We start from the raw sequence: 115,343 nt of genomic DNA on the forward strand, positions 1-115,343 counted from the left end.
CAGGATGATAGCGCGCAGCAGGAGCAGGTTGACAAGCAGCGCATGAAAAAGCGCGTGCTTGCCCTGCCAATGATCCCGGAAATAGCGCAACCAACCTGTCCCCTGATTTATGGTGCCTTAACGGGCTTGTTTAACGCCTGACCTGCTCCAGGAACCTTGCGACTTCGCTTTGCAGGCTTGATGACGTGGTTTCGAGTTTTCGGGCGGCATCCAGGACGCTTCCTGAAATGGTGCCAACTTCTTCGGATGCGTTATTTACCCCGACAATGTTTGTTGTGACTTGCTGTGCAGCCGCCGCAGCCTGATCGATGTTGCGTGCAATTTCGCGGGTGGCAGCGGTTTGTTGTTCGACGGCAGCGGCAACCGATGCTGCGATCTGGTCGATGCGGGTGATGGTTTCACTGACATTGCGGATCGAGATTTCTGCTTCGCCCGTGGTGGCCTGAACGGCCTTGATTTGGCTTTCGATTTCCTCGGTCGCCTTGGCGGTTTGACTTGCGAGGTTTTTGACCTCGTTTGCGACCACGGCAAAGCCTTTGCCCGCATCGCCGGCACGCGCGGCCTCGATCGTGGCGTTAAGGGCAAGCAGGTTGGTCTGTTCGGCGATATCCGTTATCATTTTAACGACCTCGCCGATATGTCCGACAGCAGTAACGAGTTCCTGAATGCTGCGTTCTGATCCTTGTGCCTGTGTCACGGCTTCTGCGGCGACTTTGGCGGATTCCGAGACCTGATGGGAAATCTCGGAGCTTGAAGATGTCAGCTCCTCGGTTGCGGATGCCACCGTTTGCACGTTGGTGGAGGCTTCTTCGGACGCGGCGGCAACAGCGGTTGCCTTGGTTCGTGTGTCTTCGGCGGTTTTGGACATGGATTTCGCCATGTCGTTGAGCTCATGCGATGACGCGCCGACTTCGCCGACCACCCCGCCAACCGAAGTTTCGAAGTTATCGGCCATTTTATGGAGCAAACGGCGCTGTTCTTCGCGATTGCGGATTTCGGTTTGGCGTTGATCTTCTTCGAGTTGCTTTTGCCGTAACAATCCTTCGCGGAAGACAGAAACCGCGCGCACGATCTTGCCGACTTCGTCATTGCCGTCACGGGTTGGAATGGCGATGTTGGTGTTGCCAGCAGCAAGTTCGTTAATGACTTCTGTAATGCCACGGATCGGGCCGGAGATGCGCGTGGCGACCAACGCGACCACGACAATGGCGATGGCCACAATGATCAGTGAAACGATGCCCGTTTGCAGGAAAGATGCGTTGATCGGGCCCAAGATGGCCTCGGCCGGCGCTTCGACGACAAGGAAGCATTGAATGATCGGCATCCAGGAAGAACCGATGATCATCTCGCCATTCGGGCTTTCATAGCTTGTGATATTAACCGGGGTATTGGGTGTGTTTTGCAGGAGTTGATTGGTGGCACCCTCCATGCCCGGCAATTCACGCATATTGACCTGATCGACCAGTTTGGAATCCTTGTGGATGCGGATCAGGCCATCCTTGCCAACCAGATAGGCTTGCCCGCCGGACTTGGCACCAAGTTGGGATACCTGTTGGGCCAGAGCGCTGGCATTCACGCCAACACCGGTTGAAGCAAGCTTGCCGTCATGTTCGATGCGGTAATTGACAAACACGCTCCAGGCATCAAGCGCTTCGTCATGGTCGATATTGAGTTCGAACTCATTACCGCGCTCAAGGAACGGGTCGAACCAGAATTGCATGCCAGCTGCGGCCTTTTCATTCGGGCCGTTTACATCGTAATAGGTGCGTGTGGCGTTCGAGGCGAACGTGATCGACATGGCACCGGTCCAGTCGACAATTGATTGCGCATATTTTTTCCATGTTGGCAGCCATGACGGGTCTTCGCCATTGGCAAACCAGTCAAGAATGATCGGGTTTCTAGCGACCGAACGGCTGGCCGTGACATAGGTGTTGAGCTGATTTTCAAGCCCTTGCCGCATGGCGGTAACGGTTGCGGGAAGTTCGTTTTGTTCGAGCCTACTAGTGACCATGCCCTTGGTTTGAATGAAACTGACGGTGCCAGTGATGGCAACGGTGGCAACCAGCAGAATGCTGACCACCAGCATCAGTTTCTTACGGATGCTGAGATCCTGAATATTCATTTTCCACTTCCCTCTTTCCCGGCCATGACGGGGACCCGCTTTGTGCGTTTTGATTATCGGGTCACACATGGCTATGCACTTGAATACCTAACATGTGGCAAGCCAGCCGGGATTTTAAACACCAGTGATTTAACAATTCAGGGTTGGGTGACGGGATGTGATAGGATCGATCTCGTCAGGACATAGATGCAATCCAAAGTGCTTTTCGTGCGTATCAAATTCAGCGGATCGGAACTCGAGATGAAAAATCAATGGAGGACAGATCATGAAGGCGACAGGGAAGTTGTTTGGTCTTGCGGGCATATTGATGTCTGCCGGGCTGGCATTTGGGACTTCAGCACAGGCAAATACAGTCAAGGTTACGCCACTTGGTGCGGTTGATGGTGAATTTTGCCCGCTTGATCGGGCGATGATTTTTGAAGACCCGGACGGTACGCGTATTTTGTACGATACCGGCCGGACAGTCGCCGGGCCCGATGACGCACGGCTTGGCAATATTGATGTGGTTTTATTAAGTCACATGCATGGAGATCACCTTGGTGATCGCCATATCGAAGCAGTGAATGCCAGCGAGTGTGGCAAGCCGTCCTTCCCGGTAGATGTGCGATCCGTTTCCAACACAGTACAAATCGCCAAGGCAAAAGATGCCCTGATCGTGACGGGCAGTGAAATGCCACCGATTCTGGGCGGGAAGCTTGAAAGTATCGGCGGTGATCCGAAAAAATCGGTGCTGGTCCGTTTCGGTGCATCACGCATGGTTGGCGGGGTGAGCATCACGACAGTCCCTGCAGTTCATAGCAACGGGGTGTCTGGTGATTTCCTTGGCGGACCGTTGGGCGAGATGCTTAAAACATCTGGTGTAACGGCCTATGCCGGGCCACCGACGGGTTATGTTCTGACCTTCTCGAACGGGCTTGCGGTTTATCTGTCGGGGGATACCGGCATCACGGCCGAGCAGGACAAGGTCGTACGCGGTCATTATGGTGCAAAGCTTGTGGTGATGAATATCGGTGATACTTACACCACGGGGCCAAGCGAGGCGGCCTATGTGATCAATGATCTGATCCAGCCAGCTTCTGTTATTCCGTCACATGCCAATGAATGGGCGACCGATGGCGGTCAGGTTCGTGAAGGTACGCGGACCGAGGCGTTTATTGCAGCAGTCAATGTTCCGGCCCATGTGCCGCTTAGTGGCAAGACGATGGAGTTTGATGCAGGTGGTCTTTGCACCATGGGGTGTTAGGGCAACTTCTTGAAATCTTCCAGAAAAGGGCGGGGGAAACTCCGCCCTTCTTTTTTGACGATATGGGTCGGCAGTGGCATTATCTGTTTGATTGTAAATGTAAAATCAAAGGTATCGTCATGAAGGTCGGGATTGTCGGGGCTGGCATGGTTGGAAGTTCGGCTGGCTATGCATTGGCCGTGATGGGACTTGCCAGTTCGGTTGTTCTGGTGGATCAGAACCATGATCTTGCGGTCGCGCAGGCTGAAGACATTGCTCATGCGGTACCGTTCATGTCCTCAACCATCGTCGAGGCCGCCGATTATGACGGGCTTTTGGGTGCATCGGTCGTGATCCTTGCCGCGGGTGTTAGTCAGAAGCCCGGCGAAACCAGACTGGCGCTTCTTGAACGCAATGCTGCTGTCTTCAAGGATGTGGTGGGCAAGGTGTTAAAGGTCGCACCGGATGCCATTTTGCTGATTGCGTCCAATCCGGTCGATATCATGACGCAGATTACCCAACGTATTTCAGGGCTTCCGGCCAATCGCGTGATCGGGTCTGGAACCATCCTTGATACTGCGCGGTTCCGAAGCCTTTTGGGGCGTCATTTGGGTATTTCACCGCAATCGGTGCATGCCTATGTTCTGGGTGAACATGGCGATAGCGAAGTTCTGGCCTGGTCGAATGCCAAGGTGGGATCGCTTTCGCTGGCCGAAATTGCTGCGCAGGTCGGATCCCCGATTACCCAAAATGTGCGGGCAACCATTGATGATGGGGTGCGCAATGCGGCCTACAAGATCATCAAGGGCAAAGGGGCTACCTATTACGGGATTGGTGCCGGGTTGGCGCGAATTGTTAAGGCGATTGCTGCGGACCAGCATGATGTTCTGACGGTATCGTGCGTTACGCCCGAGGTTGCCGGTGTAAGCGATGTTGCACTTTCGATCCCGCGTGTAATCGGGGCGAACGGGATTGAGGCGGATTTGATGCCTGATATTGACGCCCAAGAGGCAGAGGGGCTGGCCAAAAGTGCGCAGCTTTTAAAAGACAGCGTTAAATCGATCAGTTTGTAAGGTCAGGCTGGGGTGACGTGACCAGTGCAAAGCCCCGTTTGGAGCGGATGCTGCGGAGCGTCATGCCAAAGCTTTGTGAAAAAGCACGGCTGAGTGTTGCGGCACTTTTAAATCCGGTTTGAAAGGCAATTTCCGAAAGTGGCAAATCCGTTGCACCGGCCAAATCACGCGCCCGGCCAAGGCGCAGCATCTGATAATATTTCCCCGGTGCCATTTGCAGATTGTCGTGAAAGACACGATCAAGACTGCGCATGGAGCATCCCACCTGTTTGGCGATGGATTTAAGGGCAATCGGTTCTTCAATATGGGCTAGCATCAGGTTGAGTGCGCGGCGCAAAAACTCGGTCCCCGGTCCATCAATGCGATCTGCCCCGCGTGTCAGGCGATACTGGTTTTCTGCGTCATAGACGAACATGTTGCTAACATCAAAGGCAACCGCCGGGCCGAATTGATCGGTGATGATATGGAGCATCAATTCCATAACGGTTGAGGCCCCGCCAGATGTGATCATTTTACCATCCTGAACAAAACGATCACGCGACACCTTCACATCCGGGAAGTGTTCGGCGAACTGATCAAGTTCCTGCCAATGAATGGTGGCGGATTTGTCATTAAGCATATTACAGCTGGCAAGGATCCAGGCAGCCGTATCAAGGCCAACAACATGACGCGCATGTTGCGCAGCATAGCCAAGCCTTGCGCGTGTTTTGGCATTGATCTGATCGCGCATGCCATATCCCGAAATCACCACCAGATAATCAATCCCGCCAGATGGTTTGACGTCACCCAGTGATGTTTCGGGGGTGATGACCAAACCGCTGGAACTTGTCGCAGGTTCGCCAGTGATGGTGCAGATCGCCCAGGTGATGTCAGGCCCGTTTGGTTGCCCCTTGGCTGCGCGAAGCGGTTCGAGCGCGCTGGCCAGCACCATGTTTGAAAATCCATCAAACAGGACAAAGACAAAACGGTTGGGTCTGGTTGGATGTGCGTTTGGCATAAAATGCAAAGTAAAGGGCGGAAATTGCAAAATCAATAAGCGTGATATTCGCTACGCTTTTGCCAGCATTTCATCAGTTGTTTTAGCACGAGGTCATCATGCCCCTGACAATGAATAAAGAGGTTTTCATTACCGCTGCCGTCACCGGATCGGGTGGCACACAGGATAAATCCCCGCATGTTCCGCGCTCGCCCGAAGAAATCGCCAACAGTGCGATTGATGCGGCCAAGGCCGGGGCGGCAGTGGTGCATTGTCATGTGCGCGATCCGAAAACCGGCGCACCGTCGCGTGATCTTGGTTATTACCGGGAACTGACCGAACGGGTTCGTGCTTCTGATGTTGATGTGGTCCTGAACCTGACAGCCGGGATGGGTGGGGACATTGTTTTTGGCTCGACCGAGGCCCCCCTGCCGGTCAATGAGGGCGCAACCGATATGATCGGCGCGACTGAGCGCATGGCGCATATTGCCGATTGCCTGCCGGAAATCTGTACGCTTGATTGCGGTACGATGAACTTTGCCGAAGCTGACTATGTCATGACCAATACGCCCGGCATGTTGCGCGCCATGGGTCAGATGATGACCGATCTTGGCGTTAAGCCCGAGATCGAGGCATTTGATACCGGGCATCTGTGGTTTGCCAAGCAACTGGTGTCTGAAGGTATCCTTAAAAGTCCGGCACTGGTGCAGCTTTGCATGGGTATCCCGTGGGGTGCGCCCAATGATCTCAACACATTCATGGCGATGGTTAATAACGTGCCCGCTGATTGGGATTGGTCGGCTTTTTCCATAGGACGTGATCAGATGCCCTATGTTGCCGCAGCCGTTCTTGCGGGCGGGAATGTCCGTGTCGGCCTTGAAGACAATATCTATCTCGCCAAAGGCGTTCTTGCCACCAATGCGCAGCTGGTTGAACGTGCCGTCGGGATTATTGAAGGCATGGGCGCCACCGTTATCGGCCCGAATGCGGTGCGCAAGAAGCTTGGGCTGACCAAGCGGGAGCCACGCGGATGAGCAACGTGGAGAACAAAAAGGCTGCGATCATTGGCGGCGGTGTAATCGGTGGTGGCTGGGCCGCGCGTTTCCTTTTGAATGGATGGGATGTTGCGGTATTTGATCCGGACCCACAGGCGGAGCGCAAAATTGGTGAAGTGATCGAAAATGCGCGCAGGAGCCTTCCGGCACTTTATGACCGTGCTTTGCCAGCAGAGGGCAAACTGACGTTCCATCAGGACATGAAAAGTGCGGTTTCAGATGCAGCATGGATTCAGGAAAGCGTTCCCGAACAGCTTGCCCTGAAACACAAGATCCTTGCGCAAATTCAGGAGCACGCCCCAACGGATTGCCTGATCGGATCATCGACATCGGGATTTAAGCCAAGCGAGCTTCAAGAAGGTTCATCCAATCCCGGCCAGATCATGGTCGCCCATCCATTTAACCCGGTTTATTTGCTGCCGCTGATTGAAGTCGTGCCATCCAGTGCGACGGACGCCTCGGTGGTTGAAGCTGGGTGTGAAACGTTGCGTTCTGTGGGGCTAAAGCCGCTTGTTGTCCGCAAGGAGATTGATGCGCACATCGCTGATCGCCTTTTGGAGGCCGTCTGGCGCGAAGGGCTTTGGCTGGTGCATGACGAGGTCGCCACGACCGAGGAAATTGATGACGCCATCCGGTTTGGCTTTGGCCTGCGTTGGGCACAGATGGGGCTTTTTGAAACCTATCGCATTGCTGGCGGTGAAGCCGGGATGGAGCATTTCATTGGCCAGTTCGGCCCGGCCCTGAAATGGCCATGGACGAAACTGATGGATGTGCCCGAACTGACCCCGGAACTGACCGCACGTATTGCGCAGCAATCTGATGATCAGTCCGGTCACATGTCGATCCGTGCGCTGGAACGCCTTCGTGACGACAATCTCGTCGGCATGATGCGCGCGCTGAAAAAATCGGGCAGTGGGGCCGGTGGAACCATCAATACACATGAAGCATCATTGCCAACGGCATCAAATCTTGATGATCTTCCGGTCACGGTGGACCGCCAAATCCCGCAAAGCTGGACGGACTATAACGGGCATATGAACGAAGCCCATTATGTCGAGGTAAGCGCGCAGGCAAGTGACCGCTTCATGGAAATGATCGGTGCTGATGCCGACTACATTGCCGCAGGCAGCAGCTATTTCACGGTCGAGAACCATGTTTGTTACCTTGAGGAAATCAAGGTCGGGGATCGGATCACCGTGACCACGCAGGTCATCCGGGGTGAGGGCAAAAAGCTTCATCTGTTCCATCGACTGACCAAGGCCGATGGCGCGATTGCGGCAACGATTGAAACCCTGCTTTTACATGTTGATCTGAAAACACGACGGACGTCCGAGCCGGGATCAATGGTGGCGACCAACCTTGGCGAAATTGCCAAGCTTCACAGCGGTTTGCCAAAGCCTGAACAGCTGGGACGTGCGATCGGCTGATTTGGTTGTATTGCTTTTCACAAGCACGACCATAATTTATGCCATAATTACCCCTGCAGTCTTTCACTGCGGGGGTAGTCGCGTTAGGCTGTTGCACGTTTTCCAAAGAGGCATCGTTGATGAAGAACTCAGATCCGGTTTCAACCGACATTGCGTATGATCCGATGCCAGAAGAAGACGGCATTCGATCCTTCATCACCAAATGCGATGCGTTCTATCCCCCCGATGCGGTTGCCGCCGGGATTGAGCAACAGCGCGTCTGGTATGATGCCCTTTGCGCGGAATTTGCCTTCCCGCATCCCGATGGCATGCAGGTCGAAGATGACGTCATTGCCGATGTGCCTGTGCGTCATTACCGCCCGGCCAATGTCAGCACCTCCCACAAGATCGTCTATATTCATGGCGGCGGGTTCGTTGTGGGCTCACGCGATAGCCACGATTCCATCTGTGCAGAGATTTCCGGTGCGGCGAGTGCTGAGCTGATTTCGATTGATTACCGTCTGGCGCCCGAACATGTCTGGCCCGCCCAGCATGAAGATTGCCATAAGGTCGTCCAGAGCCTTTTGGCTTCGGGCAAGAAGCTTGTTTTGGTCGGTGATAGTGCCGGTGGCATGTTGGCAGCGGGCTTGGCTGTGCGTGCACGCGAAGAGGGCTTTGGCGATCGGATTATCGGGCAGGCATTGGTCTATCCAGCCCTTGGCGGGGATCTTAATTGGCCAAGCTATGGGCAGATGGCCAATGCGCCGGGACTTAGCACCGATGACGTAATTTATTACCGTGATGTACTAAAGGCGCCGATGGATGATCCCTATGCCCATGCGCTGTCAGTCGATGATCTGCGCGGGCTTCCCCAGACCTACATCACGTCGGCCTATTTTGATCCGCTGCGTGATGATGGTCGCGAGTTTACCGCGCGTTTGGCACGTGCGGGCATTTCGGTGCAGTACCGTGAAGAGCCGCAAATGATCCATGGATGGCTGCGTGCACGTCATTCAAGCGACGGCGCCAAGGCGGGCTTTACCCATCTGTGTGATGCGATTTCGGCGATGGTTGCCAAGGTTTAGGCAAGCCATAGACACCGATATCAAAAAGGGCCGGATAACCGGCCCTTTTCTTTTGTGTCTTACATAAAGTTCCGCGGGATGGTTTTTTCCCACTTCTTCTCGAACACCTGTTGATTGTCCTCGTAGCCGATGACCCAGGCCGAGACATACCAATTGTCGCGATCGCAGCTGAGCTCTGCATGGCAATCGGTACGCACAAACCAGCCATCACGGGTCAGATCACAGGTCCATGCGGCTTCACCGCGCATCGATGTCGGATCAAGCGGATTGATCGACCAGGTTTCGCTGCGCACTTCACGGGTCGAAAGGCGGGAATCCGGATGTTCAAACAAACCGGTATCTTCATAGATGCGATAGCGGGTTTCATTTTGCGTCAGATTGCGCTGAACGCTGCGTTCGGTCCGGCTTGGTTTATGCTCGATATATTTGGGCAGCGGATCGGGATTGTCCGGTTCCTTGACCTCGATCCTTTCATGATCGCCCAGCAACGGCAGATCAAACCGGATCGATGACGGCGCAATGGTAAGACCCACATCAAAGGGCGGCGGCAGGATCATTGGCCAATAGGATGTGGAAAGTGCCAGCCGAAGTTTATGTCCGGCCTTGAAGCGATAGCCACAGGCATCCAGAACCAGCGTGATCGTCACCTTCTTGCCGCGCGGCATCGGTTTTGGATCGGCGTAATTGGCATCCAGATCCCGATGGGCAAGGTTCAATACCCCGAAAGATACGCGGGTCGCAGTTCCGTCGGGATGGACATCAACAAGACGTGCACACAGGTTTGACCAATCTGCATCGCATTCCAGATCGACCGTCAGGACCGGTCGCCCGAGAAGATCAATCTCGGCCTCTAGCGGGGCGGTTTCAAACACCAGTGATCCGGCGTCATCGGCACGCTGGTCAATCGCCATTTCCGCATCTGGTTTCAGGGTGAAATATTCGCCTGATGATGTCCCGGTATCGAGTGGTGATTTCAGATAGATATCTGCGGCTGGTGCGGCCGCGTCTGCTGCCGCAAAACCAAGACGTCCATCTGCAACATAAAGGCTTTGGGTTTCCGGTTCCGACCAGCTGTCCTTGGCAATCCAGAAGCCCGGATCGAAGTCACGACGCGGAGCGGGCTTAACGCCTTCAAGGATATAGGCGCGCATTTGTGGCAGCTCATCAATGCCATTGTCATCACCGCGCAACCACTTGTTCCACCATTTGATGGCTTCGCCTGTGAAGTCCGCGCGCGGCTTTGGCCAGGCGAAGTGCGGGTATTTATGCACCCATGGGCCAATCAGGGCCTTGGCGCGATCAGGCATGCCTTCAATCGCGCGCATTGGGGTATTGCGATACCCATCGCCCCATCCGGCCAGAACCATGGACGGGATTTTGACCGCATCGAAATCTTCGCAGATCGAGGCATGCTTCCAAAAGTCATCACGGGTCTGATGCGATAGCCATTCTTCGAGGAAGAACGGCTCTTCGTTCAGGCGATGCAGCCACATCGCGCGCCAGTCATCGCCGACCAATGCCGGATCGGGGGTGCGCGACTGATAGGCCAGCATGGTTGCCGCCCATGAAAGCTGCGCTGCAAGCTGGCAGCCGTTCTTGTAATGGATGTCGTCGTTATAACGATCCACGGTGGATGCAATTGATATGACCGCCTTAAGCGCCGGTGGGTTAAGGGCCGCGACCTGAAGGCAGTTAAACCCGCCCCAGGAAATACCCATCATGCCAACCGATCCGTTGCACCATGGCTGATCGGCAATCCATGCAATCAACTCACACGCATTGGCAAGTTCAAGTTCGGTATATTCCCCGTCAATCACGCCATCAAACTCACCCGATCCGCGAATGTCGATGCGGACACCGGCGATGCCGGCCTTGGCAAATTCGGGGTATGTTGCCTCGTCACGAACGCAGGTGCCATCGCCCTTGCGATAGGGCAGGAATTCAAAGACGGCTGGAACCGGATCGGCCTCAGCCCCATCGGGCATCCACATGCGTGCGGCAAGGCGGGTGCCATCGGCAATGGTGATGAAGGTATTTTCGATAACCGTGAAGTCGCGGTCGGACATGGTGGGGCGTCCTTTGGTCTGATGTGGTGTGCACTATTATGGGTGGCTTAGGTGAAAAGGCGGCCCAATGATTGGACCGCCTTTTTTGCATGTTTGGTTCGGTTTGTCAGTGACCGGCACTTTCCATTTTCCGGGTCGCGAGAACCTTTTCCAGCCAACCCAGTTCCATTTCCGGAACCGACTTCAAAAGAAGATCGGTGTAATCGTCAAATGGTGGGTTCAGGACTTCGGAACGTGGGCCGAAATCAACCAGCTTGCCCTGCAGCATGACCGCAACCGAGTCCGCAATGGCGCGCACAATTGCGATGTCATGGGTGATGAACAGATAGGATACCTGACGTTCCTTCTGCAGACGCAAAAGAAGATCAAGAATGCCCTCTGCGACCAGCGGGTCAAGGGCCGAGGTCGGCTCATCACACAGGATCAGTTCCGGCTGTGCCGCAAGTGACCTTGCAATTGCAACACGCTGCTTCTGACCACCGGAAAGTTCGGCCGGATAACGATCAAAGAAGGCTGCACCCATCTCGATCTCGTCGAGAAGTTCGATCACCTTCTTTTTGCGTTCCGCACCGCGCATGCCGAAATAGAACTGCAATGGACGACCAATGATCTGCCCCACCGTCTGGCGCGGGTTCATTGCCGTATCAGCCATTTGATAGATCAGCTGAATACGACGCAGATGATCACGTGACCGGTCCTTTTGTGCGTTGGAAAGCTCTTCACCGGCAAAGGTGACCTTGCCTTCAAACGGCGGCAAAAGACCCGTGATCACACGTGCCAAAGTCGATTTGCCAGAACCTGATTCCCCGACAACGGCCAATGTTTGACCGCGCGGCACATGCAGCGACACGTCATGAAGAACCTGCACACCATTGCCATACGCTGCTGAGATATTTTCGACCTTCAGCAGCGTATCAGACTGATCGCGGGCTTCGGCCTGTTTGGCCTGACGGACATTGACCAGTGCCTTGGTATATTCCTGACGCGGGTTTTCAATGATCTGTTCGACCGGACCATATTCGACCGTATCACCATTGCGCAGCACCATGATGTCATCGGAAACTTGGGCGACAACGGCCAGGTCATGGGTGATGTAAAGGGCTGCGGTTCCGGTTTTCTCAATCGCGTTCTTGATCGCGGCCAGAACATCAATCTGGGTCGTCACATCAAGGGCGGTGGTCGGTTCATCAAAGACGATCAGTTCCGGATTGGAACAAAGCGCCATGGCCGTCATCGCACGTTGAAGCTGACCACCCGATACCTGATGCGGGAAGCGATTGCCGAAATTCTTTGGATCGGGAAGACCCAGAATTTCAAACAGGTAATCAGCGCGCGCGCGGGCCTCCTGACGGGTCATCAGGCCGTGTTCGACAGTGGCCTCAATCACCTGATCGCCCAGCTTGTGCGCCGGGTTAAAGGATGCTGCAGCAGATTGCGCAACATAGCAAACGCGCGCGCCGCGAATTTGGCGGATACCGTTCTTGTTAAGCTCAAGGATATCCTTGCCATCAAGCATTACCTGACCGCCGGTGATGCGCACACCCCCACGGCCATAGGCAAGTGCCGCCAGACCAATGGTGGATTTGCCCGCACCAGATTCCCCGATCAGGCCAAGAACCTTGCCCTTTTGCAGATCAAAGGAAACTCCATGGACAATCTCGATATCCATCGGTGCTTCGCCCGGTGGAAAGATGGTCGCGCCAATGCGCAGATCGCGTACCGATAAAAGATCAGACATCGCCGCGGCCTCCTTTCAGGCTGGAAGTGCGTTTCAGCAACCAGTCGACAACCATGTTCACGCAGACAGCCAAAGCTGCAATCGCGCCACCCGGAATAAGGGCAGCCTGAATGCCAAAGATGATGCCGTCCTTGTTGTCTTTGACCATGCCGCCCCAGTCTGCTGCCGGCGGCTGAATGCCAAGACCCAGGAACGACAAGGTGGACAGGAACAGGATCGAGAATGCAAAACGAAGCCCGAATTCCGCCAAAAGAGGCGAAAGCGTATTGGGCAGGATTTCACGGAAGATGATCCACATCTTGCCTTCGCCGCGCAGTTTGGCGGCTTCGACAAATTCCATCACGGCAACATCAAGCGCAACAGCACGGCCCAGTCGATAGACGCGCGTTAAATCAAGGATCGCCATCACCGTGATCAGGATGATGATGTTTTGCGGCAGAACCGCCAGAACGACCAGCGCAAAAATCAGGGTCGGGATCGACATCATCAAATCATTCAGGCGCGACAATCCCTGATCAATAGGGCCGCCGGAAACGGCTGCCGTGAAGCTCAGGAAAATACCGATCGAGAATGACAGAATGGATGCCGCAAGCGACACAAACAGCGTGGTCTGCGAACCGTAAATCAGACGCGACAACAAATCGCGGCCAAGATTATCGGTGCCCAGAAGATAAAGTTCGTTTGCCGGTTCCCAGACGCCTGCAACGATTTCGGTCTCCCCATAAGGAGCCAGAAGCGGCGCGAAAACGGCACAGACAAACGCAAACAGGATGCCCAGAATTCCGATCCAGGCGGTCAGCGGGATTTCACGTAATCTCATCGCGGATGCCTCAGTCTCGGATTGGCGACAATGGCGACGATATCAGCCACCATGTTGAGCAGGATATAGACCGCAGCAAAGATCAGACCGCAGGCCTGAACCACGGGCATATCGCGCACCGTTACCGCATCAACCATGTATTGACCCATGCCCGGATAGACAAAGACCACCTCGACCACAACCACGCCGACCACAAGATAGGCAAGGTTAAGTGCAACCACGTTGACGATCGGGGCAATGGCATTTGGTGCGGCATGTTTGACAATCGACTTGAAGGCACCAAGACCTTTAAGCTCGGCGGTTTCCATATAGGCCGATGACATCACGCTGATGATTGCAGCGCGCGTCATGCGCATCATATGGGCCAGGACCACCATCACCAAAGTCGCGGTGGGCAAGGCAATTGCGGCCATGCGTTCCGAGAAACTCATGCTGTCATAGACCGTCGAGGGGAAGGTCGCGACGCCCAGTTGCACAGCAAAGAATACGATCAGGATGTAGCCGATAAAGAATTCCGGCAGCGAGATCGCCGCAAGCGACAGGATATTGATAACCCGGTCAGGCACGCGGTTGCGATAATGAACAGCAACCATGCCAAGACCAACAGCCAGCGGGACAGAAATTGCTGCAGCAAAAAATGCCAGAAACAGCGAATTGCCCAGACGCTTGGTGATCTGTTCGGTCACCGGTGCACCACTGGCCCAGCTATTGCCGAAATCACCCTGAACAACACCACCCAGCCACTCGAAATAGCGCGTGGTAATCGGACGATCCAGGCCAAGATCGGCCCGGATGTTGGCGACTGCCTGCGGGGTAGCGGATTGACCAAGATAGGTTTGGGCGAAATCGCCCGGCAGGGCTTCGATCCCTGCGAAAATCAGGACTGAAACAGCCCAAAGCAACAACACACTCAAGCCCAGTCGTTCGGCAATCAGAACCGACAACGGATGGGTTTCTTTAAGTCTGTGTCGCGCGGCTCGCACGCCGACCAAGGGATTGGCCATGAACACATACTCCCATTACTGGCCTGAACGGAAATTCAAGACGGGTGGGAACACATACAAAGGCAAGCCTTGTAACCATCTGGAAATTTCGGTCAGACCAATTGTGAAACACACGGTCGAACAACAAGACGGGGACCACGGTCAAAAATAACCGTGATCCCGCAATCTACAATCAATGGGGTGCGAAACACCCCGCATGATTAGCTGTTGATCCACAGACGCGATGCGACATAGCCGTTCGACATGTCGTTACCGATGTCCTGAACAAAGCCGGAAACATTGTTCGTCGTGGCATTCACGAAGTCGTTGAACATCGGCAGGATCAGACCGCCGGTGTCACGCACCATCAGTGCCATGTCGTGATACATTTCCTTACGCTTGGCCTGATCAAGTTCGGCGCGTGCTTCAAGAAGGATCTTGTCGAAATCAGTGTTGAGGAACCGGGTGTCGTTACAGTCAGCGGTCGACAGATATGCGGTCGAATACATCTGATCCTGGGTCGGACGGCCACCCCAGTAAGAGGTCGAGAACGGCTGAACGTTCCAGACGTTCGACCAGTAACCATCGCCCGGCTCACGTTTGATTTCGATGTTGATGCCCGCTTTCTTCGCGGTTTCCTGATACAGAACCGCTGCATCAACGGCACCCGGGAAGGCAACGTCGGACGTACGCAGCAGAACCGAACCATCATGGCCCGACTTCTTGAAGTGGAAGGCTGCCTTGTCCGGATCATAAGCGCGCTGCTCGATCCCTTCGGGAAACTGTGCATAGGTTTCGTTGATCGGGAAGTCGTTACCAACCTTACCGTAACCACCAAGGATCTTCTCGACCATGGTTTCACGGTCCATCGCATATTTCAGCGCCAGACGCAGGTCGTTGTTATCAAACGGTGCGGTGTTGCAATGCATGATGAAGACATAGTGACCACGGCCGGAGGTGGTCTGAATTTCAACATTCGGTGCACGCTTGAGAAGACCGACGGTCTTCGGATCAACACGGTTGATGAAGTGAACCTGACCCGATGACAGGGCTGCCATACGGGCAGTCGCATCGTTCATCACGATCATCTCAACGGAATCAACAAAGCCACGGTCGCTGCGCCAGTCGTTTTCGTTCTTTACGAAGGTCGCGCGCACACCGGCTTCGAAGTTGTCGAGTTTGAACGGACCGGTGCCGATACCGGCATTCGGGTTTTCAAAACCACCATCTGGCTGGATCACGAGGTGATAGTCGCTCAGCAGCAGCGGCAGATCGGCGTTGCCTTCGGTCAGGGTGATGACCAGATCGCCGTTTTTGTCTTCGATGTTGCTGATGGATTTCAGAATGCCAAGAGCACCGGATTCCGATTTGTCATCGGTATGGCGGATCAGGGTTTTGAAAACGTCATCGATGGTCAGTTCAGAACCATCGTGGAACATAACACCCTTACGGATTTTGAAGGTCCAGACAGATGCGTCTGCATTCGGCTCCCAGCTTTCAGCAAGTGCCGGAACCGCAAGACCGGTGGTCGGATGGGATTCAACAAGCGTGTCACCCCAGTTACGGTTCATGGCGAAGGTGAACTGCGAAGCCGATTTGGCCGGATCAATCACGTCGGTCGAAGCGCCGCCCTGCAGACCAAGCTTGAGGTGACCACCACGCTTGGGTTCCTGTGCAAGTGCCGAGGTGCCATACAGGCTGGTTGCGGCAGCAAGGGTCAGACCGGCAGCCATGGAACGGCCGATAAATTCACGGCGGTTCATTTCATGTGCACTGACGCGAGACGCAAAATACTTGATAGGGTCAGTCATCCCTGTTCCTTCTCTGATATGTTTTAACTTGTTGATTTATCTATTGGTGTGGCAGTTTCCGCCCGCTGATTTTCTTGGTTTTATTGCGGAGTGGGGTGTCGTTCAGACACAGGAGGCATGTTGCAGTTCGCTGAACTGCCGTCATTTTCATGCCACTGCTTCTGCGCAGTTTGTGAACCCCCTTTTTTGCCACAAAAATCATCCCTTTCGGGTGTGTGTACTGCCACGGGCGTACCCGGAATTGGGTAGGCACCCATCACGTTCGCCTTGCTGACACCTATGATGTTTCAGCCCGGCAGCACATGTTGTGTGGGACAGACAGTGCACTGATCGCGGACATCGTGACATGGGTTGGCGGTGGGCTTCAACCCGAAGTCTTGATGCAGGTGCAAACTTGCGCACCTGAAAATAGATTTTTGCGCCCAGAAACTCTCTGGAAAATAGAATAGATAACCGATGGATTTATCTGCAAAAACCCTTGCTGCGTAAGGGTTACAGATGAGCTCGGCAATAGTGGGTATATGCATAAATGTTCACATGAAAAATTTTTTATAATTTTCATGTTCGAACATCCAAAACGCGGATTTGTCCCTCTGTCGGACCGACCCAAGGGTTAAAAAGTATTCCAATTCGCAATTCGGTCGCATCTGAACCGGCCGGCACCCGATTGCCTGAGGTGTCTCAAATCTGCGGCAAACTGTCCTGTTCGCGGTGGTGCCGTCCGGTTTCTTTATTTCCGCCGAGGTCTTGAATGGGGGGCTTTTTGCTTTAAACAGTGGTCGATGTTACCCTTATCTGACTGTCCTGATTATAGAAATGACGACTGTTTTCACGGGTGGTGCACATAACGGAGGACTGTATGTATCAGAAGATGCTCGTACCTATCGATTTGGCCCACATTGAGAAACTGGAGAAGGCAATTCAAACGGCTGTCGATTTAGCTGGCCATTATGGCGCGGAAATTTGCTTTCTTGGTGTTGGTTCCAATACCCCATCAGAGGTTGCGCACACGCCAAAAGAATTCGAACAGAAAATGTCCGAATTCGCAAAGGGCATCGGCAGTAAAACCGGTGCCAAAGTTTCCGCTGCCGCAGCAATTGCGCATGATCCCGCAGTGGATCTCAGCAAAATTCTTGTCAGTAAAGCCGATGAATTGGGGGCCGATGTCATTGTGATGGCATCACATGTGCCCGGTGTTGCAGATCATATTTTTGCATCACACGGCGGATATGTCGCGTCCCACTCGGATCATTCCGTGTTCCTCGTGCGTTAATGGCACGACGTTTTTTTATTTGCGGCTAGGGGTAGCTGTATTTTCATCAACCTAGGGAGTTTGAAATGGGGTCAGAAGCTGAGACGGGCATAGAAAGCCCGGACGGAGCAGCGAACCCGATCGAAACCGATTATGAAGTCGGGCAAGACAATATCCAAACGCAAGTCGGACCTTTTGGACTGGATGTACATAATCCGGTCTTTCTGATTTCTGGATTGTCGATTGTTGCCTTTGTTTTCCTGACACTTGCCTTCCAGGAGAGTGTCGGGCCGATGTTTAACGACCTGCGTGGTTGGCTTACATCAACTTTTGACTGGTTCTTCCTGTCAGCTGCGAACATCTTTGTTTTGCTGTGCCTGTTCCTGATCGTATCGCCGCTGGGCCGTGTGCGCCTTGGTGGTGCGGATGCCACGCCTGACTATTCCTATAGCGGATGGTTTGCGATGCTGTTTGCGGCCGGCATGGGCATCGGTCTTATGTTTTATGGCGTGTCTGAGCCGATCTCGCACTTCTCGTCCTCGATGGGCGGAACCGCGCTTGGCGAAGGCGGTATGCGGACCGACTGGGCACCCCTTGGTGCGGCGGCCGGGGATCCTGATGCGGCCTTTGATCTTGGCATGGCGGCAACCATCTTCCACTGGGGACTTCACCCGTGGGCGATCTATGCGACCGTCGCACTGGCGCTGGCGCTGTTTTCCTTTAACAAGGGCCTGCCGCTGACCATGCGTTCGGTGTTCTATCCGATCTTTGGTGAGCGCGTTTGGGGCTGGACTGGTCACGTCATTGATATTCTTGCGGTCTTTGCCACCCTGTTTGGCTTGGCAACCTCGCTTGGTTTTGGGGCGGAACAGGCCAATGCTGGTCTCGAATTCCTGTTTGGTATTCCGGTCACAGATGGTTCCAAGGTCTTCCTGATCGTTGCGATTACCGGTGTTGCATTGATTTCGGTGCTTGCCGGTCTTGATGCAGGGGTTAAGCGCCTTTCAGAAATCAACATGATTCTGGCAGCACTTCTTTTGGTGTTCGTGATCCTCGTTGGTCCGACCATGGACATCATCAAGGGCTTCTTTACCTCGTTGGTTTCCTATGTCGAATATCTTCCGGCACTGTCGAACCCGGTCGGTCGTGAAGACACCAACTTCAGCCAGGGCTGGACGTCGTTCTATTGGGCGTGGTGGATTTCCTGGTCACCGTTTGTCGGCATGTTCATCGCACGTGTGTCGCGTGGCCGTACGGTCCGTGAATTCATCACCTGCGTCCTGATCATTCCGTCCCTCGTTTGTGTTCTGTGGATGACCACCTTTGGCGGTACTGCAGTTCACATGGTGACAGAAGGTGTAAGCGCGATTGCCGAGGCCGGTCTCCCGGTGAAACTGTTCGCCATGCTTGAACAGTTGCCACTGCACTCGATTACATCCTTCATGGGTATTATTCTGGTGATCGTCTTCTTTGTGACGTCATCTGACTCAGGCTCGCTTGTGATCGATACGATCACCGCAGGCGGCAAGGTCGATGCACCGGTTCCCCAGCGTGTCTTCTGGTGCACTTTTGAAGGTCTGGTTGCTATTGCCCTTCTTCTGGGCGGTGGTCTTGGCGCGTTGCAGGCAATGGCGGTTTCGACCGGCTTCCCGTTTGCAATCGTTCTGTTGCTGGCTTGCTATTCGATCATTCAAGGGCTTCGCACGGAACCAAAGGCCGTCGGCGCAAATGCCGAGGCGACGACGGACAAGGATTAAGGTATCGCGTAGCGACGGCTTGTTCTGTAGCTGGCAGTATCGACAAAGGGGCGCCCGATGGCGCCCCTTTTTGTTTGTGTGGTTTTGATTGCTACCTAGCGCGCGATCGGACCAAATTCCATAATCACCTTGCCGCTGCTATCACTCAGCGACAGGGTCGTATCGATCACTTTCCAGTCGGCGACATCTTCCATCGCGCTGGTAAAGGCATGTTCGATCTCCATCGCATCTTCCATACACATCATCTGCGTTGCGCCAAGTGGCGACATCGTCAGGCCGCTTTCAGATCGGGTGTAATTGCCGAAATACCTATTACATCCGGTCGATCCGGCAATTTTGCCGTCTGATGCAAAATTTGCACTGGCCAGAACCGGTGACATTGGCTCAAGAGTGCGATTGCCTTCTGTAACCTTGGTCAGAACCCATTCCTTGTCGGTGACGGAAGACCAGTCATCGACCATCGCAGTTTGTTGGGTTTGATTGGTGGTATTGCAGGCGGAAAGGAGAAGGGCTGTGGCAATCGTCAGTGACGGCAGCAAGATCGGTTTCGCAGCGCGCATTTGGATTTCCTGTTCGTGGTGGCTGTCCAAAGTCATCCTCATTGGTCGAATTTGATCGACCGATCCCCGCTTGGTTGTGCAGTGCGGAGTGATTTGCTCGTTAATTGGAAAGTCTGACGCATATTTGCGGCAAGATTTTAGCACAGCTTTGCATCCTCGAAGCGATCAGCGTGTTTTGCGGCATATGAAAAGCTCTTTGCGCCGGGGCGCAAATTGGCGCTATGGTTTGGGTCCTGCCGCCGGATAAGCAATTACCCGATCCCACATATTTCTTGCCAAGGTCTCATTGCGATGAAGATTTCCCTGTCTGATGCCCACGCACTGGTGTGCGAAACCTTGATGCGCTGCAATGTCAGTGCACAAAATGCATCCTCGGTCGCAACCGCCTTGGTCAATGCAGAAGCCTCTGGGCAGGGCGGGCATGGTTTTCGTCGCATTCCGGCCTATTCCGCGCAGGCGCGTGTCGGCAAGGTCGATGGTATGGTGACGCCTGTCTTTGAAAAGCCGGTTCCCGGCGTGCTGCGCATTGATGCGCAACATGGCTTTGCCTATCCCGCACTTGATCTGATGATGGACCATCTGCCCGATATGGCGAGATCACAGGGGATTGCGATTGCCTCAATCCATAAATCCCATCATGCGGGGGTTATGGGCCTGACCGTTGAACGACTGGCAGAGCAGGGTCTGGCGGCCATGATGTTTGCCAATGCTCCGGCTGCGATGGCGGCATGGGGTGGACGTCGTCCGATGTTTGGCACCAATCCGATTGCCTTTGGCGTGCCGGTCGGTGCCGCTGGTGATCCGATTATTATCGACCTTGCGCTTTCCAAGGTTGCGCGCGGCAAGATCATGGCAGCAAAGCAGAAGGGTGTAGAAATTCCCGACGATTGGGCGTTCGACCCCGATGGCAATCCGACGACCGATCCGGTCAAGGCATTGGATGGCACGATGGTCTCGGCGGGTGGTGTAAAGGGTGCAGCCCTTGCCATGATGGTTGAGCTTTTGGCAGCCGGTTTGACCGGGGCGCAGTTTGGTCATCAGTCTTCATCACTGTTTGATGACAAAGGCAAGCCACCTGCATTGGGTCAGATGGTGATTGCTATTGATCCCAAAGCAACCGGTGGTCCGGGTGTTGGCGAACATCTTGCAGCCATCGCCAATGAAATTGCATCTGAGGAAGGTGTGCGTCTTCCGGGCCGTCGCGGCAAGATCGCCCGCCTTGAGGCTCAAGCCAATGGTCTTGAAATTGAAGATGATGTGATCGAAACCATTCGTGCGATCAAATAAAAACGATCTGTAGATCCGGTTCATTAATCTTGATGTGCGGTTTTGTGTATTCAAATACGTATCCGTCATTTCGTTTGTGAAATACATCACGCAGATATATGCGTATGTTCAGATTATGTGACGGAATTTATTTGAACTTGGCGCTTTGAATGCTTGTTTATTATTTGATGTATAGACAAGTTTAATTGTTGTCGGGAAAATTAGCTACCCGTAATCATCGAACTGTAACATCAGTGTCACCGTAAAGTCGCGGTTCATGCGTAGTTTCTTCATCCAGCGAAACACATGCAGGCGATTCTTTGATGCTGGTTGTAGATATCTCTGGACTGAACAAAAGCTTTACCCGTGACAAGCGTGCCCTGAACGACGTCAAGTTGCAGGTACGGGAAGGCGAAATGGTCGCACTGATTGGTGCGTCCGGTTCAGGTAAATCCACACTGATCCGTCATATTGCCGGATTGCTGCGCGGTGACCGCGACGGCGGCAAGATCGTTGTGTTTGGCGAAACCATTCAGGAAAACGGAAAGATCGCCCGTGGCGCACGTAAAGTTCGCGCCGAAATCGGCGTTGTTTTCCAGCAATTCAATCTTGTAAGTCGCTTGTCGGTTCTGACCAACGTCCTCATGGGCCTTTTGGGTCGTGTACCGGCTTGGCGCGGATCACTTGGTCTGTTTACCAAGGCGGAAAAGACCCGTGCTATGAATGCGCTAAGCCGCGTTGGCATTGATGCACATGCCACCAAAAAGGCGCGTAACCTTTCAGGTGGTCAGCAGCAGCGCGCAGCAATTGCCCGCACCATTACCCAGGGTGCACGCCTTATTCTGGCGGACGAGCCGATTGCATCGCTTGATCCGGCATCCTCACGCAAGGTGATGAACACTCTTGATCGTGTGAACCGTGAAGACAACGTGACTGTGATCGTGTCGCTTCATCAGGTTGATTACGCCAAGGATTATTGCAAACGGACCATCGCTATGCGCGATGGTTCTGTCATTTTTGACGGGCCTTCCACCCAATTGACGCCGGAATTCTTGCGCGAATTGTACGGCGAATATTCTTCCGAGCTTTTTGCAGATGGTTCCGAGGACGAAGCACGTCCTGTGGTCGAGCCTGTTGCGAAAAAGGATCTGGCGGTAGCGACCAGCTAACCAGATCACGTTTTGACTGCCTTACCTCATCGAAACACGTCCAATTCAAATCTGACAGGGGACTTCCTATGATCGTCAAGACAATTGCATCTGCAGCACTGGCTGCCACTTTGCTGGCATCTGGCATTGCAAAAGCCGATGTTGAGTTCAAGCCGCTCGAACAGGATCCGGAAACCATCGTTTTCGGCATCATCTCGACTAAATCGACTTCCAACCTTAAAGCTCAGTGGCAGCCGCTGATCGATGACATGGAAGAAGCCCTTGGCAAAGATGTCGAGGCATTCTTCGCACCGGATTATGCCGGCATCATCGAAGGCATGCGTTTTGGCAAGGTCCATGTTGGCTGGTTCGGCAACAAGTCCGCGATGGAAGCTGTTGACCGCGCAGGTGGCGAAGTTTTCGTTCAGACCTCCAAATCCGATGGTTCTAACGGTTACTACTCCCACATCATCACCCAGGCTGATAACGACAAGGTCAAAACCCTTGAAGACATGCTGAAATGCGATGGTTCGCTGAACTTCGGTATTGGTGATCCGAATTCGACCTCGGGCTTCCTGGTTCCGTCCTACTATGTCTTCGCCAAAAACGGTGTTGACCCGAAAGAGTGCTTCAAGACCGTTCGCAACGCGAACCACGAAACCAACCTGATGGCGACAGCCAACAAGCAGGTTGATGTTGCTGCCAACAACTCCGAGCAGCTTGGCCGTACCAAAATGAACAAGCCGGAAATCACCGACAAGGTCAAAGTAATCTGGACCTCGCCGCTGATCCCGTCTGACCCGATGGTTTACCGTAAAGATCTGTCGCGTGAACTGAAATCCGAAATCAAGGCCTTCTTCCTTGGTTATGGTCGCTTCGGTGACGTGGAAAGCGCCAAGGAAGTTCTTGCCAACAACTCTGATGGCATGGGTCTCTTCATGGAAAGCTCCAACGCACAGCTTTACCCGATCCGTCAGCTCGCTCTGTTCAAAGACAAGCTGAAAATCCAGAACACCGAAGAACTGTCTGCTGACGAAAAAGCAGCACGTGTTGCCGAGATCGACAAGAAACTTGCCGAACTCGACATTCTGGTTGCTTACCAGTAGTCGGCCTTTCGACAGGGAGTGCAGCTAACGTTGCGCTCCCTGTTTGCATTTACCATCCGGGATTAACATGATGAATAGCAGCATTTCTTCCGCATCATCTGCCGCAACGGTGCTTCCGCCGCGCGACCTGAAACGGTCCGCGACGAGCTTCCTGCTCTGGGCAGTCATTCTTGGTCTTCTGGCCATGTCGTGGGAAGGTGCGGATATGCGCCCGATGTCTCTGTTTGAAAACAGCGGCAACATGGTCGACTTCGCCGAGGGCTTCTTCCCGCCAGACTTCCTTATGTGGAAGATGTATGTCGAAGAAATGTGGATCACCATCCAGATCGCGATCTGGGGAACGGCTTTGTCCATCGTCTGTTCCATTCCGTTTGGCATTCTAAGTTCGGAAAATATTGTGCCGGTGTGGGTGTATCAGCCGGTACGTCGCCTGATGGATTCCTTCCGCGCAATCAACGAAATGGTCTTTGCCATGTTGTTCGTTGTGGCTGTTGGCCTTGGACCGTTTGCCGGTGTGCTTGCACTTTGGATTCACACGACAGGCGTTTTGGCCAAACTGTTTTCAGAGGCGGTCGAGGCAATTGATCCAGAACCGGTCGAAGGCATCCGCGCCACCGGGGCAAACGCGCTTCAGGAAGTGATCTTTGGCGTGATCCCGCAGGTGCTGCCGCTTTGGATTTCTTATTCGCTCTATCGCTTTGAATCCAACGTTCGTTCCGCAACGGTTCTGGGCATCGTTGGTGCGGGCGGGATCGGTATGGTTCTTTGGGAATATATCCGTGGCTTCTATTACGCTGAAACTGCAGCCGTCATGATCATCATCATCATTTCGGTCAGCCTGCTTGATATGGTTTCCCAGCGTTTGCGCAAACTGGTGACCTGATACATGCGCTATCAGATCACTCAGGCCAAACCGGCCATGAAGGCGCTTTCGCCGGAACCGACCATTGATGCAAGTGCCACGGTTGTTGATTGTGAAATGGGTGTCTGGACCGAAGTTGGTGCCAGAACATCCATGCGCGAAACTACAATGGATGATTATTCCTATGTCGTGAATGACAGCGAGATCATCTATTCCGATATCGGCAAGTTCGTGAATATCGCAGCCCATACCCGCATCAATCCCGGGCAACATCCGATGGACCGGGCATCGATGCATCACTTCCAATATCGATCAAGCGCCTATCAGCTTGGTGACGATGACCCGGCCTTTTTCGATTGGCGTCGTGAAAAGCGCGTTGAGCTTGAACACGATGTCTGGATCGGCCACGGGGCGATTGTCCAAGGTGGCGTTACGGTTGGTATCGGCTCTGTCGTTGGGTCGGGTGCGGTGGTGACCAAGGATGTCGCGCCCTACACTATTGTCACCGGCATCCCGGCAAGTCCGCTTCGCCCGCGCTTTGAGGCCGATATTGTTGATGCCCTTCTGCGCATTTGCTGGTGGGATTGGGATCACGATATGCTGCGCAAAAATTTGCCAGATTTCAGAACACTTTCGGTGCGTGACTTCTGCCTGCGATACGACACGATCTAGGCGATCATCATAAGTGAATTTGCGATAAATGCCGGGGGTCGGATTGACCTCCGGCGTTTTTTCATCGACCTTCTTTTGACGAAGAATTTCAAAGGAAAACCATGAGCGACTATCAACGCTATGCCGTTTATTTTGCCCCCTGCGCAGAAAGCATGCTGGGGCAGTTTGGTCACGCCTGGCTGGGACGTGATCCGGCAAGCGGACGAGATGTCGCAAGATTGGATGTAAACGGCATCAGTGCGGATGAGTTGGTTGCTGCGACCACATCACCATCCCGATATGGTTTTCATGGCACGCTTAAGCCGCCGTTTGCATTGCGTGATGGTCAAACGCGATCCGATCTTGAGGCCGCCATTGCTGATTTCTGTGCGCAGATATCACCGATCACTTGCGGGCACTTGATGTTGAAATCAATCGGCCGGTTCTTGGCGTTGGTCCCAACCGAACCGGTTGCGCCACTGGGTGATCTGGCTGCATCTCTTGTCCGCGGCCTTGATGAATTTCGCAAACCCGAAGACGAAGCTGCGATGAATAAACGCCGTTCGGTGGGCTTGTCTGATCGTCAGGAAGACTATCTTGTGCGCTGGGGATATCCCTATGTGATGGAAGAATTTCGGTTCCATCTGACACTGAGCAACAAGCTTGAAGGCGATCAGTTGGGGCGCTTTGAAATGGCCTTAGCTCCGCTTGTTGATCCGCTGTGTCAAACACCCTTTGCCATCAGGGATGTGTGCCTGTTTGGCGATCCGGGGGATAGCAAACCCTTCGCGCTTTTGCAGCGCTTTTCACTGACCGGATAACAAAAATGCTGCAGCAAAAAACTGCAGCATTTTTTTGATGTGGGCGGCTTTGATTACTTTGCTTGCGCCAAGTTGCCTGCGGGTTGTGGCATCTCGATCGCGTGGATGAAACGCGCAATGCCGGTCTCAAGATCGGCGTCATTATCAACATGAACGATATTCTCGCCATCTACCTGATAGGCGGACGCACGCGCCAGACGACGTTCGATATCAAGCGCATCTTCACGCCCACGTGCTTCAAGCCGTTTGCGCAAAACATCAATATTGGCCCGGATGCTCAGCACCCGGACATGATCTACACCAATCAGTTCACGGGCATCTTCAATCACGCTGCGCGATACATTGACGATGACGGTCTTTCCCGCCGCCACATCGTCCTGCACATGGCGCGGGATGCCATAGCACAGATCATGTGCCCGCCAGCTCAACAGGAAAGCACCCTGATGCGCCATCTGCGGGAAATCTTCGGGCCTTACCGGAATATGGACCTCGCCGACCGATCCGGCCGGACGGGTGATGCAACGACGTGGAAAGCAGATATGGTTTACACCCTTTAGCCGTTCACGGGCTGCATCAAGAAGCGTGTCCTTGCCAACACCACTGGGGCCGACGACAAGGACCAAAAGTCCAGATTTGGGGGCGCCATCATCTGCATGGCGCCCGGTCATGATACGCGAACACCTTCACGCCAGACACCACACACAATCGGGTGATGCGGCGAGTGATGTACACGGATCAGATCGCCGCGTTTACCAGTTGCGATCTCGCCACGGTCATTAAGTCCGACCTGCGTTGCCGGATTAAGCGTCACAGTGCGAATGGCGCGTGGCAGATCATAACCATCGAAATCATCAAACAGCTTCATCGCGCCATGCAGCAAACTGTGCGGCACATAGTCGCTTGAAATAATGTCGAGATAGCCTTTTTGCGCCAAGTCACCGGCGGCCACATTCCCGCTATGTGATCCGCCGCGCACAAGGTTCGGGCCGCCCATCATCACGCCAAGACCTGCTTCATGCGATGCCTTGGCCGCCTCCAGCGTGGTGGGGAACTCCGCCACAGTCATCTTGTCAGCAACGGCTTCGGCGACATGGGCCTCGGTCGCGTCATCGTGGCTTGCCAGCGCAAGGCCCTTGGCATTAGCAAGGTCCACCACATGGCGGCGGTGCTTTGCCGAATAAAGCTCTGAATCACGTTTGCGCGTCGCGATGAATTTGCGCATTTCTTCGTCATTAAGGCCGTATTTGCCCTGATAGTAGGTATAGTAGGCATCAAGGCTGACGAACTGGCGCTGCCCGGGCGTGTGATCCATCACTGAGAGCATGCTGACCAGTGGCAAGTCGATCAATTGACCAAGGGCCTCGACCATGCCGGGGAAGGATGTCTCACAGCGCAGATGCAGTTTATGATCTGCGCGCAGCAACCCATTTTCCAGCGCGTGTTCGAGTGCGTTGACGGATTCAATCAGTCTGACAATGCGCTCCGACCCCTCATTGACGTCGCCAATGGATACCGCATCAAACACCGTGGTGATCCCGGCACTGGCAACCTGGTTGTCATGGGCAACAACCGCGGCGGTCGCCGGCCAGCGGGTTTTGGGCCGCGGGGTGAGGTGTTTGTCGAGATTGTCTGTATGAAGCTCAACCAGACCCGGCATCACATAATCGCCTGCCATATCCTCCGCACCCGCAAGGTTCGAAGGACGGTCTGAAACATCTGTGATCAAGCCATCCTTGATCTGAATGGCACCATCGATGACTTCATTGGCCAGGACGAGTTTGGCATTGGTAAAAATCTGTTCAGTCATTGGCCCCAACTTTAAACGAAGTCACATCAAACGAACCGGTGCAAACAGCATCGCGGGTTTCATGGTCATGGAAAATACCGGCAATCGCGGCCCCACGGCTTTTGGCTTCTTCAATCAGCGCCAGAACTGTGGCGCGATTTTGGGCGTCAAGCGATGCGGTCGGTTCATCCAGCAGCATGATCGGATAATCGGCAATAAAGCCACGCGCAATATTTACGCGCTGCTGCTCCCCACCCGAAAAGGTCAGTGGCGATAGTTGCCACAGGCGTTCCGGAATACGAAGGCGGGTCAAAAGATCACGCGCCTTATCGGTCGCAACATCGCGCGCGGTGCCAAGGGCGACAAGCGGCTCGGCCACGATATCAAGGGTCGGCACACGCGGGATCACGCGCAGGAACTGGGAAACATAACCCAGTGTACGTTTGCGGATCTCAAGGATCGAGTGCGGGCTGGCCGTCGTGATATCGAGCCAGTCGCCATCGTGGAACACCTTGATGGATCCTTGTGAGCATGTGTAATTGGCATAAAGCATGCGCATGAAGGTACTTTTCCCGGAACCGGATTCCCCGGTCAACGCAATGCATTCGCCAGATGAAAGCATGAATTCGACGCCTTCAAAAACCGGGATGGTCACGCTGCCTTGGGTGTGCAGCGTAAAGCTTTTGGCGACGTTTTGAGCATGAAGCATTTCAGACATTTTCTTCGCCCCGGTCAGTTCTGAAGAATGGAAGAAACAAGCAGCTGGGTATAGGGATGCTGCGGGTCATCAAGAACCTGATCGGTAAGACCATGTTCAATGACTTTGCCCTGTTGCATCACCATCAGCCGGTGCGAAAGAAGTCGGGCGACTGCCAGATCGTGGGTGACGATAATCACCGCAAGATTAAGGTCGTGAACCAGCCCGCGCAGCAGATCGAGCAATCTGGCCTGAACGGAGACATCAAGCCCACCCGTGGGTTCGTCCATAAAGACGAGGCGCGGGCTGGTTACAAGGTTGCGGGCAATCTGCAAGCGCTGCTGCATGCCGCCCGAAAAGGTTGATGGCAGATCATCCAGTCGCTCGGATGCGATTTCGACCTTGCCAAGCCAGCTATCGGCGTTGCTTCGGATATTGCCGTAATGACGATCACCGATCGCCATCAGTCGTTCACCAATATTGGCCCCGGCACTGACATTCATGCGCAGGCCATCGCGCGGGTTCTGATGGACAAAGGCCCAATCGGTCCGCATCAAAAGGCGGCGCTGCGCTTCGGACATCTGATAAACATCGCGTACGCCATCAATGCGGGTCTGATATTCAACAACACCTTTGGTCGGCTCTTGTTGGGCGGAAATGCTGCGCAACAAAGTCGACTTGCCAGAACCGGATTCCCCAACGATGCCAAGAACTTCGCCCGGACGAAGTTCAAAGCTGACATCCTTGCAGCCAACCCGATCGCCATACATCATGGTCAGGTTGTCAACGCGCAGAAGCGGATCATTCATCTTGGTCATTATTCTGCTGCCTTCTCGCTGCTTGGGCTTGATTTAGTGGTGCCAAACGGTTGGTCATGATGTTGCGGGCCACGGTGGCCCGCTTCCTGACGCTCCGCGCAATAGTCGGTGTCCGAGCAGACAAACATCCGGTTGCCCTGATCATCGAGGATGACTTCATCAAGGTAACTGTCGCGCGCGCCGCACATGCCGCATTCATCTTCCCAGGACTGGACTTCGAACGGATGATCTTCGAAGTCGAGGCTTTTGACCTTGGTGTAGGGCGGCAGAGCATAGATGCGTTTTTCACGACCTGCCCCAAACAGCTGAAGCGCCGCCATATCGTTCATTTTCGGATTGTCGAACTTGGGCGTCGGCGACGGATCCATCACATAGCGATCATCGACCATCACCGGATAGGCATAGGTCGTCGCAATATGGCCATGACGTGCAATGTCTTCATAAAGCTTCACATGCATAAGGCCGTATTCTTCAAGCGCATGCATTTTCCGCGTTTCGGTTTCACGCGGCTCAAGAAAACGAAGTGGCTCGGGGATTGGCACTTGATAGACAAGTACCTGATCTTCGCGCAGTTCCTTTTCCGGGATGCGGTGGCGGGTCTGAATAATCGATGCTTCGGCTGTCTTTTCTGTGGTCGCAACATTGGCGGTCTTGGCAAAGAATTGACGGATCGACACCGCATTGGTGGTGTCATCCGCACCCTGATCAATGACCTTCAATGTATCGTTCTGGCCAATGACGGCGGCGGTTACTTGCACACCACCCGTACCCCAGCCATAAGGCATTGGCATTTCGCGTCCGGCGAATGGCACCTGATAACCCGGAATGGCCACAGCTTTCAGTAGGGCGCGCCGGATCATGCGTTTGGTTTGTTCATCAAGATAGGCGAAGTTATAGGCCTGTGCCCCATCCGCCGCGCTATTTATCGTCTGTTCCATGGGATTACTCCGCGGCTTCGGGTTGGGATTTCGCCTGATCGGCGTCAAGCTTGGCAAGGCGTTCTTCGACCTCGGCCCGCATGCGGCGCACCAGTTCAAGCTCGCCCTGGAAATCGACATAGTGCGGAAGCTTGATATGCTCGACAAAGCCGGTCGACTGGACATTGTCGCTATGTTCCATCACGAACTCGCTGTCCTGTGCCGGGCCCATGATCTGTTCGCCCATTTCATTGGCGCGCATTGCACGATCGACAAGTGCCATCGAAATCGCTTTGCGCTCGTTCTGACCAAACACAAGTCCATAGCCGCGGGTAAATTGCGGAAGTTTGGTTTTCGATCCCTTGAACTTGTTGACCGTCTCGCACTCGGTCAGTTCGATATCGCCGATATCAATGGCAAAGCCGAGTTCTTCTGGCTCAATCTCGACCGAAACGGTGCCATAGCGGATCTCGCCAACAAAGGCGTGGCTGTTGGCGTATCCGCGCTGGGTCGAATAGCCCAGTGCCAGAACAAACCCCTCATCGCCGCGTGACAAGTTCTGCAGGCGCAGATCACGACCGGCCGGGAACTTGACCGGTTCACGCGTCAAATCAGCGACCGGGGCGCTGTCATCAACCGGAACTGGCTCGTCCTGGATCAGACCTTCATAATTCAGAATGTCATCCAAGACACGTGGCATATTCTCATCAACGGGATGTTCACCACGCGGGGCTTCGGTTGGTTCCTCGCCATTGGCCATCAGGGTGAAGTCAAGAAGGCGATGGGTGTAATCAAAGGTCGGGCCCAAAATCTGCCCACCTGGCAAATCCTTGAACGTTGCCGAAATGCGGCGCCACACATCCATGTCAGCGGTCTTGATCGGCTTGGAAAAGGCAAAGCGGGGCAGGGTGGTGCGATAGGCACGCATCAAAAAGATTGCCTCGATCAAATCACCACGGCCCTGCTTGATCGCAAGGGCAGCAAGGTCGCGGTCATACAGCGATCCTTCGGCCATGACGCGGGTCACCGACAGTGACAATTGCTGTTCAATTTGATCGGTTTCGATTTCGGCAATGTTGCGATCACCACGGCGCTGTTCGGCCAGAAGCTTGTGGGCGTTGTTGATGGCGCGTTCGCCACCTTTAACGGCTACATACATGATTAATTGACCTCAATCCGGGTGGTGCGCGACAGGGCGGCGATCTTGGTGGGGCTTGCAAAAATCACATCCACGCCGCACGGAAACAGGTGATGGTTTTCTGCTCGCCATGCATGGAAGCTTTGCGGAAGGCCACTAACGGAAAGGCTGTGCGTGTCCTTGATGCCCGGTCCCTTCAGGGTCATCGATGGGCTATCTGTAATTTCATCAACCATCAGGATCAGGGTTGCGGACTGATCTGGATACTCCGCATTGCCGACCGGAAGATCGGTGATGAAGGACAGGTCATCAGAGCCCTTGGCAACGGCGAAGTCAGCCTGTTTGACGTCATCCGTGATCGGGCAGCCGCAATGGAATTTCAAATGATCACTTGCGGCTTTGGTGGCGCAGGATGACGACAACCAGATGGTCGTGTCCATGTCGGCCATGGCAAGAAGGGTCGCCGTCGTCGTCGCATTCAGCCCCTCAGGGGATTCAATCGCAAGCGGCAGGTTATAAATCCGACCGGGGCGCGACATGGCATCCAGAAGGACGCGAAACACGGCATTTGAATCAAATGCGGCATGCTCAAAACCGGGTAGCAATTCACTTGTCTGGGTGTGCAAACTCATTCGTCTTCTCCGCGGACAAGGGTGAAGAAATCAACTTTGGTGGCAGCGACCTTGCGCGCGTGATCACGCTTGGCATTGGCTTGGAGTTCGGCAAGATCATCAATGAAAACAGCGGCCGCACCGTCGCGCAGCATCACCGCATCAAACAGGGCCGCATATTGCGCCTGCAGGCGGTCCCGCCCTTTGACATATGAATGGCCAACCGTTCCGTCCGACAGCGTGACGGCACAGCGCGTCACGGTCATTTCGCCCAGATTGAAGCGCTGCCCTGCTCCGCCGGCACGTCCGCGAACCATGACCATGCCGATCTGTGGTTCGCGCAGATGGGTCCAACTCACATCTGCATGGTTTTTCGACCACTCGGTTTCGAGGGTGGTGCGCGGTGTGCGCGCCAGAACTGACATCCAGCGTTGGCGTGCTGCCGTTGTTGCGTCGACGCTGGTTGTGTTCTGAGTTTGATCCGGTGCGTGCTCTGACCTTTTGGTCGTGGCGGTTGGCGCCGTCATCTCTTTGATCCTTTTGCCTTATGTCGACAAATTCAAAATTTGTCTAGACGTCTATACCTATCTACGTTATAAGACGATCCATCGACCTTGGCAAAGGTCTTGGGGTGAAAGTTTTGTGAACGGGGAAAGTAATGGATTGGGAGCCGGGGCTATCTATCTGGAAGCAAATCGAAAAGCAGCTTCTCAGTGACATTTCCGATGGTGTGTTTGCGCCAGGCGACAAGATGCCGACCGAGATGGAACTGGTTCGCAGATTCGGTGTTAACCGCCACACCGTGCGCCGCGCGATGGCGGCCCTTGTCGATTCCAATGTTGTCCGGGTGGAGCAGGGGCGCGGGGCGTTTGTGCAGGAACAGATACTTGATTACCCATTGGGCTCAAAAACCCGGTTCTCCCAGATCGTATCGGGCCGTCATCGCCTGCCCGACAAACGACTGATCTCGTCCGAGGTGCTCAAGGCCACAGTCACCGTCGCCCAGTTCCTTGAGGTCAAACCGGGCACACGCGTGATTGAACTGTTCTCGGTATCCGAGGCTGACGGCGTCCCGCTTGCCGTCGCGACCAGCTACCTTCCCGCAGCACGCTTTGACGGCATTGTCGAATTTTTCACCCAGACCAAATCCCTGACTGAAGCTTTTAAGCGTTTTGGCATCGATGATTACAGCCGCAAAACCACCCGAATATCGGCAACCCTGCCATCGTCGCGCGTGGCAAGTTTGCTAAAGCAGGCCAAAAACCGCCCAGTGATCTCGACCGAAAGCGTGGATGTCGATTCCGCAGGTGTGCCGATTGAGTACGGCGTCACGGCCTTCTCAAGCGACCGGGTGCAGTTGATTGTCGAGTGATTGATTAAGTTGCATCTTTGGGCTTACGGCACCAGAACTGGTACATCCCCCGGAATGTATCGGGATGTTGTTCCTCATAAGCATGCCAATGCGACAGTCTTTGGGTTTGAGGTAGATGTTTAATTGAGTTTCGGAACGTTTTGAGGTTGCCGACGAATGGCATCTCAAAATCAAGGAACTCAAGGTTCAGCTCTTCAAGGTGCTCGCGCACCATGTGCAAGTCCAAACGATGTTCTTGAACATGGAAAACAAGGTCTCGAAAGGCGCTCAAGCTAAAGAAATCGCTGCGTCGGGTTAATTGCAAGAGTTCGCGATTTCCGTTAGCAGCCTCTTGGATGACAAATTGTCGGCATCGACGCATGCCATCTGATGTTGCGGGAAATTTTTGCGCAGCTACGATCTCGCGCCCGGCAATCACATCCTTTCGCGCACGTTCGCTATAGAGCCCGATTTTCATTACACCGCCTGGGCGGAGCAATTTTGTCAGAACCTTCCATCCTGCGAGTGGGTCCTCAAGATGGTGCAGTACTCCAACACATTCAATCATGTCGAAGCTGCACCCCAAGTTCGCAAGTTCAAGTATGTCAGCGCGGGCAAACTCAACGTTTGTGATTCCAAGTTTCTGCGCCTGACGTTTGCCGTATGCGAGGCTGCTGACACTGAGATCAACTGCCGTGACCCTTGCATTTTCAAATCTTGTCGCTGGTTGAAGCGCATGTTGTCCAGTACCGCAACCAGCAACCAAAATCTCAGGCATTTCAGGATTGTCGTAGGCGCCATGCGCTGAGGTTATCAGGATCGGTTGCAGGCATTCCGATATCGTCTTCGGTGATGAATGAAGTTCGGTTCGAAGCCAGCGGGGATAAGGGTTTTCTTCATACTGAGAACGGACCGACTCTGAAACGGCGTTTGCATTTCCGGTCAGGTCCGGAATATCGGCCTTCAGTTCCTGCTCGACACGAGGTTCTTCAACCTGACGCGTGAGCAATTCGTCAAGCTCTGAAGTAAACTCGGTTGGTGCAAGCATCTCATGCTTAAACGCCTTGTAAAGAGGCTCATAGCAACCGACCAGAGCAAGTTTCTTGGCACTGGGCAGAGCACTAGCAGTAAGCTGCGTATCAATCTCTTTTTTGATGGCTGCAAGTGCGGTTACTTCGTCATCGGTTACGGCGTAACTATATTCATTATTGAAGCACTGAAGTGCGAGTGCGGTGACGAAATCTTCACTGGCACTTTCACATATTGCCGCGTTCAGTAATATGTGCTTCCGAAGTGCCGTCAGGGTTTTCTCAACAAAGAGATTTGTGATCGGAAATTCCGACATCAACTTAAGCATCAAAGGGATGCTAGACAGTTTCTGTATATCTGCCTTTATCTCTTCTTCTGCAGGCTGTGATGCGTTTGTGCGTTGTACATACCGCGCGATTATTTCGCGAAATTCCGGCCGATGATAAAGTGCGCCACAAATTGGCATCATTAGATCATGCGATGGAATTTTGCCTGTATCCATGATCGCAATCAACTGGTCATCGATGTCGGATTGAACGTTTGGGCATATCGCCGCGATGCATGCGCAAAATGCTGCCCAGTGGCGGTTGTCGCCAGCGTCGATCGCGATTGCAATGCTGTTGAACTCCATTGCTTCGCGGAACTGGTTTTGCATCTGAAATGCAACCCCGGTATCGGTTTGCAGATTTGCGTCCCGGGCATTGATAGAGAGCGCTTTTTCAAAAATTACCAAAGCCTTGTCGGGTTTCTCAAGGTGAAGAAACGCGTTTCCTGTTGCCTTGAGAATTTCGAAATGACTTGGGTTGTGTTCTAAGGCGGCCTGGAAAAAGCCGATGGCAACGTCAAACTCCTGTCTCGCCATGCAAATCAAACCTAAGTTTCGATAGGCCTCTACATGGTTCGGTTTAAGTGCGATCGCATTTTTCAGACAGACTTCCGCGTCGTCAAAGCGTCTCAGGTTGCAAAATGTCGCACCCAAGGTGTTTAGCGCGATGGCGTTGTTGGGAGACAGTTCAAGCGACTTTTTTAGTGTATCAACTGCAAAGGTCCACTCTTGGTCTTTGTAGTGACAAAGACCAAGAAGGTGGAACGCTTCTGCATTGTCGGGTTTTAACTCGATGATTTTTTGATATTGGGCTTTGGCTATCGCCGTTTGCCCGGAATTAAGCGCAGAGTTCGCTGATGCGAAAAGCCCCCTTGTCAGTTCATCACCAGATGTACCGCCAGAGGAGGGTGGTTTGCTATCAGCCATTGATTGTACCTAACTTCCATTATTTAGCGCGTTTATACGACACGGGCCCGCGAGCTAGCCGTGTTCAATACTCTCGACCCGGACGGGCTTTGTAAACCGGGAAGCGCAGTTTGAAGCGGATGGCACTGGCGCGCATCGCGAAGGCTGCAAGGAATGCGATGATGGCGACCGGGCCGCGCGGGAGCTCAAACACTGCCGTGCCGATGACATAGATGCTAGCACCCAGAAGCGCGCAGGTAATATAGATTTCCGGGCGCAGGATTAGCGGGATTTCGTTACAAACCACATCGCGCACCATGCCACCAAATGTTGCGGTGATTGTACCAAGGATGATCGCAACAAGCGGTGATACGCCAAGGTTAAGACCAATTGCTGCACCGGTCACGCCGAACATTGCCAATCCCAATGCATCAAGCCAGATCAGCGCGACATAGCGTCGCTCAACCAGATGTGCGGTGAAATAGGTAAAGATGGCCGCTGCAATACAGGTAATGATCCAGGCCGGGTCCTTGATCCAGAAGACGGGTGTGGCGCCCGTAATCACGTCGCGCACTGTTCCGCCGCCGATGCCTGTAAATGTTGCAATAAGGACGAAGCCAACGACATCCATCTGGCGCCGGGATGCTTCAAGCGCCCCGGTGATAGCAAAAACAGCCACCCCTGCCAGTTCAAGCCAATAGATAATCTGGGTAATGGTCATGATATCCTGCTAGCTTGTCTGTTGCGCAAGTGGTTGTTTGGTCGGCATTCTTAACTTGGTTGCGACCACATCTTCAAGCTGATCACGCAGCCATCGATGCGATGGATCATGCTGATAACGTTGATGCCAGCACATATAGACCGGAAGATCGGTTGTCCCGTCATCAAGCGTTTTGATCGGCATATCGGCGATAGCAAAATCGCGTAAGGCATGCTTTTGCAAAAAGCTTGGTAGGGTGGCGATCATTTGGCTGCCGCGCAAAAATTCTGCGATTGCGGTAAAGTTTGGCACCCGCAAGACGATGTTGCGATCAATCCCCTGATTTTCAAGCAGATCATCGAATTCAAGCGTACGGTTATTGCCATAGCGGACCGATATATGCCGCGCAGAAAGGTATTCTTGTGCCGTAACTGGCGCATCGCGCATCTCGGGATCATAAAACGTCACATAATGATCGGTCAGAAGCCGTTTCTGAACGATATCGACCCCTTCGGGTGGACGTGGCGAGATTAAAAGATCACAGCGATTTTCACGCAGCAAGGCCGGCCCCGGTAAAAGCGACGGCACCACGGCCATGCGGATATCCGAAAGTTTGCTTTCAAGATTGGCAAAAAGACCGGGCAACAGTAAATCGCGCTGCAGATCATTTGCCGCAATGGTCAGGGTCATCTCAGCACCCTTTGGATCAAAGTCCGCACCACTGGCAAATGCCTGCATCTGATCAAGAAGAAACCGCGCCTGTGTCGCAAGGCTTTGGGCATGGGCAGTCGCGACGATCCCGCGCCCGGATTTGGTGAAAAGCGGGTCGCGCATGATCCGGCGCAATTTGGTCAGGTTGTGACTGACCGCTGATTGCGTGACACCAAGCCTTTCGGCTGCTGCTGTGACCGATCCGTCTTCAAGGACCGCCAAGAACAGCCGCAGCGCATGGCCATCAAGTTCCAAATGATCGAATTTGCTCATGAATTAGATGATAAATGATGCATTTATTTTATGCAATTGGCTGCGCAGGATGAATGCAAGACGGACACAGAAATGTCCGGAGCATCATTTGCGGAGGAACAATCATGGAATTTTACCAGCGCGACAGAACGCTTCAGCCAGCAGGTTACACACCGATTTACAAGACTTCGGTTGCGCGATCCCCGCGCCAATCCATGCTGTCATTACAAGGATCGCTGTCTGAAACGACCGGTCCGGTATTCGGACAAAACGAGTTGGGCCCGCTTGATAACGATCTGATCCGGAACTACGCCAAAGATGGCGATCCGATCGGCGAGCGTATCATTGTCCATGGTCGTGTTCTTGATGAAAACAACCGTCCGGTGCCCCATACATTGGTGGAATTCTGGCAAGCCAATGCTGGTGGACGCTATCGCCACAAGAAAGATACCTATCTCGCACCGATTGATCCGAACTTTTGCGGCTGTGGTCGGGCGCTTACCGATGAAAACGGCTATTATTTCTTCCGCACCATCAAACCGGGCCCCTATCCGTGGCGCAACTACGTCAATAGCTGGCGTCCGGCGCATATCCATTTCTCGGTCTTTGGGTCAGGTTTTGCCCAGCGTCTGATCACACAAATGTATTTCGAAGGCGATCCGCTGATCAAGGAATGCCCGATTGTCCATGTCATCCCGGACGAAGATGCGATTAATCGCTTGATCGCGCCGATTGATCTGAATGGATCGGTGCCGCTCGATACCATCGCCTACAAGTTTGACATTGTTTTGCGCGGCCGTCGTTCGACCCTGTTTGAAAACCGTCTGGAAGGAAATTGATCCATGGTGCAACCCCTTGATTATCTCAAAGAAACCGCATCCCAAACGGCTGGCCCCTATGTCCATATTGGTTTGATCTCCAAACAGGCGGGGTTCGATATTTTCGAAACCAACTTCACCAATATCATGGCCGATGAAACCACCCGCGGAGAGCGCATCATCATCGAAGGCCGGGTAATTGATGGGACCGGGACGCCAGTGCGCGATGCCTTGATCGAAATTTGGCAGGCCAATGCCGATGGTCGCTATCACCATGAACTTGATCGACAAAAGCGTGGTGAAATCGACGAGGACTTCCGTGGCTGGGGTCGGACCGGAACGGATTTTGATACCGCGATTTATCGTTTCGAAACCATCAAGCCTGGTGCTGTTTCCGGACGCGGTGGCACCGAAATGGCACCACATATCAATTTCTGGATTGTCGCACGCGGGATCAATATCGGGTTGAACACACGGATGTATTTTGCCGACGAGCAAGATGCAAATGCAAATGCAACTGCAACTGACCCGGTCCTGAACCTGATTGAGCAGCAAGAACGTCGCAAAACACTGATTGCAGAGCGCGATGAAAGTGGTTCGGTCCCGGTATATCGTTTTGACATTATTTTGCAGGGTGAAAACGAGACCGTGTTTTTTGATATCTGACGGTATTCACACGTGAATTTTCGATGCGGTGGCCTCTTTTCGCGGCCGCCGCATTTTTGTTAAAGTTTCCTCTTCAAAAGTATAGGAATGATCCTTATATCCACGATCATAAATGCGGTTTAAAACAACCGTAGCTGAGGGTTGCTGTTCCAAAAAAAAGACCCCAGTGATGGAGAGTGAGAGGATCTGCCTTGAACAAGTTGTTCCAGGTCGGCATTCGCGTGCAAGTAGCGTTGGCAACAGCGCTGTTGCTGGTCGGGCTGACCGTCTTGATGAGTTTTGTGATCGGTAAACGATCCGGTGCTGATCTGCAAAAACAGATCGGGATTGGTGTGTCTGACGTTGCCCTTCAAATGGCGGACGAGCTTGACCGCACCATGTGGACGCACCGTGGGGAGGTTTCGGTTCTCAGCACGCTTTCCATCTTGCGCGAACTTGAAGACACCAGTCAGATTTCCAGCATCATCAATCGCCTGCGTCGTGAAATTCCGATCTTCACCTGGATCGGTGTGCTTGATCACGAAGGTACTGTAGTTGCCTCGACCGGTGACTTGTTGCTTGGCGTGAATATCGCCCAACGCCCGGTGTTTCAGTATGGCAAAAGTGGTCAGTTCATTGGTGATGTTCATGATGCCAAACTGCTGGCCGAAAAATTCCCGCTGCATAACGGCGAACCCATTCAGTTCGTCGACATTGCTGTACCTTTGGTAAATGACAATGACGAGCTGACCGGTGTTTTGGCGACGCATCTAAGTTGGGAATGGGCCGATACGGTTCGTCGTACGCTGTTTGCCGGACAGGGCATCCATCGCAATGTCGATATCTTTGTTATTTCTGAAAACGGTACGATCCTGTTGGGCGCTGATGGCGCGCTGGTTGGATCACAGCTTGAACTTGATGCCCTGCAACAAGCACAGCGCAATCATATTGGCTGGCAAATCAGCACATGGCCCGATGGCGAAGAATATCTAACCGGTTACGCTCCGGCAGATGGCCATCTTGATTATGCCGGTTTGAACTGGTCGATCCTTGTGCGCCAACCTGTCGCAGAAGCGTTGGAGCCGGTCTATGCCATGCGCCGAGATATTCTGGCGTGGGGTATTGCCATGGCTGCGGTCTTTAGTGTCGTAGCATGGTGGGGGGCCGGTTTCTTTGTCGGGCCAATTGGCAATATGGCGCAAGCCATCGAGGCAATGAAACGTGGTGAAATTGATCGTCTGCCAAATATTGGTGGTGCACATGAAGTCCGGTTCCTTGCAAAAAGCCTGCAGGCGTTGCTCGACAAGCTGACCGAGAAAGACGCTGCATTGGGCGCGATGAAGCACATTGCCCATCATGACAAACTGACCGGATTGGGGAACCGTTTGGCACTGGATGCCTATTTCGAGCATGCGATTGCCCGAACCGATCGCAAGAAAGGTGAGCTTGCGGTTTTTGCCCTTGATCTGGACGATTTCAAGCCGATCAATGACCGGTATGGCCATGCGGCGGGTGATGATGTTCTGCGTGAAGTTGCCAAACGTCTGCGCCGGTGTGTGCGCGGTGGTGATCTGGTGGCGCGCCTTGGCGGTGACGAAATGGTTATCGTTTCCTATGTCGAACAGGATGGATCGGCGGAGGCAACCATGCTGGCGGAACGGATACTGCATGAAATCCTGATGCCGTTCATCACGGGTGGTAATCGCGTTTCCATCCATATGAGTATTGGCGTTGCACTTTATCCCAACCATAGCAAAGACCCGGTTGAGTTGATGGAAAAGGCGGACAGCGCTCTTTATGCCGCTAAGGCGCGGGGTAAAAATTGTTACGTGCTTTATTCTGATGAAGTTGCCCTGCAAGGCGGCAAATCGTCCTTGGGTTAGGATGGCGGGTTTTCTTGACTTTGGTGCATTGCGTCGTAATAAGCAGTTCATGACAATTTCATCAGAAAAAGAACTCGACCATATGCGCCGAATCGGGCGCATTTGCGCCCGTGCACGTGATGTGATGGGTGCTGCTGCTGTCCCAGGCATCACCACAGCGGAACTTGACCATATCGGCCGCAAGGTCCTTGAAGATGCCGGTGCGGTATCGGCACCCGAAAGCGAATATAAATTCCCCGGCGCGACCTGCATCAGTGTCAACGAGGCAGTGGCGCACGGCATTCCCGGTGATCAGGTTCTGGCCGATGGCGATCTGGTGAATATCGATGTTTCGGCATCGCTGGACGGTTATTTTTCCGATACAGGTGCCAGCTTCATTTGCGGCACGGCAAAGCCCGAAATCGTCAAACTGTGCGAAGATGGCAAAAAGGCCATGTGGGCAGGGATCAAGGTTGTCCGGGACAAGGCGCCGATCCGCGAAATCGGTCTTAAGATTGAAAGCTTTGCGCGTAAGGGTGGTTACACCCTGATCCGTAACCTTGCCAGCCACGGCATTGGCAAGTCACTGCATGAACATCCCCATACTATTCCGACTTGGGACGATCCCAAAGAACGTCGAGCACTTAAAAAGGGGCAGGTGATCACGATCGAACCGTTCTTGTCCTATGGGGCTAAATGGGCGCTCGATGGTGAAGATGGCTGGACGCTGTTTGCCGATACCGGTGATGCGACCGTGCAGTATGAACATACCCTTGTCGTGACCGATAAGGGCTATGAGATCATGACGCTGGGTGGATAACCCATCTAAAAATGTTGCAGATTATGGTGCAGCATTTTGCCAATGAAAAAGCCGCCCCGTGACAGGGCGGCTTTTGTTTTGCGTGTCATAACGCTTGTCGCTTACACGCCGTATTTCGCCTTGGCTTCACGACGGCGGGCATGCAGGACCGGCTCGGTATAACCATTTGGCTGTTCACGCCCTTTGAAGACCAGATCACAGGCCGCAGCAAAAGCAACATTGCCATCAAAGTTCGGCGCCATGTTGCGATAGGTCGGATCACCGGCATTTTGCTTATCAACGACAGCTGCCATACGCTTCATGGTTTCCATCACCTGATCTTCGGTGCAAAGACCATGATGCAGCCAGTTGGCGATGTGCTGGCTTGAAATACGAAGCGTTGCACGGTCTTCCATCAGGCCGACATCATTGATGTCAGGCACCTTGGAGCAACCCACACCGCTATCGATCCAGCGGACAACATAGCCCAGGATTCCCTGCGCGTTGTTATCAAGTTCTTCCTGGATTTCGCTTGGCATCGGTTTGGTGTCGCCCATGCGCGGGATCGACAGGATGTCATCCAGGCTTGCGCGTTCACGTTTGCCGATTTCATCCTGAACGGCCCGGACATCAACCTGGTGATAGTGCATGACATGCAGGGTTGCTGCGGTCGGGGACGGAACCCATGCGCAGTTTGCGCCAGCTTTCGGGTGACCGATTTTCGCGGTCATCATTTCAGCCATACGATCCGGCTTGGCCCACATGCCTTTACCGATCTGGGCAATACCCTTCATGCCGCATTCAAGACCGACATCAACGTTCCAGTTTTCATAGGCCGCGATCCAGTATTGATCTTTCATCGCTTCCTTACGGACAACCGGGCCTGCTTCCATGCTGGTGTGGATTTCATCACCGGTACGGTCAAGGAAGCCGGTATTAATGAAGACAACACGGTCTTTCGCAGCACGGATGCATTCCTTAAGGTTCACCGTAGTACGGCGTTCCTCATCCATGATGCCGACCTTAAGGGTGTTTTCCGGCACATCAATCGCGCCTTCGACAAAGGCAAACAGATCATTGGTCAAAGCAACTTCTTCGGGGCCGTGCATTTTCGGCTTCACGATATAGACACTGCCATGGCGCGAGTTCGAAAGATCGTTTTTGCCTTCGACGTCATGCTTGGAAATCAGACCGGTCATCATGGCATCAAGGAAGCCTTCGGGCACTTCATTGCCATTGGTATCAAGAACCGCGTCAGACGTCATCAGATGACCAACGTTACGCACCAGCATCAGGCTGCGGCCCGGAAGAACAACTTCGTTGCCATCAAAGCCCTGATAGGAACGGTCTGGGTTCAGACGACGGGTAACGGTTTTGCCGCCCTTGTCGAACTTTTCTTCCAGCGTGCCTTTCATCAGGCCAAGCCAGTTACGATAGACTAGCGTCTTGTCTTCGGCATCAACGGCGGCAACTGAGTCTTCGCAATCCTGAATGGTGGTAAGGGCAAATTCCAGAACCACGTCGCAAACGCCTGCTGCATGGTCCTTGCCAATCGGGTGTGTCGGATCAATGCGGATTTCGACATGCAGGCCATGATTGCGCAGCAGGATTTCCGAAAGCGCACCATTGTTTTCGTTATAGCCAATGAACTGGGATGGCTGTGCCAGCGCACTTTCATTGCCATCAGCAAGGGTCGCAACCAGCGTCCACCAGCCCGAACCATCTTCACGGACTTCGTATTTGGTAACGTCGGTATGTTTACCGTTTGCCAGCGGAACAGCCTTATCAAGGAAGTCTGCAGCATAAGCGACAACAGCCGCACCGCGTTTGGGGTTAAAGCCCTTGGACTTTTCCTTGCCATCGGCTTCGTCGATGACATCGGTACCATACAGCGCATCATAAAGGCTGCCCCAACGTGCGTTGGCGGCATTAAGTGCGTAGCGCGCATTCATCACCGGCACAACAAGCTGCGGGCCGGCAACACGGGCAATTTCCGGGTCAACATTGGTGGTGCCGATATAGAAATCGTCACCCTCAGGCAGGAGATAACCGATCTCGGTCAGGAATTCCTTATAGGCGGCGGGGTCACGTGCCTGATCCTGACGGGACAGATGCCATTCGTCGATCTTGGCCTGAAGGTCGTCACGTTTGGCCAGCAGCGCCTTGTTACGCGGGCCAAGTTCGGTAACGAGCTTTTCAAACGACGCCCAGAACTGATCAGAGCTAAGCCCTGTGCCCGGAATGATTTCATTGGCAACCAGATCATGCAGAACCGTTGCGATCTGAAGGCCACCTTTTTGAATACGTTGGGTCATGTTTTCTCTCACCAGACTTGGAACCGCCGCGGAGGTCGGGGTGACACCATGCATGGGTGGCACGTCCTCAACGCATTTCCGCGCTTTCATTTGCCACAACATATGGGTTGGAACACCAATGGGTCCACATCCGGTTTTACATTTTCGGGATGTTTTCCGTATTATGGAATTCGGTCCGGCAAATAAGGCGCTGTCGGTTGTCTGTGGGAAACCTGCCCGGATTTCCTAGCGTTTGCTGGGTATATCGGTCTTTGTCTTGTCCTCTGACGCCTGATCATCGCGGGTGTCATCAAGCTGAACCTGCCCAATGTCATCGGGATGGGCAGTACCATCTGGTGTCATCATCTCGGCAATTTCTTCGATATCGGGTCCAGAGTCGGAAGCCACATCTGCGGCCTGTTCGTCTGCTGGAACATCATCGGTAATCGGGGACAATTCAAATGCCATTGGCGTGGTACGCGGAACGGCAACGAACTGACCCTGTTCTTCGATCGAGATACGACGACCAAGACCTGCGCGATAGAAGGCAAAGGCTGCAACGGCAATACCGATAATCGCAAACAGAACCGGAAGCGCCCAGGGGCCGAACTGCCCAACGGCACTTGATCCCAGAAGCGGACCGGATGCCGCCGACGCACCATAAATGATCAACAGTCCACCCGATGCCGGAACGATATCTTCGGGTTCGAGATAGTCGTTTACATAGGCAACAGCCAACCCATAGATCGGCATGATAAAGACGCCGGTAATACCGCCCCAGACGGTCAGGTTCTCACGCACAAGTTCAGGTGCCGCAAGCGGCATCAAGCCACAAACCGCCAAACCAAGCAGCACGACAATCATCACATATTGGCGCGGCACAACGTCCGAGATTTTGCCAATCGGGAACTGCATGATCATGCCGCCCAGAATGACAAAGAACATGAAATAGGCAACATCAGTTGTCGGCAGGCCAAGGTCGGCCGCAAAGACCGGACCAACACCATAAACAGCACCTGACAATACACCGGCACCTGATGCCGCAACAAAACCAAGCGGGGAGATTTTATAAAGGCGACGGAACGTCATGCGTTCGCCACTGACCGCTGCGGGCGGTGGCTGACGCGTCAGCGACAGCGGCACAAGCGAGAGTGACAGCAGCACAGACGCCACCGTAAACAGCTCAAAGCTGCTGATCGGTGATACGTTCAGCAACAGCTGACCAATCGCAAGACCGCCCAGCGAAACGGTCATATAGATTGCAATGGTACTGCCGCGCGAGGTGTTATCAGCCTGCGCATTCAGCCAGCTTTCAATCACCAGATACAGACCAGATACGCAAAGACCCGTCAAAATACGAAACAGCGACCAGGTAATCGGATCAACAAGAACCGCGTGCAAAAGCGTGATGGCAGATGCCGTTGATGCCAGTGCGGCAAACGTCCGAATATGGCCGACCCGGTTCACAAGGCTGGCACCCCAGATGATACCGGCGACAAAACCGATATAGTAGGACGCCATGATGATACCGGTATAGATCGGTGCAAATCCCTCAGACGAGGAACGCAACGCCAGCAGTGATGATTGCAGTGACGCGCCACTGTTTAGCGCAAATGCGGCAAACAGCGTCGCGGATAATGCAATAATAAGAGCAACCGGCGAACGCGGCATGGCTTCCTCGTTTGAATTTTGTGAATGCAGGATCACCCTGCGGCAATGGTCTGGAACCTGTCAATCCTTACAAGCCATTGAGGCAAAAGGATAAGACTGCATTTTGGCCTAAACGCCGATCAGCACAAGAAGTTCCTGTCGAAATTTATCGATCCCTTTAATCGCGAAACCGGTTTGGCAATAGTGCCGGTTTTGCGCAACTGGCATGTGAAAACCGAGCAACCGGGGTTTGCTGCAGGGTTGTTGCGCTGCTGATCAACCACACAAGCTTCTTGACCTTGGCGTCATTGATGCTTTCTATGACGTGGAAATTGGTTCTTTTTGCCAAAACCATCCTGAAACAGGATCGGTTTTTGCGTATGATCGCTACCAGCGAACCTGTTCGCCTTCAAACTCGGCATCCAAGCCGACCGGCGGACCACCATACAAGGGGAGGAAACCTTGAAAATTTTACGTACTCTTGGCGTCATTGCCGCCGGTGTTGTTGCCCTGTCCGTGGCCACTGCCGCACAGGCGGAAACCCGTGTGACCCTGAAATCGGCCAAGGCGGCATCATCCTATTATCAGATGGCTGCCCAACTTGCCGAAGCCATGAAGACCGGCACCAATGGTGATGTGATTGTCACCGTTGAAGAAAGCCAGGGTTCGGTTCAGAACGTCATGGAAGCCATGGTGCGCCCGGGCAATTACGTGTTTACCTCTCCGCCCGGTCTGGTTGGACTTGCACAACAGGCCAAAGGTCCGTTCAAGGATCGTCCGGCTGAAAAGTTTGAGCCGGTCCGTGCCCTGTTCCCGATCCCGTCACTGACCATGCATTTTGTCATGCGTGCAGATTCCGGTGTTACCGACTTTGCCGGTCTTGAAGGCAAAACCGTGCTTCTGGGTAAGGGGTCCTTTGGCGCGAACGAAGGCGAAAAATACCTCAAGCTGTTTGGTCTTGAAGGCAAGGTTGATCTGGCTGATGCCGAACTTTCCAACGCGGTTGCAGCCCTTAAAAACGGTCAGATTGATGGTTTCGTGACCGCTGGTTCCTGGCCGGCACCAAACGTGATCGAAGCAGCTGCCGGTTCTGATGTGACGGTGCTGTCGCTGTCTGATGAACAGCTTGCACTGACCAAGCGTGACAAAACCGTCATTCCGGCTGGTACCTATAGCGGTCAGGATGCTGATATCGTGACCTCGTCACTGACGGTTGTTGCCTTCACCACCACCCAGATGGATGAAGACACCGCCTATGCCCTGACCAAAACCTATTGGGAACAGAAGGCAAAGCTTGGTGAAAGCTCAAGCTGGTGGAACGGTGTTGCACCGGAGATGCTTGCCAATATCACCGGCAAAATCCATCCGGGTGCGCTGCGCTATTACGCCGAAGCCGGTTTCCCGGTTCGCGACGATCAGCGCTAATCGCAGATCAAACACATCTCAGGCCCGGCAGCTTTGCCGGGCCATTCTTTATTCAACAAACTGAACAGACATGTCGGCCATATCTCGCCCCTTCTGGATTACCCTTGGTGCAGTTTCGATTGCATTTCACCTGTGGCTGATTTTCTCAGGCCTCGTTCCCAATCTTGTCAGCCGTCCGATCCACATGGCGCTTGCGCTCCCATGGGCCCTGATCTTTGTTGCGAAAACCAGACCGCAGCAAATTTCGGGCGTGATCCTGACAATCATTGGTTTGATTGGCTGTGGCTGGATCGTGCTGAACCATTCAGAACTGGGTGATCAGTACGGCTTCCTGATGGGGAATACCCAGATCGCGATTGCCATATCCTTACTGATTGTTGTTCTGGAAATGGCGCGCCGCGCAATCGGTTGGCCATTGCCAATGGTGGCTGCAACTGCACTTCTTTATGCGTTTTACGGCGAATATGTTCCGGGTGAATTTGGCCATGCGGGCCTTCCGGTCGAAAGTATGTTGGGGACGCTAACCATCGCCGAAGGTGGCCTGTGGGGTAGCCTGACCGGTGTTTCGGTCAGCATCGTTGCGATCTTTGTGATCTTTGGTGCTGTGCTCAATGGCGGCGAAGCAGGCCAAGGCTTCATGAATGTTGCCGGTGCGGCAGCAGGTCGGCTTAAGGGCGGTGCAGCAAAAGTTTCAGTGATTTCATCGGCACTGTTTGGCTCCATTTCCGGATCGGCATCGGCCAATGTTGCATCGACCGGGGCGATTACGCTGCCTGCGATGACGCGCCTTGGCTATCCCAAGCGGCTTGCGGCCGCAGTTGAAGCGGTTGCGTCATCTGGCGGTCAGATCATGCCGCCTTTGATGGGGGCAGGGGCCTTTGTCATGGTGGAGCTGACCGGTCGGCCTTATGTCGACATTATGGTTGCCGCCATTTTGCCCGCGATCCTCTATTTCCTGGCCGTCTGGGTTGGCATCAATGCCTATGCCCAGCGCTATAACCTGCCCGGTGTCCCCGAAGAAGACCGCCCGTCCATGCGTGCGGTTATCATCACGTCCGGCTTCTTTTTGGTGCCCTTCACCATCCTGCTTTGGGGCATGTTTGGTGGGGGATACACCCCGCAATATGCAGCATGTCTGGCGCTGATTGCTGGCGCGGCATTGCTGTTTCTTGACGGTAATCTGAGTTTTAGTGTTGTTCGGGCAAAGGATCGCATGATCGATGTGTGTCTCAATGCCGGGCGGCAGGTGGCGATGATCGGATCGATCATTTTGTGCGCATCCATTGTCATTGGCGTGCTGGGCCTGACCGGACTTGGGGTCAAGATCACATCGCTTCTGCTATCGGGGTCTGGCGGGATGCTTTGGCCTGCCTTGTTGCTGACCGCCCTTGCCTGTTTGATCCTTGGCATGGAAGTCCCGACGACGGCGGCTTATGTCATCTGCGTATCGGTCGCGGGGCCGGCTTTGATCGAGCTTGGCCTTGATCCGCTGCAGGCGCATTTGTTCGTGTTCTGGTTTGCGTTGCTTTCGACCATCACGCCACCGGTTTGCGGGGCAGTGTTTATCGCCGCAGGCATGGTTGAAGAAAACTGGCTTAAGGTTGCCGGGACCGCGATGGCACTTGGTGTCGGGCTTTACATCGTTCCGCTTGCGATGGTTGCCAATGGGTCCTTGATCAATCTTGGTGCTGATCCGATTTGGGCGATTGCCGCCGGGCTCAAGGTCGCGCTTGGCTTGACTGCGATATCCTTCGGGCTGATTTCACCAAAGCCCGTATGGGTGCGGATCGGGCTTGCTGTCGCAGGTGGGTTTGCGATTTTTGCTGCGGGAATTTGATGCACAAAAGGCCGACAGAAAACTGTCGGCCTTTTGGTTGTGCGATTACGTGTGCGCGTTATGCGGATACACGTCCGCTGCGCGGTCCGGCAAAGAACCAGATGATCAGACCCAGAACCGGCAGGACAAGAATAAGAACGGTCCAAAGCACTTTTGATCCGGTGCTTGCCCCACTGCCCATAACATTGACGATGGCCCAAACATCGGCAATCAGGATCAACAGACCGACAATTCCACCATATTCAAGCATGTTCCAACCTCGTGATTGTTGCAGCAGCTTTAAAAGCCGCGCTTATTCAATAAACGAATGGATCACGTTGTTGTTCCCGTAGCGGGAATTTGTAGGGGGTAAGTGCCTAAACAACCTGTCCGGCAGACCAGCCAGACGACCATGCCCACTGGAAGTTAAAACCGCCCAGATGGCCGGTGACATCAACAACTTCGCCGATGAAATAAAGCCCCGGCACATCGCGCGCTTCCATGGTTTTTGATGAAAGTGCGTTGGTATCAACACCGCCCACAGTCACCTCGGCCGTGCGATAGCCTTCTGTGCCACTTGGCATGACAGTCCATTGATTGACATCCATCGCAAGTTTGCGAAGGGCCTTGTCCCCGGTTTCGCCAATCGGGCGTTCAAGGCCGTGGCGGGCAGTAATCAGTTGCGCCAACCGGTTGGGAAGGATGCGCGACAAGACATTGTGAACCGCCTGCTTCGGGTTTTCACCCTTGGCCGTTTTCAAAAGCTCAAACGCGTCTTCTTCGGGGTTCAAATTGACCGCGATGCTATCCCCTTCATCCCAATAGGACGAGATTTGCAGGATCGACGGGCCCGAAAGACCACGATGGGTAAACAGCAACCCTTCGCGGAACTGCTTCTTGTTGCATTGAACCACGGCATCGACTGAAATGCCCGACAGTTGACCCATCTGCTCGCGCAGGTCCGGATCAAATGTTAGCGGGACGAGTGCGGCCTTGGTCGGGATGACATTGATGCCAAACTGGCGCGCGATCTGATAGCCAAAGCCGGTAGCACCAATTTTCGGGATCGACAATCCGCCGCACGCAACCACCAGCGACTGGCAGGTCCACTGCGCGCCGGTACGCGTGGTGATGTCAAAGCCGCCATCTTCGCGTTTAACGATGCCTGAAACCTCGGTATTGAGTTTGATGGTGACGTCAGCCGCATCACATTCATCAAGCAGCATATCGATGATCTGGAAAGACGATTCATCGCAAAACAGCTGGCCCAAAGTCTTTTCGTGCCAGGCAATGTTGTAGCTGTTCACAAGATCAAGGAAGTCATGCTGCGTATAGCGTTTCAGGGCAGAAACGCAGAAGCGCTTGTTCTGCGAGATGAAGTTTTCCGGGCTGGTATGGATGTTGGTGAAGTTGCAGCGTCCGCCGCCAGAAATACGGATTTTTTCCGCCGGTTTGGTCGAATGATCAACCACCACCACGGAACGCCCGCGTTTACCTGCTTCTATCGCGCACATCAGTCCGGCAGCGCCGGCACCGATCACAAGGACATCAATCTTTTTCAAGCCCGTTAAATCCGTCAGAGTTCACTACGCGACCGCTTATACGTGGAAAAACCGGCCTTGTCAGCGTCAGCAGGGAAATAGCTGCATTGCAGTCACGGTCACACGACGGGATTGGGCGTTGATTTGTCTGGATCAGGCGACCTGCAATTCGTTGGCGACCTGATTGCGGCCATTTGCCTTGGCGAAATAAAGGGCCTGATCGGCGCGTTCGACCAATTTTGCCACCGGCTCGCCCGGACGGAATTCCGCAGCACCGATCGATACGGTCACCTTGCCAACTGTCGTGTGGCCATTGCGGCTGACGACACGGCGGCTTTCGATATAGCGGCGAAGTTGATCAGCAAATAGCGTGGCACGGTCAAGCGACGTGCTGGGAAGGATGATGGCAAATTCTTCGCCACCGTAACGTGCTGCGGTGTCCTTGCCCTTGACGTTGCGCTTAAGCGATTCAGCCATCAGACGAATGACCTGATCCCCGACCTGATGGCCATGAGTGTCGTTGAATTTCTTGAAGTGGTCGATATCAAGTAACAGCAGGCAAAGCGGGTCGCCTTCTTCCATCGTCATCATCACGCCATCGCGCAGTTTGGCATCAAATGCCTTGCGGTTGGCAATGCCGGTCAGGCCATCGGTCATGGCTTCGCGTTTGAGGTTTTCCATATCCTCGCGCAGCTTCGATATTTCCGACGAACTGCTGTGAAGCCTGTTTTCAAGAACCTTGTTCACACCCTCCATCTCGCGGGTCGCCCCCAAAAGGGTATGCAGCGCCTGTTCAAGATTGGAAAGATCGCGATCCTTATCGCCGACATAGGTGCAGAAGTGATCCAGCGCCTTGCTATATTGCTGGGTATCAACGCCGACCTTTTGCACGGTTTCAAGGATATTGCCCAACTGCGTACGCAGATCGGTCGAGATGCGCTCGATAATCTCGCTTTCACGGGTGTCGTGGAAAAAGCGGGTATGGATTTCCTCACACTGCAATTCATCGAATTCGCGATGATTGCTGCGCAGGATGTCAATCATCTGACAAAGCTCGCTATTGGTGCCAGCAGCATAGGTAAAGAAGATCTGGAAGTTGTCAGGATGGGACACAACGCCCAACTCTGCCATCAGGCTGAATGCGGCATCTGTGTATTCTTTAGCCCTGCTATGTTCGTGACCATATTCACTCATTATGCACCTGAGAACGCGATTGCCGTCGACGAAAATCTGGGCGGATCCTAAACATTTAGGTGGAATTTGGAGTTGATGTAGGTCAGCGGGAAATTCAAGATTTGCGAAATTTTTGAACCCCGGATTTCAAAGCGCCGATCAGGCGTAACAGGCTGATTTATAAAGGGTCATGTTTAGAAAGGCGTATCTGGAGTTTATTTAAAAAGGCACCGAACTTTCTGTAAACATACGCTTTTAACCGCCTTGGGGTGTTCTGTTTTATCAGGCGCGTGCAGCAATGTTTGTCGCGCCGGCATACAGGTCATCTTCGCTCATCACCTGATTTCGGCCACTGGTTTTGGCAAGATAGAGCGCCTGATCTGCACGCTCGAGCAGGCGTGACAGTGGCTCGCCCATCTGGAAGCTTGCGACCCCGATTGACACTGTGATTTTGCCGATATCCTCGCCACGGTTCTCGCTGACGACATATAGCCCTTCGACAGACTGCCGAATGTTTTCCGCAACGTGAATGGCATCATCAAGTTTGGTTGTCGGCAGGATGATCGCAAATTCTTCGCCGCCATATCTTGCCGTCGTATCGCGGCCTTTGACGTTTTGCTGCAAGGTTTGCGCCAGCACGCGGATGACCTGATCCCCGGCCTGGTGGCCATAAAGGTCATTAATCTGTTTGAAGAAGTCGGCATCAATCAGAAGGACGCTAAGATCCTGACCGCTTTCCATGGTTGCCATGGCCGCATCACGCAATTTCTCGTCAAATGCCTTGCGGTTGGCGATGCCGGTTAACCCGTCAGTCAGAGCTTCGCGTTTGAGCTTCTCAAGATCATCGCGCAGCTTCGACACTTCGTCGCTGGATTGATCTTGCAAACCTTTGTCGGCTTTTGCTTCCATGTGCGGATTTGCAATGCCTGCGGAGATCTGGTCACGCGTCGGATCAAGGTAGCGCAGATATAGCTCATGGCATTGCAGGTCATCAAAGGCGCGCTTGTTGCTGCGCAAAATATCAATCGCCAGAACCAGCCCGTCATTGGACATTTCAAGATAGGCATAGAAGACCGCATAGTTGATCGGACTCGCGCAAACGCCCAGCTCATCAATCAAAGCCAGTGTATGCCGCGACAGTCGTCGGGACTGTTGCCGGTATTCGTCTTGCTTGTCCATGTCTGCGACCTGAAAGGGTAATTCATGCCTGCTGCTGGCGATACGGGTAACGCTATGCGTTCATTCCGTCCTTGATGTGTATCAGATTTCGATGGTCTTCGTACAGAATCCAGTGGTTGTAATTTTATTGGTTTGTTCAAGCTTGTCCGATAGGTTCGATGCACAGGGAAACGGTTCAGGCGAAACAAGAAAGGCTCGAATATGCCAAAGCAGCTGGGGATATTGGCAGTTGTCACAATGATGGCGGGGATGCTTCTGATTGGGGATGGGGCATCTGCACAACAAAATGACGGTAGCTCAACGCCAACTGTTGCCGAGCAAATCACAGATAGCACGACCAACGCACCCGACGTGATTGATTTTCGCACACTCTCAGCCGAAGAGCGCACAAATATGCCGCCGCTGATGGAGCGCTATGTGCTGGATGAGCTCAAAAGCTTGCGCACCGAAATGCAGGGCATGCGCGCTGAATTGCTGCGTGAAGTGGTCAACCGTCAGCTTGAAGCCATCGACAAGGCGATTTCCTATTCGTCGAACACGGTCACTTATTTCTTCTATTTCGTCGCGGCTGTTGGTGCGCTTCTGACCATGTTGGGGTGGCAGTCCCTGCGTGAGCTGAAATCAAGCGTGCGCAACCTTGCCAATACCGAGTTGCAGCGCCTGTCCCAGGAATTCGAAGGTCGTCTGACCTCGCTTGAGAATGAGCTTCTTCTGAAATCAAAACTGATCAACGAACATCAGCACGAAATCGAACGCACCCAGACGATCCATGCGTTATGGCTTCAGGCCAATCAGCTCAGCAATCCGCGCTCAAAGATCGAAACCTATGACAAGATCCTTGAACTGGCCCCGGGCGATCCGGAAGTCATGGCCTATAAGGCGGATGCAGCTTTGCAGCTTGGCGATCGCGACTGGGCGCTTAGCCTGTGTAACAGATTGCTGGCTGAGGCACCGGAAAATGCCAATGGCTATTACCAGCGCGCCTGTGCCAATGCCGGGCTTGGCTTCAAGGAAGCAGCCCTTGCTGATTTGCAACGGGCAGTCAACCTTTCGGAATCCATGCGTCAACCGGCCTGGAACGAGGAAGAGTTCGAACCGCTCCGCGATCTTCCGGAATTCACCGACATTCTTGGCGAACGCAAGGACTTGCCACCAGCAGAGTGATTTGCAGCCCACAACGAAAAAGCCCCGCAACATTCGCTGCGGGGCTTTTGTTTTTTGAACGGGACTGCGCTTATTCAGTTGGCAGTTCATTCCAAAGCGGATGGATCGGTGCGACGTCTTCTTCGATCTGGGTGAAACGCGCATCGCAATCAAAGAAATAGTTATCGGTCAGGTCGTCATTAACCTGGGATACTTCGCCGACAATTACCGGGCCTTTGCCCTCTTCGCCATAGAAACGGTGAATAAGGGTACGCGGCAGGGTTACGCTCTGACCCGGCTCAAGAACAACCTTGCCGCCAGCAGGCAGGATGTTGAGCTTGCCATCGGTGCGAACACGCACGTCATTGACGCGGTCCATCTGGCCATCTTCGGTCAGGTTGCACAGCTCAATCACAAGATTGCCGCCACCCCGCACGATGATGTCTTCCATTTTGACCTTGTGGTAATGCCACGGGCATTCCTGATTTTCGCCAACGATCATGATCTTTTCGGCATAGGGTACTTCGCCCGGCTGACGCAGGATGCCATTGCGCAGGCAAAACAGGATTAGGCCGCGTTTGTCAAAATTGCCTTCGCCATAATCGGTCACGTCCCAGCCCATCTGATGGCCACGGCACCATTTCGCCAGATCTGGTTCCTGATCCCATTGTTCAGGGCTGTAATGCGCCCATTCCGGCAGTTTGAATGCGATGGATGCGTAAAGTTCCTTGGCATGCTCGATACAGGCATTGATTTCAGAACGCAGCATGGATGACCTCTTGTGACGTTTATCTGGCTGGGTCAGTGCGTTCTGACCCTGATGGGTTGGCAGGCTTTTAACATGGCGGGCATTTGAAAGCGACTGTTTTTGAATGCATTCAATTATATTGATTTCACCTGACTGAAACAGGATCAAATGAAATCAAACCCTGCCTCGTAATCGCCGCTTTTACTGCCGATATAATGAACTTAAAGATACGCGTTTTGCGATCAAATGACATCACCCCGATGCAGGCAAAGGACCCGTAAGCCATGGCGCAATCATCAGGATTTGCAAAAGTTGTTGCAGCAATCGTTGTTGCCGGTGGCTTGGCCGCATCGGGCTGGCTGGTCGGAACCGGCATTGAAAATATGCGATCGCTGGATCGTTATGTGACGGTCAAGGGATTGGCAGAACGTGATGTGAAGGCCGACAAGGCGGTCTGGCCGATTACTTATGTTGCGACCGATGATGTGCTGCAAAATGCGCAGGCCAAGATCGAAGCCGATACAGAAACCCTGTTTGCCTTCCTTGCCAGTCACGGGATCAAGCGGGAAAACACCGAACTTCAAAATCTTCAGGTAACCGATCAACTGGCACAATCTTATCGTTCCGGCCCGATTGAAAGCCGATATATCGTCAATCAAACCATTCAGGTCCGATCAGATGATGTCGATGCGGTGGTTGGCGCATCCCAGGATATCGGCAAGCTTCTTCAGGGCGGCATTGTTCTGGGCGGGCAGGGTTACAATCCCGGTCCGAGTTATCTGTTCACGGGGTTGAATGACATCAAACCGGAAATGATTGCCGCAGCCACGGCCAATGCCCGTGAAGCGGCCCAGCAATTTGCTATGGACTCCGGTGGTCAGCTTGGCGGTATCCGCCGTGCGACACAGGGACTGTTTCAGATTTTAGCAGCAGACGGCGCACCGAACATGACCGAAGCCAACCAGATCAACAAGACAGTCCGCGTTGTGACAACCATGGAATATCTCATCCGCGATTAATGCTGTTGCGACCGATTTGTTGACAGCGTCGCCAAAGCTGGTTTTATGCGCGCCATGGCGCAATTGATCCTGTTTAACAAGCCGTATGGCGTTCTGACCCAGTTCACCGACCGTGAAAACGGCCGGGCGACTTTGGCTGACTATATTGATCTGCCCGGCGTCTATGCGGCTGGGCGGTTGGATCGCGACAGCGAAGGCCTGTTGCTTCTGACCGATCATGGTCCGCTGAATGCCCAAATTGCCCATCCGAAATACAAGAAACCCAAAACATATCTGGTGCAGGTCGACGGCGAACCGACTGACGAGGCACTTGAAGCTTTGCGTAATGGTGTAGAGCTTAAAGACGGTATGACTTTGCCTGCCAAGGTACGCCGCATTGCCGAACCCGAAGGGTTGTGGGAACGCGATCCGCCGGTGCGCTATCGCGCCAATATCCTGACAAGCTGGATCGAGCTATCGATTACCGAAGGTCGCAATCGACAGGTGCGCCGCATGACGGCCGCTGTTGGTTTCCCGACACTCCGTTTGATCCGTCATGCAATTGGTGACTGGACGCTTGATGGTCTGGCACCGGGCGAATGGAAGGTGATCGAAGTCGAAGCACCCCCTGCGACCCATCGCCGGTTATCACCGGGGTCGGCCAAGCCACCAAGGCGGGATGAATTGCCTGCTGGCGATGCCGGTGATGAAACAAAGCCCGCCAAGCGCCCTGCCAAAAAGGGCGGCTATAAATCCGCGCGACAGCGCAGCCAGAATGATACGGGCCAGAGTGACGGTGGAACGGGCAACCGGTCCGGCAACAAACAGGGTATAGACAAATTCAAGCGTGGTGGTGCGAAGCCGTCCCGCGCCGGATCGCGTCCAAATTCGCGATCTCAATCGCGCGCCAAATCGAGCCCCCAAGCGCGACCGAAGAAAGGATAAGCCGACATGCTGAGTTATTTGCACGGCTTTCATGCCGGGAACTTTGCCGACATGCATAAGCATGCGGCCCTTTGGCTGGTCCTGACCCATCTTCGCAAAAAGAAGAAACCGTTCTGCGTGATTGATACCCATGCCGGATCAGGCTGGTATGACCTTGGCAGTGAACAGGCCGCGAAAACCGGCGAATGGAAAGACGGATACGCCTTGGCAAAGAAGGGTGCGAATGCACCGGAAATGCTGGGCGACTATCTTGATCACGTCGCGGGGTTCGATCCCGTCGCCAAAGCCCGCGATTACGGCGTGCGTGAAGACGATGAGTATCGCGGTCCGTTTTATCCGGGTTCGCCATTTATTGTGCGCGAAATGCTGCGCGAGGATGATGAACTTGTCCTGATGGAACTTCATCCGCGTGAACATGAAACCCTGCATCATCGGGTAAAGCGCGATGGGCGCATTCATCTGCATAAGCGTGATGGCTATGAAGGTCTGGTTGGCATGATGCCACCCGCCATTCGCCGTGGTCTGGTGCTGATGGATCCAAGTTACGACGTCAAACAGGATTACCAAAAGGCCGCCAACGCTGTGCAGAATGCTTGGGCGAAATGGCCGACCGGAACATTCATGTTGTGGTACCCGATCCTTGAAGACGGCTTTGATGCGGAACTGCGCAAATCATTTGGCGCGATCACAGCATCAGGCGGGGTTCTTTGTGCCGAACTTGCTACCGATCAGGGCGGATCAAAGGGACGCATGCGTGGCACTGGCCTTTTGGTTGTGAACCCGCCTTGGCAATTCGATCAGCAGATTGACGAGATCGGAAACTGGCTTGCCAAAACCTGCAAATTGCCCGGTCCGGCCAACCATTCCATCCGCTGGCTGGTCAAGGCCGAATAAGAAAAAGCCCCGCTGATCTGACATCAGCGGGGCTTTCTGCGTTGGGACGCAGTGGTAACTGTTTTCGTCCTAGATGCCAAAGAATGGCTGCAGCAATTTCGGCAACAGACGATTGAACTTCATCGGCGCATCGGTGGCGATCAGACAGATGCATTCCTCGGCCGTGTCGGCAATCGGTTGATGATCGACATCATCATCAAGATCGGCGACATCGCCGGCACGGAACCGACCGATTTCATCGATATAGGATCCCTTGATCAAAAGCGTCATCTCATGACCATGGTGACCATGATCGGGGATAGAGACACCCGGTGCGATCTTCATCAGGCGCACGGTGCCCTTGCTTTCGATTGATTTCAGCTGGAAATGCTTCACACCTGGTGCAAGCGACTTCCACGGAATATCTTCAAGCGAATTGACACCATCGGGCAGAAGGTCTGCCAACGGACGGGGCAGCGCATTCATGGTGCTGCCCGAAATGCTTTCTCCCACGGCAACCCTGCGTAAACTTGGCAATTCGTGGGTGACGATGTTTTCGTTTGCCGTATCACGTTCAAGCATCGCCATTACATGATCAAGCGAATGATCACCCATTGCCATGCTGTCGCTGGTTTCAAGCGCGGCACCGCCCATGGTTTCAAACTCTGTTACCTTACCGCGGCAATGCGGGCACACGGTCATGTGTGTTGCCACCAGAAGCTCCATCGCTTGGGACAGCGATCCACTGGCGTAATCCATCAGTGTCTGATCGGTTGGATGATGTTTAATGTTCATGCGACACCTTCCAGTCCGCCACGCAACTTGCCAAGAGCAAGTCGCAATCGGGACTTCACAGTCCCCAGCGGGATATCAAGACGCTCGGCAATTTCACTGTGTGAGCAATCTTCAAAAAACGACAATTCTACGACCACCTTCTGATCGGCTGGCAATTCCTTCATCGCCTCTTTGACAAGGACGGCTTCCTGATCGCGATTTACAACCTCATCTGCGAGCGGATCTTCGTCGATAATCAAAGTCGGGTCGGAATCATCAACCTCGATATGTTTGCGCTGCCGGAACCGATCGATACGCAGGTTCCTGGCAATGGTAAATATCCACGTACTCGCCGCTGCCTTCGATGGATCAAACAGGTGTGCTTTGCGCCATACCTGCATCATTGCTTCCTGTGACAGTTCTTCGGCAGTTTCGGAGTTGCCACCAAAACGGAACATGTAGGCCTTCACGCGTGGTGCGAAATGCGCAAACAACTGCGCAAACGCTTCCCGGTCGCGTGTCGACGCAACGGAAACGATCCAATCGGCACATCTTTTCGCCTCGGCCGGATCAGCTGGTCCGGGGCGTCGTGCTTTGGTGCCGCTCATTCTGGTTTCAGGTCCCCTTTGGGGCCGCGCCAAGATCGTGTTCATCATGCAAATCTTACGGCGGCCGTTTTCATTTGGATCAAATAAAATTGTACGTTTTCTGCCAACCACTTACAATGATGACGGGCAATTATTATCCTGTGATCCGCATGTTGGTGTCATGCGTACTCATATGTAGTTCTGAATTCATAACTGCAAGCAGGCCGAACCCATATGAACATTGTCACATCGGGCAAACTCAATATCGCTGTCGTCGGTTCCGGTATATCGGGCCTGTCGGCTGCCTGGTTGCTCAGCCAGGCCCATAATGTGACGCTGTTTGAAAAGGACGACCGTCCGGGCGGCCATTCCAACACAGTACACGCAGGTAACACGCCGGTTGATACCGGCTTTATTGTTTATAACACGCGCTGTTACCCAAATCTGTGTGCGCTGTTTGATCATCTGGATGTCAAAACCACTGCAACGGATATGTCCTTTGCCGCATCGATAGATGAAGGCGGTCTGGAATATGGTGGCAGTGACCTGGCCGCACTTTTTGCCCAGAAACGCAACATCGTCCGCCCGCGATTTTTGATGATGGTGCGCGACATTCTGCGTTTCTATCGCGAAGCGCCACTTGCCCTTGAAGACGGCACTGCCGAGCATGTCAGCCTTGGCGATTATTTGCGCGAAAAGCGCTACTCGAAATCCTTTATCAATGATCATCTGCTGCCGATGGGGGCTGCGATCTGGTCGACGCCGGTCGATACCATGATGGCTTATCCGCTGGCGGCGTTTGTCCGGTTTTGCCAGAACCATGGTCTGTTGCAGATCAAGGATCGCCCGCAATGGCGAACAGTCGTTGGCGGATCGCGTGAATATGTAAAACGTATGACTGCGGGTATCTCGGGCGGTGTGGTTCTCGACCGTGCAATTGCCAAGGTCGGTCGCAGCGCAAATGGTGGTGCCTTTATCGAAGACCGCTATGGCAAACGTGATGAATTTGATCACGTTGTTCTGGCCTGCCACGGCGATCAGGCGCTGGCACTTCAGGAAACGCCTGATCCCAAAGTTCACGAACTGCTCTCCGCGTTTAAGTATGAGCGCAATCTGGCGATCCTGCATAATGACGACAGCCTGATGCCCAAAAACAAAAAGGTCTGGTCAAGCTGGAACTACCTTGCTGAAGAACAGGATGGTGAACAAAAGGTCTGCGTGACCTATTGGATGAACCGTTTGCAGCATCTCGATAATAGTAATCCGCTGTTCGTAACGCTGAACCCGCCGCGCCATCCCAAGGATGGCAGCGTGATCCGTTCGTTCCTTTACGATCACCCCTTGTTTGATGCGGGCGCAATGGCGGCGCAAAAGAACCTTTGGTCCATTCAGGGTGTTGATAATATCTGGTATTGCGGCAGCTACTTTGGCTATGGCTTCCACGAAGACGGTATTCAATCGGGTCTGGCCGTGGCCGAGGCATTGGGTAATGTTCGCCGCCCTTGGAATGTTAAAAATGAAAGCGGTCGTATTCATTTGCCAGCGCCATCTAAGCGCCAATCAAGCGAGGCGGCATGACCGAGCAGCACGATAAGGCCCATTGGGCATCGGCGCTGTATGAAGGGGTTGTGACCCATCATCGGTTGCGCCCGAAAAAGCACAAGCTGCGCTATCGGGTGTTTTCCTTCCTGCTTGATCTTGATGAAATCGACGATCTGGCTTCCAGACTTCGGTTGTTTAGCCGCAATCGTTTTAATCTTTTTTCTTTCCATGATCGTGACCATGCTGATGGTGGGACAAAGGACCTGCGCAGCCGTCTTGAGACGATTTTGGCCGACCATGGCTTGCGAAATTCTGCGCACAAAATTCAGTTGCTTTGCTATCCGCGCTTGCTGGGCTTCGTGTTCAATCCACTATCGGTTTATTTCTGCCATCGCGCTGATGGATCAGTGGGCGCTGTCCTTTATGAAGTCTCAAACACCTTTGGGGATCGGCACAGCTATCTAATCCCGGTCGGCGAAGACGGCATCGATCAAAAGGGCGTTTTACGCCAATCCTGTGCCAAGGGTTTTTACGTCTCGCCCTTTATCGACATGGTGGCCGACTATCATTTCCGTATTCGGATGCCCGGCGAAAATGTTGCGGTGACCATTCGCGAAACCGACGCCAAAGGCATGTTTTTAAATGCAGCCTTTGTTGGTGATCGAACCGCCCTTTCAGATCGTAAACTAATAGGAGCGTTCATTCGCTACCCGCTTATGACCCTAAAGGTCGTAGCGGGCATCCACTGGGAAGCGCTTCATCTGTGGCGCAAGGGAATGACATTCCATAAACGACCGGCACCGCCGCAACATGCGGTTACCTATGTGCTGGAAACCGGGACTGCAGCGGCCCAAGCAGGAAAGAGATAACAACAATGCCAGACCGCAATCGTACAGCTTCAGGATTAGCCATCCCGCTTCGTGATCGCATCATACCCGTGCTGGGGAGCGTGACCGGCAATCGCAGCATTCTAAAAGCGATGCTGCGCCGTGTGTTATCTCATCTGCATTATGGTCGCCTGACAATTGTGCTGCCCGATGGCGATACCCTGCATTTCACCGGTGAAAAAGAAACCGAACTTCGTGCCGCAATCCATATTCATAGCTGGCAGGCAATCCGTAAACTCGCCACGGGCGGCGATGTCGCCTTTGCCGAAGCCTATATGGATGGCAGCTGGAGCAGCCCGGATCTGACGCACCTCATGCAGGTGGCTATGCTCAACGAAACGATTGTCCGTGCCCGTCTGGCCGGTGGGTTCCTGTCGCGCACGATTGCGCGCATTGGTCACCTTCGCAATGCCAATACGGTCGAAGGATCAAAGCGCAATATTGCCTATCACTATGATCTGGGCAACGAATTCTATACCGCCTGGCTTGACCCAAGCATGACCTATTCGTCGGGCTATTACCGCCGAAATGACATGTCGCTTGAAGCATCACAGGCCGCAAAATATGACCGCATCTGTGAACTCGCTAACCTGCAAACCGGCGAACGCGTTCTTGAGGTCGGCTGTGGCTGGGGCGGGTTTGCCGAACTTGCTGCGGGCAAGCATCGCTGCAACGTCACGGGTCTTACCTTGTCACATGAACAGCATGCCTATGCCCATCGCAGACTTCTGATGCAGGGTCTGAATGACCGCACCGAGATTGTTCTGCGCGACTATCGCCATCAGGAAGGGCAGTTTGACAAGATCGTCTCGATCGAGATGTTCGAAGCGGTTGGCGAAGAACATTGGCCAACCTATTTCGAGATGATCCGCCGTTGCCTGAAACCCGGCGGCAAGGCGGTCCTTCAGATCATCACCATTGATGACGATCGTTTTGATACCTATCGCAAAGGTGCTGACTTCATTCAGCGTTACATTTTCCCGGGCGGTATGTTGCCATCCCCGACGGCCTTGGCCGGGGCTGTAACCAACGCGGGGCTTTATCTGCAACATTCCGAATTCTTTGGCAAATCCTATGCCCGCACACTGGCCGAATGGCAGCGCCGTTTCCAGCATAGCTGGGACGATATTGCCAAGCAGGGCTTTGATCTGCGCTTTAAGCGGATGTGGGAATATTACCTTGCCTATTGCGAGACCGGATTTGACCGCGGCTCGATCGATGTTGGTTTGTTCGTCATAGAACATCCGTCCCATGAGACCGCCTGAACCATCCCGAAATACCGCAATATTCTATGCTCTTCCCGCGATGGCGGCCGCCGTGCCGACCATCCCTGCCTATGTGCTGTTGCCAAGTTATTATGGTGATGACCTTGGGTTGGGGCTTGCGATTACGGGCGCGATATTGCTGCTGGTGCGCATGATCGATATGGCAACCGATCCGTTGATCGGGTGGTTGTCGGATCGATCAGGTAATCGCAAAATCTGGGTCGGGATCGGCGCGATCATTGCCGGCGTCGGGCTTTGGTATTTGTTTACCCCGCCAGACCAGCCAGATGCGATGTATCTTCTGATCTGGGCCAGTGTCCTGTTCCTTGGCTGGACAATGTTTCAGGTGCCTTATCTTGCCTGGGGCGCAGATCTTTCGGGTGATTACCGGGAACGCACATTGCTGACCGCCCTTCGCGAAGGGGCCGGATTGATCGGCATTGTATTGGCTGGCGGTATACCGGTTCTGATCAACGCCCCCGATCGCGCAGCAGAAATTGAAACGCTTGCCCTGGTGACCCTTGTGCTGGGGGCGGTATTCATCGCCCTGATGATCTGGCAGGTGGTTGATCCTGTGGCGCAGCAAAAGGCAATGGCACCAGCTCGGCTATCAAAGCCTTCTGGTAAAATCGGCAATCCTTCGGTGGCCTTACGGCTTGGCATACGAAGCCTTCGCGATAACCGGCTTTTCGTGCGTTTGCTATGTGCTTGGATGATCAATGGATTGGCGGCCGGTTTGCCTGCGGTCTGTTTTCCCCTTTTTGTGCGCTATTACCTTGAACTTGATCAGGACGTCGAAAATATCCTGATCCTTGCCTATTTCTCTGCGGCGATTCTGGCGATCCCGCTTTGGGTTGTGATGGCCAGCCGTTTGGGCAAGCACCGGGTTTGGTGCCTTGCCATGATCATGGCAATTGTCGCCTTTGCCTTTGTCCCGTTCTTGGGGGCAGGCGATGCTTTGGCGTTCGGGATTATCTGTCTTGTCACCGGTGCGGCATTGGGGGCTGATCTAGCACTTCCACCGGCCATTCAGGCTGATGTCGATGATTGGGATCGTTATCGGTTTGGCGCGCGCAGAACGGCCCTGTTATTTGCGCTTTGGAACATGACCAACAAGCTTGCCATGGCATTGGCGGCCGGGATTGCCTTGCCGGTTTTAGGCGCGTTTGGATTGACTGATGATGGCGGTGAAAAAACCGGGGCGCTGATCGTGCTGGTTTTGATCTATGCCGTCATCCCCATCGTATTGAAAGCAGGAGCAATCGGGATGATGTGGCGGTTTCCATTGGACGCCGTGCATCAGGTTGCCATTCGTCGGCGCCTGTTACGCCGCACCGTTTGATCTTGGGGATAGAAAGCAGGAGCAAATTGATGCTGCGGAACGTCATGGCGTTGTGTCTAATGATGGTACTAACCGGATGTGGGTCGATGAAACCGCAGGATTTTGCGCAAAAGGAACCCGTCTTCGATGTATTTGATTACTTCGAAGGCAACAGCCGGGCTTGGGGGATTTTCGAGGACCGGTTTGGCAAACTTCGCCGCCAGTTCACAGTGGATATCACAGGGTCGATCGAGGACGGCGTTCTGACCCTTGAAGAAGACTTTGTCTATGACGACGGCGAAACAGATCGCCGCGTTTGGGTCATCACAAAGACCGGCCCGCACAGTTATGAAGGCAAGGCCGATGACATCATTGGCAGTGCCGTGGGCAGCCAGTATGGTAATGCGCTGAACTGGGCCTATGACATGGACCTCAAGGTGGGTGACGGCACCTGGCGGGTCAGCTTCAATGACTGGATGTTCCTGCAGCCCGACGGGGTGCTGGTCAATCGTGCGCGGGTCAAGAAGTGGGGATTTGAAATCGGCGAAGTGACGCTGTTTTTCAGAAAGCCGCAACACGTCGCGCAAGCCGCCGAATGATCCAGCCAAGGATCGGAAGCTTTGCATAGAAGTTCTGCCCGGCATCCCAATGATCAATATGGGATGCCAGCAGGCTTCCTTTGGCATTAAATGTCACCTCGGACATGCCGGTGATTTCCCAATCACCGATGACGGGGACCTTTGCGCTAAACCGCCAGCGCAGAAAACCCATAGCGCCATCAAGCGCGCGATGGGTCACCACAAAGCGGGGATTTTCTGCATCCGTAAACGCCTTTGCCAGATAGGCAATCACATCACGCGGGCCTTGAAGCGTGGTGAACGGGTCCTGGAACGTGAAATCATCCGTGACCAGGTTTGATAGCTGATCAACATTATCGGGTGCCAGATTCTCGAAATACGCGGCATAGGCCGCAAGAAGATGGCGTTGTCTGTCGATGATTTCGTTCATGCCTTCACCAATTTGCGCATCAGCTTAAAGAACAGCGGATAGGGCAGAATACGCGCGAATTTCAGTTGCCGGACAAAGGGCGGTGGAAACGCGATTTCGAAATCATTATTGCCACAAAGACTGCGATACATGAAGTCTGCTGCTTCATCGGGCGACAGCAAGTAGGGCATGGCGAAATCGTTTTTGTCGGTCAGCCGGGTTTTTACAAAGCCCGGATTGATCACGCGCAGCAAAACCCCGCTTCCGGTAAGCTCGGTATAAAGCGTCTCGCAAAGATTGATAAGCGCTGCCTTTGTCGGGCCATAGGCTGCTGCATTGGGCAATCCGCGATATCCGGCAACCGATGCGACAACCGCGATCTCGCCCGATTTACGCGCCCGCATCTTGCCCAGAAGCGGCTCCAGACAATTCACGATGCCCATATAGTTGGTATCCACATGGCTTCGGATGGTTTCAACCGAAAACCCACCCACCTTCATTGGCGAATAGATCCCGGCGGCCAGAACCACCAGATCAGGTAGGCCAAAATGGCTTTCAATGGTGTTCAAGGCCGTCTTGACCGCGTTTGGATCGGTGATGTCGACCGGTATCGGTGTGGTTCCTGGCATATCAGCCGCCAAATCAGCCAATTTATCGGCATTGCGGGCGGATATGATGACGTTTTGATCGTCTGATGTCGGGTTTTTGTGGAATTTTTCTGCCAAAGCAGCACCAATTCCCGCAGAAGCCCCTACAATCCAGATGGTTTTAAACTGCTTTTTCATGGCTGGGCCTGTTGCGCGGTTTTGGTCGCACAGTTCATGCAGCGATAGGTGATGGTTGATCCATCACGTGCTTCAAACTGAAGACCAACCCAGCGACCTTCGTGATCGTACCAGGCATTTGTTTTAAGCTCCCCATCATAGGAAAATTCGGTTGCCCGCAATGTGCCGTTTGTTGTGCGCAGCATTTCGCTTGGCTTGGCGGTTATATCCACGTTGTTTGGCTTGCCGGTGATGGTGTTGAGCACCGAAGTGCTTCCCAAAACACCACAATGCCAATGATCGGTCGGGAAGATATTGGCCGGAACTGTCTGGATGCCATCAGGGCCCGTCACGACAAGATTCCCGTTTTCGCGGGTTGCACCAACGATGGTGCGTTCACCGTCATCATCGACCGCCACCGAAAGGGCGGCCATTTCGTTACCCTGCCACAGGCTTTCGGACCGATAGGTAAAGCTATAGGCGTTAAATCCCAGAAAGCTGATATCGATATTGCTTTGGGCGATGACCTGAAGCCCGTCGCGCCCCTGATTGAACGTCACGCTATGGCGGCCGACCGGCGCATCATTGCGCCGAATTTGAAAGAGGATTTCGTTGCCATATCGTTTGATCGGATCAAACCCCTGACAGGTATCAGGGCCATCAAACGCGGTCGACAGGGCTGCGTTTTCGATCACATTGTCGGTGCTGGCATTGGCAGCATGCATCGGAAAAATTGCCGCGATGCCAATGGCAACAAGCGTGCAAAGGGATTTGGGGGGAGAAGGCATGCGAAGTATCATCATTGAAGATACCCATGTGGCGTTAAAACGGTTGAACAAGTGATGTTCTGTTCTTGTTACGCACCGCACAACGTGACGGATCAAAAGGGACGGAATCGTGTTGATGATTGCCGTGTGGGCCGTGGTGGGGTAAAGCAGGGGCTTAGGGTCAGGACCTATTAATTTGATTTGAATGGCAGAGCTTATATTTGTGAAATCCAAGAAAAATCCCGCCGAGCGGGTTGGCATCCCGGGCAAGGGGTTTGACGCGGGAGTTCGCAAATATAAGCTCTGTCCTTCGGGTCGCTCAGATTTGCACGGGCTACTTTGTCGCAAAACCTTGAAAGATAAGTATCTTCCTGCGGCTTCGCTTCGCGTATCCGCACAAATCTGAGCGACCATTCGAACCAAATTAATAAGTCCTGACCCTTAATGAAAGGCCGTGCCAAATGACCCATCCGATTGCAGAAGACCTTATCGCGCATGTATTGCACCGTGACTCCAACGTCATTGTGCTGAACAAGCCGCCGGGACTGGCGTCACATGGCGGGCCGAAAACCTATTTCCATGTCGATGCCTATTTGCCGGATTTGAAATTTGGCATTCAGCCTGAACCTACACTGGCTCATCGCCTCGATCGGGATACGGCTGGCTGTTTGCTTCTGTGCCGTCATCCGAAATCGTCCAAGAAAATCACCCGTCTCTTTACCGAAAAGCAAATCGGCAAGACCTATTGGGCGGTGGTGCGTGGTGCGATGGAAGATGACCATGGCTTCATCGATGCGCCGATTGGCAAGACCAATGATGAAAGTGGCTGGCGCATGCTCGTCCATGAAGACGGGCAGCCGTCCAAAACTGAATACACGGTTCTGGGACGCGGCAAAGACGCGGATGGTCAGGACATCACCTGGCTGGCACTGGTGCCACATACCGGGCGCACCCATCAGCTGCGCGTGCATCTGGATCATGTTGGTCATCCGGTGATTGGCGACCCGTTCTATGGTCGCGGTGACGCAGAGCCGATCTTTGGCGCCCCGCCGACCCTGATGCTTCTGTCACGCCAGATCATTATTCCGTTCCATGCCGATCGTGATCCGGTGGTGGTCGATGCACCGCCGCCCGAATTGATGCGTGCAGGGTTGGAAGCATGCGGCTATGAGGGCGACTATGCCGCCCACGCAAGCTCAATTGACGCTCAATATACCGGCGATGACAGCGACGCTGAAGGCGGAGAGTAACGTCTCAAGCGTGATGATGGATGCCATCGCTTCAGGATCGCCATTCAGCTGGCGCGCGAGGATATAGGCGTTCCCTGCACACGGCATTCCGGCATAGAAAACCCCCATCGCCAGCACCATGCCGTCAATCCCGGCCAGATACAGGCACACGCCCGTGATGACGGGCAGGACCGCAAGCTTGATCGTGGTGGCAAAGGCAATCGCACCGAGCGCCTTTTTATCCATGACAAAACGAAGGCCTGCGCCAACCGAAAGCAGGCTGAGTGGTAGGGCGGCTGTCTTGAAAAGGGCAGCGGTATTTTCGATTGGAAGCGGAACGTGAATGTTACTCACATTCAGCACCGCACCTGCACCTGCTGCGATGATGATCGGGTTTTTGACGATGCCGTTGATGATCCGGGTAAGGCTGCTTTTGCCACCACTAAACGCGCTTAGAACCACAACACCCAGCATGTTGGTGGCAATTACCATCACCGCAACAAAAACGATGGCAAGTGCCAGTCCCTCTGCCCCGTAAAGCGCATCTGCAACCGCCAACAGGACGTAGCTGTTATAGCGAACCGATCCCTGAAAGATGGATGTGAAAAGCGGCGTGTCACGTGTGATGATGGGGCGCAGCAGCAACAATACCCCCGATAGCCCCAAAGTCGCGGCAAGGGTAATGCCCACGGCGGTACCGGCTTCGCCGCTTGAGAAATCGGCGCGATAAATCTCGACGATCAAAAGGGACGGCAGCAGCAAATAATAGGTAAGTCGGTCAATCCCGGCCCAGATGTCGGCCCCCTTGATCAGGTAACGCTTAAGTGCTGCCCCCACCAGAATAGCGGCAAAAATCGGAAAGATCGCAGCGATCAGTTCATAGGCGAGTTCCATGACGGACGGGGCGCTCCGGCAGTTTGGCGGTCTTTAGATTTGGGACTTAAACCTTGCGGTTGCTGTAATCGGCAAAGACCTGTTCGGGGGAATGATCGCGATATTGTTCGCAGATTTCCTCGAACTTCGGATTGCTGATCAAAAGGTCGGCCGTGCTTTGATTGCACGCAATTGGCACTTCATAAAGATTGGCCAGACGGATCAGGGCGCGCACATCAACATCATGGGGATGCGGTGTCATCGGATCGGTAAAGAAGAACATGGCCTGCAATTCGCCATGGGCAATCATGGAGCCAAGCTGCTGGTCACCGCCAAACGGTCCGCTTTTTAACGGATGGATATCAAACGCCGGAAATCGTTCCTGAAGCACCCGACCCGTGGTGCCCGTGGCAAAGATGCGGGTATTGGCAAAGCTTGCCTGATGCTTTGCCAGCCAGTCGGCCATTTCACGTTTGCGACGGTCATGGGCAACCACGCCGATAGATAGGGTCATGTGCGCTCTCCGGGCCTTGGAATTTGAATGATCATACTAATCCTCAAAGCCGGTTTGCGTCACGCCCGAAAAGTCAGACCTTTTCGCAAAGCTGCATTGTCAGAACGACTTAGCAGGTTTTAGGCGCGGGTTTGGTCATCGCCAAGGGCATCTCGTCAGTCATCGCTGTGGAGATTGCCCAAAACAAAACGGCCGCCCCAAGTGAATGGGACGGCCGTTTGCAGATCAGGTGACTGATCGATTACATGTGGATCGCACGTTTTCCTGCGTCCAGAGCAGCTTCCTTGACGGTTTCGCCAAGGGCCGGGTGGGCGTGGCAGGTGCGTGCGATGTCTTCGGCAGAAGCGCCGTATTCCATCGCAAGAACCACTTCGGCAATCAGATCGCCAGCAGCCGGACCGACAATATGCGCGCCGACAACACGATGCGTTTTCTTGTCTTCAAGCAGCTTGACGAAACCATCGGTGCTTTCCATTGCCTTCGCACGGCCATTGGCGGTGAAGGGGAATTTACCAACGGCGTATTCGACGCCTTCTTCTTTAAGCTGTTCTTCGGTTTTGCCAACAGAAGCAACTTCCGGCCAGGTGTAAACAACACCCGGGACCTTGCCGTAATCGACATGGCCTTCTTCGCCGGCAATCATTTCTGCCACGGCAACGCCGTCTTCCTCAGCCTTGTGGGCGAGCATCGGACCGACGATGGTATCGCCGATTGCAAAGATGCCGCCAACATTGGTCTGGAAATATTCGTCGGTTTTGACACGACCGCGTTCGTCGAGTTCAACGCCTACTTTGTCCAGGCCGAGGCCGGTGGTGTAAGGACGGCGACCAATTGCCACCAGAACCACGTCAGCTTTGATTTCCTCTGCATCGCCGCCCTTGGACGGTTCAACAGTCAGGGTCACGCCAGACTTGGTCGATTTGGCAGCGGTAACCTTGTGGCCGAGTTTGAATTCAAGGCCCTGCTTGGCAAAGATGCGCTGGGTCTGTTTGACCAGCTCGCCATCCATGCCCGGCAGAATGCGATCCAGGAATTCAACAACGGTGACTTCAGCACCCAGACGACGCCAGACGGAGCCAAGCTCCAGACCGATCACGCCAGCACCAATGACAACCATCTTCTTGGGCACTTTCGGAATGGTCAGCGCACCGGTCGAAGAGACGATGTTTTTCTCGTCAATTTCAACACCCGGCAGCGGGGTGACTTCCGAACCCGTCGCGATGACGATGTTCTTGGCGTTCAGGGTTTCTTCACCGCCGTCAAGAAGGGCAACCTTAACGGTGGTCGGCGAGGTGATCTCGCCGGCACCCTTAACGTAGGTAACCTTGTTCTTCTTGAACAGGAATTCGATGCCTTTGACATTGCTGTCAACAACCTTGTCCTTGCGGGCCATCATCTTTTCAAGATTGACCTTCGGCTTGGAAACTTCGATGCCGTGGGTATCGAAATGTTCCGAAGCTTCTTCGAACAGGTGCGAAGAATGCAGCAGTGCCTTGGACGGAATGCAACCGACATTCAGGCAGGTACCGCCAAGTGCGCCACGTTTTTCAACGCAGGCAACTTTAAGGCCGAGCTGTGCGGCGCGGATGGCGCAAACATAACCGCCAGGACCGCCACCGATCACGACAACGTCGTAGTTCTCACTCATGAGTTCTTTGATCCTTTTGTCTGATCAGATGTCGAGCAGAATGCGTTCCGGGTTCTCGATGCATTCCTTGACGCGTACCAGGAAGGAAACGGCTTCACGGCCGTCAATGATACGGTGGTCATAGGACAGAGCCAGATACATCATCGGGCGAATTTCGACTTTGCCGTCGATTGCGACCGGGCGCATCTGGGTTTTGTGCATGCCGAGGATACCGGACTGCGGTGCGTTTAGGATCGGGGATGACAGAAGGGATCCGAAGACACCACCGTTGGAGATGGTGAACGAACCGCCGGTCATTTCATCCATGCCGAGCTTGCCGTCACGTGCACGCTTGCCGAAATCAACAATGGTGCTTTCCAGATCAGCGAAGGTTTTTTCTTCTGCCGAACGGATAACCGGAACAACCAGACCCTGCGGGGTACCGACAGCAACGCCGATATCGCAGTAGTTTTTGTAGATGAAGCTGTTGCCATCGATCTCAGCGTTAACCGCCGGCCATTCTTTCAGCGCCGTGGTGCAAGCCTTGATGAAGAAGGACATGAAGCCGAGCTTCACACCGTGTTTCTTTTCGAAACCGTCTTTGTACTGATTGCGGCAAGCCAGAAGGTTGGTCATGTCCACTTCGTTGTAAGTGGTCAGCATGGCCGCAGTGTTCTGAGCTTCTTTCAGGCGGCGCGCGATGGTCTGGCGCAGCTTGGACATTTTGACACGCTCTTCACCGTCACGCAGTTCGCGTTCCGGCTTCGGCGCTGCCGGTGCGCTTGCGACCGGTGCAGCCGCACGCGGTGCCGGTGCGCCACCAGCAAGATAGTTCATGACGTCGCCCTTGGTCAGACGGCCATCTTTGCCGGTTGCCGGGATGGCTGCCGGGTCAAGATTGTTGTCTTCAACCAGTTTGCGAACTGCCGGCGGAAGCGGATGTGCCGTGTTTGCAGCGGTCGCAGCAGCCGGAGCCGCAGCAGGTGCCGGTGCAGCAGCCGGGGCTGCCTTTTCTTCCTTGGCCGGTGCGGCTTCTGCTTTTGCTTCTGCCGGAGCAGCAGCAGCGGAACCTTCGGCACCTTCGTTGATCATGGCGATCAGGGCGCCAACTTCGACTTCGTCGCCTTCGCCAACAACCAGTTCAGCAATCGCGCCGGCAACCGGTGCGTTGACTTCAACGGTCACTTTGTCGGTTTCAAGTTCGACAATCGGTTCATCGGCAGCAACAGCTTCACCGACTTTTTTGTACCATTTTGCCACCGTGGCTTCAGATACAGACTCGCCCAGCGCGGGAACTTTAACTTCAGTCGCCATTTTTTCCTCGACCGTTTTTTCAATCAGGCAGTGTGGGTCTGCCATGATGCGAATGAATTCTAAATGAACGTGTCGGAGGGGCGATTTGTTCGCCCCTCCGGTAAAGTTACTTGACGCTTAGTGCCGCATCGACCAGTTCGGCCTGTTCACGCAGGTGGGCCTTCAGAAGACCCGTTGCCGGCGACGCAGATGCCGCACGACCAACATAAACAGGACGGCCCGTCTTGTGCTTGATGCCGGCCAACGTCGCTTCGATACGACGGTCAACGAAGTACCAGGAACCCATGTTCTCGGATTCTTCCTGACACCAGACAACATCAGCATTCGGGTATTTGGCCAATTCCGTTGCCAGTTCTTTTTCCGGCCACGGATAAAGCTGTTCGACGCGAACAAGTGCAACATCTTCGATGCCGCGGTTTTCGCGTTCGGCGAGAAGATCGTAATAGACCTTGCCCGACGACAGAACGACGCGTTTGACTTTTTTGTCTTCAACCAGCTTGCCGGTTTCTGCAATCACCGGAAGGAAGGTCGTACCAGCCGCAAACTCGGACAGGTTCGACACAGCCTGCTTGTGGCGAAGAAGCGACTTCGGCGTCATCAGGATCAGCGGCTTACGGAACGAGCGACGAATTTGACGGCGCAGGATGTGGTAATAGTTTGCCGGTGTCGTACAGTTCGCCACCTGCATGTTATTTTCACCACAAAGCTGCAGGTAACGTTCCAGACGTGCAGAGCTGTGCTCCGGACCCTGGCCTTCGTAACCGTGCGGCAGAAGCATCACAAGACCCGACATGCGCAGCCATTTGGCTTCGCCCGAGCTGATGAACTGGTCAATAATGACCTGTGCACCGTTGGCAAAGTCACCGAACTGGGCTTCCCAGAGAACCAATGAGTGCGGTTCGGCAAGGGAAATACCATATTCAAAGCCCAGAACACCGGCTTCGGACAGTGGCGAGTTGAGAACTTCAAGCTCGGCCTGACCGGTACGGATGTTGTTGAGCGGGGTGTATTTTGCCTCGGTGGTCTGGTCGACCAGCTTTGCATGACGCTGCGAGAAGGTACCGCGCTGGCAATCCTGACCCGACAGGCGGACCGGGGTGCCTTCGCACATCAGCGTACCGAACGCCAATGCTTCTGCGGTTGCCCAATCAATGCCTTCACCGGTTTCGAACATCTTCGCTTTGGCCTTCAGCTGACGAAGGATTTTGCGGTTGATGTCAAAGGCTTCCGGTGCGGTTGAAAGCGCACGACCAACTTCCTGAAGAAGATCTTCTTCAACGCCGGTCTGACCGATCCAGTCGGCATCTTCGCCATGCGAGGATGCAAGACCAGACCATTTGCCTTCAAGCCAGTCTGCCTTGTTCGGACGATAGGCTTCTGATGCCTTGAACTCTTCGTCGAGGTAATCCTGGAACGATTTGTCCAGTTCCTTGACGCGTTCTTCGGTCAGAAGACCTTCTTTCACGAGCTGCTGTGCATAGATGTCTTTGGTGGTCGGGTGTTTGCCGATCACGTCGTACATCTTCGGCTGGGTGAATGCCGGCTCGTCGCTTTCGTTGTGACCAAAGCGGCGATAGCAGAACATGTCGATAACGACGTCCTGCTTGAATTCCTGACGGAATTCGGTCGCGATACGTGCAGCATGAACCACAGCTTCAGGGTCGTCACCATTGACGTGCAGGATCGGAGCCTGAACGACTTTGGCAATATCCGAGCAGTAGGGGGAAGAACGTGAGTTGGTCGGTTTGGTCGTGAAACCGATCTGGTTGTTCACAACAAAGTGGATCGTACCACCGGTACGATAGCCTTTGAGGTGCGACAGATCGAAGGTTTCAGCAACAAGACCCTGGCCAGCAAAGGCCGCATCACCGTGCAGGAGGATACCCATAACCTGCTCGCGTGAGGTGTCTTTGCGCTGGGACTGTTTCGCACGAACCTTACCAAGAACAACGGTGTTCACGGCCTCAAGGTGCGACGGGTTTGCCGTCAGCGAGAGGTGAACAACATTGCCATCAAATTCGCGGTCGGCAGAGGTACCAAGGTGATATTTAACGTCACCCGAGCCCATCACGTCGTCCGGCTTGGACGGGTTGCCCATGAATTCCGAGAAGATCGCGCGGAACGGCTTGCTCATGACGTTGGCAAGAACGTTCAGACGACCACGGTGCGGCATGCCGAAGACAACCTCACGGATGCCAAGCTGGCTACCGCGTTTGAGGATCTGTTCGAGTGCCGGGATCAGGGCTTCGCCACCGTCAACGCCGAAACGTTTGGTGCCGACATATTTGGTGTGCAGATAGTTTTCAAAGCCTTCGGCTTCGACCAGGCGCTCAAGGATGGCTTCCTTGCCGCGTGCAGTAAACTGCGTCTGGTTGCCGATGCTTTCGATCCGCTGCTGAATCCATGACTTCTGTTCAGGTTCCTGAATGTGCATGAATTCGATACCGATCGACCCGCAATAGGTTTTGCGTGCCAGAGAAACGATCTGGCGGATGGTCGCGGTTTCAAGACCAAGAACGTTCGCGATGAAAATCGGACGGTCCATGTCAGCTTCGGTGAAGCCATAGGTCTTCGGATCAAGTTCCGGGTGCGGTTCACGCGGGGCAAGGCCCAGCGGATCCAGATTTGCTTCCAGATGGCCGCGCACACGGTACGAGCGGATCAGCATCAGTGCGCGAATGGAATCATTGGCTGCTGCACGGATGGCATCAGAATTAACCTGAACCGCCGGTGCAACATGAGCTGCCGGAGCATAGGCCACCTGGGCCGGGCGTTCGGCATGCCCTTGTGAGACGTCGTATCCCTCCATGCCGCCAACAACCTTGGTTTCCCGTGGCTGCCAGCTCGGCCCGCGCATTTCTGCGAGAAGTTCGGAGGCGTCGTCCTGCAACCCGTCAAAAAACTCAGCCCAGCTCTGGTCAACCGCAGACGGGCTTTCCAAATACCGGGCGTAGATTTGAGCGATGTAGGTTGCGTTCGACTCGTTAAGAATCGTGTCGAGATCTTGAGGTTTCATTTGTGGTCGGAAGGCATGGTCCCCAAGACAGGACCACGCCCCCCCTTGCCTTTCCTCTGACTACCCAGATTAGCCCTTCAAAGCCTTCAGCATGGTCGAGCCGAGGCTTGCCGGGGAATCGGCAACAAGAACGCCAGCGCTGCGCATAGCTTCCATTTTCGCATCGGCAGTACCTTTGCCGCCGGAAATAATCGCACCGGCATGGCCCATGCGTTTACCCGGAGGTGCGGTAACACCGGCGATGAAGCCAGCAACCGGTTTCTTAACCGAGGAAGCCTGCAGGAATTCACATGCTTCTTCTTCAGCCGAACCACCGATCTCACCGATCATGATGATGCCTTCGGTTTCCGGATCCTTCAGGAACAGGTCGAGGCAGTCGATGAAGTTGGTGCCGTTGACCGGGTCACCACCGATACCGATACAGGTCGACTGACCCAGGCCAGCGGCCGTGGTCTGTGCAACTGCTTCGTAGGTGAGCGTACCGGAACGTGAAACGATACCGATTTTACCGCGGCGGTGAATGTGACCCGGCATAATGCCGATCTTGCACTCGTCCGGGGTAATGATACCCGGGCAGTTCGGGCCGATCAGGCGGGTCGAAGAACCTTCGAGCGCACGCTTGACGCGGACCATGTCAGCAACCGGAATACCTTCGGTGATGCAGACAGCCAGTTCGACTTTGGCGTCGATGGCTTCAAGGATTGCATCAGCAGCGAAGGGCGGCGGAACATAGATAACCGAGGCATTTGCGCCGGTTACATGAACAGCTTCGTCAACGGTGTTGAAAACCGGCAGGTCAAGGTGCTTGGTGCCGCCTTTACCCGGGGTAACACCACCAACCATTTTGGTGCCGTATGCCAGTGCCTGTTCGCTGTGGAAGGTACCCTGCGAACCAGTGAAACCCTGGCAGATAACTTTGGTGTTTTTATCGACGAGAACAGCCATAGTTACGCGGCCTCCTTCACAGCTTTGACCACCTTCTCGGCGGCATCGGCAAGGTTGTCAGCCGAAACAATCGGCAGACCCGATTCTTCGAGGATCTTCTTGCCAAGTTCGACATTGGTGCCTTCGAGACGAACGACCAGCGGAACGTTCAGGCTGACTTCGCGGGCTGCTGCCACAACGCCGTCTGCGATAACGTCACAACGCATGATGCCGCCAAAGATGTTGACCAGGATGCCTTCGACATTCGGGTCAGACAGGATCAGCTTGAAGGCAGTGGTAACGCGTTCTTTGGTTGCGCCGCCGCCAACGTCGAGGAAGTTTGCCGGTGCACCACCATAAAGCTTGATGATGTCCATGGTTGCCATGGCAAGGCCTGCGCCGTTAACCATGCAGCCGATGGTGCCATCGAGCTTGATGTAGTTGAGGCTGTGCTTGGCAGCTTCGAGTTCAGCCGGGTTTTCTTCGTCTTCATCGCGCAGGTTTTCGATGTCCGCATGACGGAACAGCGCGTTGTCGTCGAAGTTCATTTTGCAATCAAGCGCGATGATGTCGCCGTCGCCGGTTACCACCAGCGGGTTGATCTCAACCATGGCTGCATCGGTGTCGAGGAAGCACTGGTACATTGCGGTCATGAATTTGACAGCTTTGGAAACCTGCTTGCCTTCGAGGCCAAGTGCGAATGCCAGTTTACGACCGTGGAAGCCGGAGAAGCCAGCAGCCGGATCGATCTCGACAGTGACGATCTTTTCCGGGGTTGCTTCTGCAACTTCTTCAATGTCCATGCCGCCTTCGGTCGACGCCATGAAGATCACGCGCGAGCAAGCGCGGTCGACGAGAACCGAAAGATACAGTTCGCGTGCGATGTCGCAGCCTTCTTCGATGTATACGCGCTTGACTTCTTTGCCTTCCGGGCCGGTCTGGTGGGTAACCAGGGTCGAGCCGAGCATCTGTTCAGCGTTTGCGCCAACTTCTTCGACGCTTTTGACAACGCGAACGCCGCCTTTATCGCCAGCTTTGGCTTCCTTGAAGGTGCCCTTACCGCGGCCACCTGCATGGATCTGGGACTTAACCACGTAAACCGGGCCAGCCTGAGACTGGGCAGCTTCGATGGCTTCCTGAGCGGTGTAGGCAACCTTGCCATTTGGCACGGTTACACCGTATTTGCGAAGAATTTCTTTCGCCTGGTACTCATGAATATTCATGTTCGGTCGCTTTCTTGCCTTCCGTACGATTTCCGGTGGGTCAGAAATCGGGATTTCAATGTCCCCGTATATGCGGGAGGGACTTTGTTGCGAGGCCCGCGATCATTGAAGTTTTAAAAACACCAATGATTGAAAAACGGGCCGGTCAAATGACCAGCCCGCTTCGCGTTCTTAGAGCATGCCCTTGGCAGCATCGACGAGGCCGCGAACTGCGTTCACGGAATTGTCGAAGTTTGCTTTCTCGGACTCGTCAAGATTGATCTCGACGATACGCTCAACACCGCCAGCACCCAGAACAACCGGGACGCCGACGTAAATGCCATCAACGCCGTATTCGCCGCTCAGGTAAGCAGCAACCGGCATGACGCGTTTCTGGTCTTTCAGGTAGCTTTCTGCCATCGCAACAGCGGATGCTGCCGGAGCATAGAAAGCAGAACCGGTTTTCAGCAGGGCAACGATCTCCGCGCCACCGTCACGGGTGCGCTGGACGATCTCGTCGATTTTCTCCTGCGTGGTCCAACCCATTTTGATCAGGTCAGGAACCGGGATACCTGCAACGGTCGAGTAACGGATCGACGGGACCATGGTGTCGCCGTGGCCGCCAAGTACGAACGCGGTAACGTCCTTGACCGATACTTTGAATTCTTCTGCGAGGAAGTAACGGAAACGTGCTGAGTCCAGAACGCCTGCCATGCCGACAACTTTCTTCGGATCGAAGCCGGTTGCCTGCTGCATCACCCAAACCATCGCATCAAGCGGGTTGGTGATAACGATGACGAATGCGTCGGGTGCATGTTCTTTGATGCCCTGACCAACCTGGGTCATGACTTTGGTGTTGATGCCGATGAGATCATCACGGCTCATGCCCGGCTTACGAGCAACACCTGCGGTGACGATGACGACATCAGCGCCTGCGATGTCTTTATAGTCACTGGTACCCTTGAGGTCGGCATCAAACATGTCGACGGGGGAGGATTTAGCAATGTCGAGCGACTTGCCCTGTGGCATGCCATCAACGATGTCGAAAAGGACGACGTCGCCAAGCTCTTTCAGACCGACGAGGTGAGCAAGGGTGCCACCAATATTGCCAGCACCGACGAGCGCGATCTTGTTGCGGGCCATTCCGTTACCTTCTTCCCTATTGCGCTTCCTGGGGGTCGAAACTCAACTTGGGAGCGCGATTGAAAATTTAAACCTGCGAACGCGAAATAATCGTTCGTAAACATCGAGTGTCGTAAACTGAATCGTCACGATTTACAAGGGGAAACCCCTCTGTTTTTACGAGGAAAACCGCCGCTTCGGGGTTTGTTGCGACTATGGTCTAAACGCTCAAAAACCATTCATGTTGCAGCTGCGAAGGCGGGCGAATGCGCAGCAAAACCAAAGCTGGTTTACGATTGCGGCCTGCTCAAAGGAAAGGCAGTCCGTGCCTTTGCTGCGAATTCGGGCGCACCAACCAGATCGAGCCATGACAGCATTGCATGAAACGGTCATCAGCCATGCGATCCGTACGTACTCGAAAAATCGCTAATACGACGAATTTTGCGCGAAGATGCGTTTGTGACATGCCTCACGCAAGAATCGCCCCGAGCAACGCGCTCATATGGCGAATTATTGCAATGGTTTTAAACTCTGGTGGGTGGAGTCGTTTTTTAGCGACATCAAACCGCAGAAATCAGCGCAGATTTCCCGGCCAACTGGTGCCCGGAAACCCCGATCAGGGATGATCAGGTCAGGTGCGCCATATCAAGATATTCCTGACTGCGCATCTCGGTCATGCGCGATACCGTGCGCTGGAACTCGAACGAATAATCCCCGTCGGTATAGATGTCAGACGGGTCACATTCGATGGCACAGATCAGTTTGGTTTTATGTTCATACATCGCATCGATCAAGGTGCCGAACCGCTTTGCCCAGTCACGTCGTGAGTCCGGAAGTTTCGGGATGAAATCAATCACGATGGTATGGAAGTGGGTCGCAAGAGCAATGTAATCCCCCGGACCAAGCGGGCGGGTGCAAAGCTCGTCAAAGCTGAATTTGGCAACACCGGCACCGGCGGCGGAAATCTCGATCTTGCGGCCCTTGATCGTCAGGCTATCAGGGGCAACGCGCGCACCTTCGGTCAGGGTGGCAAACATTTCCTCGACACGGGGCAGGGCGTCTTCGCGCTTGGTCGGATAGAGATAAACGTCAGCCGCAGTCAGATTGCGCATGCGATAGTCGGTCGGGCTTGCCAGCTCCAACACATCAAGCTTGCGTTTGATCATGTCGATGAAGGGCAGGAAGTTCTGACGTTGCAGGCCATCCTTATACAAATCATCGGGCACGCGGTTTGAGGTGGTGACAATCACGACACCATGTTCGAACAGCTTTTCAAACAGGCGACCCACAATCATCGCATCGGTAATGTCGGTTACCTGCATCTCGTCAAAGCACAGAAGCCAGGCGCCATCCGCCAGATCCTTTGCGATTGGCGGGATCGGATCGGCGTCGTCTTTCTTCTTGGTCTGGCGATAGCGGTGCATGCGTTCATGCACATCCTGCATGAAGTCATGGAAGTGAACGCGACGCTTTTTTTCAATGTCGATGGTTTCATAGAACAAATCCATCAGCATGGATTTGCCACGGCCCACCTCACCATAGATATATAGACCAAGCGGCGGCGTCGGCTCGTCGCGGCGGCGTGTTAGACCAAACCGTTCGCGCCAGCCACCGGTTCCGGTTGCGGGTTCATAATTGGTCAGCGCGTTCTTGAGGCTTTGGAGTTTTTCCGCACAGAGTTCCTGCATCGGGTCGTGAGACAGCTCACCATTGGTGATTTTCGCGCGATAACGGGAAAGCGGGCCGTCGGTCATCAACAAATCTCGAATGCAGTGATTGAAATCAGGTCTTTGGCATTGTCATAGCGCCAAGATGCATCGCAATGCAACAAGGGGCTTTGCATTCCAGCCCCTTGCTGTGTGCAGGTTTCTGGCAATCAGATGTTCAAATCAGGCGCATTTTCTTAAACAGCCAGATCTCAAATGCGGTGATCACCGCAAGAATGATCGATACCGCCAGGAAGCCATAGGGGCTGTCAGTTGCCGGAACGCCGCCGACATTGATGCCCAAAAGCCCGGTAACAAAACTGATGGGAAGGAACAGGCCGGCAATCACGGTCAGCCAATACATGGTGCGGTTCATCTGTTCGGTTTCGATCGCCATCAGGTTCTCGTTGACGATCTGAATGCGTTCGCGCAGGGAATCAAATTCCTCCACCAGACGGACGGTCTTGTCAGTTAATGCACGGGCGCGGCGTTTGAACCGTTTGTCCGACCAGGTGGGTTTCTGTTCGACATAATTCGACAGCGCATCACGTTGCGGGGCCAAATGACGGCGCAGTCGTGAAAGCTGATTGCGGATGTCGGACCCACGTTTGCGTAAGGCCAGTGTTTTGCCCTCGGCCACGGTTTCCTGATCGTCTTCGATGGTTTCGACGTCTTCTTCAATACCGCGCACGACATTTTCGACACGGTAAGCAAGTCGTTCGGCCACGGTCAGGATGAAGTCATCAATGCTGTTCGGCGCGTTGTTTTCGGCAATCGCATTGCGCATATCATCAAACGCGCGAAGCGGTTGATTGCGCAGCGTGATAATCATGTTCGCCGTTGCCCAGAAACGCACCGAAATCATATCGGCCGGATCATTTTCCGCATTCAGATTGACCCCGCGCAGGTTCAGTGAATAGCCCGGATCATAGAAAAATACCGCCGGGCGCGTGCCACGGGTCGACAGCGTATCGGTGATGGTCGGGTCGATCCCGGCAATATTGATCAGCCAGTCGCGCACACCGTCGCCCATCCAATCAAGATGAACCCAAAGATATCGGCCGTCGGCAATCTGCGGCAGGCTGTCTTTTAGCGTATCCCAGCTGATGGCCTGTGCTGTGCCGTTCGGGTCAATTTCAAATGCATTGATCAGCGCCGATTTGCTCATTGATGGCTCCTTGGCTGTCTGTGTCGCCCACAGATCAGATGGCGGTTTTCAATTCCCGGGAACGAAACGTTAGATGATTCGTTACAATCTTCGGTGTAGGTTCGACTTCGTTCGCTCGTTAGAACAACTATGAACTCTAATCTGTTTACAAAACGCGAAAAGCGTTCAAATTCCGGTTGTTGGGCATCTTTATGGATCATCAGGCATGACATCAGTTCGTCACGTAGTTGCAGGTCTTGCGATCTGCTTGTTCGCAATGACAGCGTCCTTTGGCGTGTCGGCGCAAGCCCCGGCAGAAAGACCGGATGCAGGACAAAAGATCGAACTGGAAAATGCCCAGGATCACATCAGCGACTGGGACAAGGCGCTTGATGATGTCGAGCTTGCCATTTCCGATGGCCAGCTTACCAACCGTCTGATTGCCGACAGACGTGATCAGCTTGAAATGATCGAAATCGGTGTGCGGTCTTTGCATGACCGTGCCGATGAACGGCTGGCCCGTTTTAAAACGGCGCTTGGTAAACTTGGCGAGCCACCTGCTGAAGGACAGGAAGAAGTTCCGGCTGTTGCGCGTGAACGCGAACGAATTGGTCAGGATATCGCGCGCGTCAGCGGCGTGATCAAGCAACTCGAACTGGTTGATTTCCGAGCGACCGAGCTTGCCGATCAGTTGGCCGGATTGGCGCGTGAACGTTTTACCCGTCGCATTTTGGGCCGGGTGGATGTGCCGCTTGATCCGATTGTCTGGTTCCAGTCATGGGGCGAGATCGTCCAACTGCCCAGCATGGTTCAGGCGCGCTACTCCAATCTTGAACTTGAAGGTCAGGTTGCCGACGAGCTGTCAGAAGTTGCACCGGGCCTTGTTCTTTTGACCTTTATCGTGATTGCGGCCCTGATCGGCGGCGAAGTGATTGTGCTGCGCTATATCCCGGCGCGCTGGAAAACGGTTCCCGATGAAGATCGTGTGTCGTTGATATCAGGCACACGTTTCCTGTTCACTGCCATGGTGCCGGGCATTGCCCTTTTGATTGCCTATGCGATGCTGGATTCCCGGCAGGCACTGCTTAAGGGGGCAATGGGCGATTTTGTCCATCAATGCTTTGCCGCGGCACTTTTCCTGCTGTTTGTTGGCGCCGCGATCCGAAGTGTGCATTCGCCGTTTTCGCCAACCTTGCGCCGGTCAGGCACGACCATGCAGGGCGCGCGCGTGGTGGGCCTTTCATCGCTTGCGGTTGCGGTGATCTTTGCCTTTGACATGGTGTTGTTGCAGGGTGCAACCACCCTTGGCACGTCGCTTGATATTGCGCTGATCCAAAGCATCACCAACGTTCTTGCGATTTCGGTTCTGTTGTTTGTCTCATCGCTTGGTGTGTTCTGGGTGCATGACGAACGTGACCGTCATGAAATCTGGGCCAAGATCGAACGCCGCAGCCGCCGGGGGCTTAAGGCGATAGCCATCCTGATGCCGGTCTTGATGGCATTGGGATATGTCGCACTTGCGCGTTTCATCCTTGAAAACCTGATGATGGGTTTGGCGTTTCTGACTTGCTACTGGTTGTTGCGGGGCTATTGCCGGGCTTTGACGCACACATATCTTGTGCGTCCGGAAACCAGCGAAGACAGCACGGTGAGTAGCGCCGTTCACGGCACGCTTTATTTCTGGATCCGGGTCCTGATCGACGTTGTCATGGTCAGCATTGCTGTGCCGGTTGCAGTGATGATCTTTACCGATATTGCCTGGGCCGATCTGATCTTTGCTGTGCAGCAGGCCTTTGTTGGTATTCAGATTGGCGGCATTCATTTCTCGCTGAGATCCATTTTGATGGCGGCATTGATGTTTGTCATCGTGCTGGCCGCAATGCGGTTCTTCCAGCGGATGCTCAGCACACGTGTTTTGCCCAACACCAAACTTGATCAGGGCCTGCAACATTCGGTGTCAGCAATCTTTGGTTATGCCGGGATCTGTCTTGCCATCCTGCTTGCGGTATCAGCCGCCGGGCTTGATCTGTCGAACCTTGCAATCATTGCCGGTGCGATTTCCGTTGGTATCGGTTTTGGCATGCAAAGCATCGTCAATAACTTCGTATCCGGTCTGATCCTTTTGGTCGAACGTCCGATCAAAGTGGGCGACTGGATCGTGGTCGGGGCGGATCAGGGCTTTGTTAAAGACATCCGCGTGCGCGCGACCGAGATTGAGACATTTGATCGGTCTTCGGTTGTGATCCCGAACTCCGAACTGATTTCGAACCGAGTTCTCAACTGGACGCTTAAGGAGCGATCCGGTCGCGGCATCATCAAGATTGGTGTGTCTTATGGCGCGGATGTCGACAAGGTGCGCGAAATCCTGCTTGAAATGGCAGACAAGCGCCGAGAAATTCTGAGCTACCCTGCGCCGCAGGTTGTGTTCATGGATTTCGGCGCCAGTTCACTTGATTTCGAACTGCGGTATTTCCTGCGCGACATTGGTGACGTCATGGTGGTCGCGAGTTCCATTCGTTTTGAACTGGTCCAGCGCTTCCGCGACGAAGGCATCGAAATTCCGTTCCCGCAGCGTGACCTTAACCTGCGCGATATCGACAAACTGACCGACGCCATCCGAGAAGCTGGTAAGGGGAAACCAACCCCGCAGGCGGTAAAGCGCGAGGAGCCAGAGACACCTGCAACGGATGACACCCTTGATCACGGTGCGGACCAAAAAGCAGCCCCGCCGTCAAACGCCAAGGATGTCTCGCGTGATCAGGATGCTGCAAGCCGTGGCATTTCTGATGCTGGTGGTGATCCGGATGGGGATGCCCCGCGCTGATTTCAGCGGGGGCACGGCTCCAAACTAGATATCGAAAAGTGCAGCGGTGATCTTTTGGCCCATCGGGGCCATCAGATCCCGCTCGCGCGGCGAGAGCCATCTGAGCTCGGCAATTTCGCGGGCCGGAGCCAGTGTACCGATATAGTCCGCGACAAAGCACGTCATGCGGACAATCGCCCCATCGGGCAGGTTGTGCCCATGGCCGCTAAAGGTTCCCAGTTCGCGGATGGTATCGGTAATCAGTGTCACGCCAAGTTCTTCGGTGATTTCGCGCATGATTGCATCGCGCGCGGTTTCGCCCGGATCAATCTTGCCACCGGGCAAATAAAACCGGTCACGACCATGGCTGCGTACCGACAGGATTTTATCGCCGTCACGCAGGATCCAGTTGGCGGTCTCAATGACCTTGGAGGATTTTGTATGTCCGTCCTGATGGTTCATTGCGATCACAGGATCGCGACATCAAGCCCGATATCGACAGCCGGTGCTGATTGAGTAATGCGGCCAACTGACACGTAATCAACGCCGGTGGCGGCAATTGCGCCAATGGTCTGAAGGTTCACACCACCCGATGCCTCGGTCTTGCAACGACCATCAACGATGGCAACCGCTTCGCGCAGCATATCCGGGCCCATATTATCGAGCAGGATGATGTCTGCACCGGCTGTTGCTGCCTCGGCGACCTGATCAAGGGTGTCACATTCAACTTCGATCTTGGGCAGGTTGGCTGCACGGGCGGCTTCGACACATTTCGTGATCGATCCGACAACGCCAATGTGGTTGTCCTTGATCATGACCCCGTCATAAAGGCCCATGCGGTGGTTCTGCGCACCGCCCATGCGGGTCGCGTATTTTTCAAGCTTGCGCCAACCCGGCAATGTCTTGCGGGTGTCCAGAAGCTTCGCCGATGTTTCGCCCATCGCGACCACATAGGTCCGCGTGGTGGTGGCAATGCCCGACAGGTGTTGCAGTGTATTAAGAGCTGTGCGCTCGGCCGTCAGGATGCCGCGTGCATTGCCTTCGACCACGGCCAGAACGTCCTTTGCCTTGATCGCATCGCCGTCTTCGCAGCGTTTTTCAATCTTGGCATCAGGGACCAGCTTGCGGAAGCAATCAAGCGCGATATCAAGACCGGCGACCACGATATCTTCGCGGGTTTCAAGGGCGACGCGCAGACGGGCATTTTCGGGCACCACATTGTCAGATGTGATGTCACCGGTGCCGATATCCTCGGCAAAGGCGCGGTCGATGAATTCCGAAATTTCAGCTTGGGTCAGGACAGTCATGATGCCTTGGCGCTTTGAAAACTGGGGAGGATGGAAAACAGCCCCGCAAATCTTTGCGGGGCTGTGTGATCGGCTGGCTTACGCCGCGTCGTCCTTTTTGACCGGAATGTTTTTTGACATTTCCAGCATGCGCTCAAGCGGCTTTACCGCTGCAACGCGCAGGTCTTCAGGCATGACGATCTGCGGGCCGTTATTGACCAGGCACAGATACAGTTTTTCAAGCGTGTTGAGTTCCATGAACGGGCAATTGTTGCACGCACAGGACCCGTCTGCACCTGGCACCGGAATGAATTCCTTGTGCGGGGCTGCTTTTTCCATCTGGTGGATGATGTGGGGTTCGGTCGCGATCAGATATTTCTGATCCGGGCCGTTGATCACATATTCCAGAATGGCGCGGGTCGAACCGATGTGATCAGCATGCTTCAGAATACCGTCATGGCATTCCGGGTGCGCTGCGATCATGGCATCCGGGTTCTGAGTCTTAAGGCGGATCAGTTCACGCTCGGAAAACTGCTCATGCACGATGCACGACCCGTTCCAAAGCGTCATGTCGCGACCGGTTTTCTTGGCCAGATAGGAACCAAGGTGGCGGTCAGGCGCCCAAAGGATCGGCTTGTCTGCCGGAATCTGATCAATGATCTCGGCCGCATTGGACGAGGTCACGATGATGTCGGATGCTGCCTTTACCTCTGCCGAGCAGTTGATATAGGTGATCGACACGTGATCGGGGTGCTGTTCGCGGAATTTGCGGAACGGTTCTGGCTGGCACAAATCTTCGAGCGAGCAACCCGCTTTCGAGTCCGGCAGAAGAACGGTTTTGTTCGGGCTGAGGATTTTGGCAACCTCGGCCATGAAGCGCACACCGCAGAACACGATAACATCGGCATCGGTTTCCGCTGCCTTGCGCGACAGGTCCAGACTATCGCCAACAAAGTCGGCAAGGTCCTGAATTTCCCCATCCTGATAGTAATGGGCCAGAATGATCGCGTTCTTTTCCTTTTTCAGGCGCTGAATTTCAGCTTCCAGATCAAGGGTCGGATCAATCTGCATTTCCGACATTGCGTCAGCGGATGCTTCGGCAATGGTGATCATTTCATTCATGGCGTTGTCTCATCTCGCCTGTTTGCAAGCCGGAGATAAGTCGCGGGGCCCGGCATTGCAAGTTAATGACAGTTTGGAACCTGAATATCGCCATTGGCCGGTGAAGGCAAGGAAATGGGCGTCAAGGAAAGGCAGCCATGCGTGACGAACAGCACATCTAATTGAGAAATCTCAGTGATAGGGCGAATGTGCTATTCTATGTTCGGGACAATCAAGAACGAGGGACCGGGCATGAAATCCTTTAAGGGATATGCGTTTGGCATGCTTTTGAGCATGGTGTTGCCAACCGCAATACAGGCCGCAGAAGTGCAGATCACCGCGCCATCCGGCGAGGTTTCCATCTATCAAACCGCTGCGTTGCTGGCCCATCCAGAGGCCCGCGAAATCGTGATTACCACTGACAATGCCTATGGTCAGGATATGACCTATCGCGCGGTGCCACTCATTTCCCTGATCGGGGATGCAAATTCGGTTGATGATCAGACCGGGCTTGAAGTCATCGCGCTGGATGGGTTTGTTGCCAATATTCCGGTGCCACTCATCGTGCGCGAGGGTGAAGAAAACGCGCAGGCATGGCTTGCGATTGAACCAGATAGCGCGCCTTGGCCGAACCTTCCGGGCAAGGATGTTTCGGCCGGGCCGTTTTCCGTGGTCTGGGTGAATGCGGCGGCATCGCATATCCGGTCTGAGCAATGGCCTTATCAGGTATCAAAGATCGGCTATGCCGAATTTCCGGCTGCCCGTTGGCCACAATTGGCCCTGGCTGACGGCGCACCCGATAACGCCCAACAGGGCCAGAGCATTTTCATTGATCAATGCTTTGCCTGTCATCGCATGAACGGGGCGGGGATCACGGAACTTGGTCCTGACCTTAACCTTCCGATGAACCCGGTCGATTACTTTAAGCCCGATGCGCTTTTCATGCTGATCCGCGATCCGGCAACTGTGCGCCAATGGCAGGATATGCAGATGCATGGCTTTAGCGAAGAGCAGCTATCTGACGACGAAATCCATAACGTGATCGCTTATTTGACGGAGATGTCGACCCGCAAAGCCGAATAAACACCAGACAAAAAACCGCCACCCGCTGTTTCATACCAGCGTTGTCGAATGAGAATTACACGCGTGCCCCACATGACGTCATAACGCGCGTAATGAATTGATATGAGAGTCTTGAATATGGATTGGGTCCCGATCGCCTTTGGCACCTTTAAAGTCACCGCCCTGCTTATCGCAATGTTCTTCGCCATCAAATGGCACTACGACCAAGGCGAAAAGCAGGGGCGCCAAGCCGTCCTGCGCGCCACTGCTAAGGTTACGGTGGCGTTTGTGGTTGCATTGGTTGGGGTTGGCTTTGTCGCCTATTACATCAGCACGAAACTTGGGCTAAATCTGAGCTATTGATACTGAGCTTTGCGATGTGACTTACCGTCTAGACTGGTAATTGGTCGGAAGTTTCAATCTAGACCACATGCAAATGCCACATTTTCTTGCTGAGTTGATGTGTTTAGCAAGCAGTAATGGTTTTAGGTCGTTTTTTCATAGAAGGATGTATTTAGATCCGTATAAATAATTATTTTATATGGGTAAATATAAGACGAATTGTATTCATAATCATTAATCATTAATCATTGAGGTTTGCAGGGTGTTTCGATTGCGACGTGGTTTTTTAGATATTTCTAAATATTTTATTGCATTCAATAAATAAAAAATAACAAACTTGTAAGATTACGAAAAAAATCATAAAATGGGCGCAGGATATTTTTTGTGATCCTTAAAATTTTCCTGATTATTTCTGAATATTTTTTGAAAGTATGAGAGCTCAGCGGCGCAAATGTATGGTCCGCTGCTAATTCGTGACTTTTGATGTGTCTGTAATCAAAGCCAAATATTTAACGGCGGGACCGTTCCCGTTCGCTCGGCCCGCCCAACGTGCGCTTCTGCGCAAGGAGCCTTTTTTGACAAATCGTACCACTTCGAAAATCCTGAATTTTGCACGCCCGTTTAGCATGCGCGGCCTTGCAGAAGTTCTTCCTGCTGGCTCCTACAAGGTCATTACCGAAGAAACGCAGGATGAAAAACTGACCTATCCCACCTGGCAGTGGGTATCGACGCAGATCCATCTCAATACGAACTCTGACCGCCCGGATATGTCCCGCGTTCTGAGTGTTGATCCGCGCGATCTGGAAACCGCTTATCTGCGTGATCAAAAAACCATGGATGCCCGCCCGCAAATCGCGTTCTCGGCACGCAAGTCAAACAACCGTGCCAAGCGCGTTTTCTAAGCTTGTGGCCAGTGAGCCGTATTTCCGGTCAGAGCATATGCAATCTGACCGGACGGCACATTAAATCGAAAATCCGTAATATTCCCACTCAGCCGCCGAGACCTTCAGCGACATCTGTTCGTATTCGGATTGTTTGATCTTAGTGAATGCTGTGTGGAAGCGCTCGCCCAGAGTGCGTTTATTGAAGTCCGACGCGCCGAACTGATCAATTGCATCAAGCCAGTGACGCGGCAGGTCATTTGGTGCCTTTGCCTGACCAATTTCGTCTTCGCAGGGGTGCCCCGGATCGATTTTGTTTTCGATCCCGTCGAGCGCTGCACCAAGCGTGACGGCGGCAACCAGATACGGGTTGGCATCAACACCGGCAATACGGTGTTCGAAATGGCGGGTTTTGCCCGGTGTGCCGGGAACACGCAGGGCCACGGTGCGGTTTTCAACACCCCAGTCATCTGATGCCGGTGAATACATCGCCGATGCAAATCGACGCCATGAATTCATGAAGGGAGCGAGGAGAAGCATGGTTTCGCCGATGGTGCCGCGAATGCCGCCAATGGCGTTCAGCATAAGCGGGCTGAGCGATCCATCCGCCTGATCGGCAAACAGGTTGTTGCCGTTTTTATCCGCCAGCGACAAATGCAAATGCATGCCTGATCCGGCTTCATTGCCGAATGGTTTTGGCATAAAGACGGCCTCAAGCCCGAAACGGCGTGCACAGGTGCGGATCAGGCGTTTGGCAATGATCACGTCATCGGCCGCGCGCATGAGATCGCGATAGCGGATGGTCATTTCATACTGACCCGGACCATATTCCGAAATCAGGGTTTCAAGCGTCAGGTCAAGATGCTTGGCACCTTCATAGACCGCATCAAAAAGCGGTGACATTTCATCGATTTCATCAACCGACATCGTGTTGCGAAGCGTGCTTTTGCGTTTGGTCATGGCATAGGATGCCGGGTGATACATGCCCGCAGCATCGGGTGTGCGGTCGACCAGATAAAATTCCAATTCAAACGCGCCCATCGGATGATAACCAAGCTTTTGCGCACGCTTGACCTGAGCTTCGAATACATTGCGCGGGTCGACGTCATGCGGACTGGCATCTTCGTTATACATCGTGATCAGAAGCTGCCCACGGCCGGTATGTGGCAAATAGCCGAGCGTTCCTGGCACTGGCCAACAACGACCATCGCCACCACCACCGGTCTGCACCAGTCCGCAATCATCCACGTCCTCGCCGCTGACATCCTGACCAAAGATCGAGCTTGGCAAACCGCGACCGGATTTATAGATGCCTTCGAGCTCATGCCGACGGATCGTCTTGCCGCGGCCAATACCGTGGAAGTCGGTCAGGATAATGTCGATGGCTTCTACATCCGGGTATTTCGCAAGGAAGTCCTGCGCTTCGGAAAGGTGAGAGCCGCTGGGCGATGAGGCATTGTTGGTGGTCACGACGAGGCATCCTGATGGCGTTATAGGTCGTCGGTGCGCCACGACAGCGCACCAAAATCAAACGGGATTATTACCCCTGATAGCGGCGGAAGAAATAGCGATCTTGCGGAACGCCTTCTGGCAGCGGTTCGGCAATCGTGTCCGGCACATCAATTTTCTGATCGGATGCAACGATGGCCCCCTTCATCAATGCCGGTGGCAGGGTCTGACCGATAAAGGCTGCGATCTTGGTATTTAAGGCCTCATCACCGGTACCGACATCGGAATGCACCAGTGCAACCTGGCCCTTAAACCGCTCAACCGCCATTGGCAGGGTTTCAAAGATGTCGCCAAGGAACAGGTGATCATCATCGGGGATGCATTTCGGGTGGGCGGCGATCTGACGATCAAACACATAGATTTCGCGGTCTGGCATGATTTCGCGCAGATGATCGAACGTCCGGCCATTGCCAAGACCCACTTCAAGCACGATCCCGTCCTGATCCTTGATCATATCTGCGGCCGCATTCAGGCAATCGCGTTGGGCTTGCAGACGGCGGATGACGCTATTGAGACGAGACATATCGGTTGAAGCTCCGGTTTATGGATAATGCATAAAGCTATGAGTTAAATAAATTTTCGCCCCGCGCAAGAACCAATGCACGGGGCGATGATGGCTTAGCCTTCAAATTTGGTGGCATCAAATGCCGGGACGCGTGCGCGGAACGCATCAAGCCAGGTCACAAGCGTCGGATAGCTGTCACGCCATTTACCTTCAAAGCGCAGATCCAGATAACCAAGCGCACAGGCAATCGCGACATGGCCAATCGTCAGATCGCCCTCAAGCGACGGGGCACTGTCTTTGAGCTGATCAAGCGAACGTTTGACCTTGTCAGACTGATAGGACAGCCAATCGGCATGGCGTTTTTCTTCAGGGCGCATACGGGTTTCATAGACCTGCAGGATCGATGCATCGATGATGCCATCGCCCAGCGCCTGAAGGGTAAGGGCCTCCCAGCGGGCATCGCTTGCGGTCGGGTGGAGTGAAACACCATCAACCTGCGCATCAAGATATTCACAGATCACGCGGCTATCGAAGATTTTGCGACCATCATCGAGGATCAGGATCGGAATTTTACCAAGCGGGTTCTGCTGACGCAGTGTATCGGCAGGGTCGTTGGTATTGGAAAGTTCGACCGTCAGCTGGTCATAAATGCCCAGCATCTTGGCAACGATTTTGACTTTGCGGCCAAAGGGCGACGGGTCACTCGAACGCAGAATCATGATTTTCCTCCTTGGGGCAATAGGTTGCCCGCAGTCTAAGGGCGAACTGCACTTGGGAGGAACCAAAATTTTGCGAAATGATTGGGAGACAAAGGCTTGCGTGTGAAGTCTTTTGTCCTAGCGCCGGGCGCGCGGATGTGTGCCGTTATAAACCGCCATCAGCTGTTCGGTATCAACCGCGGTATAGCGTTGCGTGGTCGAAAGCGACGCATGACCCAGCAAATCCTGGATGGTGCGCAAATCGCCACCACCCGCCAAAAGATGGGTGGCAAAGGAGTGACGCAGGGCATGCGGGGTTGCCGTATCAGGTAGGTTCAGAAGTTCGCGAACTTTCCGCATTTCACGCTGGGCAACTTGTCCGACCAAACGCGCGCCACGTGCGCCAACGAAAAGCGCATCATCACCATGTGGCGCAAACGGGCAGGCATTGATGTAATCGTCAATCGCATCGCGCACGATGGGCAGAACCGGGACAAGACGTTGCTTGTTGCCCTTACCCGTGATCACCATCGAATCCCCTGTTGGGCGTTGATTGGCGTTGAGATCAAGTGCCTCGGAAATACGAAGCCCGCAGCCATAAAGCAGGGTAAAGAGGGCCAGATTACGTTTGGCAAGCCACGGTTCATCCTGCCAGACACCGGCATTATCCAGCACCGCCATGGCATCATCGGGTGCCAGTGGTTTGGGTGTTGATTGCGGCAGGCGCGGGTTTCTGATCGACTGTACGGCGGCGTTTTGCCCGCGACCGGACCGTTCAAGGAACCGATAGAAATTGCGAAGCGATGACAGGGCGCGTGCGGTCGATGTCTTGGCCATGCCATCCATACTGCGGCGCGCCAGCCAGCTTCGAAAATCGCGTGGGTTTAAGCGCAGCAATTCGCGCAAATTCGGGGCGTCACCCAGATGATCGGTGACGAACCCCAAAAACGCATAAAGATCGGCCAGATAGTTTTCTGTCGTATGCTTGGACGCACGCCGTTCATCGGCCAACCAGCCACGCCAGTCGGCGATGGCATCGCGCACATCACTTGGCAGATTTATCGCGGTCAGACCGTTTGGGTCAGCCATCTGCGCACACCAAACTCAATCACGGAGGCCAGGAACATGATCAGGTCATTGGCCTGTGCCGGGCTGAAATATCCCGGTTCCTTGACGCCAAAGGCAACGATGCCGACCGGGTCACCATAAAATGGTGCAAGGCGGACAATGGCGGCTGATCTGATTTCTTCGGCACGCGGGCCAAAGATCGCTTCATCGCCAGCATCATCAGGCAGAAGCCAGACATCCTGTTCTTCGCCAAGAACCTGATCAACCGCACCAACGACAAGGCGGCGCACACGGCCATCACAGCTTGGCACCGGGGCCTCGTTACATTCTTCGAAACAAAGCGCAATCGCATCAAGGTCAAGTAGCTCCGGCACCAGATCCTGCAACGCTTCAACAAAGGTTTCAAACCCGCGCGCATTCAGAAGCGCCAGAACCGCGCGATGGATGCGACTTTGGGTTTCGAGGTTGGACTTGGAAATGTTGATCAGCTCGCTGGTCGCGCCGCGCAGCTTTTCACGTTCATCGCGCAGGCGGGCGACGACATATTGCTGCATGTCGGCAACGCCATTGCCAAGTTCGCGGTCCGGTAATTCAAGACTTTCGAGCAAGTCTGGGCGCGTTGTGAAGAATTCAGGATGTTCGGCAAGGTATTCCGCCACATCGTTGGCGCGCAAAGCTGTCTTTTCCATCGGTTCCGGCTTGAAAAGTGAGAAATAAAAAACCCGGCTGCCACAATGCGGGCAGCCGGGTTAAATGCATGTTAAAAACCGGCGCGAATGGCGGTTTTTATCGATCCAGCCGGATCGAGGGCCGACCTTAGAGGATCGACTGACCGGTTTTTGCCCAATCAGCAAGGAAGCCTTCGAGGCCCTTGTCGGTGAGCGGGTGTTTGGTCAGCTGGCCGAGAACCTGCGGCGGAATGGTGACAACATCAGCGCCAAGACGGGCCGAGTTCGACAACGTGCTGCGGGCCACGTGCAGAAGCAACGAGAACCTCGGTGTTCCAGTTCGGATAGTTGCCATAGACATCAACGATGTCAGCAATCAGCTGCATGCCATCCGAAGAGATGTCATCCAGACGGCCAACGAACGGCGACACATAGGTCGCACCTGCTTTGGCAGCCAGGATCGCCTGACCAACCGAGAAGCAAAGGGTTACGTTGGTCTGGATACCTTCGTCGGTGAAGGTACGGCAAGCTTTGAGACCATCCGCAGTCAGCGGCAGCTTGACGACGACATTGTCAGCAATCTTGGCCAGTTTGCGGCCTTCTGCGACCATGGTTTCGTAGTCGGTCGCTGCAACTTCAGCGCTAACCGGGCCGTCAACAACTTCACAAATTTCCTTGATCAGTTCGAGAAACGGTCGGCCAGACTTTGCTACCAGCGACGGGTTGGTGGTGACACCGTCCACGAGGCCGGACATGGCGAGTTCGCGGATTGCGTCGATGTCAGCGGTATCGATGAAAAACTTCATTGGAATTCCTGCTTAGGAGCTGTTGTTCAATGATGCGGTTAGCTGCTAGGGTCTGGACAGAAAAGACGGGCTCCAGATCCTTGGCTGTGGGACCGTTCAGTCTTTGCCTGGCGGCCCAAAACCATCAAAATCGGCTCGGCGCTACAGGCAATCTCACGGGGTTTATAATATATGAGTGCCGCAAAGGCCACATCTGGAAATCTGTTTGCTGATGATCCGGCCTTTCAGGTAACTGCGCAGACCATTTCTGTCCTGCCGCCCCTGCCATTGGCAGGGCCATATGACTATCTCGTGCCCGAAGGAATTTCTGTTCAGCCCGGTGATTTCGTTGAAATCCCGCTTGGGCGTCAAACCCAGCGTGGTGTTGTCTGGGGCGATGCCAAGGGTGACGTCGACTCGAGCAAGCTTCGCGAGATTTATGGCGTCCTTCCGGCCGAGCCGATGGCAGATGTCACCCGCAAGTTCGTTGATTGGGTGTCGGCCTATACGATGGCACCCCAAGGAGCCGTCTTGCGCATGGCGATGAGCGTTGCCGACGCGCTTGAGCCTCCCAAACCGATATTCCGATTTACGCTTAACCGTGACTTTGAGCCCGGATCGCTTCGCCTGACGCCGCCGCGCAAACGCGTTTTGGCTTTTTTGGGCGATTACCCGCCGATGGAGCAGGGCGATATCCTCCGTGAAACCGGGGCCGGGGCCAGTGTGGTCAAAGGACTGGTTGAGGCCGGGGCTGTACAGCGTTTGATGGTGACGCCGCCATCGCCTTTTGATGCGCCTGATCTTGATATCCCGCGCCCTGATTTATCACCGGAACAGACAGAAGCTGCCGATGCGCTTTGCAAACGGGTCGATGATGGCGGGTTTTCCTGCACGCTTCTTGATGGCGTGACCGGGTCGGGCAAGACCGAGGTTTATTTTGAACCGGTGCGTGCGGCCTTGGCACAGGGCAAGCAGGTTGTGGTTCTGCTGCCTGAAATTGCGCTTTCTGCCCAATGGTTGCAGCGATTCCGTGATCGGTTTGGTGTGAACCCCGCCCTTTGGCATTCCGAGGTGGGGCAGGCGCGGCGGCGTGATACTTGGCGGGCGGTGGCCGATGGCACGGCGAAGCTTGTCGTTGGGGCCAGATCCGCGCTGTTTTTGCCCTATCAGGATCTTGGGCTGATTGTCGTCGATGAGGAACACGAGCACGCTTTTAAGCAAGAAGACGGCGTGATTTACCATGCGCGCGACATGGCAGTGGCGCGCGCCCACCTTGGCAATATCCCGGTTGTTTTGGCATCAGCTACCCCGTCGCTTGAGACGCTGGCGAATGTTGAAGCCGGTCGGTATCAGCGCGTCGAACTTGGCAGCCGTCATGGTGTGGCGGTTTTGCCAAGTGTCGAGATCATTGATATCCGCGAAGACAAACCGGAACGAAATCGCTGGATCACGCCGACGCTTAAAAAGCGGTTGGCAGAAACATTTGCCAATGGCGAACAGGCGATGCTGTTTTTAAACCGGCGTGGTTACGCACCGCTTACGCTTTGTCGGGCCTGTGGTCATCGCTTCCAGTGCCCGAACTGTACGGCGTGGCTGGTGGAGCATCGGGCATGGGGTAAATTGCAATGCCATCATTGCGGTTATCAGGCAAAGGCACCCGATGCCTGCCCGTCCTGCGGGGCGGAGGGCAAGCTTGCGCCCTGTGGGCCCGGGGTTGAGCGCCTGTTTGAAGAGGCGGTTGAAACCTTCCCCGATATAAAGGTCGAGGTCGCGACATCCGATAACATCATGGGGCCAAAGGCCGCTGCCGAACTGGTTAAACGTGTCCATAACCATGAAGTCGATCTTTTGATCGGCACGCAGATCCTCGCCAAGGGCTATCACTTCCCGATGCTCACACTCGTTGGTGTTGTCGATGCTGATCTTGGGCTTGCCGGGGGAGACTTACGGGCGGCCGAGCGCAGCTATCAATTGCTAACCCAGGTGGCCGGGCGTGCCGGGCGCGGGGAACGTCCGGGCACGGTGATTTTGCAAACTGCTGATCCGGCCAACCGCGTGATCAAGGCAATTGCGGCAGGGGATCGCGATGCCTTTAACGAGGTGGAACTGTCCCAACGCATGACGCATGGTATGCCGCCGCACGGGCGACTGGCGGCACTTATTATAAGTGGCAAGAAAGAGAACGAGGTTGATGAAGCCGCATGGCGGATTAGCCGGGTAGCACCGCGAGGGGATGGCTTGATGGTGTTGGGGCCAGCACCCGCACCCTTATCGCTGCTGCGTGGTCGTTATCGCAGGCGTTTTCTGATCCGTGCGGATAAGGGGGTAAAGATGCAATCCCTGATCCATGAATGGCTATCCAAAGTGAAAACGCCCGGCAGTGTTCGGGTGCAGGTTGATATCGATCCTTACAGCTTTATGTAGAGCTGGCTTTATTGGGAATATTGTGACTGCCACCAATCGAGCCCATCCGGGCCAAGGTAGCGTTCAAAAATCGCCAGCAACCGACCATCATTGCGCATGTCGCGGATGATCTTGTCATAGGCCTTAAGAAACTTTGCCTTGTCCGGATAATCTGACGCATGGGCAAACGGGTTATAGTATGCTGCGCGTCTTAGCGGCGGATATAAGAACGCTAATTGCTTGCGTTTGCCCGACTGGATGGAGTCGAAAACCGTGCTGAGATAATTGACCGGCACAACATCCAGTCGATTTTCCAGCAGCATCGGGATCAAAAGGTCGTTTCGGGCTACCGTTTCGATATCAAGCCCCGATTCCCAGAACGTCCTTGTATAGGAATATCCCGCAGCCGCCCCGATGCGATAGGGGGCCAAATCTTCGAACTCGGAAAAGCGGATGCGATTGACGTCTTCGACCCGGATGGCGAAACGCCAATCAAGCAGGAGATGGGCTTCTTCCGGATATTCCAGATATTCCGCGCGTTCGTCATTTTGCGACAGGGTCAGAATGATATCTGATTCGCCCTGTTGCGCGTTGTGCAGAAGGCGCCTGCCACTATCAACAAAGCGGAAGGTGAAATCGCGAATGCCCAGCTCGTCGAGCACTTCGGTCATGATATCGACATCAATGCCGCGCGGCGTATTGTAGTCGAGCCATTTTAACGGCGGCTCTTCTAGGCCTTCGATAATCAGGGTTCGCGCCCAAGGGGTTTTGAAAGTCAGCAGGATCAGGCAGACTGCCGCGCACAGGCAAAACGCCCAAGACGGGGCATTGCGGTTTTGTGCTGTTGGCATCTTTGTTGTCATTCCTGCTGTCCTGAAAACGGCGCGGGTGCATTTTGCTATCATACTATATTTAAGAGGTTAATTTGATAACGCGTTCCAAAAACAATAATGACGCCCAAGAAAATCAACGCAGCATGTGCGATTGGGCGGAACAGACATTTGGCCCGGTTGCCGATCCGGTATCGCTTGTCGAGCGTGCCTTGCTTGAAATGCAGGAACTGCGCGAAGCCGTCGAGCAGCGCGATATCAGCGAAATCGGCAAAGAGGCCGCTGACGTTTTGATCCTGCTGTATCGCTTGGCCGATCAATTTGATCTCGACCTTGATCAGGAAGTGCAGGCCAAGATGGCAATCAACCGGTCACGGACCTGGGTGTCCAAAGGCGATGGCACCGGATCGCATGTCTGAGTTTTACAACCACACTTACATATAGTGATCTTGATCGGATACGGGCTTAAAAGGGTTCCCTTTTGGGAAGCAATCTGCGGCGGTTGCCGGCTAATCGGGTGTGAACTCGGTTACAGTTTGGGCGGGTTTATGCTGATTATCTCAGCTGTTACGAAAATAAACTCTGCGCAAATCGGGGGATTCGTCGCGAAAATAGTGGATCGGACCGTCCAATGTGCGGATCGGTTGATGCAGGCGCCTTATAAAATAGTTGTATGACAGGCCGAAAAACGCGGGTTTTTGCGGTGTTTTGGCCCAACTTCGCCAAAGAATGAAAAAGAGCGTCCAAATGCGCTTGCGCGGGGGTTGCCCATGCAATGGACATGTGATACCAAACGCTCGCTTCCCGGAAGGAGACCCTTTCGGGAGACCATTTTTTTATACGTATCCGAGTCGTTCTCATAACCAGAATTGAGGGCTTTCACCGGTGTCCCAAAATACTGCCGCGACCGGGCTCCAAGGGCGCTATGCCACTGCACTTTTTGACTTGGCCAATTCGGCCAAGCAGCTTGATGTTGTGAAAGGCGATCTTGAATTGCTCGACCAGGCCATCGCAAACAGCGATGACCTCCGGAATGTACTCCGCAGTCCCGTGATTTCCCGGGACGTGCAGGCCAAGGCGATGGCGGCTCTTCTGGACAAGCTTGGCGTTTCCGAGTTGACCAAGAAGACCGTTGGACTTCTGTCTCAGAAGCGTCGTCTGTTTGCCCTGCCGGGTGTTATCGATTCCTACCTTTCCATGCTCTCAGCTCACAATGGCGAAGTAACCGCACAGGTCACCTCGGCAAATGAACTGAAAAAAGAGCAAATCGAAGCCGTTACCGGCGCTCTCAAAGAAGTTGTCGGCGCCACTGTCAAAGTGGACCTTAAAGTTGATCCGGCGGTTCTTGGCGGTCTTGTCGTCAAGGTCGGCTCCCGGGTTTTTGATGCCTCGCTTCGTACCAAACTGCAGAAGCTCGAGCTCGCTATGAAAGGGGTTGCGTGATGGAAATCCGCGCCGCGGAAATCTCCGCTATTCTCAAGGATCAGATTGCCAATTTTGGCGCTGAAGCCGAAGTTGCCGAAGTTGGTCAGGTTCTGTCCGTCGGTGATGGTATTGCCCGTGTTTACGGTCTGGACAACGTTCAGGCTGGTGAACTCGTTGACTTCCCGGGTGGCATTAAGGGCATGGCCCTTAACCTCGAAGAAGACAACGTAGGTGTCGTTATCTTCGGTTCTGACCGTTCGATCAAAGAAGGTGACCAGGTTAAACGTACTGGCGCCATCGTTGACGTTCCGGTTGGTAAAGAACTTCTCGGCCGCGTCGTTGACGCGCTGGGTAACCCGATCGACGGCAAAGGCGATCTGGGTGCTAAAGAACGTCGCCTTGCTGACGTCAAAGCACCGGGCATCATCCCGCGTAAATCGGTTCATGAGCCGGTACAGACCGGTATCAAGTCAATTGACTCCCTGATCCCGATCGGCCGTGGCCAGCGTGAGCTGATCATTGGTGACCGTCAGACCGGTAAAACCGCCATCATCGTTGACACCATTCTGAACCAGAAGCCGGTGAACGATGCAGCGAAAACCGACAGCGACAAGATGTTCTCCATCTATGTTGCAGTTGGTCAGAAACGTTCGACCGTTGCACAGGTTGTTAAGGTTCTCGAAGAGCGCGGCGCGATGGAAAACACCATCATCGTTGCAGCTACCGCGTCCGACCCGGCGCCGATGCAGTTCCTGGCACCGTTCGTTGCTTGCGCAATGGGCGAGTACTTCCGTGACAACGGCATGCACGCAACCATCTTCTACGATGATCTGTCCAAACAGGCAGTTGCATATCGTCAGATGTCCCTGCTGCTTCGCCGCCCGCCGGGACGTGAAGCATTCCCGGGTGACGTCTTCTATCTGCACTCTCGTCTGCTGGAACGTGCTGCGAAGATGAATGACGAAAACGGCGCTGGCTCGCTGACCGCTTTGCCGGTTATTGAAACCCAGGGTAACGACGTTTCCGCGTTTATTCCGACCAACGTGATCTCGATCACCGACGGTCAGATCTTCCTTGAAACCGACCTGTTCTACAAAGGCGTACGCCCGGCTGTGAACGTTGGTCTGTCGGTTTCGCGTGTTGGTTCGTCCGCACAGATCAAAGCGATGAAGCAGGTTGCTGGCTCGATCAAGCTGGAACTCGCTCAGTATCGTGAGATGGAAGCATTCGCACAGTTCGCATCTGACCTTGACCCGGCAACCCAGAAACTTCTGGCACGTGGTGCACGTCTGACCGAGCTGCTCAAGCAGCCGCAGTACTCGCCGCTTAAAGTCGAAGAGCAGGTTGTTGTGATCTACGCAGGTGTTAAAGGCTATCTCGACGGTATCGCAGTGAACAAGGTCCGCGCTTTCGAAGACCAGTTCCTGTCTGAAATCCGTTCGGCTGGTGCTGACATCCTCGATGCGATCCGCAACGAGAAGGTTCTGTCGCAAGACAGCGAAACCAAGCTTAAAGCGTTCCTCGACAAGTTCGCGAAAACCTTCGCGTAAGACTGAAACTTAGGCGAAGGAGGAAACGCAATGGCTAGTTTGAAGGATCTGCGCTCGCGCATTGCCAGCGTCAAGTCGACGAGGAAGATTACCTCGGCGATGAAGATGGTGGCAGCCTCCAAGCTCCGTCGTGCACAGGATGCAGCCGAAGCAGCACGCCCCTATGCTGATCGCATGGGGACGATGCTGGGTCGTCTTGCAACCGCCGTCGGTAGCAATGAAGGCGCTCCGAAGCTTCTGGCCGGTACGGGTAAAGACGATGTGCATCTGCTCGTCGTCTTCACCGCAGACCGTGGCCTTTGCGGTGGTTTCAACGCATCGATCGTCAAAGCTACTCGTCTGAAAGCCAAGGCCCTTATGGCCGAAGGCAAGACGGTGAAGCTGATCTGTGTTGGCCGCAAAGGCGCAGATGCGCTCAAGCGTGAATTTGGTGACAAAATTGTCGCCCGGTATACCGGCATCGAAGGCAAGAAGGGCATTGATTTCTCTTCTGCTTCCGAAGTTGGCGATAAAGTTCTGGCGCTGTATGACGAAGGCGAATTCGACGTCTGCACGATCTTCTACAACAAGTTCGTGTCCGCGATTTCGCAGGTAGCTACCGGCCAGCAGCTCATCCCGTTCGTCGGTGAAGATGCTGCTGAGCAGGAAGAAGCCACCGGTTCTTCTGCGGTTTACGATTACGAACCGTCCGAAGAAGCCATCCTGGCTGATTTGCTGCCGCGTAATGTTGGCGTCCAGATTTTCGGTGCAATGCTTGAAAGCAGCGCATCCGAGCACGGTGCGCGTATGTCCGCGATGGATAACGCAACCCGCAATGCCGGCGACATGATCGACCGACTGAGCATCCAGTACAACCGCTCACGTCAGGCTCAGATCACCAACGAACTGATTGAAATCATTTCCGGCGCCGAGGCTTTGTAAGCGGGTCGCAGGAAGTTAACGGATAGCTTTGTCCGAGCAGGAGACAATACCTATGGCGAACAAGAAGGCGGGGAAAATTTCCCAGGTAATGGGCGCCGTCGTCGACGTTAAATTCGACGGCGAACTGCCTCCCATTCTGAACGCGCTGCATGTTGACAACAACGGTCAGCGTCTGGTTCTCGAAGTTGCACAGCACCTTGGTGAAAATGCGGTCCGTACGATCGCAATGGACACCACCGAAGGTCTGCAGCGTGGTCAGGAAGTCGTCGATACCGGCGACGCGATCTCGGTTCCGGTTGGTCCGGAAACCCTTGGTCGTATTCTGAACGTTATCGGCGAGCCGGTTGACGAACGTGGCCCGGTTGGCGCGACCAAAACCGCACCGATCCACCGTGAAGCACCTGACTTCGTTGATCAGGCAACCGACACCGAGATCCTGGTTACCGGCATTAAGGTCATCGACCTTATCGCTCCGTACACCAAGGGTGGTAAAATTGGTCTGTTCGGTGGTGCGGGCGTTGGTAAAACCGTTCTCATCATGGAACTCATCAACAACGTTGCTAAAGGCCACGGCGGTTACTCTGTTTTCGCTGGTGTTGGCGAACGTACCCGTGAAGGTAATGACCTCTATCACGAGATGATGGAATTGGGCGTTATCAACCCGGAAGGTACTTCCAAAGCTGCACTGGTTTATGGCCAGATGAACGAGCCCCCGGGAGCACGTGCACGTGTTGCTCTGACCGGTCTGACCCTTGCGGAATACTTCCGTGACGAAGAAGGTCAGGACGTTCTGTTCTTCGTGGATAACATCTTCCGCTTTACCCAGGCTGGTTCCGAAGTGTCCGCACTTCTCGGTCGTATCCCGTCTGCTGTGGGTTATCAGCCGACGCTGGCAACCGACATGGGTGCGCTGCAGGAACGTATTACCTCGACCAAAAAAGGTTCCATTACCTCGGTTCAGGCAATTTACGTTCCGGCCGATGACTTGACTGACCCGGCACCGGCAACCTCGTTTGCTCACCTTGATGCAACGACCACGCTGAACCGTCAGATTGCCGAGCTCGGCATCTACCCGGCAGTTGACCCGCTTGACTCCACTTCGCGTGCTCTCGATCCGGGCGTTATCGGCCAGGAACACTATGAGACCGCTCGTGAAGTTCAGCGTGTTCTTCAGACCTACAAAGGTCTTCAGGACATCATCGCCATCCTCGGCATGGACGAGCTTTCGGAAGAAGATAAGCTGATCGTGGCACGTGCCCGTAAGATCCAGCGTTTCCTTTCGCAGCCGTTCCACGTTGCAGAAGTCTTCACCGGTACTCCGGGCGTGTTCGTTCAGCTCGAAGACACCATCAAGGCTTTCAAAGCGATCTGCGCTGGTGAATACGACCACATGCCGGAACAGGCATTCTACATGGTCGGCACCATCGAAGAAGCCATCGAAAAAGCCAAGAAGATGGCCGAAGCTGCCTAAGGCAGCTTTGGTCCCCCTCCGGCTAAGGAGCGAGGATTGTCATGACTGATACGACTGTACTGGAACTTGTTTCGCCGTCTGCCCTGCTCAAGTCTGAGCCGGTCGAGATGGTCGTTGTTCCGGGCACGGACGGGAATTTTGGTGTGCTGCCGAAGCATTCGCCGATGATCTCGACCATTCGTCCGGGTGTCATCGACATCTATGCAGGTGGTAAGGTTTCCGAACGTATCTTCGTTGCTGGCGGTGTTGCAGAGGTTAATCCCGAGCGTTGCACCATTCTGGCAGAAGAAGCTGTTCCGGTTGCCGATTTGAAGGCTGACGAGGCGCAGGCACGTCTTGAAGCGGCAGAAGCCGCTCTTAAGGCAGCCAGCACTGCACACGATAAAGCCAATGCCGAGCGTTCGCTTGACGTTGCCCGTGCACAGATTGCTGCCCTGACCAACTAATCGTCGGTTCAAGAATTTCTAAAAAAGGCCGTCCCTTTGGGGCGGCCTTTTTTGTTGTTTGATGCAGGGAGGCAGCCGGGGGCCTTGGGTAAGTGGACTTTGTTTAGCCCCGCCATCCGGGTTGGGTGCGCAGTGCAGATGCCTGTAAGGCCCATCCGCCGGCAAACCCGACCACGGCAATGATGAGTGCTGCACTTCCGCCGATGGGGCCGGCTACGGTGATGATTTGGCCGAGCGTAATCGATCCAATCGCCTGACCGGCAACAACGGCAACAGCCGTTCCGGCAAGGATGCCAATGATCCCGCTGACACCCAGCATGATGGTTGTTTCAAGGGCGCCGGTGCGCGTGATTTGCCTGGGCTGAATGCCAAGGGCGCGCAGCATCGAAAGGTCATTCAACTGCCGCTGTCGAAGCGCGATCAATCCACTGATGATGACAAACACCGCGCCAATCGTTGCAAGGGTCGTCAAGCCAATCAGTGTGGTGACGACGCCATCAAACAGTGCGTTGAGCTTTGCCAGCACATCAGGAACCGAGATTACCGGGACGTCGGGATAGGCAGCCCGTAATTCCTTTGCAACATCGACCAATGCCCCTTGGTTTGTATTTACTGTCAGGGCATTGATCACGCCATGCGAGAACGCCGGATCCATCGGTGACAGGATGATCGGGAAATCAAGGCCCAGTCGGGTCCAGTCAATTGCCCGAAGGTTGGCAATGGTTAGCTCATAACCCGTCCCGAGAATGTTGAGCGTAAGTTTGTCGCCTACCTCGATATCAAGCGCCTTGGCGACGCTTGCATCGAGTGAGGCAAGCTGCTCATTGCGGCTATCTTGTGCCCACCAGGAACCGCTTACAAGGGGACTATGGCGCATGCTGTCGGTTGGTTGAGCTGCCCAAGACAGACCGCGATCACCGCGCATGAACCAGTGATAGCGTCTGGGAACATCAGCAAGGGTGACGGGTGTTCCATTCACATGGGTAACACGGCCATGGATGAATGGCATTTGATCGACGGTTTGGACCGCAGGATTGTTGGTGGCGTCAAATCGGAAGGCCTCGCGGTCTTCGGGTGGTAGGTCGAAAAACACCAGATCGGGCGTTTCACTCGGCAGGACTGATTTCAAATGATGGCCAGCAAGCCCGCCAAACAGGATAACCGCAAACAAGCACGTCATTGCCAACCCGAAAGAGGCTGTGACGGTGACCGTTGCCGCGCCTGGACGGGCAATGTTGCGCAACGCCAGTCGCAAGCTTGGTGTTATGCTCGGCTTCTTTGCCAATCGGCTTGCAGAAACTCTGACCAAGCGACCCAACAGCACAAACAGATACAGGTTGATGACCAATGCGATCAGCAAAATGGCGGCAAACCAGCCAAGATCGACCAGCATGGTTGCCAGCCCAAACAACAAGCCAGTTAAGGCGATATTGGCCAGTGCGGTTAGATTGAAAGCAGGTCGTTTGCGGCCCCGATAGTGCGTATTGCGTGCTTGCTGATGGCGGAATAGCGACGTTGGGGATGCAAGGCAGGCCGTCTTGACCGGGGTGATCGCCGTTAAGGCAACGAAGCCAACAACGAAAGCCAGGATGAGGGGATAGTCGGTCAGTCCGAAGCCAATTGCAAAGCCCATGCTGGAGCCGATGATTGGCAAGGCAACCGATGCGACCAAGGAACTGAATGCCAAACTGATCAGGATCGCAATCGCGGTAATCAGCGTGATTTGCCACGCGATGGAAGCTGTGATCTGCGATGGTCGTGCACCAAGGCTGCGCATCATGGCAAAGCGTGATTGGCGCGCTTCGAGGTCCGCACGCAGCGCATTGTGGATGGCCGTCATGGCGATGGCAAAGATCGCAATCCCGATCAAGCTGACAAAGGCGGAGGCAAAGTCACCAATCCGCTCAATGCCGGGAACACCATCAGCAGCATCGACAATACGCCAGCCACTGTTCGGGAAGCGGTTTTCGATCTTTGTGATGATGTCCTTGCTTTGGTCGATGTCGGCTGGTGGCAGCTTTATGCGTGCATACCAGTAAATCTGTTTACCCGGTGCCATCAGGCCCGATTGGCGATAGGAGGCAAGGGACACCAGAATACGCGGACCCAGTGAAAACAGGCGAAACTTCCGATTTGGTTCGGAGGCAATCGTTGCACGGATTTCAAAGCGTTGATCGCCAAGCGCAATCACATCGCCGATAGCCCACCCGGTTTCGCTCAGAACTTCATGGCCAACAACGGCGCCTGGAACGCCGTCCGTGAGTGCCAATGCCTGATCAACTGATTGGGCGCCATCCAGCGAAATTGATCCATATAGCGGATAGGTTCGATCAATTGCCTTGAGTTCCGAGAGAATTCCGCGGTCATCGTCATCCTGCCGGACCATTACCCGTTGTTCTGCGCTGATATCAAGCGTGCCAAGGGCCGAAAGATAAGCAATCTCGTCCGTCGTTGGGGCGCGGTGAAACAGGCGGAGTGATATATCCCCGCCAATCGATTGCTGAGCGGATTGACGCATGCCATCGCGGATCGAATGGGTCAGACTGACGGTGAGGGTCAGGATGGTGATGGCAAAGACAAGCGTTGCCAACAGTGCCCAGATGCCAATGCCCGGACGTCGTAATTCACGCAAAGCCACCCGCAAGCTTGCGGGACAGAGTACATGACTGGAAATTCGTGATGTCAGGCGGGACACGGCAGTCTCGCGGGCAGGTGGGTTACGGCGTGGGGGTTAACGCCAGCCCCAGCCAGAATGATTCGATCATTTTCATCAGATCAATGAATTCTGTCACATCAACCGGTTTACGCAAATAGCAGTTTGCACCGGCTGCATAACAAAGATCGACATCATGGTCGGCACCAGATGTGGTCAGGACTATGACCGGGATCGAAGCCGAATTTGGATCATTGCGGATATCGCGCAGCATTTCGCGACCATCCTTGCGCGGCATGTTCAGATCAAGAAGGATCAGGCGCGGGCGCGGTGCATTGCGATAGGGGCCGTCCTGCTGCAGGAACTGGAGCGCGGTCATTGCATCCTTTACGTGATGCAATTCGACCGGGCGCTTGAACTCACGAAGCGCCTCGCGCACCAAACGTGCATCACCTGGATTGTCTTCAATTAACAACAGGTTATTGGTTATACCACTCGTCTGACCCGGCATCGTACCCATTATCCTTTAGGGTGGGTTTTCTGTGCATAGACCCATCCTGTTTTTTTGCCCTGAGAACCGTGTAGTTCCTTGATCCAAAAGAGAAAGATGATCCCCATTCATCTATAATTTCCCGATTGGTATGGATAGCCAAGCTCTAAATTAGCTATCCTTAAGACTGGTTCTCATACTTTAGCACGAAAATCAATCGATTAAGACTTCTGAAAAGTAGAAATCATTATCCTTACGTATGAAAGATAATGTCACATCAGGGCAGGGAAAAGAGGTCGACGGTTAAAAACTGCGAATTTTTCGCAAGCGCAGCAACACTAGTTTGTCGCGATTCCGATTTCCTTGGCAAGGCTATCAAATCGCGAAACAAGTTCGGGCTGATCGGCGAAGACCTCACCCGCCTTTTGATAGGCAGAAAGCGCATCATCGGTCTTGCCCAGAACCATATAGGCCTGCATCAAACGGGCCCAGCCATCGGGATTGTTGGGTTCTGTTTCCAGACGCTCGGCAAGGCCTTCGACCATCGAGACGATCATTTGCTGACGTTCTTCGGGCGTCAATTGCTGGGCGGCCTCTATGTCATCCTGACTTGGTCCGCGGGCAATGCCCTGCTGCAGGTTCAGGCGGCCTTCAATGTCGATGCCTTGTGCAAGGGCTGCGTCATTGATGCGCGCCACAACCATCGGCAGCCAACCGGCATCGGCCGGGGCACTATTGGCAAGTGCGATCCAGCGATCCACAGCCGCGGCAATATCGCCATCCTGTGCGTCGGCCAGACCAAGGTAATATTGAATGCGCGGATCGGTGCTGTCGGTGGTTGCTGCTTCGTTCAGAACACCACGTGACAGGGCGTTGAGCTGACCATTACTGCTGCGCACCAGACTTTCGGCATACATGGCAAGATAATCGCCATTGCGACCCGACAGCTTTATCGCTTCAAGAAACGCGGTTTGGGCTTCTTCCGGACGGCCAAGCGCCATCAGGCTGGCGCCCAAAAGTTCCCAGGCCTTAAGGTTGTTGGGGTTTTCCAGAAGCTGCTGGGAAAGGTCGCTGACCGCGCGGTTCAGGACCTGTTTGCGATCATCGTTTGCTACCTCGGCCTGACGCACAGCATTGATTTCATCAATTCGGCTGGCGATCGGACGATCAGGCATGGTCGGGCTGCCCAGATCAAGATAAAGCCCAAGACCACCGGCGATGAAAGCGACCATTACGGCTGCCGCGATTATACGGAGCCCGCCATTGGTGGTGGTGACTTTTTGGTTTTCAGTTTGTTGTTTGATGCGCTGATCGGCGGCAAGAATGCGGCGTTGAACTTCGATACGTGCGGCTTTGGCCTGTTCAATACTCAGAACACCGCGTTCGATATCCCGATCGATTTCGCCAAGCTGATCGCGATAGACGGCGATATCGCGCAAAAGGTCACTGTTCGCGCTGCCGTCATTGGGATCGATACCGGTGTCATCACCGTTGGTATCGGTTGCTGCCTGATGACGGGTGCTTAGAATCGGCCAAAGAATAAAGCCCGCAAGCAGCAGGGTAATCGCGCCAAGAACAATCCAGATGGTCATGAAGGTTTCGTTCCTTAACGCTTATTCTGCAGGAACCGCCTTGGCGGCAGCTTTGTGGGATCGGGTTGGCGCACCAATGCGATAGCGACGATCAGACAACGACATCAAACCACCAAACACCATGATCAGGCCACCGGCCCACATCCACGGGATCATTGGTTTGACATAAAAGCGCGTGATCCATTTCCCGCTCTCATCCTGATCACCAATCACCGCATAGATATCACCGGTGAAGCTTGACTGAATGCCGGCTTCGGTTGTTGGCATGCCTTCAACGGTATAAACGCGTTTTTCCGGGGTCAGAATGACGGTCTTTTCGCCCGGTGTTGTGATGGTTACAACCGCTTCGCGGGCGAAATAGTTCGGTCCCTGATATTCGCGGATATCCGACAGAGTAAAGGTATGTCCGGCAAGTTCGGTGCTTTGACCAACCGACAGCGACTGAACCGCTTCATCGGTCCAGGCTTCTGATCCGGTAATCCCGGCAACAACGATTGCAACTCCGGCATGGGCCAGCATTGTGCCATGTGCTGAACGTGGCAGATTGCGCATGCGGCGCAGGCTGGTGCCAAACGGTTCACGGAACAGCTTGATACGGCCCGCCCATTCAATCAGAGAGCCGACAAACAACCAGACCGCAAGCCCCATACCAAACAGCGCGAAGGCCGGACCACCTGAAAGCCAAAGCGTGATCAAAACGATCACGACGGTTGCGGCCAAGGCGATCTTGAGTTTGTTAAACACGCCCATAAGGTCGGCACGTTTCCACGGCATCATCGGACCAAAGGCCATGGCGATGATCAATGGCGTCATGATCGGAACAAAGGTCGCGTTAAAGAACGGCGCCCCGACTGAAATCTTTTCACCAGTCACGGTTTCAAGCAGCAACGGATAGAGCGTGCCAAGCAGGACCATTGCAGCGGCAATCGACAGCAGGACATTGTTAAAGACCAATGCGCCTTCGCGTGAAATCGGCTGGAACAAACCGCCGCCCTTAAGGTTTGGTGCGCGCCAAGCATAAAGGCTAAGCGATCCGCCAACGGCAATGAACAGCAAGAACAGGATAAACACACCGCGCGTCGGATCGGTGGCAAAGGCATGCACCGAGGTCAGTGCACCTGAACGCACAAGGAAGGTGCCAAGTAGGGAGAACGAAAACGCCAAAATCGCCAAAAAGATCGTCCAGCTTTTAAGCGCGTCGCGTTTCTCAACGACGATCGCCGAATGCAAAAGTGCTGTTCCGGCAAGCCACGGCATGAAGGATGCGTTTTCGACCGGGTCCCAGAACCACCAGCCGCCCCAGCCAAGCTCGTAATAGGCCCACCATGACCCAAGCCCGATACCCGCGGTCAAAAAGACCCAGGCGGCCAAGGTCCATGGACGGACCCAACGTGCCCATGCCGGATCAACCCGACCTTCGATCAGGGCAGCAACGGCAAAGGCAAAAGCAACAGAAAAGCCGACATAGCCGAGATAAAGGAATGGCGGGTGGATTGCGATACCCGGATCTTGAAGCAGCGGGTTCATCCCCTCCCCATCAAGCGGCGGGTTCAGGACGCGCTCAAACGGGTTGGAGGTCAGAACGATAAACAAAATGAAGCCAAACCCGATCAGCCCCATCACGCCAAGCACGCGGGCCAAAAGGGTAGGCGGCAAGTTCCGGCCAAATGCAGCCACGGCCCCACCAAACAGGGTAAGGATCAAAACCCACAGAAGCATCGAACCTTCGTGGTTTGCCCAGACACCGGTGATTTTATAGATCAGCGGTTTGGAGGTGTGGCTGTTGTTCAAGACATTGAGGACCGAGAAATCAGACGTCAGATAGGCATATGTCAGAGCAAGGAAGCTTGCGGCTACCAGAGCAAAACACGCAACAGCCAGACGCGGAGCCACGGCCAGAAGGACGGGATCACGTCGCGATGCTGCCAAAAACGGGATGGTCGATTGAGCCACTGCCATCACGAGTGACAGTATCAGGGCGTAGTGTCCGATCTCTACAATCATTAATAGGCCTATGATTCTCTCTAATGTGCCTGCACGCGAGATATAATCGCTTTAAAGAAGGTTGGAAACCTTGCGGAATATCAAATATGCGCTATTTGCTGCACTAAGCCGGACGAAAATATGGCAATAGACGTTACATATTATACGCAAACCGGCTATAAAACCTTGGTCAGGAAGCGGATTAGTAGACCAGAGGTCAACAACGTATGAGTCAATGTCCTGTCATTGACATAGCGCAGAGAGAGATGTGGGCGCGTCGTGCAACGACGGCCTCTATTATCATTGCTGCCTCCCTGATCCTGATTAAGGCAATTGGCTGGTTCCTGACGGACTCGGTCAGTCTTCTGTCGTCCATGATTGATAGCATGCTTGATGTTGGTACATCTGTGATCAACTTCATGGCAGTGCGTTCTGCCTGGCGTCCGGCGGATTCAGACCATCGATTTGGTCACGGCAAAGCTGAACCTTTGGCCGGTCTTTTCCAGTCGGCCTTTATGATTGGTGCTGCGGTACTGGTTCTGGCCGAAGCCGCATCGCGCATTGCAGAACCCAAAACGCTGTCATTTGCCGTTGAAGGCATCTGGATCATGGGCGTCTCGCTTGTCATGACGGTTGGTCTGGTGCTGCTTCAGCGAAAAGCTGTGCGGATATCCGGATCTGCTGCGGTTGAGGCAGACTCGCTTCATTACAGCAGTGATATCTTGTCGAACCTTGCCGTCATTGTTGCCCTGTTTGCCGGTGTATCCGGCTTTGCCTGGGCCGACCCGGCGATTGGTGGACTGGTTGCTGGCTTCTTGCTGTTTTCTGCGATCAAGGTCGGCCGCAATTCGGTTGGCGTTTTGATGGATGCGGAACTGCCTGAAGCAGACAGCCAGCGCATTATTGAGCTGACGATGAAAAACCCTGACGTGATCGGTATTCACCGTCTGCGCACCCGGTCATCAGGTGTGCACCGCTTTGCCGAGATCGAACTGATCATGGATGGCGGGATGCTGATGCGGGAATCGCACACCATTTGCCATCAGGTGATGGACAGCATCCGTTCGGAATATCCTGATCTTGATATCACGATCCACCCGGAACCGCCCGAAGACATCCATCTCGATGAATATAGCGGCTATACCGAGGATCCTGAATTCTGGCACACCGGGCGTGCGAAACGTGCTGGTCAGCACGACATCCCGGTATCAAACAGTGGTGGCGAAATCGCAGCAATGGGCCGCTAGGCGCTGCCCATTTCGCTGCGTTCTGCGTGGTCGTTAGTCTGCGCCAAGCAATCCTTCGAAAATTCCGTGTACTGCCTTTTTATAGGGTTCCTCGTCGGCCCCTTCGGCGATGGCCAATGCTGCGCGGTCAAACGCGGCGGATAGCATATCGGCCAATGGCGCGATCGGAACACCGGCAAGTGCGCCATGGTTGGCGGCATATTGCAGGCCTTTGCGAATTTCATCTGCACCGGCCAGATTGTTGATCCGGTCCATTTCGACCTTTCCCAAAACACTTGGTCCCTCAATCAGCAGAAGCTTTGCCCGGCCATCAATCTTCATAGCATCGAAATAGGCCTCTGCACCGATGGTGAAGTTTTCCAGTGCAGATTGCGGGACTCGCGTTTCTTCGGCGATTGATTGCCCGACCAGGCGGGCTTCGTCCTCCAGCACGGCGCGGAAAAGATCGGATTTATCCTTGTAGTGATGATAGAGCGCGCCGCGCGTAACAGCCGCCTGTTTAACGATGTCAGGCGTGCTGGTTTCTGCATAACCGTTGGCGATGAACAGTTCGCGCGCAGCTGCGATCAGCTTTGCCTTGGTTTCTTCGGTCCGGTCACGGTTTGACCGTGATGCGATTTTCGTTTGCATACATACAGCCTGTATGTTAATTGAGAATTACATACACATTGTATGTTTTTGCATCCAAGGAGGAAAGCCATGAAATGCACGCAGTATTATCCAGTGATCATGACCGGCGATGTTGCCGCCACCACTGCCTTCTATCGCGACCACTTTCGTTTCGTTCCGGCGTTTGAAAGTGACTGGTATGTCCATCTGCAGTCATCCGAAGACGAAAAGGTCAATATCGCCATCCTGCAGGGCGACCACGAAACCATCCCGGCCCCGGCACGTGGCAAGGTTTCCGGCCTTTTGCTGAATTTCGAAGTCGAAGATGTTGATGCGGAATATGACGCGATGAAAGCGGCCGGTTTGGACATCTTGCTTCCGCTGCGTGACGAGCCATTTGGTCAGCGCCACTTCATTACCCGCGATCCCAATGGTGTACTGATCGACGTCATCAAGCCGATCCCGCCAAGCGCAGAATTTCTGGCGCAATATGCTGCGGATGCGGTTCCGGCATGATCTTGGACGTGCCGATGATGACATTGAAAAAGGCGGGCCGCTGATCGGACCCGCCTTTTTCTTTTGCTTCAGATTGTCGTGCGTAGGGTTAATCCCAGCTCAGCGCACCGCCGTTCTGATATTCAATCACCCGGGTTTCAAAGAAGTTCTTTTCCTTCTTGAGGTCCATGGCCTCGGACATCCAGGGGAACGGGTTTTCCACCTCGGCAAAAACCGGGGCAAGGCCAAGCTGCCCGCAACGGCGATTGGCGATGAAATGCATATACTGTTCACATAGCTCGGCATTCAGACCAAGGAAGCCATTTGGCATGGTGTCACGTCCATAGGCGGCTTCAAGTTCGGCGGCGTCGCGTAACATGGTGCGAATTTCGTTTTGGAAATCAGCGGTCCAGAGAAGCGGGTTTTCTGCCTTGATCTGGTTGATCACATCAATCCCGAAATTGAGATGGATGCTCTCGTCGCGCAGGATGTATTGGTATTGCTCGGCAATGCCGACCATCTTGTTGCGCCGCCCAAGGGACAGGATCTGGGCAAAGCCGGTATAGAACCACATGCCTTCAAACACGACATAGAAGGCGACCAGATCACGTAAGAAATCCTGATCGCGTTCGGGCGTCCCGGTCGCGAAATTCGGATCATCGAGATGTTTGGTGTAATGCAGTGCCCATGCCGCCTTGTCCGTGATCGATGGCACTTCGCGATACATGTTGAAAAGCTCGCCCTCATCGAGGCCAAGGCTTTCGACAATGTATTGGAAGGTATGGGTATGAACTGCTTCCTCGAACGCCTGACGTAGCAAATATTGACGGCATTCCGGGTTGGTCAGGTGGCGATAAATCGCAAGCACGATGTTATTGGCCACCAGACTTTCTGATGCGGCAAAGAAACCCAGATTGCGTTTAAGCATCCTTCGTTCATCGTCGGTCAGGCCATCGCGTGATTTCCAAAGGGCAATATCGGCCTGCATGGAAACTTCGGTCGGCATCCAGTGATTGTTGCAGCCCGCAAGATATTTCTCCCACGCCCAGCCATATTTTAGCGGCAAAAGCTGGTTCACATCGGCACGCGAATTGATCATGGCCTTGTCACTGACGGCGACGCGGCCGCCAGATCGATCAATGGTGCCAAGGCCAGTGGCATCCGGTGATGCCAGTTCATTGGTTGTCGTATTGGTGGCGGAGGGGGCGATGTTGGTATTGCTGGTGTCTTCAACCCAATCAAGCATGATTTTGTTCCTGTTTTCTTGTTACTGGCAGGCTTCACAATCCGGATCATCAAGGGCGCAGGCTTTGCCCCAGACTTCTCCGCTGGTGATGGCATCGGCTTGTGCCGCAGTGGACTGTGGGGCAGTCGCGATCACGGCAGAGGGACGATTGGCGATTGGGGTGTCAGATACGCTGGTGGGTGAGGGGATGTTTGTGGCCGATGTCGAGATAGCTGTTGGGGCATTGGCAACGGCATTGAGGCGACCATCGGTGCCTTTCAATGTCGATTTTTCGACATGGGTGGCAGCACTGGATCGAAGGTAATAGGTGGTCTTAAGACCGCGTAACCATGCCAGACGATAAAGATCATCAAGCTTCTTGCCCGATGGATTGGCGATATAAAGGTTCAGTGATTGCGCCTGATCGAGCCATTTCTGACGACGGGATGCGGCTTCGATCAACCAGGAAGAATCCAGCTCAAACGCCGTGGCATAAAGCGCCTTGAGATCATCTGGAATGCGGTCGATCTGGCCGATGCTGCCATCGTAATATTTAAGATCCGAGATCATGACTTCATCCCAGATTCCGCGTGCTTTGAGGTCACGGACAAGGGCCGCATTCACCACCGTGAAATCACCCGACATGTTCGATTTCACAAACAGGTTGCGATAGGCCGGTTCAATCGATTGGCTGACGCCGCAAATGTTCGAGATGGTCGCGGTTGGGGCAATCGCCATGGTGTTGGAGTTGCGCATGCCAATGGTTTTGACGCGTTCGCGCAGGTCATCCCAATCAAGACGTTGTGTGCGATCAACATTGAACTCGGTGCGTTCGTTGGCAAGCAGTTCGAGAGAATTGATCGGAAGGATGCCTTTGGACCAAAGCGATCCGTCGAAGCTTTCATAACGGCCACGTTCGGCAGCCAAATCGACAGATGCGGAAATGGCGTGGAAGGAAATGGCTTCCATGCTTTCATCGGCAAAGCTGATGGCGTTATCGGATGCATAAGCGATTTTCAGTTTCTGCAACGCATCCTGAAACCCCATCAGACCAAGCCCAACCGGACGGTGACGCATATTGGAATAACGCGCTTCGGGGATGGTGTAGAAGTTGATATCAATCACGTTATCAAGCATGCGCATTGCGGTTTTAACCGTCTTTGCCAGCTTGTCATGGTCAATGCCGTTTTCGGTGACATGAGCCAGAAGATTGATCGAACCAAGGTTACATACAGCAACTTCATCAGCCGAAGTGTTCAGCGTGATTTCCGAGCACAGGTTCGATGAATGCACAACACCGCGATGCTGTTGCGGGGATCTGATGTTGCATGGGTCCTTGAACGTGATCCATGGATGACCGGTTTCAAACAGCATGGTCAGCATGCGCCGCCACAGATCAACGGCACGCACAGTTTTGAAGTTTGCGATTTGCCCGCTATTGGCCTTGGCTTCATAGGCCTCGTAAGCAGCCTTGAACTTCGCGCCATACAGGTCGTGCAGGTCTGGCGTATCGTCGGGGGAAAATAGCGTCCAGGGGCCATCGGCCATGACGCGTTCCATGAACAGATCCGGAACCCAGTTGGCCGTGTTCATATCGTGCGTACGGCGGCGGTCGTCACCGGTGTTTTTGCGCAGATCAAGGAACTCTTCGATGTCGATATGCCAGGTTTCGAGATAGGCACAGACAGCACCCTTGCGCTTGCCACCCTGATTAACCGCAATTGCCGTATCATTGGCGACTTTGAGGAACGGCACCACGCCCTGACTTTGGCCATTGGTGCCTTTGATATGCGCGCCAAGGCCACGCACCGGCGTCCAGTCATTGCCAAGTCCGCCGGAATATTTTGCAAGCAACGCGTTGTCCTTGACCGATTTAAAGATGCCATCAAGGTCATCTGGAACGGTGGTCAAGAAGCAGGATGAAAGCTGTGGGCGGCAGGTGCCAGAATTAAACAGCGTCGGGGTCGATGCCATGAACAGAAAGGTCGAAAGCTGATCATAAAATTCGATCGCCTTGGCCTCGCGGTCGATTTCGCGGATGGCAAGACCCATGGCAACGCGCATGAAGAAGGCCTGCGGCAACTCAAAGCGCGATCCTTTGACATGCAGGAAATAGCGATCATACAACGTCTGAAGACCCAGATACTGGAAGTTCAGATCACGTTCCGGCTTGATCGCAGAAGCGATCTTTTTCAGATCGAACTTCGCGAGTTCGCCGTCGATCAGCCCGGCTTCGATCCCTACTTTAAGGGCGGCGGGAAAGTAGGTGGCGTACCGATCTTCCATCTCGGCTTGGGTCGCCTGTTCCGGACGACCAGAAACAAAACTCAGTGCTTCGGCACGCAGTTTATCAAGCAGCAGGCGCGCACTGACAAATGCATAATTCGGTTCGCGTTCAACCAGCGTTCGGGCCGCCATGATCGGGGCCAAGGCAAGCTCGCCCAATGTGACGCCGTCATAAAGATTGCGGCGCGTTTCATCCATGATCGGGGTTGGGGAAACACCTTCAAGATCACCGCAGGCCTCCGAGATGACGGTGGCAAGGCGATCAAAATCAAGCGGGCTTTTGCTGCCATCGGGCAGGGTGACGGATAGCTCTGGTGCGTCGATCTTCTTCTTTCGTGCATCAAGTTTGGCGCGTTCGCGTGCGCGGTCCTCGCGATACAGGACATAGGCGCGCGCGACCTTGTGGTGTTCGCTGCGCATCAGAGCCAATTCAACCTGATCCTGAATATCTTCGATCTGAAGGGTATGGCCCGGTGTAACGCGGCGCAGAAGAGTTACTGTGACTTGTTCG

Annotated in this window: 100 protein-coding genes and 2 pseudogenes (2 of these 102 only partly in view); 43 read left to right on the plus strand and 59 right to left on the minus strand. The window is 54.1% G+C overall.

What is annotated here, in order from left to right; genetic code table 11:
* Window positions 1-90: the 5' portion of a hypothetical protein gene (locus ACMZ66_RS18695; RefSeq protein WP_416939520.1), read on the minus strand. The gene continues 792 nt to the left of window position 1, outside the view; the window shows 90 of its 882 coding nt (coding positions 1-90); the start codon lies at window positions 88-90; its stop codon lies off the left edge, out of view.
* 40 nt (window positions 91-130) lie between these two features.
* Window positions 131-2,122, minus strand: a complete 1,992-nt coding sequence (locus ACMZ66_RS18700; RefSeq protein ID WP_416939522.1) for a methyl-accepting chemotaxis protein — start codon at window positions 2,120-2,122, stop codon at window positions 131-133.
* Window positions 2,123-2,387: 265 nt separating this feature from the next.
* On the opposite strand from ACMZ66_RS18700, the gene ACMZ66_RS18705 reads away from it, so the two are divergent.
* Together ACMZ66_RS18705 and ACMZ66_RS18710 are read left to right on the plus strand one after the other, a co-directional pair.
* The gene (locus tag ACMZ66_RS18705; RefSeq protein ID WP_416939524.1) at window positions 2,388-3,365 is read left to right on the plus strand and encodes an MBL fold metallo-hydrolase; all 978 of its coding nucleotides are present in this window, start codon (window positions 2,388-2,390) and stop codon (window positions 3,363-3,365) included.
* 119 nt (window positions 3,366-3,484) lie between these two features.
* A complete protein-coding gene (locus ACMZ66_RS18710) occupies window positions 3,485-4,417 on the plus strand; it encodes an L-lactate dehydrogenase (RefSeq protein ID WP_416939525.1) in 933 nt (310 codons plus the stop codon).
* Here the strand turns inward: ACMZ66_RS18710 and ACMZ66_RS18715 are convergent.
* Window positions 4,407-5,414: a GlxA family transcriptional regulator gene (locus ACMZ66_RS18715; RefSeq protein WP_416939527.1), complete on the minus strand. Its 1,008-nt coding sequence runs from the start codon at window positions 5,412-5,414 to the stop codon at window positions 4,407-4,409. The two genes, ACMZ66_RS18710 and ACMZ66_RS18715, sit on opposite strands and share 11 nt — an antisense overlap.
* A gap of 98 nt (window positions 5,415-5,512) precedes the next feature.
* Between ACMZ66_RS18715 and ACMZ66_RS18720 the strand changes: the two genes are divergently transcribed.
* The 3 genes from ACMZ66_RS18720 to ACMZ66_RS18730 all read left to right on the plus strand — a co-directional run bounded on the left by ACMZ66_RS18720 (window position 5,513) and on the right by ACMZ66_RS18730 (window position 8,939).
* Window positions 5,513-6,427: a 3-keto-5-aminohexanoate cleavage protein gene (locus ACMZ66_RS18720; RefSeq protein ID WP_416939529.1), complete on the plus strand. Its 915-nt coding sequence runs from the start codon at window positions 5,513-5,515 to the stop codon at window positions 6,425-6,427.
* Window positions 6,424-7,875 carry a carnitine 3-dehydrogenase gene (locus ACMZ66_RS18725; RefSeq protein WP_416939531.1) on the plus strand — a complete coding sequence of 484 codons (1,452 nt, stop codon included), beginning with the start codon at window positions 6,424-6,426 and terminating at the stop codon, window positions 7,873-7,875. The genes ACMZ66_RS18720 and ACMZ66_RS18725 overlap by 4 nt, the downstream gene beginning before the upstream one ends.
* A gap of 119 nt (window positions 7,876-7,994) precedes the next feature.
* Entirely contained in the window at window positions 7,995-8,939 is a 945-nt protein-coding gene (locus ACMZ66_RS18730) for an alpha/beta hydrolase (RefSeq protein ID WP_416939533.1), read from the plus strand.
* 59 nt (window positions 8,940-8,998) lie between these two features.
* Here ACMZ66_RS18730 and ACMZ66_RS18735 read toward each other — a convergent pair whose 3' ends face one another.
* The 5 genes from ACMZ66_RS18735 to ACMZ66_RS18755 all read right to left on the minus strand — a co-directional run bounded on the left by ACMZ66_RS18735 (window position 8,999) and on the right by ACMZ66_RS18755 (window position 16,357).
* Window positions 8,999-11,005: a CocE/NonD family hydrolase gene (locus ACMZ66_RS18735; RefSeq protein ID WP_416939534.1), complete on the minus strand. Its 2,007-nt coding sequence runs from the start codon at window positions 11,003-11,005 to the stop codon at window positions 8,999-9,001.
* Between the two features lie 106 nt (window positions 11,006-11,111).
* Entirely contained in the window at window positions 11,112-12,743 is a 1,632-nt protein-coding gene (locus ACMZ66_RS18740; protein WP_416939536.1) for an ABC transporter ATP-binding protein, read from the minus strand.
* Window positions 12,736-13,563, minus strand: coding sequence for an ABC transporter permease (locus tag ACMZ66_RS18745; protein WP_416939538.1), 828 nt, complete (start codon window positions 13,561-13,563; stop codon window positions 12,736-12,738). Before ACMZ66_RS18745 ends, ACMZ66_RS18740 begins: the two co-directional genes overlap by 8 nt.
* The gene (locus tag ACMZ66_RS18750; RefSeq protein WP_416939539.1) at window positions 13,560-14,567 is read right to left on the minus strand and encodes an ABC transporter permease; all 1,008 of its coding nucleotides are present in this window, start codon (window positions 14,565-14,567) and stop codon (window positions 13,560-13,562) included. The genes ACMZ66_RS18745 and ACMZ66_RS18750 overlap by 4 nt, the downstream gene beginning before the upstream one ends.
* 200 nt (window positions 14,568-14,767) lie before the next feature.
* Complete coding sequence (locus ACMZ66_RS18755) at window positions 14,768-16,357, minus strand: ABC transporter substrate-binding protein (protein WP_416939541.1); 1,590 nt, start codon at window positions 16,355-16,357, stop codon at window positions 14,768-14,770.
* Window positions 16,358-17,216: 859 nt separating this feature from the next.
* Between ACMZ66_RS18755 and ACMZ66_RS18760 the strand changes: the two genes are divergently transcribed.
* Together ACMZ66_RS18760 and ACMZ66_RS18765 are read left to right on the plus strand one after the other, a co-directional pair.
* A complete protein-coding gene (locus tag ACMZ66_RS18760) occupies window positions 17,217-17,630 on the plus strand; it encodes a universal stress protein (protein ID WP_416939543.1) in 414 nt (137 codons plus the stop codon).
* A 65-nt stretch (window positions 17,631-17,695) separates the two neighbouring features.
* Complete coding sequence (locus ACMZ66_RS18765) at window positions 17,696-19,366, plus strand: BCCT family transporter (RefSeq protein ID WP_416939545.1); 1,671 nt, start codon at window positions 17,696-17,698, stop codon at window positions 19,364-19,366.
* Window positions 19,367-19,461: 95 nt separating this feature from the next.
* Here ACMZ66_RS18765 and ACMZ66_RS18770 read toward each other — a convergent pair whose 3' ends face one another.
* Entirely contained in the window at window positions 19,462-19,926 is a 465-nt protein-coding gene (locus tag ACMZ66_RS18770; protein WP_416939546.1) for an META domain-containing protein, read from the minus strand.
* Between the two features lie 291 nt (window positions 19,927-20,217).
* On the opposite strand from ACMZ66_RS18770, the gene ACMZ66_RS18775 reads away from it, so the two are divergent.
* From ACMZ66_RS18775 to ACMZ66_RS18800, 6 genes are all read left to right on the plus strand, one after another.
* A complete protein-coding gene (locus ACMZ66_RS18775; protein ID WP_416939547.1) occupies window positions 20,218-21,213 on the plus strand; it encodes an Ldh family oxidoreductase in 996 nt (331 codons plus the stop codon).
* Between the two features lie 302 nt (window positions 21,214-21,515).
* On the plus strand, window positions 21,516-22,361 hold the full coding sequence (gene phnC, locus ACMZ66_RS18780; RefSeq protein ID WP_416939549.1) for a phosphonate ABC transporter ATP-binding protein: 846 nt from the start codon (window positions 21,516-21,518) through the stop codon (window positions 22,359-22,361).
* Between the two features lie 68 nt (window positions 22,362-22,429).
* The gene (gene phnD, locus ACMZ66_RS18785; protein WP_416939551.1) at window positions 22,430-23,446 is read left to right on the plus strand and encodes a phosphonate ABC transporter substrate-binding protein; all 1,017 of its coding nucleotides are present in this window, start codon (window positions 22,430-22,432) and stop codon (window positions 23,444-23,446) included.
* A gap of 67 nt (window positions 23,447-23,513) precedes the next feature.
* Window positions 23,514-24,329: a phosphonate ABC transporter, permease protein PhnE gene (gene phnE / locus ACMZ66_RS18790; protein WP_416939552.1), complete on the plus strand. Its 816-nt coding sequence runs from the start codon at window positions 23,514-23,516 to the stop codon at window positions 24,327-24,329.
* A 3-nt stretch (window positions 24,330-24,332) separates the two neighbouring features.
* On the plus strand, window positions 24,333-24,980 hold the full coding sequence (locus tag ACMZ66_RS18795; protein ID WP_416939553.1) for a chloramphenicol acetyltransferase: 648 nt from the start codon (window positions 24,333-24,335) through the stop codon (window positions 24,978-24,980).
* A 101-nt stretch (window positions 24,981-25,081) separates the two neighbouring features.
* Window positions 25,082-25,780, plus strand: a complete 699-nt coding sequence (locus ACMZ66_RS18800; protein WP_416939555.1) for a DUF1045 domain-containing protein — start codon at window positions 25,082-25,084, stop codon at window positions 25,778-25,780.
* A gap of 53 nt (window positions 25,781-25,833) precedes the next feature.
* Here ACMZ66_RS18800 and phnN read toward each other — a convergent pair whose 3' ends face one another.
* Genes phnN through phnG form a run of 8 tightly spaced genes read right to left on the minus strand, consistent with a single transcriptional unit; the run spans window position 25,834 to window position 32,274 of the window.
* On the minus strand, window positions 25,834-26,448 hold the full coding sequence (gene phnN, locus ACMZ66_RS18805; RefSeq protein WP_416939556.1) for a phosphonate metabolism protein/1,5-bisphosphokinase (PRPP-forming) PhnN: 615 nt from the start codon (window positions 26,446-26,448) through the stop codon (window positions 25,834-25,836).
* Window positions 26,445-27,587 carry an alpha-D-ribose 1-methylphosphonate 5-triphosphate diphosphatase gene (locus ACMZ66_RS18810; RefSeq protein ID WP_416939557.1) on the minus strand — a complete coding sequence of 381 codons (1,143 nt, stop codon included), beginning with the start codon at window positions 27,585-27,587 and terminating at the stop codon, window positions 26,445-26,447. Before ACMZ66_RS18810 ends, phnN begins: the two co-directional genes overlap by 4 nt.
* A complete protein-coding gene (phnL, locus tag ACMZ66_RS18815; RefSeq protein ID WP_416939558.1) occupies window positions 27,580-28,284 on the minus strand; it encodes a phosphonate C-P lyase system protein PhnL in 705 nt (234 codons plus the stop codon). The genes ACMZ66_RS18810 and phnL overlap by 8 nt, the downstream gene beginning before the upstream one ends.
* Before the next feature lie 14 nt (window positions 28,285-28,298).
* A complete protein-coding gene (gene phnK, locus ACMZ66_RS18820; protein ID WP_416939560.1) occupies window positions 28,299-29,081 on the minus strand; it encodes a phosphonate C-P lyase system protein PhnK in 783 nt (260 codons plus the stop codon).
* Window positions 29,081-30,019 carry an alpha-D-ribose 1-methylphosphonate 5-phosphate C-P-lyase PhnJ gene (locus tag ACMZ66_RS18825; protein WP_416939562.1) on the minus strand — a complete coding sequence of 313 codons (939 nt, stop codon included), beginning with the start codon at window positions 30,017-30,019 and terminating at the stop codon, window positions 29,081-29,083. Before ACMZ66_RS18825 ends, phnK begins: the two co-directional genes overlap by 1 nt.
* Before the next feature lie 4 nt (window positions 30,020-30,023).
* On the minus strand, window positions 30,024-31,157 hold the full coding sequence (locus ACMZ66_RS18830; RefSeq protein WP_416939563.1) for a carbon-phosphorus lyase complex subunit PhnI: 1,134 nt from the start codon (window positions 31,155-31,157) through the stop codon (window positions 30,024-30,026).
* A gap of 2 nt (window positions 31,158-31,159) precedes the next feature.
* Entirely contained in the window at window positions 31,160-31,768 is a 609-nt protein-coding gene (gene phnH / locus ACMZ66_RS18835; RefSeq protein ID WP_416939564.1) for a phosphonate C-P lyase system protein PhnH, read from the minus strand.
* A complete protein-coding gene (phnG, locus tag ACMZ66_RS18840; RefSeq protein ID WP_416939565.1) occupies window positions 31,765-32,274 on the minus strand; it encodes a phosphonate C-P lyase system protein PhnG in 510 nt (169 codons plus the stop codon). Before phnG ends, phnH begins: the two co-directional genes overlap by 4 nt.
* Window positions 32,275-32,405: 131 nt before the next feature.
* Between phnG and phnF the strand changes: the two genes are divergently transcribed.
* Entirely contained in the window at window positions 32,406-33,119 is a 714-nt protein-coding gene (phnF, locus tag ACMZ66_RS18845) for a phosphonate metabolism transcriptional regulator PhnF (protein ID WP_416939567.1), read from the plus strand.
* Window positions 33,120-33,123: 4 nt separating this feature from the next.
* On the opposite strand, the gene ACMZ66_RS18850 is transcribed toward phnF, so the two are convergent.
* From ACMZ66_RS18850 to ACMZ66_RS18860, 3 genes are all read right to left on the minus strand, one after another.
* Window positions 33,124-35,379, minus strand: a complete 2,256-nt coding sequence (locus ACMZ66_RS18850; RefSeq protein ID WP_416939569.1) for a tetratricopeptide repeat protein — start codon at window positions 35,377-35,379, stop codon at window positions 33,124-33,126.
* A gap of 64 nt (window positions 35,380-35,443) precedes the next feature.
* On the minus strand, window positions 35,444-36,079 hold the full coding sequence (locus ACMZ66_RS18855; RefSeq protein ID WP_416939570.1) for a trimeric intracellular cation channel family protein: 636 nt from the start codon (window positions 36,077-36,079) through the stop codon (window positions 35,444-35,446).
* A 9-nt stretch (window positions 36,080-36,088) separates the two neighbouring features.
* The gene (locus ACMZ66_RS18860; protein WP_416939572.1) at window positions 36,089-37,042 is read right to left on the minus strand and encodes a LysR family transcriptional regulator; all 954 of its coding nucleotides are present in this window, start codon (window positions 37,040-37,042) and stop codon (window positions 36,089-36,091) included.
* Window positions 37,043-37,146: 104 nt separating this feature from the next.
* Between ACMZ66_RS18860 and pcaH the strand changes: the two genes are divergently transcribed.
* The 4 genes from pcaH to map all read left to right on the plus strand — a co-directional run bounded on the left by pcaH (window position 37,147) and on the right by map (window position 41,166).
* A complete protein-coding gene (pcaH, locus tag ACMZ66_RS18865) occupies window positions 37,147-37,860 on the plus strand; it encodes a protocatechuate 3,4-dioxygenase subunit beta (protein ID WP_416939574.1) in 714 nt (237 codons plus the stop codon).
* Window positions 37,861-37,863: 3 nt separating this feature from the next.
* Window positions 37,864-38,505: a protocatechuate 3,4-dioxygenase subunit alpha gene (gene pcaG / locus ACMZ66_RS18870; protein ID WP_416939576.1), complete on the plus strand. Its 642-nt coding sequence runs from the start codon at window positions 37,864-37,866 to the stop codon at window positions 38,503-38,505.
* Window positions 38,506-38,696: 191 nt separating this feature from the next.
* Window positions 38,697-40,367, plus strand: coding sequence for a diguanylate cyclase domain-containing protein (locus ACMZ66_RS18875; protein ID WP_416939578.1), 1,671 nt, complete (start codon window positions 38,697-38,699; stop codon window positions 40,365-40,367).
* Between the two features lie 49 nt (window positions 40,368-40,416).
* On the plus strand, window positions 40,417-41,166 hold the full coding sequence (gene map, locus ACMZ66_RS18880) for a type I methionyl aminopeptidase (protein ID WP_416939580.1): 750 nt from the start codon (window positions 40,417-40,419) through the stop codon (window positions 41,164-41,166).
* Window positions 41,167-41,267: 101 nt separating this feature from the next.
* Here the strand turns inward: map and ACMZ66_RS18885 are convergent, their stop codons facing one another.
* Both ACMZ66_RS18885 and ACMZ66_RS18890 read right to left on the minus strand, forming a co-directional pair.
* Window positions 41,268-43,460 (minus strand): malate synthase G, encoded by a 2,193-nt coding sequence (locus ACMZ66_RS18885; protein ID WP_416939582.1) that lies wholly within the window; start codon window positions 43,458-43,460, stop codon window positions 41,268-41,270.
* A 225-nt stretch (window positions 43,461-43,685) separates the two neighbouring features.
* Window positions 43,686-45,110 carry an MFS transporter gene (locus ACMZ66_RS18890; RefSeq protein WP_416939584.1) on the minus strand — a complete coding sequence of 475 codons (1,425 nt, stop codon included), beginning with the start codon at window positions 45,108-45,110 and terminating at the stop codon, window positions 43,686-43,688.
* Between the two features lie 441 nt (window positions 45,111-45,551).
* Between ACMZ66_RS18890 and ACMZ66_RS18895 the strand changes: the two genes are divergently transcribed.
* On the plus strand, window positions 45,552-46,514 hold the full coding sequence (locus ACMZ66_RS18895; protein WP_416939586.1) for a TAXI family TRAP transporter solute-binding subunit: 963 nt from the start codon (window positions 45,552-45,554) through the stop codon (window positions 46,512-46,514).
* A 70-nt stretch (window positions 46,515-46,584) separates the two neighbouring features.
* Complete coding sequence (locus ACMZ66_RS18900; protein WP_416939588.1) at window positions 46,585-48,351, plus strand: TRAP transporter permease; 1,767 nt, start codon at window positions 46,585-46,587, stop codon at window positions 48,349-48,351.
* A 58-nt stretch (window positions 48,352-48,409) separates the two neighbouring features.
* On the opposite strand, the gene ACMZ66_RS18905 is transcribed toward ACMZ66_RS18900, so the two are convergent.
* From ACMZ66_RS18905 to ACMZ66_RS18920, 4 genes are all read right to left on the minus strand, one after another.
* Window positions 48,410-48,601, minus strand: coding sequence for a PLD nuclease N-terminal domain-containing protein (locus tag ACMZ66_RS18905; RefSeq protein WP_416939590.1), 192 nt, complete (start codon window positions 48,599-48,601; stop codon window positions 48,410-48,412).
* Between the two features lie 106 nt (window positions 48,602-48,707).
* Window positions 48,708-49,892, minus strand: a complete 1,185-nt coding sequence (locus ACMZ66_RS18910) for an NAD(P)/FAD-dependent oxidoreductase (protein ID WP_416939592.1) — start codon at window positions 49,890-49,892, stop codon at window positions 48,708-48,710.
* Window positions 49,893-50,024: 132 nt separating this feature from the next.
* Entirely contained in the window at window positions 50,025-51,065 is a 1,041-nt protein-coding gene (locus tag ACMZ66_RS18915) for a GGDEF domain-containing protein (protein ID WP_416939594.1), read from the minus strand.
* A 261-nt stretch (window positions 51,066-51,326) separates the two neighbouring features.
* Window positions 51,327-52,223 carry a GGDEF domain-containing protein gene (locus ACMZ66_RS18920; protein ID WP_416939596.1) on the minus strand — a complete coding sequence of 299 codons (897 nt, stop codon included), beginning with the start codon at window positions 52,221-52,223 and terminating at the stop codon, window positions 51,327-51,329.
* A gap of 201 nt (window positions 52,224-52,424) precedes the next feature.
* Between ACMZ66_RS18920 and ACMZ66_RS18925 the strand changes: the two genes are divergently transcribed.
* Window positions 52,425-53,387: a TPR end-of-group domain-containing protein gene (locus tag ACMZ66_RS18925; protein ID WP_416939597.1), complete on the plus strand. Its 963-nt coding sequence runs from the start codon at window positions 52,425-52,427 to the stop codon at window positions 53,385-53,387.
* 70 nt (window positions 53,388-53,457) lie between these two features.
* Here the strand turns inward: ACMZ66_RS18925 and ACMZ66_RS18930 are convergent, their stop codons facing one another.
* The gene (locus tag ACMZ66_RS18930; protein WP_416939599.1) at window positions 53,458-54,135 is read right to left on the minus strand and encodes a D-lyxose/D-mannose family sugar isomerase; all 678 of its coding nucleotides are present in this window, start codon (window positions 54,133-54,135) and stop codon (window positions 53,458-53,460) included.
* A gap of 263 nt (window positions 54,136-54,398) precedes the next feature.
* Here ACMZ66_RS18930 and ACMZ66_RS18935 point away from each other — a divergent pair, with 263 nt between their 5' ends.
* From ACMZ66_RS18935 to ACMZ66_RS18945, 3 genes are read left to right on the plus strand one after another with little or no spacing between them, the layout of a single operon-like run.
* Window positions 54,399-55,133, plus strand: coding sequence for an SIMPL domain-containing protein (locus ACMZ66_RS18935; protein ID WP_416939601.1), 735 nt, complete (start codon window positions 54,399-54,401; stop codon window positions 55,131-55,133).
* A 54-nt stretch (window positions 55,134-55,187) separates the two neighbouring features.
* Entirely contained in the window at window positions 55,188-56,057 is an 870-nt protein-coding gene (locus tag ACMZ66_RS18940) for a pseudouridine synthase (protein ID WP_416939603.1), read from the plus strand.
* 6 nt (window positions 56,058-56,063) lie between these two features.
* On the plus strand, window positions 56,064-56,951 hold the full coding sequence (locus ACMZ66_RS18945; protein ID WP_416939605.1) for a 23S rRNA (adenine(2030)-N(6))-methyltransferase RlmJ: 888 nt from the start codon (window positions 56,064-56,066) through the stop codon (window positions 56,949-56,951).
* 69 nt (window positions 56,952-57,020) lie between these two features.
* Here the strand turns inward: ACMZ66_RS18945 and ACMZ66_RS18950 are convergent, their stop codons facing one another.
* Complete coding sequence (locus ACMZ66_RS18950) at window positions 57,021-57,725, minus strand: ChrR family anti-sigma-E factor (RefSeq protein ID WP_416939606.1); 705 nt, start codon at window positions 57,723-57,725, stop codon at window positions 57,021-57,023.
* Window positions 57,722-58,312, minus strand: a complete 591-nt coding sequence (locus tag ACMZ66_RS18955) for a sigma-70 family RNA polymerase sigma factor (RefSeq protein ID WP_416939608.1) — start codon at window positions 58,310-58,312, stop codon at window positions 57,722-57,724. The genes ACMZ66_RS18950 and ACMZ66_RS18955 overlap by 4 nt, the downstream gene beginning before the upstream one ends.
* A 213-nt stretch (window positions 58,313-58,525) precedes the next feature.
* Here ACMZ66_RS18955 and ACMZ66_RS18960 point away from each other — a divergent pair, with 213 nt between their 5' ends.
* The 5 genes from ACMZ66_RS18960 (at window position 58,526) to ACMZ66_RS18980 (ending at window position 63,905) form a co-directional block, all read left to right on the plus strand.
* Window positions 58,526-59,869, plus strand: coding sequence for an NAD(P)/FAD-dependent oxidoreductase (locus ACMZ66_RS18960; RefSeq protein WP_416939610.1), 1,344 nt, complete (start codon window positions 58,526-58,528; stop codon window positions 59,867-59,869).
* Window positions 59,866-60,702 (plus strand): DUF1365 domain-containing protein, encoded by an 837-nt coding sequence (locus ACMZ66_RS18965; RefSeq protein WP_416939612.1) that lies wholly within the window; start codon window positions 59,866-59,868, stop codon window positions 60,700-60,702. The genes ACMZ66_RS18960 and ACMZ66_RS18965 overlap by 4 nt, the downstream gene beginning before the upstream one ends.
* Window positions 60,703-60,707: 5 nt before the next feature.
* Window positions 60,708-61,985, plus strand: coding sequence for a class I SAM-dependent methyltransferase (locus tag ACMZ66_RS18970; RefSeq protein ID WP_416939614.1), 1,278 nt, complete (start codon window positions 60,708-60,710; stop codon window positions 61,983-61,985).
* The gene (locus tag ACMZ66_RS18975) at window positions 61,972-63,327 is read left to right on the plus strand and encodes an MFS transporter (protein WP_416939616.1); all 1,356 of its coding nucleotides are present in this window, start codon (window positions 61,972-61,974) and stop codon (window positions 63,325-63,327) included. Before ACMZ66_RS18970 ends, ACMZ66_RS18975 begins: the two co-directional genes overlap by 14 nt.
* A gap of 86 nt (window positions 63,328-63,413) precedes the next feature.
* A complete protein-coding gene (locus ACMZ66_RS18980; protein ID WP_416939618.1) occupies window positions 63,414-63,905 on the plus strand; it encodes a DUF3833 domain-containing protein in 492 nt (163 codons plus the stop codon).
* Here ACMZ66_RS18980 and ACMZ66_RS18985 read toward each other — a convergent pair.
* Genes ACMZ66_RS18985 through ACMZ66_RS18995 form a run of 3 tightly spaced genes read right to left on the minus strand, consistent with a single transcriptional unit; the run spans window position 63,868 to window position 65,845 of the window.
* A complete protein-coding gene (locus tag ACMZ66_RS18985; protein WP_416939620.1) occupies window positions 63,868-64,314 on the minus strand; it encodes a nuclear transport factor 2 family protein in 447 nt (148 codons plus the stop codon). The two genes, ACMZ66_RS18980 and ACMZ66_RS18985, sit on opposite strands and share 38 nt — an antisense overlap.
* On the minus strand, window positions 64,311-65,078 hold the full coding sequence (locus ACMZ66_RS18990; protein WP_416939622.1) for an SDR family NAD(P)-dependent oxidoreductase: 768 nt from the start codon (window positions 65,076-65,078) through the stop codon (window positions 64,311-64,313). Before ACMZ66_RS18990 ends, ACMZ66_RS18985 begins: the two co-directional genes overlap by 4 nt.
* On the minus strand, window positions 65,075-65,845 hold the full coding sequence (locus ACMZ66_RS18995) for a DUF6134 family protein (RefSeq protein ID WP_416939624.1): 771 nt from the start codon (window positions 65,843-65,845) through the stop codon (window positions 65,075-65,077). The genes ACMZ66_RS18990 and ACMZ66_RS18995 overlap by 4 nt, the downstream gene beginning before the upstream one ends.
* 440 nt (window positions 65,846-66,285) lie before the next feature.
* Between ACMZ66_RS18995 and ACMZ66_RS19000 the strand changes: the two genes are divergently transcribed.
* The gene (locus ACMZ66_RS19000) at window positions 66,286-67,074 is read left to right on the plus strand and encodes an RluA family pseudouridine synthase (protein WP_416939626.1); all 789 of its coding nucleotides are present in this window, start codon (window positions 66,286-66,288) and stop codon (window positions 67,072-67,074) included.
* Here the strand turns inward: ACMZ66_RS19000 and ACMZ66_RS19005 are convergent.
* The 10 genes from ACMZ66_RS19005 to ACMZ66_RS19050 form a co-directional block, all read right to left on the minus strand.
* A complete protein-coding gene (locus ACMZ66_RS19005) occupies window positions 67,021-67,947 on the minus strand; it encodes an AEC family transporter (RefSeq protein WP_416939628.1) in 927 nt (308 codons plus the stop codon). The two genes, ACMZ66_RS19000 and ACMZ66_RS19005, sit on opposite strands and share 54 nt — an antisense overlap.
* 46 nt (window positions 67,948-67,993) lie before the next feature.
* Window positions 67,994-68,440, minus strand: a complete 447-nt coding sequence (locus ACMZ66_RS19010; RefSeq protein WP_416939630.1) for a methylglyoxal synthase — start codon at window positions 68,438-68,440, stop codon at window positions 67,994-67,996.
* A gap of 241 nt (window positions 68,441-68,681) precedes the next feature.
* Window positions 68,682-70,088 carry a dihydrolipoyl dehydrogenase gene (lpdA, locus tag ACMZ66_RS19015; protein WP_416939631.1) on the minus strand — a complete coding sequence of 469 codons (1,407 nt, stop codon included), beginning with the start codon at window positions 70,086-70,088 and terminating at the stop codon, window positions 68,682-68,684.
* Between the two features lie 24 nt (window positions 70,089-70,112).
* Window positions 70,113-71,381, minus strand: coding sequence for a 2-oxoglutarate dehydrogenase complex dihydrolipoyllysine-residue succinyltransferase (gene odhB, locus ACMZ66_RS19020; RefSeq protein ID WP_416939633.1), 1,269 nt, complete (start codon window positions 71,379-71,381; stop codon window positions 70,113-70,115).
* Between the two features lie 106 nt (window positions 71,382-71,487).
* Window positions 71,488-74,397: a 2-oxoglutarate dehydrogenase E1 component gene (locus tag ACMZ66_RS19025; RefSeq protein WP_416939635.1), complete on the minus strand. Its 2,910-nt coding sequence runs from the start codon at window positions 74,395-74,397 to the stop codon at window positions 71,488-71,490.
* A 69-nt stretch (window positions 74,398-74,466) separates the two neighbouring features.
* On the minus strand, window positions 74,467-75,342 hold the full coding sequence (gene sucD / locus ACMZ66_RS19030) for a succinate--CoA ligase subunit alpha (protein ID WP_416939637.1): 876 nt from the start codon (window positions 75,340-75,342) through the stop codon (window positions 74,467-74,469).
* A gap of 2 nt (window positions 75,343-75,344) precedes the next feature.
* On the minus strand, window positions 75,345-76,574 hold the full coding sequence (gene sucC, locus ACMZ66_RS19035) for an ADP-forming succinate--CoA ligase subunit beta (RefSeq protein WP_416939744.1): 1,230 nt from the start codon (window positions 76,572-76,574) through the stop codon (window positions 75,345-75,347).
* Between the two features lie 141 nt (window positions 76,575-76,715).
* Window positions 76,716-77,666 (minus strand): malate dehydrogenase, encoded by a 951-nt coding sequence (gene mdh, locus ACMZ66_RS19040; protein WP_416939639.1) that lies wholly within the window; start codon window positions 77,664-77,666, stop codon window positions 76,716-76,718.
* 605 nt (window positions 77,667-78,271) lie between these two features.
* Complete coding sequence (gene zapE, locus ACMZ66_RS19045; RefSeq protein WP_416939641.1) at window positions 78,272-79,399, minus strand: cell division protein ZapE; 1,128 nt, start codon at window positions 79,397-79,399, stop codon at window positions 78,272-78,274.
* 130 nt (window positions 79,400-79,529) lie between these two features.
* Window positions 79,530-80,519, minus strand: a complete 990-nt coding sequence (locus ACMZ66_RS19050) for a CorA family divalent cation transporter (RefSeq protein ID WP_416939642.1) — start codon at window positions 80,517-80,519, stop codon at window positions 79,530-79,532.
* A 205-nt stretch (window positions 80,520-80,724) separates the two neighbouring features.
* Here ACMZ66_RS19050 and ACMZ66_RS19055 point away from each other — a divergent pair, with 205 nt between their 5' ends.
* Window positions 80,725-83,322 carry a mechanosensitive ion channel domain-containing protein gene (locus ACMZ66_RS19055; RefSeq protein WP_416939645.1) on the plus strand — a complete coding sequence of 866 codons (2,598 nt, stop codon included), beginning with the start codon at window positions 80,725-80,727 and terminating at the stop codon, window positions 83,320-83,322.
* Window positions 83,323-83,346: 24 nt separating this feature from the next.
* On the opposite strand, the gene ACMZ66_RS19060 is transcribed toward ACMZ66_RS19055, so the two are convergent.
* The 3 genes from ACMZ66_RS19060 to nadA all read right to left on the minus strand — a co-directional run bounded on the left by ACMZ66_RS19060 (window position 83,347) and on the right by nadA (window position 85,709).
* Complete coding sequence (locus ACMZ66_RS19060) at window positions 83,347-83,763, minus strand: NUDIX hydrolase (RefSeq protein WP_416939647.1); 417 nt, start codon at window positions 83,761-83,763, stop codon at window positions 83,347-83,349.
* Between the two features lie 5 nt (window positions 83,764-83,768).
* Window positions 83,769-84,608 carry a carboxylating nicotinate-nucleotide diphosphorylase gene (gene nadC, locus ACMZ66_RS19065; protein WP_416939649.1) on the minus strand — a complete coding sequence of 280 codons (840 nt, stop codon included), beginning with the start codon at window positions 84,606-84,608 and terminating at the stop codon, window positions 83,769-83,771.
* 78 nt (window positions 84,609-84,686) lie between these two features.
* Window positions 84,687-85,709: a quinolinate synthase NadA gene (gene nadA, locus ACMZ66_RS19070; protein WP_416939651.1), complete on the minus strand. Its 1,023-nt coding sequence runs from the start codon at window positions 85,707-85,709 to the stop codon at window positions 84,687-84,689.
* Between the two features lie 231 nt (window positions 85,710-85,940).
* Between nadA and ACMZ66_RS19075 the strand changes: the two genes are divergently transcribed.
* From ACMZ66_RS19075 to ACMZ66_RS19085, 3 genes are all read left to right on the plus strand, one after another.
* Window positions 85,941-86,771, plus strand: a complete 831-nt coding sequence (locus tag ACMZ66_RS19075) for a c-type cytochrome (protein WP_416939653.1) — start codon at window positions 85,941-85,943, stop codon at window positions 86,769-86,771.
* A gap of 117 nt (window positions 86,772-86,888) precedes the next feature.
* Window positions 86,889-87,113, plus strand: coding sequence for a hypothetical protein (locus tag ACMZ66_RS19080; protein WP_416939655.1), 225 nt, complete (start codon window positions 86,889-86,891; stop codon window positions 87,111-87,113).
* 554 nt (window positions 87,114-87,667) lie between these two features.
* Entirely contained in the window at window positions 87,668-87,994 is a 327-nt protein-coding gene (locus ACMZ66_RS19085; RefSeq protein ID WP_416939657.1) for a hypothetical protein, read from the plus strand.
* A gap of 60 nt (window positions 87,995-88,054) precedes the next feature.
* Here ACMZ66_RS19085 and ACMZ66_RS19090 read toward each other — a convergent pair whose 3' ends face one another.
* From ACMZ66_RS19090 to fsa, 6 genes and pseudogenes are all read right to left on the minus strand, one after another.
* The gene (locus tag ACMZ66_RS19090; protein ID WP_416939659.1) at window positions 88,055-89,443 is read right to left on the minus strand and encodes a glutamine synthetase family protein; all 1,389 of its coding nucleotides are present in this window, start codon (window positions 89,441-89,443) and stop codon (window positions 88,055-88,057) included.
* A gap of 70 nt (window positions 89,444-89,513) precedes the next feature.
* The gene (locus tag ACMZ66_RS19095; RefSeq protein ID WP_416939661.1) at window positions 89,514-90,005 is read right to left on the minus strand and encodes a class I SAM-dependent methyltransferase; all 492 of its coding nucleotides are present in this window, start codon (window positions 90,003-90,005) and stop codon (window positions 89,514-89,516) included.
* 95 nt (window positions 90,006-90,100) lie between these two features.
* On the minus strand, window positions 90,101-90,706 hold the full coding sequence (locus tag ACMZ66_RS19100; protein ID WP_416939663.1) for a glutathione S-transferase N-terminal domain-containing protein: 606 nt from the start codon (window positions 90,704-90,706) through the stop codon (window positions 90,101-90,103).
* Between the two features lie 117 nt (window positions 90,707-90,823).
* A complete protein-coding gene (locus ACMZ66_RS19105; RefSeq protein ID WP_416939665.1) occupies window positions 90,824-91,774 on the minus strand; it encodes a tyrosine recombinase XerC in 951 nt (316 codons plus the stop codon).
* Window positions 91,753-92,442 (minus strand): DUF484 family protein, encoded by a 690-nt coding sequence (locus ACMZ66_RS19110; RefSeq protein ID WP_416939667.1) that lies wholly within the window; start codon window positions 92,440-92,442, stop codon window positions 91,753-91,755. Before ACMZ66_RS19110 ends, ACMZ66_RS19105 begins: the two co-directional genes overlap by 22 nt.
* A gap of 127 nt (window positions 92,443-92,569) precedes the next feature.
* Window positions 92,570-93,227: pseudogene (gene fsa, locus ACMZ66_RS19115) on the minus strand (fructose-6-phosphate aldolase).
* A 171-nt stretch (window positions 93,228-93,398) separates the two neighbouring features.
* On the opposite strand from fsa, the gene ACMZ66_RS19120 reads away from it, so the two are divergent.
* A complete protein-coding gene (locus ACMZ66_RS19120) occupies window positions 93,399-95,630 on the plus strand; it encodes a primosomal protein N' (protein ID WP_416939669.1) in 2,232 nt (743 codons plus the stop codon).
* A gap of 8 nt (window positions 95,631-95,638) precedes the next feature.
* Here ACMZ66_RS19120 and ACMZ66_RS19125 read toward each other — a convergent pair whose 3' ends face one another.
* Window positions 95,639-96,472 carry a substrate-binding periplasmic protein gene (locus tag ACMZ66_RS19125; RefSeq protein WP_416939671.1) on the minus strand — a complete coding sequence of 278 codons (834 nt, stop codon included), beginning with the start codon at window positions 96,470-96,472 and terminating at the stop codon, window positions 95,639-95,641.
* A 113-nt stretch (window positions 96,473-96,585) separates the two neighbouring features.
* Between ACMZ66_RS19125 and ACMZ66_RS19130 the strand changes: the two genes are divergently transcribed.
* The 6 genes from ACMZ66_RS19130 to atpC all read left to right on the plus strand — a co-directional run bounded on the left by ACMZ66_RS19130 (window position 96,586) and on the right by atpC (window position 102,252).
* Entirely contained in the window at window positions 96,586-96,858 is a 273-nt protein-coding gene (locus ACMZ66_RS19130; protein ID WP_416939672.1) for a MazG-like family protein, read from the plus strand.
* Between the two features lie 466 nt (window positions 96,859-97,324).
* Window positions 97,325-97,882, plus strand: a complete 558-nt coding sequence (locus ACMZ66_RS19135) for a F0F1 ATP synthase subunit delta (RefSeq protein WP_416939674.1) — start codon at window positions 97,325-97,327, stop codon at window positions 97,880-97,882.
* On the plus strand, window positions 97,882-99,414 hold the full coding sequence (gene atpA / locus ACMZ66_RS19140) for a F0F1 ATP synthase subunit alpha (RefSeq protein ID WP_416939675.1): 1,533 nt from the start codon (window positions 97,882-97,884) through the stop codon (window positions 99,412-99,414). The genes ACMZ66_RS19135 and atpA overlap by 1 nt, the downstream gene beginning before the upstream one ends.
* 30 nt (window positions 99,415-99,444) lie before the next feature.
* Window positions 99,445-100,335: a F0F1 ATP synthase subunit gamma gene (locus tag ACMZ66_RS19145; protein ID WP_416939677.1), complete on the plus strand. Its 891-nt coding sequence runs from the start codon at window positions 99,445-99,447 to the stop codon at window positions 100,333-100,335.
* Window positions 100,336-100,387: 52 nt separating this feature from the next.
* Window positions 100,388-101,806: a F0F1 ATP synthase subunit beta gene (atpD, locus tag ACMZ66_RS19150; protein ID WP_416939679.1), complete on the plus strand. Its 1,419-nt coding sequence runs from the start codon at window positions 100,388-100,390 to the stop codon at window positions 101,804-101,806.
* A gap of 41 nt (window positions 101,807-101,847) precedes the next feature.
* Complete coding sequence (atpC, locus tag ACMZ66_RS19155; protein ID WP_416939681.1) at window positions 101,848-102,252, plus strand: ATP synthase F1 subunit epsilon; 405 nt, start codon at window positions 101,848-101,850, stop codon at window positions 102,250-102,252.
* 103 nt (window positions 102,253-102,355) lie between these two features.
* Here the strand turns inward: atpC and ACMZ66_RS19160 are convergent, their stop codons facing one another.
* From ACMZ66_RS19160 to ACMZ66_RS19175, 4 genes are all read right to left on the minus strand, one after another.
* Entirely contained in the window at window positions 102,356-104,884 is a 2,529-nt protein-coding gene (locus ACMZ66_RS19160) for an ABC transporter permease (RefSeq protein ID WP_416939683.1), read from the minus strand.
* A gap of 85 nt (window positions 104,885-104,969) precedes the next feature.
* Window positions 104,970-105,416: a response regulator gene (locus ACMZ66_RS19165; RefSeq protein WP_416939685.1), complete on the minus strand. Its 447-nt coding sequence runs from the start codon at window positions 105,414-105,416 to the stop codon at window positions 104,970-104,972.
* Between the two features lie 317 nt (window positions 105,417-105,733).
* A complete protein-coding gene (gene ccmI / locus ACMZ66_RS19170) occupies window positions 105,734-106,987 on the minus strand; it encodes a c-type cytochrome biogenesis protein CcmI (RefSeq protein WP_416939687.1) in 1,254 nt (417 codons plus the stop codon).
* A 21-nt stretch (window positions 106,988-107,008) separates the two neighbouring features.
* The gene (locus tag ACMZ66_RS19175) at window positions 107,009-108,991 is read right to left on the minus strand and encodes a heme lyase CcmF/NrfE family subunit (protein ID WP_416939688.1); all 1,983 of its coding nucleotides are present in this window, start codon (window positions 108,989-108,991) and stop codon (window positions 107,009-107,011) included.
* A gap of 206 nt (window positions 108,992-109,197) precedes the next feature.
* Here ACMZ66_RS19175 and ACMZ66_RS19180 point away from each other — a divergent pair, with 206 nt between their 5' ends.
* Window positions 109,198-110,217 carry a cation diffusion facilitator family transporter gene (locus tag ACMZ66_RS19180; protein WP_416939690.1) on the plus strand — a complete coding sequence of 340 codons (1,020 nt, stop codon included), beginning with the start codon at window positions 109,198-109,200 and terminating at the stop codon, window positions 110,215-110,217.
* Between the two features lie 33 nt (window positions 110,218-110,250).
* Here ACMZ66_RS19180 and ACMZ66_RS19185 read toward each other — a convergent pair whose 3' ends face one another.
* Window positions 110,251-110,847 (minus strand): TetR/AcrR family transcriptional regulator, encoded by a 597-nt coding sequence (locus tag ACMZ66_RS19185; RefSeq protein ID WP_416939692.1) that lies wholly within the window; start codon window positions 110,845-110,847, stop codon window positions 110,251-110,253.
* A 69-nt stretch (window positions 110,848-110,916) separates the two neighbouring features.
* On the opposite strand from ACMZ66_RS19185, the gene ACMZ66_RS19190 reads away from it, so the two are divergent.
* Window positions 110,917-111,342 carry a VOC family protein gene (locus ACMZ66_RS19190; RefSeq protein WP_416939694.1) on the plus strand — a complete coding sequence of 142 codons (426 nt, stop codon included), beginning with the start codon at window positions 110,917-110,919 and terminating at the stop codon, window positions 111,340-111,342.
* An 88-nt stretch (window positions 111,343-111,430) separates the two neighbouring features.
* Here ACMZ66_RS19190 and ACMZ66_RS19195 read toward each other — a convergent pair.
* Together ACMZ66_RS19195 and ACMZ66_RS19200 are read right to left on the minus strand one after the other, a co-directional pair.
* Window positions 111,431-112,507, minus strand: a pseudogene (locus ACMZ66_RS19195) (ribonucleotide-diphosphate reductase subunit beta); the annotation flags it as partial.
* Window positions 112,508-112,588: 81 nt separating this feature from the next.
* Window positions 112,589-115,343, minus strand: partial view of a ribonucleoside-diphosphate reductase subunit alpha gene (locus ACMZ66_RS19200; RefSeq protein ID WP_416939696.1) — the 3' portion only. 209 nt of this gene lie beyond the right edge of the window; the window shows 2,755 of its 2,964 coding nt (coding positions 210-2,964); the start codon falls outside the window, past its right edge; it ends in the stop codon at window positions 112,589-112,591.

This window comes from Thalassospira sp. (assembly GCF_048059015.1).
Lineage (GTDB): Bacteria > Pseudomonadota > Alphaproteobacteria > Rhodospirillales > Thalassospiraceae > Thalassospira.

Excerpts from the sequence above, each read along its gene's own strand:
- ACMZ66_RS18700 (WP_416939522.1), bottom strand. The coding sequence starts at position 2,122 with ATGAATATTCAGGATCTCAGCATCCGTAAGAAACTGATGCTGGTGGTC.
- ACMZ66_RS18705 (WP_416939524.1), top strand. The coding sequence starts at position 2,388 with ATGAAGGCGACAGGGAAGTTGTTTGGTCTTGCGGGCATATTGATGTCT.
- ACMZ66_RS18710 (WP_416939525.1), top strand. The coding sequence starts at position 3,485 with ATGAAGGTCGGGATTGTCGGGGCTGGCATGGTTGGAAGTTCGGCTGGC.
- ACMZ66_RS18715 (WP_416939527.1), bottom strand. The coding sequence starts at position 5,414 with ATGCCAAACGCACATCCAACCAGACCCAACCGTTTTGTCTTTGTCCTG.
- ACMZ66_RS18720 (WP_416939529.1), top strand. The coding sequence starts at position 5,513 with ATGCCCCTGACAATGAATAAAGAGGTTTTCATTACCGCTGCCGTCACC.
- ACMZ66_RS18725 (WP_416939531.1), top strand. The coding sequence starts at position 6,424 with ATGAGCAACGTGGAGAACAAAAAGGCTGCGATCATTGGCGGCGGTGTA.
- ACMZ66_RS18730 (WP_416939533.1), top strand. The coding sequence starts at position 7,995 with ATGAAGAACTCAGATCCGGTTTCAACCGACATTGCGTATGATCCGATG.
- ACMZ66_RS18735 (WP_416939534.1), bottom strand. The coding sequence starts at position 11,005 with ATGTCCGACCGCGACTTCACGGTTATCGAAAATACCTTCATCACCATT.
- ACMZ66_RS18740 (WP_416939536.1), bottom strand. The coding sequence starts at position 12,743 with ATGTCTGATCTTTTATCGGTACGCGATCTGCGCATTGGCGCGACCATC.
- ACMZ66_RS18745 (WP_416939538.1), bottom strand. The coding sequence starts at position 13,563 with ATGAGATTACGTGAAATCCCGCTGACCGCCTGGATCGGAATTCTGGGC.
- ACMZ66_RS18750 (WP_416939539.1), bottom strand. The coding sequence starts at position 14,567 with ATGGCCAATCCCTTGGTCGGCGTGCGAGCCGCGCGACACAGACTTAAA.
- ACMZ66_RS18755 (WP_416939541.1), bottom strand. The coding sequence starts at position 16,357 with ATGACTGACCCTATCAAGTATTTTGCGTCTCGCGTCAGTGCACATGAA.
- ACMZ66_RS18760 (WP_416939543.1), top strand. The coding sequence starts at position 17,217 with ATGTATCAGAAGATGCTCGTACCTATCGATTTGGCCCACATTGAGAAA.
- ACMZ66_RS18765 (WP_416939545.1), top strand. The coding sequence starts at position 17,696 with ATGGGGTCAGAAGCTGAGACGGGCATAGAAAGCCCGGACGGAGCAGCG.
- ACMZ66_RS18770 (WP_416939546.1), bottom strand. The coding sequence starts at position 19,926 with ATGCGCGCTGCGAAACCGATCTTGCTGCCGTCACTGACGATTGCCACA.
- ACMZ66_RS18775 (WP_416939547.1), top strand. The coding sequence starts at position 20,218 with ATGAAGATTTCCCTGTCTGATGCCCACGCACTGGTGTGCGAAACCTTG.
- phnC (WP_416939549.1), top strand. The coding sequence starts at position 21,516 with ATGCTGGTTGTAGATATCTCTGGACTGAACAAAAGCTTTACCCGTGAC.
- phnD (WP_416939551.1), top strand. The coding sequence starts at position 22,430 with ATGATCGTCAAGACAATTGCATCTGCAGCACTGGCTGCCACTTTGCTG.
- phnE (WP_416939552.1), top strand. The coding sequence starts at position 23,514 with ATGATGAATAGCAGCATTTCTTCCGCATCATCTGCCGCAACGGTGCTT.
- ACMZ66_RS18795 (WP_416939553.1), top strand. The coding sequence starts at position 24,333 with ATGCGCTATCAGATCACTCAGGCCAAACCGGCCATGAAGGCGCTTTCG.
- ACMZ66_RS18800 (WP_416939555.1), top strand. The coding sequence starts at position 25,082 with ATGAGCGACTATCAACGCTATGCCGTTTATTTTGCCCCCTGCGCAGAA.
- phnN (WP_416939556.1), bottom strand. The coding sequence starts at position 26,448 with ATGACCGGGCGCCATGCAGATGATGGCGCCCCCAAATCTGGACTTTTG.
- ACMZ66_RS18810 (WP_416939557.1), bottom strand. The coding sequence starts at position 27,587 with ATGACTGAACAGATTTTTACCAATGCCAAACTCGTCCTGGCCAATGAA.
- phnL (WP_416939558.1), bottom strand. The coding sequence starts at position 28,284 with ATGTCTGAAATGCTTCATGCTCAAAACGTCGCCAAAAGCTTTACGCTG.
- phnK (WP_416939560.1), bottom strand. The coding sequence starts at position 29,081 with ATGACCAAGATGAATGATCCGCTTCTGCGCGTTGACAACCTGACCATG.
- ACMZ66_RS18825 (WP_416939562.1), bottom strand. The coding sequence starts at position 30,019 with ATGGAACAGACGATAAATAGCGCGGCGGATGGGGCACAGGCCTATAAC.
- ACMZ66_RS18830 (WP_416939563.1), bottom strand. The coding sequence starts at position 31,157 with ATGTATGTAGCCGTTAAAGGTGGCGAACGCGCCATCAACAACGCCCAC.
- phnH (WP_416939564.1), bottom strand. The coding sequence starts at position 31,768 with ATGAGTTTGCACACCCAGACAAGTGAATTGCTACCCGGTTTTGAGCAT.
- phnG (WP_416939565.1), bottom strand. The coding sequence starts at position 32,274 with ATGACGGCGCCAACCGCCACGACCAAAAGGTCAGAGCACGCACCGGAT.
- phnF (WP_416939567.1), top strand. The coding sequence starts at position 32,406 with ATGGATTGGGAGCCGGGGCTATCTATCTGGAAGCAAATCGAAAAGCAG.
- ACMZ66_RS18850 (WP_416939569.1), bottom strand. The coding sequence starts at position 35,379 with ATGGCTGATAGCAAACCACCCTCCTCTGGCGGTACATCTGGTGATGAA.
- ACMZ66_RS18855 (WP_416939570.1), bottom strand. The coding sequence starts at position 36,079 with ATGACCATTACCCAGATTATCTATTGGCTTGAACTGGCAGGGGTGGCT.
- ACMZ66_RS18860 (WP_416939572.1), bottom strand. The coding sequence starts at position 37,042 with ATGAGCAAATTCGATCATTTGGAACTTGATGGCCATGCGCTGCGGCTG.
- pcaH (WP_416939574.1), top strand. The coding sequence starts at position 37,147 with ATGGAATTTTACCAGCGCGACAGAACGCTTCAGCCAGCAGGTTACACA.
- pcaG (WP_416939576.1), top strand. The coding sequence starts at position 37,864 with ATGGTGCAACCCCTTGATTATCTCAAAGAAACCGCATCCCAAACGGCT.
- map (WP_416939580.1), top strand. The coding sequence starts at position 40,417 with ATGACAATTTCATCAGAAAAAGAACTCGACCATATGCGCCGAATCGGG.
- ACMZ66_RS18885 (WP_416939582.1), bottom strand. The coding sequence starts at position 43,460 with ATGACCCAACGTATTCAAAAAGGTGGCCTTCAGATCGCAACGGTTCTG.
- ACMZ66_RS18890 (WP_416939584.1), bottom strand. The coding sequence starts at position 45,110 with ATGCCGCGTTCGCCGGTTGCTCTTATTATTGCATTATCCGCGACGCTG.
- ACMZ66_RS18900 (WP_416939588.1), top strand. The coding sequence starts at position 46,585 with ATGTCGGCCATATCTCGCCCCTTCTGGATTACCCTTGGTGCAGTTTCG.
- ACMZ66_RS18905 (WP_416939590.1), bottom strand. The coding sequence starts at position 48,601 with ATGCTTGAATATGGTGGAATTGTCGGTCTGTTGATCCTGATTGCCGAT.
- ACMZ66_RS18915 (WP_416939594.1), bottom strand. The coding sequence starts at position 51,065 with ATGAGTGAATATGGTCACGAACATAGCAGGGCTAAAGAATACACAGAT.
- ACMZ66_RS18920 (WP_416939596.1), bottom strand. The coding sequence starts at position 52,223 with ATGGACAAGCAAGACGAATACCGGCAACAGTCCCGACGACTGTCGCGG.
- ACMZ66_RS18925 (WP_416939597.1), top strand. The coding sequence starts at position 52,425 with ATGCCAAAGCAGCTGGGGATATTGGCAGTTGTCACAATGATGGCGGGG.
- ACMZ66_RS18930 (WP_416939599.1), bottom strand. The coding sequence starts at position 54,135 with ATGCTGCGTTCTGAAATCAATGCCTGTATCGAGCATGCCAAGGAACTT.
- ACMZ66_RS18935 (WP_416939601.1), top strand. The coding sequence starts at position 54,399 with ATGGCGCAATCATCAGGATTTGCAAAAGTTGTTGCAGCAATCGTTGTT.
- ACMZ66_RS18940 (WP_416939603.1), top strand. The coding sequence starts at position 55,188 with ATGGCGCAATTGATCCTGTTTAACAAGCCGTATGGCGTTCTGACCCAG.
- ACMZ66_RS18945 (WP_416939605.1), top strand. The coding sequence starts at position 56,064 with ATGCTGAGTTATTTGCACGGCTTTCATGCCGGGAACTTTGCCGACATG.
- ACMZ66_RS18950 (WP_416939606.1), bottom strand. The coding sequence starts at position 57,725 with ATGAACATTAAACATCATCCAACCGATCAGACACTGATGGATTACGCC.
- ACMZ66_RS18955 (WP_416939608.1), bottom strand. The coding sequence starts at position 58,312 with ATGAGCGGCACCAAAGCACGACGCCCCGGACCAGCTGATCCGGCCGAG.
- ACMZ66_RS18960 (WP_416939610.1), top strand. The coding sequence starts at position 58,526 with ATGAACATTGTCACATCGGGCAAACTCAATATCGCTGTCGTCGGTTCC.
- ACMZ66_RS18965 (WP_416939612.1), top strand. The coding sequence starts at position 59,866 with ATGACCGAGCAGCACGATAAGGCCCATTGGGCATCGGCGCTGTATGAA.
- ACMZ66_RS18970 (WP_416939614.1), top strand. The coding sequence starts at position 60,708 with ATGCCAGACCGCAATCGTACAGCTTCAGGATTAGCCATCCCGCTTCGT.
- ACMZ66_RS18975 (WP_416939616.1), top strand. The coding sequence starts at position 61,972 with ATGAGACCGCCTGAACCATCCCGAAATACCGCAATATTCTATGCTCTT.
- ACMZ66_RS18980 (WP_416939618.1), top strand. The coding sequence starts at position 63,414 with ATGAAACCGCAGGATTTTGCGCAAAAGGAACCCGTCTTCGATGTATTT.
- ACMZ66_RS18985 (WP_416939620.1), bottom strand. The coding sequence starts at position 64,314 with ATGAACGAAATCATCGACAGACAACGCCATCTTCTTGCGGCCTATGCC.
- ACMZ66_RS18990 (WP_416939622.1), bottom strand. The coding sequence starts at position 65,078 with ATGAAAAAGCAGTTTAAAACCATCTGGATTGTAGGGGCTTCTGCGGGA.
- ACMZ66_RS18995 (WP_416939624.1), bottom strand. The coding sequence starts at position 65,845 with ATGCCTTCTCCCCCCAAATCCCTTTGCACGCTTGTTGCCATTGGCATC.
- ACMZ66_RS19000 (WP_416939626.1), top strand. The coding sequence starts at position 66,286 with ATGACCCATCCGATTGCAGAAGACCTTATCGCGCATGTATTGCACCGT.
- ACMZ66_RS19005 (WP_416939628.1), bottom strand. The coding sequence starts at position 67,947 with ATGGAACTCGCCTATGAACTGATCGCTGCGATCTTTCCGATTTTTGCC.
- ACMZ66_RS19010 (WP_416939630.1), bottom strand. The coding sequence starts at position 68,440 with ATGACCCTATCTATCGGCGTGGTTGCCCATGACCGTCGCAAACGTGAA.
- lpdA (WP_416939631.1), bottom strand. The coding sequence starts at position 70,088 with ATGAGTGAGAACTACGACGTTGTCGTGATCGGTGGCGGTCCTGGCGGT.
- odhB (WP_416939633.1), bottom strand. The coding sequence starts at position 71,381 with ATGGCGACTGAAGTTAAAGTTCCCGCGCTGGGCGAGTCTGTATCTGAA.
- ACMZ66_RS19025 (WP_416939635.1), bottom strand. The coding sequence starts at position 74,397 with ATGAAACCTCAAGATCTCGACACGATTCTTAACGAGTCGAACGCAACC.
- sucD (WP_416939637.1), bottom strand. The coding sequence starts at position 75,342 with ATGGCTGTTCTCGTCGATAAAAACACCAAAGTTATCTGCCAGGGTTTC.
- mdh (WP_416939639.1), bottom strand. The coding sequence starts at position 77,666 with ATGGCCCGCAACAAGATCGCGCTCGTCGGTGCTGGCAATATTGGTGGC.
- zapE (WP_416939641.1), bottom strand. The coding sequence starts at position 79,399 with ATGACCGACGGCCCGCTTTCCCGTTATCGCGCGAAAATCACCAATGGT.
- ACMZ66_RS19050 (WP_416939642.1), bottom strand. The coding sequence starts at position 80,519 with ATGAGCAAATCGGCGCTGATCAATGCATTTGAAATTGACCCGAACGGC.
- ACMZ66_RS19055 (WP_416939645.1), top strand. The coding sequence starts at position 80,725 with ATGACATCAGTTCGTCACGTAGTTGCAGGTCTTGCGATCTGCTTGTTC.
- ACMZ66_RS19060 (WP_416939647.1), bottom strand. The coding sequence starts at position 83,763 with ATGAACCATCAGGACGGACATACAAAATCCTCCAAGGTCATTGAGACC.
- nadC (WP_416939649.1), bottom strand. The coding sequence starts at position 84,608 with ATGACTGTCCTGACCCAAGCTGAAATTTCGGAATTCATCGACCGCGCC.
- nadA (WP_416939651.1), bottom strand. The coding sequence starts at position 85,709 with ATGAATGAAATGATCACCATTGCCGAAGCATCCGCTGACGCAATGTCG.
- ACMZ66_RS19075 (WP_416939653.1), top strand. The coding sequence starts at position 85,941 with ATGAAATCCTTTAAGGGATATGCGTTTGGCATGCTTTTGAGCATGGTG.
- ACMZ66_RS19080 (WP_416939655.1), top strand. The coding sequence starts at position 86,889 with ATGGATTGGGTCCCGATCGCCTTTGGCACCTTTAAAGTCACCGCCCTG.
- ACMZ66_RS19095 (WP_416939661.1), bottom strand. The coding sequence starts at position 90,005 with ATGTCTCGTCTCAATAGCGTCATCCGCCGTCTGCAAGCCCAACGCGAT.
- ACMZ66_RS19100 (WP_416939663.1), bottom strand. The coding sequence starts at position 90,706 with ATGATTCTGCGTTCGAGTGACCCGTCGCCCTTTGGCCGCAAAGTCAAA.
- ACMZ66_RS19105 (WP_416939665.1), bottom strand. The coding sequence starts at position 91,774 with ATGGCTGACCCAAACGGTCTGACCGCGATAAATCTGCCAAGTGATGTG.
- ACMZ66_RS19110 (WP_416939667.1), bottom strand. The coding sequence starts at position 92,442 with ATGGAAAAGACAGCTTTGCGCGCCAACGATGTGGCGGAATACCTTGCC.
- ACMZ66_RS19120 (WP_416939669.1), top strand. The coding sequence starts at position 93,399 with ATGAGTGCCGCAAAGGCCACATCTGGAAATCTGTTTGCTGATGATCCG.
- ACMZ66_RS19125 (WP_416939671.1), bottom strand. The coding sequence starts at position 96,472 with ATGACAACAAAGATGCCAACAGCACAAAACCGCAATGCCCCGTCTTGG.
- ACMZ66_RS19130 (WP_416939672.1), top strand. The coding sequence starts at position 96,586 with ATGTGCGATTGGGCGGAACAGACATTTGGCCCGGTTGCCGATCCGGTA.
- atpA (WP_416939675.1), top strand. The coding sequence starts at position 97,882 with ATGGAAATCCGCGCCGCGGAAATCTCCGCTATTCTCAAGGATCAGATT.
- ACMZ66_RS19145 (WP_416939677.1), top strand. The coding sequence starts at position 99,445 with ATGGCTAGTTTGAAGGATCTGCGCTCGCGCATTGCCAGCGTCAAGTCG.
- atpD (WP_416939679.1), top strand. The coding sequence starts at position 100,388 with ATGGCGAACAAGAAGGCGGGGAAAATTTCCCAGGTAATGGGCGCCGTC.
- atpC (WP_416939681.1), top strand. The coding sequence starts at position 101,848 with ATGACTGATACGACTGTACTGGAACTTGTTTCGCCGTCTGCCCTGCTC.
- ACMZ66_RS19165 (WP_416939685.1), bottom strand. The coding sequence starts at position 105,416 with ATGCCGGGTCAGACGAGTGGTATAACCAATAACCTGTTGTTAATTGAA.
- ccmI (WP_416939687.1), bottom strand. The coding sequence starts at position 106,987 with ATGACCATCTGGATTGTTCTTGGCGCGATTACCCTGCTGCTTGCGGGC.
- ACMZ66_RS19175 (WP_416939688.1), bottom strand. The coding sequence starts at position 108,991 with ATGATTGTAGAGATCGGACACTACGCCCTGATACTGTCACTCGTGATG.
- ACMZ66_RS19180 (WP_416939690.1), top strand. The coding sequence starts at position 109,198 with ATGAGTCAATGTCCTGTCATTGACATAGCGCAGAGAGAGATGTGGGCG.
- ACMZ66_RS19185 (WP_416939692.1), bottom strand. The coding sequence starts at position 110,847 with ATGCAAACGAAAATCGCATCACGGTCAAACCGTGACCGGACCGAAGAA.
- ACMZ66_RS19190 (WP_416939694.1), top strand. The coding sequence starts at position 110,917 with ATGAAATGCACGCAGTATTATCCAGTGATCATGACCGGCGATGTTGCC.